Consider the following 115,343-nt stretch of genomic DNA (forward strand, 5'->3'; position numbering starts at 1 on the left):
GCATTACCTCATTGTTATTCAGCTCAATCATCAGCTGCTTGTTGCGCATATTGCTCTTGCTCATGAAGAAGTTGGTCTCTGCTTCATACCGGGTAGTGGTGCTGAGATCCTCTTTGTATTCGATGATACTGAAGCCGCCTAGCTGCTCTTTAATGACAACGTTGGAATTGTCTTTCAGGTTATTAATGGTAAAAGCCATGGATACCCGCTCCTTCGGTAGCTGTAGTTATGCAATGCTGTGCATCATGCCTTCAAAGCATACGTATTCGACACTTCTCGCGGGTATCCTTGAATTCCGGGAGAAAAAAACGCATACAATAATTCCTTTACTTCTAATATCAGGTTAGCGTAATGTTCTATGTATAGTGCTCAGAATACAAACGTATCTCTTGACACCAGCATTAGAACCGAAAGGAAGTTAGCCTTGTTTGAGACGCTGCTGCTCAATTTTTTGTTTATGCTGTTTCCGGTGCTGATATTTCTGATTTTCTTCGAGAACAGGCCCCACGCCTACAATCATAAGATTCTTGTACTGCTCAGCGCGGCCACCATGATCCTGTGTATCGCCAAGCCGATCCGGCTGGAGACCGGGTTCATCTTTGACTTGCGGTATGTTCCGTTTGTGATTGCGGCCTTGTATGGAGGGTACAAACATACCCTGCCCTTATATGCGATTCTGAATGTGTACCGTTTCTACATAGGCGGTGAGGGAACCGTCCAATCCTTACTTTTTTCGACAGTAGTCTTCATCCTGATTCCTTCCATAAGCGCCAGATTTCTCCGTTCTAAGCCCAAGGGACGGATCTTGTGGGCTACCTCCATCGTGGTCCTGACTATGGGCTGTTATCTGATCATCCTGGGCCGGATCATGGATAAGCTGGATACCCAGTTCTGGACGCTTGCCTTCTATGCCTTATCTACGCATGCGGTGGTCATGGCGATCCTAATGATCCTGCTGGAGCAGATCCTGGCGAATCTCAGGAACCGTGAGCGGATTATGCAGTCGGAGCGGCTGAATGTGGTCAGTGAGCTGGCGGCCAGTGTCTCCCATGAGATGCGCAATCCGTTAACCGTGACCAGCGGCTTCCTGCAGCTGCTTAATCTCTCCAAGAACCTCACCCCACAAGAGAAGGGGTATGTTGAGCTGTCACTACTGGAGCTGAACCGGGCGGAGAAGATTATCAGCGATTATCTGTCTTTTGCCAAGCCGCAGTCGGCGAGCCGGGTCTACTCCAACCTGATGGCTGAATGTGAATACACTAAGAATGTGATATTGCCGTATGCCACGATCCACAAGGTTGCGGTTGATTTCAGCTTCAACAACCCGCTGAGCACCCATTATGACAGTAATGAGATGCAGCAATGTCTGATTAATTTGTACAAGAATGCGATTGAAGCGATGGAAGGGGTGGAGGATGCCGTCCTGTCCATTAGTGTCTTCGCGAGCGGGCAGAATATTATTATTAACATCAGCGACACCGGTGTCGGAATGACGAAGGATGAGATCTCGCGCCTGGGCAAGCCGTATTACTCCACCAAGGCGGACGGGACGGGGCTCGGAATGGTCATGGCGTATAACACGATTAATAAGCTCAAGGGCCGTATTGAGGTTACCAGCGAGAAGGGCAAAGGAACTGTCTTCCGGATCATCATCCCGGCCTAGCGCACGGCAACAGTGGGAAACTTGGTGTGAAAATGATAAAGTATCTCTAAGAGAACTTGGAACTATTAACCGGGAGGCTATGGGTAATGAGAGAAGAACTAATCGCGCAATTGAACGCTTGGCATGAGGCGGACGAATATGAAGAAATCGTATCCCGCATCAAAGAGGTGCCGACACCGCTGATTGATGAAGAGCTGGCGGTACATCTGGGCCGGGCGCTCAACAATCTGGGCCGCTACCGGGAAGCGCTTAAATGGTTCAACAAAGCGGCAGATCAGGGTAAAAAAGACCCGCTGTGGCATTTCCGTGTCGGCTACGCCCACTATTATCTGGATGAGTACGATCAGGCGATCAAGGCGTTCAAGAAGGCGAATAAGCTGGACCCTGAGGATCAGGATACCATCGAATTCCTGGAATGGAGCCGCAGTGAGAAGGCGGCGCTGGCCGCTGCGGACGAGGATAGCGAGGATGCAGAAGAAGCATCCGAAGCGGATTCCGGTTCAGATCCCAGTCCTGATGCAGAATCGGATGCAGTAAAAGAGACTAAGCACTAGGGCTTGACGGCAGGTCTAATCGAGGCATAAAATGAAAGTCAATCTTATCAAAGAGGTGAAGTGGATGCCATTCCGTACCGTTGCAAGGAACTAGTTATCGGGCTGGGTAGAACGCGTACCAGCCACCAAGGGGGAGGTCTGTCCTCTTGGTCACAGATAACCGGATTCTTGAACGGTGCCTGGAGGGTCATTCTTTGTGAGCCGGGACACTGAGTTATTCCGCTTGAAGACTATACTGCTGAGGCAGGAGTCTTTGGCGCGGAGTGGCGAGGAGAATTCCCGGCTTTTTGCCGTATTCTAATTGATAAGATTGGAGATTGTTATCATGTTAAAAAAATGTCTTGTCCACCTCAGAGGGTGGGCCGCACTGTATATAGGTCTCGGCTTCGCCATTCAGCTCTTAAGCAGCTTGGGCATTGTTGTCTTTCAGCGGATTCTGGATCAGGCGGTGGCGGGAACGGGCTTCCGTGAAATCCTCTGCGGGGTTGTCTTCTACGGGGTCCTGCTAGGCCTGAATGTCTTGCTGAACTATGCGGATGAATATCCCAGCGCCTATCTATCGAACAGCATCACAGAAAGACTGAAGATTATGGCCTTGTCCAAAATCTCCAGAATGGATTATTCCGCCTATCAGAACATGGGCACAGGCCAGATGATCAAGGTGATTGAGAACGGTGCGGCGGCCGGGAACAGTATTCTGTTTTCTTTTGTCCTCCACACGCTGCATGAGCTGCTGCCTACGATTCTCTTCAGCCTGCTCTTCATTAGCTACTATGACCTCAGAATCATGCTGGTGATTGCGGGCGGGTACGTAGTTATCTTCCTGTTAACGAATGTTCTGCTCAAAGTTCTCTACCGGATCAAAGAATCGGTGCTTATGCAGCAGGAGGCCATGTCCCGGTACGGGGTCCGCGGCTTCATGGAGCTGGTCGTCTTCCGCACCAACAAGAAGTACGCGCAGGAGATCGGCAGACTGAACAGGGCGGCACAGCAGATTATCAGGCAGAGCGCGAAGCTGCAGATGATTCATGAATCCTTCTTCGCCTTGTTCGAATTGTTCATTACGGTTATTAAGGTGATTGTGCTGCTGTACGGTGTGAAGAATGTGGTCTCCGGGCAGGCTTCTGTCGGGGTCATGGTCGCGCTGTTCATGTTCATTGAGAAAATCTATACGCCGATCGCCATCTTCAACGTATTATTCGTCGGCTATAAGCTGAACAGGGTGACCTATCAGCGGTTCGAGGCAATCCTGAATGCCCCGGAGGACCGGAATCTGGAGCAGGGCAAGGCGCTAGCGCAGCTACAGGGCAGCATAGAATTCAAGGACGTATCGTTCAGCTACGGAGAGGTGCAGGTGCTGGACCGGCTGTCCTTCTCAGTCGCGCCCGGAACCTCAGTGGCTCTGGTCGGCCTAAGCGGCAGCGGCAAGTCAACGGTTATTAAGCTGATTACGGGCTTGCTCAAAAAAAGCGGCGGTGAGCTGCTGGTCGACGGCACGGATATCGACGAACTGAGTCTGGACAGCTACTATGATCACATCTCTTATCTGTCGCAGGACAGTCCGATCTTCGACACCACCATCCGGGGCAACATGGTGTTCGAGCAGGAGGTCCCGGATGAAGAGCTGTATGCGGTGCTGGATAAGGTTCACCTGAAGGAGAAGGTGCTGGAGCTGCCGGAGAAGCTGGAGACGCGGGTTGGGGAGCGCGGGCTGAAGCTGTCGGGCGGGGAGCGGCAGCGGCTGGCTTTTGCCCGGGCGATCCTGCAAAAACGGAATCTGATCATCCTCGATGAACCGGTATCGGCCCTGGATAATATTACGGAGCGCAGCCTGATGGAGACGGTATTCGCGGAGTTCAGACATAAGACGGTCATTATTATCGCACACCGGCTGAATTTCATCAGCGGCGTGGACCAGATTCTGGTCATGGAGCAAGGCAGGCTGGCGGGGGAAGGGGATTTCGATTCCCTGATCCGGGACTGCCCGTCCTTCCGTACGCTGTGGAACAACGGCAGGGGACAAACGGATTAAACTATCTTTTACCTTGTGGACTATCCTGCGGCTGAACTATGCTGGGTGGCAGATAGAACTTGAAGGTGAGGTTATGTGTATTATGAATCTGGCATTGTCCAGGATGAAGCTCGAAACAGAGCGGTTAATCATCCGTCCCTATATGGAAAGTGATCTGATGGCTTCGTTCGAGCTGATGCAGAACCCGGAGGTGCTGGCCTTCATGCATATGGAGGTCATGCAGAGGCATGAGTATGAGGGCATGTTCCGCTGGCTGATGTTCAGCTATCATACGCCGTTTGAGCTGCCGTTCAAGTATTCATTTGCCATCTGTGATAAGGCAACCGGGCAACTGATCGGCTGGTGCGGGGCTGGTGTGCTGGAGTTCAGGGCGCCGGATGCGGAGCTGTATTATCTGATCGGGCGTGAACACTGGGGCCGGGGCTATGCTACCGAAGCCGCTGCGGCGCTGGCGGACTACGCCTTCGATGTAATTGGACTGGAGCAGCTATACGCCAAGGCAGATCCGCGCAACACCGCATCGCTCGGGGTGCTCCGGAAGCTGGGCTTCCGGGTCGAGCAGGAGCTGGCCGGATTGACCGGTGATTATGAGGACTGCAATGGGGAGCTGCTGCATGTGCTGACGAAGGAGCGGTTTGTGGAGCGGCTTAAAGGTGTGAAATGATCTTAGGATGCGCGGGATATATAATTTGGAAGAAGCACGGAAGAAGCACGGAAGAAGATCGGAAGAAGATCGGAAGATTAGAGATCACGGCTTGCTTTGTCGTATTTTAATAACAGGTGCCGTCCTTATAGGATGGCACCTGTTGTGTATGAGCAGGACTCCTGTCGCTGTCTTATGCGGCATTGCAGCAGTTTTGTAGACTGATTGTATTTTCTGCAATAGAACTCGCACTTTGCTAAGCTAAATGATCAACTGTTGTATTTCATACAATGGCTTTCGTGAATTCTGCCCGAAAGCCCTGATTTTTCCCAATTCTGCTGTACAGAGTGCAACAGATTCAATTTTTAGACCAATTTTGGGGTCAGCTAATGTATAAAGTACAACAGAAGTAGAGTCCAGCCATTCCTGAACCCGCACACAATTCAGGCTTAAGGGTGCCTTGATAGGACAACTTACGTATGCGGATTCACTCTAACCTGTGCGCCCTTGCCGCTGGTCTGCAGCCCGGAGGCTTTGGTTCCGGCTTCCTTCAGATCGGCCACGAGCCGCTCCAGCACTGCCTTCGCAGCGGCGGCTTCCTTGGCGCCGGAGGCCTTCACGACAAGCTGCACCGGCTTGCCGGAGCGCAGATGCTTGTCCGCCTGACGCAGCTTTGTGTCGTAGTCATGCTCTTCGATATGGGCGGTGAAGCGCAGCTCCTTCACCTTCTCCTGGCTGCTTCCGCCGCCCTGTTGCGGACGGGTACTATCCTTGCGGGCCGCTTGCGCAGCCGCCTTGCCTTTACCCTTGGCGACCAGGCTGCAGGGCGGCGGGCTGCTCATCAGCGAGGTGCAGACCAGGTCGGCCCCTGCGGCTCTGGCCTTGGACAGCGCCTCGCTTCTGGATACGGTGCCGAGCTTCTCGCCCTTTAGCCCGGTCAGCTCGACCTCGGCTGCCTTAATCTGTTCATTAATCAGTACGGCCACGGAAATGATCCTCCCTTTGCGGATATGATATAGCTATCATATATGGAAGCGGGCAAGGCTTCAATAACGGCTGCCGTATGCCTTCAGCAGTCAGGCCCGCAGGTTGAGACGGTTGTGCAAAGCGGTTATACTCAGTGGACGCAGGTTTTTCAGCATTGAACCACTGGCAGTACTATATTTTCTGTTGAATGGGGGATGGCAATTGAATGACACAGCTGACGATAAGCAGTTAATTCTGCTTATTGCACAGAAAGACTCGAATGCCCTCGAACTGCTCTATGACCGGTATGAACGGGTCATCTATAGCTTTGCTTACCAGATCGTGAAGGATTCGATGGCTGCCGAGGAGGTTATGCAGGAGCTGTTCCTGCGACTGTGGAAGAATGCGGGGCAGATTGACTTCGGCAAAGGCAAGCTGCTCACCTGGATGTTCGCGGTGACCCGCAATCTGGCGATCGATTATCTACGTAAGCGGGACGCCAGGCTGCCGCGGCAATCGGCCGATTCCGGGAATCTGGAGCAGGTTCAGGACCATAGCGCGCTCACTGAGGATCTCGTTGAGCTGCAGATGGCGGGGGAACAGATCAGAGAGGCGCTGCTGGGATTAAGCCGCGACCAGCAGCAGGTAATGGATATGATCTATTACCAGGGCTACACCCAGCAGGAGGTAGCGCAGCTTGCGGCAATCCCGCTGGGAACGGTCAAGGGAAGAGTCCGGCTGGCGATGAAGCAGCTTCACAAATCGTTACGGCACTGGGGAAGGAGGGATCATGCACATGAGTGAACACAATGAGGAACTCTGTGAGTTGGCCGAATTATATACGCTGGGCGCACTGACGGCGGAGGAAATGCAGCAATTCGCTGCCCATGCAGCAGAATGCGCGGAATGCAGGGAGCTGGTGGAGGAATACCGGCAGGTACTGGACCATCTTCCGCTTGCCTCTGAGCCGGTAGACCCGCCCTCCGGCATGAAGGAGCGCATCTTGTCACGGGTGCTGGAATCCGGGAATGCGGGCGCACCGGCAGCCCGGCCGGAGACCCGTCTGCTGAATATCCAGCCTGATGCAGAGCGGGCTGCGGAGCATGAGCCAGCGAGGACTCCTCCGGCAGAGCAGGGCATGCCCCAGTTAAGCATCCCGGAGCCCAAGAGAACCCGCTTCCGGGGGTACCTGAGCCTTGGACTGGCTGTGGCTGTGCTGCTTCTGGTCGTCTACACCGGCCAGCTGCGCGGGAATGTGTCTGAGCTGAAGGAGCAGCTGGCCTCCGGCACCGGACCGCTCCAGGGGCTTAAGGTGAATGAGGCGGTAGCGCTAAGTCCGGCGGGAGAAGGGGTTACCGCCAAGGGTACAGCAACGATTGTCGCAGACCCTACCGGCACCCACCTTGTGCTTCAGGCAGAAGATCTGCCGGAGCTTACCGGCACCGAGGTCTATCAGGTATGGCTGATCAAAGGGGACTCGCCGGTAAATGCGGGTACCTTCATCTCACAGGGCGGGAACGGGGCACTGTATTATTCGTTTGACCCGAAGTCCTATGATACGATAGCCGTTACGCTGGAGCCGGATGGCGCGGGCGTTACCCCGCGCGGGAAGATGATTCTCACAGCGCCGATTAAGCAGGGGTAGCGGGCAAGGAAGTGCCGCGTCCAGGCGAGCGGAATTGAATAGACTTGAAGCTGAACAGCCGGGAGGATGAATTCCCGGCTGTTTTTTCTCATCAAACTCTAATCTTCCTGCAAAGTCTTTCTCATCATAGATAGTTTACTCTAGGGGTAATTACAAGAACTGGAGGAGATATACAAATGAACAATCCCCGGAAATGGCTAGTTACAGGCGCTGCTCTGGCAGCAGTATTACTCTACATAGGTACGGCAGGTGAGGGCATTGTCAGCGGACGGCCGCTGGCGGAGGAAGAGTTCAATTCCCGGTCTGCACAGCCTGTGGTGTCTGCTCCAGCCGCCGCAGCTGCGCAGCAGATTGCTGGGAAGAGGCAGGGGAACGGATATGCTTTTGACAAAGGGGTGACCCGCTTCAGCCTTCCACCCGGCACACAGAGGGTCAGTATCGCCAACATGAACGGAAACATCGAGCTGAAGCAGGGCAATATCAAGGAGCTGGAGATCCACATGACGGTGGTTGTCCATCAGGCAACAGCAGAAGCGGCGAAGGCTATCGCAGACAAGTCGGGGATGAAGGCGGGCACAGGAGCTGATCTGGAGATTGAGACGTACAGCGAACTCTATGGCAACCACCAGTCTCCGAGCCTGGAGTTGACGGTGACCTTGCCACGTGGCATGAAGGCGGAGCTGCAGGCAAGGACGGAGAACGGCAATCTTTCTTTGTCAAAAGTTTCTAGTACAGGTAAAATCAAATTATCGTCGGTGAACGGTAACATCACTGCTTCCAACATCCCTGAGGAGCTTGTTCTGCATACGGTCAACGGTAACGTTCAGGTCTCGGAAGCGAAGGGCAGCGTTGACGTTAAGCTTACCAATGGTAATGTACAGGCTTCGCAGATATCGGGCGACCTGGCAGTGAAGGCGGTCAACGGGAATCTTACGGTGAAGGATGCGCTGGCTGCTGTCCGTGCGGCTACCGTGGCGGGGAATATTGAGGTGGAGAGCCGGAAGATCGGCGGGAATTGGACGGTGACTACGGAGGTAGGCGACCTGGAGCTGGCGTGGCCGGGCGGAGCGGGAGTCGAGGTGGATGCGGAGTCGGTTTTTGACGAGATTGAAACGGACTTCCCGCTGACCGTGAAAAATCACAAGGCCCATGGACGGATTGGCGCAGGTACCTATCAGATTCACGCTAAAGCTATGGCAGGGTTGTCGCTGATGCAGAATTGATCTTGTAAAGAGGTGGACGAGGGTTGAAGGAACGCGTATTGATCATTGAGGATGAGACGGCCATGATCCGCCTGCTGGAGCTGGAGCTGCTCTATGAGGGTTACGATATCACGGTTGCGGGAGATGGAATTACGGGTGCCGAGAAGGCGCTGGGTGAGCACTATGATATGATTCTGCTGGATTTGAATCTGCCGGGCATCAGCGGAATTGAAGTCTGCAAGCGGGTACGTGCGGTCAAGCAGACTCCGATTATAATGCTCACGGCCAGAGACACGGTCAATGACCGGGTGCGGGGACTGGATACCGGGGCTGATGATTATGTGCCGAAGCCGTTCGCCATTGAAGAGCTGCTGGCGCGTATGCGTTCTCTGCAGCGCAGGCTGCATGCGGCTGAACCAGGGGATGAGGTACTACACGCCAAGGATCTGGTGCTGGATACGGCCGCCCACCGGGTCAGCCGGGCCGGACGCGAGATTGAATGCTCGCAGCGTGAATTCGATCTGCTGCACTGTCTGCTGGTTCATAAGAACCGGCTAATGAACCGTGAGGCATTGCTCAATCTGGTATGGGGCTATTCGTATGAAGGTGAGACGAATGTGGTAGATGTGTACATAAGGTATGTGCGTATGAAGGTGGATGAGGGCTTCGGGGAGAAGCTGATCCATACGGTCCGTGGCAGCGGCTATATCCTGAGAGACTGAGGTGAGGGAATGAAGCCATGGACGTTCTCCCGTAAGGTCAGTGCTTCGATTGCGCTGACGGCGCTGGCTGTTGCGGCAGTGGTCAGCGGATTTGTCTATATTACCTTCAAGCATTGGACAGACAGCCAGGAAACGCGGGTGCTGGATGCCAAGCTGAAGCAGTTCGAGCTTCGCGTCGGCGAGGTGGAATTCCTGCCGTCCCTGCTTCAGCCTGGACTGGGCAGAGGGAGCGGTGCGGCGGCTTTTTTGAAGCCGGATTTCTCCATGTTTGCTCCTGAACTGGAGAAGGGGCAGGTGCTGCAGATGCTGGATGCCAGCGGGCGCGTGCTTGCCGAAGCGGGGGAGGGGGAGCCAGAGCCCGGCTCGGATGTGTATCAGGCAGAGAAGGAGATATCCCTGCCGGTATATGGCCTTGTCCGGCTGCAGCTTACAGATAGCGGACAGTCACGCAGCGCCACCGCCGAGAAGGAGGTGGGCCGGCTGCTGCTGCTGGGTCTGCTGCTGGCTGCGGGAATGGCGGTGATTGCCGGCGGGCTGGTCTCCCGTTCAGCACTGAAGCCCATCCGCAGTATGATCGGCGAAGTCCGCAGCATCGGAACGAACAGCTTATCGCGGCGTGTACAGGTTCCCGCCGCTCAGGATGAACTCCAGCAGCTGGGGGAGACCTTCAACGGATTCCTGCATAAGCTGGAGGTCTCCTTCGACCAGCAGCGCCGCTTCATCGCAGATGCCTCGCATGAGCTTAAGACGCCGCTGGCTATTATTGAGGGCCATACCCATATGATACAGCGCTGGGGCAAGGAGTCCCCGGAGGTGCTGGATGAATCGCTGGCCTTCATGATGGATGAGACCCGGCGGATGAAGGCGCTGATCTCCCAGCTCCTTCTTCTTGCCGAAGCGGAGGCAGAGGCTTTCGTGCCGGAGGACGAGGAGGCCGTCTGCAGTCTGAAGACAACGCTAAGCGAGCTGTTGCCGCAGACGGTTCATGTAAATCCCGGCGTAGAGCTTGATTATGACAGCGGCTCCAGCGGACAGGAGGTCCTGGTGAGGATACCGGGCAGCGCTTGCTATCAAGTACTTCGTAACATCATAGAGAATGCATTGAAGTATACCCCTGAAGGCGGAACGGTAGTGATCAGGCATTCCCGCTTGGAGGATGGCAGAGTGGTACTAACCGCAGCCGATACCGGGATCGGAATCCGCGCGGAGCAGCTACCGCATATTTTCGAACGCTTTTACCGTACGGAGCATTCGCGGAGCCGCTCGCAGGGAGGCTCGGGTCTGGGCCTCGCTATTGCAAGAGCGATCATGGAACGGTATAGCGGCTCCATCGCCATTGACAGCACACCGGGGCAGGGGACAACCGTCACATTGACGTTTGCAGGTGCCTGAGCTATATTGTGCGAAGCTGATCAGCCGCCCGAAGTATGAGTCCGGAGAAGCGCTCCGTACTGTTAGGGATAAGGGGATGATTCAGGGGGCCTGTTTAATTTCCTTATTTTCCGGTGAATGGGTAGTAGTGAGTGAACTGACGGCAAGCGCGCCTGCGGAATTAGGGACGGGCTTGCTTTGCAGTGTCCAAACAGGGAGGCTACAGGAATGGATAAGGCGTTGCTGGCACAAGTGAAGCGTTGGCATGATAAGAATGAATATCAGCAGATTGTGGACCGTCTTCTGGAGATTCCGCCAGAGGCAAGAGATTATGAATGTATCAGCCAATTGGGCAGAGCCTATAACAACCTGGGAGATTACGACAAAGCGCTGGAGCTGCTGCTCAGCATTGCAGAGGAAGGCAAGGAGGATTCGCTTTGGCATTTTCGCGCAGGGTACTCCTACTATCATCTAAAGCAGTACGAGCAGGCGGTCCAAGCGTTTGCTCGTGCAGATGAACTGGAGCCGGGAGACGGAGATATCCAGAACATGCTGGAGTACAGCCGGGAAGGCGCGCAGCGTGAGGCCAGAGAGCAGGCCAGGCGTGCAGAAGCGATACATAATTCTAAATTACTTAGTGAGAGTGGCGGCAGAGACCTTGGGTCTTTCCTTGATTTCTGTGCCGATTTCTGGGATGACAGCGATTATGCCCTGAAGTCGTATGTGTCCCCGCTGCCCAGTGACGAGCTGATTGCTTCTGTGGAGGAGGAACTGGGCTACAAGCTGCCGGCCTCTTATATCGCCATGATGAAGCAGCATAACGGAGGGATACCCCGCAATACCTGTTACCCGGTGACTGAATCTACCTCCTGGGCTGAGGATCATGTTGCTATCTCGGGGATCGCCGGAATCGGCCGTGACAAAAGCTACTCCCTTTGCGGAGACCTGGGCAGCCGCTTCATGATTGAAGAGTGGGGTTACCCCGATATTGGCGTGGTCTTCGGAGACTGTCCTTCTGCCGGACATGATGTCATCATGCTGGATTACCGCCACTGCGGGCCGGAGGGGGAGCCTGAGGTGATTCATGTGGATCAGGAGGGCAATTACGAGATTACGTTCCTGGCCCCTGACTTCGAGACCTTCATCCGCGGGCTGGTGAACGATGAGGTGTTTGATACCTCGGAAGAGGATAAGGAGGATGACCTGAAGACAGTGGCTTCCGGGGCGTTCTCCCCCCTGCTGCAGGAGCTGTGCGACAAGGTTACGGAAGTGGGTGATATAGAGGGTATTATCCGCAGGATCTGCACCGCCATTGTGGAGGAGAAGGGCTATTTCTCTCTTCATGCGGACGAGCGGTCCACCCTGATGTATGATCTGCAATTCTGGCTCTACACGCGCGTCTACCCGAATACTAACCGTGACCAGTATCTTGAGGTGTATTCCAAAATGATCGCGTTCGGCGGTGAATTCAGCACAGGCGGATATGCCCCGGGATTCATCTCGGACTGGCTGGACGACCGTGTCCGCCACGGCATGATCGTGAACACGAACGGGACGCTCCGGTTCACGGATGGGGCGAAGACGCAATTACTTCAGAGGCTGAAGGAAGCTGCTGGGGGGCCGGGAGCTGCGGATCTGAAGCCTTTTATAATCGTGGAGCAGGATAACGGCGGCAAGTCCGTGATTCTGAACGCGGGAAGCTATAAGGCAGAAGTATTCGCCGTACGGGAAGAGGAAGGCTTCGAGGGCAACGGATATGATTGGGCCTCTCTGGCGGCAGTCTTCCTGGAGGAGCGGATGCCTGAGCTGGACGGTATTGTCCAATTCGACCCGGAGGCAGGTATGTTCTGCGCCTATTCCTCTGACGGCGAGGCGATGGTCGCCTTCGCGACTGCCTTCAAGCGGGCTTGTGAGGACGATGAGCTCATCCGCGATCTGTTCTCGCGCGCGGAGCTGGATTAGGACGAATCAGACGGGGCTGCCTGTATATGGGCAGTCCTGTTCTTTTTATTTTTTGGCTATGTTAAATTATAATGTTGATTTTTCGGCTCTACACAGAAAAGAATTGATATCTTCTTCCATTCTCAAATTTATCTACAAAATTGCCATCAGTAATTTCAGAAATAACCCTTAGCCAAAATTTTTGTGCTGGTATATTCTTCTCAAGTTGGTAGAGTTCCCAATTACCTTTAAAGAGGGTAAATAGTTGTTTGGCTGCGGCTGTACCCAATCCATTCATTCTGTACTTTCTCAATATAAAGAAATGTGACAGGATATGAATATCTTTACCAGTTTCTTTGTTTTTCACGAAGGCAAATCCAGCGATTTTATCACTAACCATTATTAAAAAAGGATGGCGACTTTGTGGCTCATTCCAATACAAATTAAAATCGGGCATCCCTTGGTAAACACCATTAGATAGAGTATCGACCTCAGTGTATTCAGTGAAATCGTACATATAAAATTGAAGTAAGTTTTGCAGAGTTAACTGATCTTCAATCATAGCTTTTCGAATATTCATTAGTTCACTTCCGTTCTCAACTTTTTTTACGCTGAACATCGAAGTTTGGTGTTCGTGGCTATGATAACTGTTGGCGTTTTGGATATGATAGATGCCTTTCACACGCTGTTTTCCATCAGACTTGAATCGGTAATGAGCAAAGCCTGAAACTTGGAGATCCCATAGTACTCCTCTTTTCTCAAAAACCATCTCAGTTTACTAGGCGCTATCATTTTGTCCTCTGGCCGACGTTCAACAAAGAACTCTCATCTGGCTTCTTTTTTTCAGAGCTATCCAGTATAGCCACCACTTCCCGGTTGACCTTAGTAACCCTGTAACGACCTTCTCCAAGGTCTCAAGCGAGAGGTTCATTTCTTTACGTAATCTTCGAATGCGTACTCCGATTCTTTTTAAGGTCAAATTGAATTCTTGTTCAGCAAAAGAAAGAGAATGCCGCCAACAATAAACCCGCTTATTACACCAGCCAATACAGATTTGAGAATAATGAGTGCAATGTCCATCCCCGTAGTGTCGGGGGTCGCTACGATATTCATAATGAACAGCAGGCTAAACAGGAGGGATGTAATCAGAAAAGATTTTGATTTCAGAAATCGCTTCATGGTTCTCCTCCATTCAGAAATAGTTCTCTGTTAAATATGATAATGTAAGTCTTTTTGTAATAATACCATACTCCTCCTCTCAAATTATGTCATACAGATGTCTATTTTTTCCTGCTATACTGGGTTTATCACAGGCGAGAAGGAGACAAGAATCAGAATGGGCGAGATCATTAGACATGATGTGAATGAGGAATATGCATACTCCGGTTTTGTAGAGGCGGGGGGCTTCATTTTCCTGAGCTTCTGTGTAGGTAATGTTGGCGGAACAGTGGAGGAGCAGGTGGATGGTGCGCTGAATGATATGAGCGGCCGTCTGAGTCAGGTAGGTCTTACCCTAACAGATGTGGTGAAGGTGGACATTCTGCTGCGGGATGTATGGGATATTCCGGTTATGGAAGAGGTATTCAAGCGCAGATTCGAAGGCAAGTACCCTGCCCGCAAAACGATCTCCACCGAGTTCGCGCATGTGGGAGGCCCGGATGGACTGAAGGTCCAGATTGACGGTGTAGCGTACCGTCCACGTGCGTAGCGGTAATTCGAACCCAAACAGCAGCTCCTCCTGCCGGGATGAGCTGCTGTTTGGGTTGCCTAAAGGGTGTGGTGGGATAGATGATTTAGGGCAGCGGTGATACCATACAATGTTCCTTCAGGATTATGACGGCTGTCCATTATGCTCCTTCGGGGCAGGGCGAAGCATGTTCCCAACCAGGCGCAGGCTTTGCCGGCGGGTCATGAACCGGGAGATCTGGGCGCCCAGGTAATTGCGGAATCCGGGGACAATGTACTGTTTTCCTTTTGCCATAGCGCGCAGGGTAATTGCCACTACCCGCTCAGGCGAGTCCTTCGCGCCGCCGACGGAAGCATCCTCCGTACCCACTACGTTGAAGAAATCCGTCTCTGTTGAGCCTGGGCACAGGGCGAAAAATTGCACACCGCGATCACGATTCTCCCAGTAGAGGGCATCGGTAAAGGACAAGACAAAGGCTTTGGTCGCCCCATAGACCGCCATATAAGGCAGCGGCTGAAAGCCTGCGGTAGACGATACATTGATCACAGCACCTGCTCCTCTGTGGAGCATTCCGGGAAGGAAGAGATGCGTCATATCGACCACAGCGGCTACGTTGAGCATAACCTCTTCATGCTGGCGTTCCCCGGAGACTTGCTCGAACAGGCCATGGGTGGCAAAACCCGCATTGTTCACCAGCAGGTCGATATTCAGGCCAAGCTGCTGGCATTGCCGGTACAGCTCTCCGGCAGCTCCTTCGAGGGATAGATCCTGGGGGATAACCCGGCACTCAACTCCATGCCTTTGCGTCAATTCGCCTGCAAGCGCATTGAGTTTGCTTTTGGTTCTGGCTACCAGCACCAGATGACTGCCTTCCTTAGCTAATTGTCTTGCAAACTGTTCTCCGATTCCCGAAGAGGCTCCGGTGATTAAAGACCATTTTCCTTTAATATTCACATTTTCCGCTCCTTTTGATTCAATGTTTTGATTTGGTAACATTGTTACCTATGTGAATCATAGTAACTAAATCGCCACGCGTGTGTCAAATCATTTTTTTCAGCGTAGTGGTTCAATTGACAACCTATGTTCAAATGTTTAGAATTCCTGTTAGAACCCGGCAACTTTGTTGCTCGGCAATAACATGTTAACCGAATGAAGGTGATTCTTATCCATAATGAAGACAAGCCCACACCATCTAAGGGCCGGACACTGAAGACCTATCAGGAAGCCCGCCTGCAAAATACAGAAAATCTCCGTAAGCTTGTGGTGGATGCGGCCGCAGCCATTCTGCAGGAAGAGGGGCCGGAGGCCGTCACTGTGCGTAGAGTATCGCAAAGGATGGGCTGTTCCACCAAAATCATCTATAGTTTGTTTGTTAATAAAGAGGGCTTGGCCCAGCAATTATATCTGGAGGGCTGCAAATTACTGGCCCAGCGTTTTGAAGAAGTGCCGGCTTCTTCAGATCTGTTACAGCATCTGCTGGATCTGGGCGAAGCCTTCTGGCAGTTCGGACAGGATTACAGCAGTTACTACAAACTGATGTTTGGAGGAGCTTTTGCCGAATTCAAGCCGGATGCGGAGAGTATGCAGGGAACCATGACAGCCATAAGCCGTTTGTGGGTTCTAATTAGCACCGCCCAGCAGCAAGGACAGATCCCCAGTCAGGAAGAGACCGCGACCCTTGTCGGCACGTTATGGGCATCGCTGCATGGAGTTATCCACCTATACATGAGCGGGTTCCTTGGAGATACCGTAGCTGCCCATACTGTATACAGGCAAACGATGGAGCTGCTGTCCAGAGCCTTATTCGCAGCATCCCTACCAGACAGAGGAGCGGATCGAGGATGATCGCATTAATCTTGGCTGCGGGGTATGCCACCCGTCTGTATCCGTTAACGCTAGACACCCCGAAGCCGCTGCTGCCGGTGCAGGGAAGCCGGACGATTCTGGATCTGCTGGCCGAGCGTCTAGAGGTGCTGGAGGAGATTTCGGAGATTCTTGTGGTGACGAATGAGCGCTTTTTCCATGCTTTTGAAGAGTGGGCCGGGCAGTACCAGGGGAGCAAGCCGGTTCGTATCCTGAACGATGGAACTTCTTCACCTGAGGGGCGGTTAGGCGCGATTGGCGATATCCAGTTTGTGCTGGAGCGGATGCAGCCGCAGGAGGATCTGCTGGTGCTGGCAGGCGATAATGTGCTTGGCTTCGGCCTCGCGGGGTATTTGGACTATTTTCACAAGGTGGATACCGACTGTATTCTGGTGCGGACGGTGGATGATCCGGCAGAGCTGCGCAGTATCGGCGTGGCAGAGCTGGATGCGCAGAATCGGGTCTTATCCCTGGAGGAAAAGCCGCAGGCGCCCCGCTCGAACATTGGCGTATTCGCGCTGTACATTTACAAACGGTCTACGCTGCCGCTGTTCTCCCGTTATCTGGCTGAAGGGGGCAACCCGGATGCGCCGAGTTACTTTCCCGAATGGCTGCATTCCCGTCAGGAGATGCGGGCTTACTATACCGAGGGTACGATAGAGGATGTCGGCACCCCGGAGGCCTATGCACAGATGCGGGCGAGGCTGGAGGAGCAGGCAGATTAACCTGGGTTAACAATCAAAAAAACGCACGGGCAGAGGGCAGCTCTCTTTATGGGCAGATCATCATCTTAAATTTTCGTTCTGGTTTTCATATTATAAATAAAAAGGATGAAAACTGTGTCCAATTTACTTGGTTTAACACTGGGTGGACTAAAAGGGAGATTAAGGAAATCATCGATCTGTTTATGATTCAGCAGAGTATGAAGGTGAACCAATAAACCTGAACTTTGAAATATGGTTTGATAGGCTTTAGTCATGATATTTGTATTGTGGAAATCAGGCGAGAGTGAGACGCACCGCGGCGCTTAACCGGGGTGTACCTCCTCTCGCTTTTCCTATTTCGAATAGTGATCTATGATGGGCGAGCGAAAAGCCAGCCGACTTCGAACGTTACTTTCCCCAAGCTGCATCGCCCAAATCGTCGGAACTCCGTTTGTTCTTCAGTTGTCCAATTAAACTTTTTGGCATCGTCATTAGGCATACCGCTAAGATGTAGCCTTCTTTTCTCGGCAACCACTCCAGCGACCTAAACAGCGGTCCGTTCGCAGAGCGTCCACCCAAGTGCGCACGTTGATCTTACTCCAAAATAAAGAACTGTCCCAAGCATCCATTTCATGGATTTTGGGACAGTCCCTTCTACTTGGTTAAGGCTCTACGCCATAGATCAGCGTTCCATTATGATATACAGTGATCCGGTCATTGGCGGTGAAGCTGGTCAGCAGCGGCCGGAAGGAGTAGTCGTTAGCCTGGCTGTAATTCGCATAGTTATCCTTATGAATGCGGAACTGGATCTCTCCGGTCGAGCCGGAAGCAGCCAGGCTGCCTGCCCCGCTCTTGAAGGAGATTTCCGCGTAGGCATCGGCGTTCGGGACTGGAACCGTGAGCGGGACGATGGTGGTCTGGATATTGTTTTTGCCGACGACGGCGTAGTCAATCTCCATGGTGTGTGCGGTGCTGCCGTCCTGGGTGAACCAGTAACGGATTGTGAATTGGCTTAGCGGGACGGGGACTGTGGAAGTGCTCTTCAGCTGGAGACTTGCCCGGATGGAGCCCACATTGTTGCCGGTCTCATCACTGCGGTAGAGCGGAGTGGCAGTTACAGGTCCTGTTCCTGGGCCTCCAGGCTGTTCAATAGGAGGGAAGGTGACCGTCTTCATGATCCGGTTCAGCATGAGCTGCTTCGGCCGGTTCCAGGTTGCCCAGTCATCCTGCAGCAGACCGCCGGTATCCCCGCTGTTGGGGTTCAGTGTCCAGTAGGTCCAGTAAAGATCATTCGTGCCGATGTAATCGACTAGTTTATTTTGCCACTTCCCTTCCACCGAGAGGGTGTCCACGCTGCGGCCCCCGAATTCACCCAAGATTAGAGGAGCAATGTTTTCTTTGCTGATATAGCCCCAGGTCTGATCCCATATCGCAGGCAGGTTCGCCGGAAAAGCAGGATCGCTGAACCACGGCTGCTCCGCCACCCCGGGGCCGTAATCATGCGGAGAATACACCACTTGATTCGGTACGGTAAGCGTTACCGGATAATTCCGCACCCCGGTGAGGTTGCCGCCCCACCAGTACTTGCTGGTGTTACCCTGCACATTCTGCTCAATCCCTTCGACGATGATCAGCCAGTGCGGATTCACCGCAAGGATTGCATTCCCTGCCCGCTGGGACGCGAGCCGCCAGTCTGTGCTGAGATCACCGGTCCCCCAGCTTGCCGGGCCATGAGGCTCATTATGCAGGTCGGCACCGATTACCGTAGGATTATTCGCATAACGTGCAGCCAGCATCACCCAGTCACTGATCCAACGGGATTCAGGATATGCGGGGGTATACCAGAGCGTCGACTGCCCGCCGGAATCGGGACGGTGCCGGTCCAGGAAGATTTGAATGCCGCGCTGGCCGGCTTTTTCGATTAAGGTATCCATAATTTCGATCGGAGTCAGACCGGCCAGGTCCGGGTTTTTGGCATAATCAATGCTGTTGGCCTGGGAAGCGGAATCGAACATTTGACTGCTGAACGGCAGGCGAATCAAGTTGTACCCTTCTGCGCGGACCTGATCGAGCACATCATCCATGGAACGCGACCATAATCCGTGCGGGGAATAGTTCGGCGTCTCGAAGCCAAACCAGTTCAGGCCGTTGAACACGGCCGGGTTCCCCTGCGAATCTACAATCCGGCTGCCTGAGGTGTGATAAAAAAGCTTCGCTGCCCCCTCAGCCTTCACCGGCTGTCCGGCAATAGCGGCGGTACCTGCAAGCAGTGTTAGAGCCAAAAGCATTTTCCCCAGTGTCCTGAAACCAAAGGTCATTCATCTTCCTCCTCGTATATGGTTCTTGATAAAGTCGAACTTTATATCATACGGGTAAAATGAAAACCTATTCATCCTGGACAAGTCTGAATTATGGAAAATTATTGAATAAAATAGGAAGAGATGCCGCTGAAGTTACTCTATATGCACCAATACACTTATGGGATAAGCCTGGTAGGCTATGGTGACCGAAGATAGTTAGATTATCTACACTTGCTGGTGAGCAAATGGCCTCTGTTACAGCAGTAATTGGATAAACAGCACTTAAATCATCCCGATTCACCCAAAGCAGCAAAAAGAGTAAGCATAGGTGTTGTAAATCCACTTGTTACCGTACATCTCTCCCAAACCGCTAATTTATGATACATTTTTCTAATTGTTTAGCACAAATTACAAGAATCACATCTAGCTTAAAAAGGGAATAATTGCTATAATTACTAATGTAAGCGATTGACATCAACGGAGCGTATACATACAGTTACAGCTTTAACGGTTACAGTCAGCAAACTATTCAAGCCGAGAGGAGATTAGAAGAATGTTTAGAAGCAAAGCTCTACAATGGGCAGCTATCGGGTCGCTTGTCGTGTCTTTATTTGTGGGGGCGTTGGCGGTGGGCGGGGAGAAGGTGTTCGCCGCCGATTGCTCGGCCGGCTATGTAGCTCTAACGTATGATGACGGGCCGAATCCAAGCAACACGACGAACCTGCTGAATGCTCTGCAGCAGAATGGCCTGCGCGCCACGTTCTTCAATGTCGGGCAGAATGCGCAGAACAATCCTTCGCTCGTCCTGGCCCAGAAGAACGCAGGGATGTGGATTGGCAACCATTCCTGGTCGCATGCCAATCTGACGCAGGTGGGCACCTCCCAGATCACATCGGAAATTACGAATACCCAGCAGACGCTGCAATCGATTACCGGAACTGCTCCGAAGCTGTTCCGTCCGCCGTACGGGGCGACTAACGCGACTCTCAAATCCATTGAGGCCCAGAACGGCCTTACCGAAGTGCTCTGGAACGTGGATTCCCAGGACTGGAACGGAGCCAGCACCGGCCAGATCGTGTCCGCGGTAGGCACTATGAAGAATGGGGATGTCATCCTGATGCATGACCAATACCAGACCACACTCCAGGCGGTACCGCAGATTGCACAGAATCTCAAGAACCGTAACCTGTGTTCAGGCATGATCTCGCCGTCCACCGGGAGGGCGGTTGCGCCTGATGGCGGCAATGGTCCTGGCCCCGCTGCAACGAAGGTAGAGGCGGAGAGCATGACCAAGGCGGGTCAATATACTGCTAATATCAGCTCGCCCTTCTCCGGAGTTGCCTTGTACGCGAATAATGATTCTGTGAAGTATACTCAGAATTTCACCAGCGGCACCCATAATTTCTCCCTGCGCGGAGCCTCCAATAACGCCAATATGGCCAGGGTGGACCTCAAGATCGGCGGGGTAACGAAGGGGACCTTCTACTATGGCGGAAGCAGCCCTGCGGTCTATACGATCAGCAATGTCAGCCATGGAACCGGCAATCAGGTGATTGAGCTGGTGGTCACCGCTGATGACGGGACTTGGGATGCTTACATTGATTATTTGGAGATTAACTAAAGGTTCCTAATACCTGCTCTAGCAACAAGGGGGCATCCCAATCGGCCATTACATGGCCTACGGGATGTCCCCTTTGCTGTACTCTTATCATCAGTTCTTGTCCACCAGACTTCTGACCTGCTCCAGATCACTGCTGCATAGTGCCTCCAGATGGGTGGTGATCTTCTCGGGACTCCAGTCCCACCATTTCAGCTCCAGCAGCAGGGCAATGAGCTCGTCATCGAAGCGCTGCCGCAGAATCCGTGCGGGATTGCCCCCGGCGATATGATAGGCAGGAACATCCTTGGTGACAGTAGTATTAGCGGCAATAATCGCCCCGTCGCCAATGGTCACACCGGGCATAATGGTGGCATTCTGGCCAATCCAGACATCGTTGCCGATGATAGTATCGCCTTTGTAGGGCAGATCCGCCAGCTGAGGAGTGGCCTGCTCCCAGCCGCCGCCCATAATGTTGAAGGGGTAGGTGGTTACCGAGCCCATCCGGTGGTTGGCGCCGTTCATAATGAACTCGGTGCCCCTGGCGATGGCGCAGAATTTGCCGATCATCAGCTTGTCCCCGATGAACTCATAGTGATGGGTAACACGGCTCTCGAAGGATACCGACTCGTCAGGATCATCATAGTAGGAGAAGTCTCCGGCGATGATGTTGGAGCGGGTCAGCGTATTTTTGATGAAACGGACTTGCTTGATCTGTGGATTCGGATGGATGTCATTGGGATTTGGTCCTGTAGCATGCAATAGGATCACACCTTTCTCACATGAATGGGCAGCCGAGCCATAATTTGATTCTAGCTATAGTATAGTCCAAGCGGCGCTACAGTTCTTACATATATTATGAGAGACTGGTAGTTTGCAAATCTCTTATCTTGGGAGGCTTGGCTGGAATGGCTATTCTATCAACAGGGCCTATTGAGAATAATGCAGTGAACGGTGTAAGGCCTACGGTACAGGTGACGGTCAAGATTGATAGCCGGGATGCGGTGAATCCGTCTGCGATTCTGATCCAAGGGTACAACTTGACCCTCACCAGAACGTTGTACGTAAGCGAGCTTATTACGGTTTCCCCGGACGAGGTGATCACAAGGAATTACTTTGCCAATCTGGATGCCTATGAGTTTGTCTTTACAACGGAGGGACTTGCTGAATTGCAGACGGAAGTCTCCGTGTGGGGCAAGGATTCAGCCGGGCGGCTGGTTACCGCCCACCGTCTTGTCTCAGCTGAGCTACTGGGTGCTGAAGAGGGGGCAGTCACAGGCTCCGTCAACCGTATCTATGTTGCCAATTTCAACAGCAATGATGTTTCTGTGATCAACGGTGCTACAGGTGCAGTGATCGCAGTCATCCCTGTAGGGGTGAATCCTGCTGGAATTGCCGTGAACCCGTTAACCAACCGCATTTATGTCGCCAACTTGAACGGTGACAACGTATCCGTTATCGACGGTTTAACCAATACGGTGCTGGCCACCGTTCCTGCCGGGGACGGAGCGGGCGGAGTCGCGGTCAATACCGCTACCAATGCCATCTATGTTGCGAATTTTAATGATAATACGGTCACTGTCATTGACGGATTAACCAACACTGTGGTGACTACCATTATTCCCGCCGGCGGTTCTCCTTTTCCAACGGGGATCGGTGTGAATTCCTTAACCAATACTATTTATGTAGCTGAATTCAACTCGGACATTGTTACCGTCATTGATGGGGCTACGAATACGGTTATTACCCAGATTCCCGTGCAGGTCAACCCGTTCCGTTTGGCTGTTGATCCCTTGACGAACCGGATTTATGTCGCGAACTTCACCAGCAACACCGTATCCGTCATTGATGGTGCGACCAATACGGTGATCACCAACGTGTCTGTCGGCACGACTCCGGCTGAGCCGGGAGTGAACATCTCTACCAATGCCATCTATGTACCAAACCGGGATGACGATAATGTATCGGTGATTGGCGGGTTAACGAATACGGTGATTACTACCATTCCGGTCGGAAATAATCCCAACGGCGCGGGCGCTAATCCATTGACGAACCGCATCTATATTACCAATCAGGACGATAATACGGTATCGGTCATTGATGGGGTCACCCAGGCTGTGATTAGTGTCATACCGGTCGGCGCGCGTCCGTTCTCCGTGGGCGTCAATCCGTAGGAGGCCAGGAAGAGGAATCCAGTGCCATGCCAATTGAGGCCATTATCTTAACGAGCGAGGTGACTCATAGGATGGAAATAACATCAGCCGGAGATATCATGATACAGCTGTCGGGCATGGACCAGGAGAATTCTGTATCCCGGATCTACGTTCCCGGGATCGGCGAATTCATAATTGTATTGCTGAAGACAGATGACAGTGCCGCTGAAGACTCGGCCCGCACCAGCGGGGCGGAGGCAGAAGAGTGCACAATGCCAGCAGCGGGGTTAACAAGGAACCCCTACCTTTAAGGATAGTCCATAAATCAGCACGCTTCCGGAAGGAAGTGGCTGGTTTATGGAATTATAGACTTTACGCCATTCTGGGCAGTTGTACATAGAACGTCGTGGACGCTCCAACCACACTGTTTACGTAAATCCTTCCTTGATGCTGGTCCACAATGGACCTAGCGATAGCCAGACCCAGCCCGTAGCCGCCCTGCTTGCGTGCTCTGGAGGTATCCGTACGGTAAAAGCGGTCAAAAATCCGCGCCAGATGCTCCGCAGCGATGCCTTCCCCTGTATTCGAGACGGAGAGGAGGACATCGCTGTTCTGCTTATGGAGGGAGATATGGACAGCGCCTTTAGGATTCGTATATTTCACTGCGTTATCCAGCAGAATCATCACCACCTGCTGGATCTGCTCGGGGTTGCCCGGCACGGTAAGCTCCGGCTGGATGTCATAGTCGAAGGAGATATTCTTCTCGAAGAGAACGGACTCCATGGTCAGAATAATATTCTCTACCGCTTCGCTCATGTTGAACCTGCTGTGGAGCTTCCTGGTCCGGGCGTCATCCATCTCCGTCAGGTACAGCAAATCGCCCACCAGCCGGGTCATCCGCTCCGTTTCGGACTTGATATACTGCAGCCATTTTGCCTGATTGCGGATCGTATCCTCACTGTTCGCCAGCAGTACATCCGCGTTGGTGTTAATAATCGTCAGCGGCGTCTTCAGCTCATGGGAGGCGTCGGCAATGAACTGCTTCTGCTTGTCAAAAGCCTCCCGTACCGGCGCAATCGAGCGCCCCGCAAAGTAGCGGCTGGTGAAGTACAGGATGACCAGCGTCAGCAGGCCGACAGCCGCGAAGGTATAGATCAGGTTCGTCAGGATCTGCTGCTGGGCGGTGATGTCCATGAAGACCAACTGTTGTCCGCTGCTTGCAGGCTTCACCATGAAGATCCAGCGGCTGCCGTCCAGTGTGAACTGGCCGGTGTCCTTGCCCTGGCTGAGCGCCTCCTTCAGCGCGGCGGTATAGAGTTCATCGTCCATGGTGAACTTCGATTCCTTGCCGGTCAGCGTGCCGCTGGCATCGGTCTGCACCATGAAGGAGACGGAACGCTCCGGCTGGTAAGGGTCGATCGGCCCCTGGCCCGCGGGCATTGCCCCGCCGCCGCCTGAACCGCGCGGGCCTTGTCCGCCCCCCGGCCCCCGCTCTTGCATGTCCGCAATCCGGTGGAGCGCCATATAGATGTCTGCCTGCACATTGCGGTACGTGAAGATGTAGATGGCGGCGAAGGCCACCAGCATGATAATGGAGATGGTGACCAGATTGACAATCAGGAACCGGGTTCGGAGTTTATTGAACATCAGGCACTCCCCTCCAGCACGTACCCTACGCCCCTAATCGTGATGATGCGCACCTCCGAGTTCAGGAAGGTCAGCTTTTTACGCAAAAAAGAAATATAGACCTCCACGTTGTTATGCTCCGCATCGGAATCGAACCCCCACAGCTTCTCAATGATCTGCTCCTTCGAGGTGACCGCCTGCTTCCTTAGGATCAGCAGCTCCAGCAGCTCCGTCTCCTTCAGATTCAGCTTCATCTCCTTGCTCTTCACCGTCAGCTTCGGATTAGCCGTATTCAGCTCCAGATCCCCGAACTTCAGGGCATCGTCAGGAATCACCTCGCCCTTACGCCGCAGGGCAGCCCGGATACGGGCCAGCAGCTCCTCCGATGCGAATGGCTTGGCGATATAATCGTCTGCTCCATGATCGAGTCCGGTCACCATGTCGGTGATCTCTCCTTTAGCTGTAAGCATGATGACCGGTGTGGAGATTCCGTCCTTGCGCAGCATCTTCAGCACGCTGATTCCATCCAGCTCCGGCATCATAATATCCAGCAGCAGCAGGTCATAGATCCCGCTCTGCGCATAATCGAGACCGGCTCTGCCGTCATGCACCGCATCTACCGAATAATTGTGTTTTTTGAGGATTTGGGTTAAGGCCTCCGCCAGATGGACCTCGTCTTCTACGATTAATATTCTCATGGGATGGCTCATCCTCTTCTTAAGTAATGGATTTGCTGCTGATGCCATTATATCAAGGGGACCTTTAATCAACCTTAACCCATTTAAGATTCGTTAAAGGTTCAGGGGCTAAGATACATCCATAAGCAAGCGGCACCCATTACTCCCCTGAAAGGAACTGATCCCCATGGCTATTGAGGTCTTCAACCGTTACGAGAACAAATATCTGTTCGACCATGAATCCTATCTGAAGCTCTATCATGAACTGCTGGAATATATGGAGCCTGATGCATACAACAAGCAGCACGAATATTATTCCATCACCAATCTGTATTATGACACCCCGCAGAATTCCCTGATCCGCAGCAGCCTGGCGAAGCCGAAGTACAAGGAGAAGCTCCGCATCAGAGCCTACGGCATTCCTGAAGGCGACACCAGAGTCTATCTGGAGATCAAGAAGAAGGTGCTGGGCCTGGTTAACAAAAGAAGAACCCCGCTGAAGCTGGATGAAGCCTATGCATTCATCGAGAGCGGCAGGGAGCCTGAATTCGAGAGCTATATGAACAAGCAGGTGATCGAAGAGATCAAGTACTTGCTGACCCGCTATGATCTGCAGCCGAAGCTGTATTTGTCCTATGACCGTAAGGCTATGTTTTGTAAAAATAACCGAGATCTCCGCATCACCTTCGATACCAATATCCGCTGCCGCCGGTATGATCTGAAGATGGAGCATGGCGTGTATGGCGAGGAGCTGCTGGAGCCGAGACAATGGCTGATGGAAGTGAAGGCGGAGAAGACCATTCCGGTCTGGCTGGCCAAGATGCTGTCGGAGCATCAGATGTACCGCACCAGCTTCTCCAAGTACGGCAACGAATACAAAAAAATGCTGCGAAACAGCCAATCAGAAAGAGAGCGTGTCCGCTATGCTTGATTCATTATTTTCCGTAGCTGAGTCTACTTCAGAACTAACATTCATGAATGCTGCCTTAACCATCGTCATCGCCATTATCCTCGGCGGACTGATCAGCTTCACCTACATGAAGACGAGCCCTGCCGGATACTCTCAGAGCTTCACGCTGACCATGGTACTGCTGCCGGTTATTGTAGCGATCATCATTTTGCTTATCGGCAGCAATGTGGCCCGGGCCTTCAGCCTGGCGGGTGCCTTCTCGATTATCCGGTTCCGAAGCGCCCCCGGCGATCCGAAGGATATCACTTTCGTTCTGTTCACTATGGCCTCCGGGCTGGCCTGCGGGGTAGGAGCGTTCGGTTATGCGGTATTCTTCACCCTGATTCTCTGCGTGCTGATGGTCCTGCTTAACCGAACGGGCTTTGGACTTAAGAAGACGATGCACAAGACACTGAAGGTAACGATCCCTGAGAATCTGGGCTATGAGGAAGCCTTCGCAGAGGTCTTCAATACCTTCAATGTGGCCTACGAGCTGAAGAAGATCAGAACCACGGAGCTGGGCAGCCTGTATGAGCTGGTCTACGCTGTAACGATTGATGAGCAGACGAGCCAGAAGGAGCTGCTGGACGCCATCCGTACACGTAACGGGAACCTGGATCTCTCACTGACCATGGCGCCCGTCATGAATGAATATTAATCCGCTGCAGGAAGGGAATGATGACTGATGAAGAACAGATTAACAGCCGGTAAAATAGGACTTATGCTGCTATGCGCCGCAGTCATGTCGGCATGCAGTGCAAAAGCTGCTACGCCATCTGATACAAGTAACAACGTGAGTACATCAGTTGCGGCTGCGCAGAGTAGTACCTCTGCCGCCGTGCAGCTGGCAAGTGTAAAGGCAGCAGATCTTGTGACTTGGGAGGAAGAGGATGCTGTTATCGCTTGGACAGCAGCAGATTCGACTGCTATAACTCTGAATGGGACTGCTGCTGTGGTAGACGGTGCAGGCGCCACAGCACAAGAGGGCACAGTGACCATTACGAAGGCAGGCACTTATGTGCTCAGCGGTACACTAAGTGACGGACAGATTATCGTAGATGAGCAGGCCAAAGGGACCGTAAGGCTGGTGCTGAATGGCGCTCACCTGACGGACAGCGATAATGCTCCGGTCTACATTAAGGAAGCCGGCAAAGTGGTCATCACCTTGCAGGAAGGCACGGATAACAGTGTGACAGATGGAGCTGCGTATGTGTTCGCAGATGGGGCTGAGGATGAGCCAGGCGCTGCGGTCTTCAGCAAAGCCGACCTGACGGTTAACGGCACCGGCAAGCTGACGGTAACCGGCAACTATAACGACGGTATCACCAGCAAGGATGATCTGAAAATCATGTCCGGCACCATTGAAGTGAAGGCAGCGGATGACGGTATTGTCGGTAAGGACCTAGTAGCTATACAGGACGGCAATATTACAATTCATGCAGGAGGCGACGGTATCAAATCAACCAATGCCAAGGATGCTGCCAAGGGCTTCATCGCCATTGCCGCCGGAACCTTCAACATCACGGCCGGTAATGACGGGATTCAAGCGGAGACCGCTGCTGTCATCGACGGCGGCACCTACACGCTGGTGACTGGCGGCGGCTATGTGAATGCCGAGGTGAAGACCGGCGATCAGGGAGGGCCGGGAATGGGCGGCGGCTTCGGCCAGCGTCCGGAGGGCGGAGCCTTCCCTGCTCCCGGGGAAGAAGGGGGTACGCCGCCTGCGATGGATGCTGCGCCGGCTGCTGACCAGCCCCAAGCAGCGGAGAGTGGCACCGCAGCAGCGGCACAGACGGACACCGCAGCAGCGGCGGAGACAGAATCCGTCAGCGCCAAAGGGATTAAGGCAGGCGGCGACCTGACGGTGAACGGCGGAAGCTTCACAATCGATGCCGCAGATGATGCGCTGCACAGCAACAGCAGTATCTCGGTAACGGATGGGGAATTCCAGATCGCTACAGGGGATGACGGGCTTCACGCCGATGCTCTGGTCTCGATATCGGGCGGCACCGTCAATATTACGCGGAGCTATGAAGGGATAGAAGGGGCGGACATCACCATATCCGGCGGTGAGATCCATGTGACAGCCACAGACGATGGCGTCAATGTGGCCGGAGGCAACGATACTAATACGGCAGCAGGAACGCAGGCTCAGGATTCGTTCAGCAGCACCGGCAGCAACCTGCTGACCATCAGCGGCGGCACCTTGATTGTAGATGCCGCAGGCGATGGCCTGGACTCCAACGGCTCGGTGACTATGACCGGAGGCACCGTTATTGTGAATGGCCCCGAGAACTCGGGCAACGGCGCCTTAGATTATGACGGAGCCTTCAACATCACCGGCGGATTCCTGGTAGCCGCAGGTGCATCAGGAATGGCACAGGCTCCGGGCGAAGACTCCGGCCAGTATTCGGTAAGCGTGGAGTTCGCTGCAACCCAGCAGGCTGGAACGATGGTTCACCTGGAAGATGCTGACGGCAAGGCCATTCTGGCCTTCACTCCGGCGAAGAGCTTCCAGACCGTAGTGGTCAGCGCTCCAGAGCTTACGGACGGCTCTTATACCGTCTATACCGGAGGCAGCTCTACTGGAACAGCTGCGGATGGACTGTATACCGGCGGGACGTACAGCGGGGGCAGCAAATTCGTTACTTTTGACATCACCAGTACAGTGACATGGGTGAATGCATCGGGTGTAACCACAGGCGGCAGCGGTATGGGCGGGCCGGGAGGTGGCGGCTTCGGCGGCGGCAGAGGCAACAGAGCCGGAGCAGGAGACGGACCAGGCGGAGAGGGAGGAACGCCGCCTGCGGACGCAGGCACCACGAAGCCAGCCGACGCGGGCACCACGAAGCCAGCCGATGCGGGTACCACGAAGCCAGCCGATGCGGGTACTACAGCTCCAGACAGCGCAGGTACAAGCAAGAATTAAGCAGGACAGCAGAGCAGAGACTATCCATTAGCGGATAGTCTCTGTTTTTGTACAAATATAAGTGTGATCAGCGGCTACATGAAGTCGAAATAGTAGCGGATCACATGGAAGAATACCGGTGCGGTGTAGGCAAGACTGTCTACGCGGCTCAGATAGCTTTGCTTAAGGGCAGCGAATTTGTCATCGTCCCCGATCAGCAGATCCCGCTTCAGGACGGAGACTGTCAGGCTGCCGAAGAAGCCGCTGAGACTGATCAGCATGCCGGAGAGATAGCCAAAGGCCGGATTCAGCGGTGTAAGATGAGAATAGATCAGGTAAGAGCCTGCTGTCGTCACCACGAATGCGCAGACGAAGCCCTCCCAGGTCAGATGGGGATTGGCGGTCGGGACGATCCGGTGTTTGCCGATGTAGAGCGAGGCCAGATAATGCACGGCATCATTGAGCTGGGTCAGCACCACCAGGAAGAGAACCAGCCCTGCGCCGTATTCCGGCGTGGCGAACTGGAAATAGGCCAGATGGCTAAGCCCGAAGACCATCAGCATCAGTCCCCACTGCACCGCGCTGACACCGCGCAGGAAGCCGAGCGTTCCCTTGTTAATCAGCCGGGGAATCGGCAGCAGCAGGAACACATAGACTGGAATGAAGATAATGAACATCCCGTACCATTCCACGTAGATCCAGTAGAATTGCAGCGGAATGGACAGGTACGCCCAGAGGAACAGCCTGCGGTCTGCTTTTCGGGTGCGGATCATGGAGAAGTATTCCTTGAGGGCGAAGAAGCTCAGGACCATCAGGGAGAGCAGAGAGACCAGGGCGTTAGACAGGGTAGCCAGGCAGAAGATGAACAGCATGCCCCACCAGGTTCGGATACGGAAGCCGATTCCGGTATAATCCTTGTCCTTCTGTAATTTGCTGACCACAAGATACAGCACATGGATCACCGATAGAGCTGCAAAGATCAGAACTAGTGTGAATAAAGAACGGTTCATTACAATCACCAACTTGTCTCGGGTATCATTTCAATATAGGAATTTTATGCTAAAATAGACAGAGCGTCCAGCTTATTATGAAGTAAAACAACTGACTTGATAAGGGGAAATATTGTAAATGTCAGCAGATCCATCGGTGTACATCATGCTCACCAATACGGGAACGCTGTTCACGAAGCTCATTCAGGGTTATACCAAAGCGCCGTATAATCATGCCTCGATCTCGTTTAACCGGGAGCTGTCCGAGCTATATAGCTTTGGAAGGAAGCATCCGGCCAATCCGCTGAACGGGGGGTTCGTGAAGGAGGATATCCGCACAGGCACCTACAGCAAATACCCGGAGACGACCTGCGTTATCTACGAGCTTCAGGTTACGGACCGTGAGGTTGAGAAAATGAAGCGGGTGCTCCAGGTCTTCATCCGCAGCCGCCAGAAGTATCTCTACAATATCCTCGGTGTCATCGGCATTGCACTGAAGGAGCCGGTAGAGTTCAGCAACTCGTATTTCTGTTCGCAGTTTGTTGCCGAGATTCTGGAGCGCTCGGGCATTAAGCTGTGGAACAAGCTGCCTGCACTCGTCACCCCGGATGACTTCCGGCAGAGCGACCGGCTGCATCTGGTCTATTACGGCAAGCTGAGCGAATACAAGCCCTCCAGCAGGTAGAGAAGTCCTCGTTCCCGGTAGGGAAGGGGACTTTACTTATACAAGAAACTTACCGGGCTTATTCCGCTGGGAGTGTGATATTTTAATTGAAAAAAGGGGAGTGAAGAAATGGTTCACGCCAAGGATGTGCTGGCTGATCAATTGCTGGCTGGCGCCAATGACCCAAGCTGGCATCTGCCGTATATGCAGGCAACAGAGGAGGTCGCCGAGGAAGAAGCTTTCTGGAAACCCGGCCAAGGGCTGTTCAGCATTGCCGAGCTTACCGCTCATCTGTTGTACTGGAATGAAGCCTGGCAGACCCGGTACCGGGAGGGGCATATGGATGCCGTGCCTCCGGTGGGGGATAATCACCTGAGCTTCATGCTTCCTGCGGATACTTCCTTCGGTGAGCTCCGCGGCAGACTGGTGGACACAATGCTGGCCTGGCAGGACCTGTTGTCCGAGGAAGGGCTGGAGAACCAGGTGAACGGGTTCCCGGAGCCCGCGGCATGGTGGGAGCTCATCAGTAATGCGGCGACACATAATGCCTATCATATCGGCCAGATCGTATTGCTGCATAAGCTGTACACCCTGGCCAAGTAACGTAAGAAGCATAGAAGGGGCGGACAGACTGGCTGAAGATTCCTGCCGGTCTTTTTGCTGTGCAGAATACCTTATCCTGTATTAATCTGGAGCATGTGATATTCTTGGCATAGGGTCTACCGAAGGGAAAAGAGAGGGATTCATATCATGATTGAGAACATCATCAGAGGTCTGGAAGCAAGATATGCCTGCCGGCTGGAACGGCTGACAGGGGGATATACGAATCTCACCTATCTGATGGCGGGGGCGGAGCCGCCGCTTGTAGCCAAAATAACAAATCTGTCCAATGAAGATACGCTCAATGAGGTTCAGGTCATGCGGCTGGTACAGGGAAGCTGTGATACCCCGGTGGTCCATGAGGTGGCAGAGATGGACGGAATGCGCATCATCATCATGGACTGCATGCAGGGCGGGAACGCCCAATCGATTCTGGATGCCAGGGACTGGATAAGAGCTGAGCGGATCTACAGCAGAATGGGGCAGCTGCTGGCTGCCCAGATTCATTCCCGCCCTTATCAGCCGCAAGAGACAGAGATCCGGCTCAGCAACAGGTCTGCACTGGGTCAGGTGATTCAGAAGCTGGAATTCGTTCCCGCCGCTCTCGGCAGGCAGTCGCTTCACTTTCTGTCTGCGGCGGAGGCCGGGGAGCTTCCGTGGGTCCTGACCCATGGCGATTACGGAGTACATAATCTGCTCTGTGAAGCCGATGATATACTGCATGTGCTGGACTGGGAATGGGCGGAATGGGGCAGCCCGCTGAATGATGTAGCCTGGGTCTGCTGGTTCACGAAGCACCATTATCCCGTACAATCCGTGCTGCTTAACACGGCCTTCATGCAGGGCTATCTGTCTGTTAACCCGTTATCTTTCACACCGCAGCAGATGAAGGCGGCGAGTCTGTACAGGGTATGGAATATCCTGCACCGCCTGCAGATAGCGCCTAAGGAAGTGCAGCGTGAATGGGTCAGACGTCTCGAATGGACACTGGATGAGGACTTCGCAGAGCTGCACGGAATTAGCTGAGGAAGAGGCTTTTGCCGAATGCCTGTGATCTGTAGCCTGGAACTCCTGAGTTGTCAGAGCTGATCAGTCCTCCGGCACCACGACCTGAATGTGGCGCGGAATGGTGCTTAAGCGAATCGGCAGCGGTGGACCTTGCTCGCCGTCCACATTCGTCTGTACCGGCTCGGTGGAGCGGACGGAGACCTCCTTGGCTGTGAAGTAGATGACATCCTTATGATTCCGCAGATTGCCGAGCAGCAGGGAGATGCTGACCGTAACGGAATTCAGCAGGTGCAGGTCCTTGACGATGAAGCAATGGAGCAGGCCGTCATCTACAGCGGCAGCAGGGGCAAGCTTCTCGAAGCCGCCGACGGAATTCGTCAGCGCAGCAATGAACAGCGGGGAGGAGCCTTCCCAGATCTCCCCGTCGTGAGTAATCGTCAGGGTATGTGCAGTATTGCTGGCCAGCTCCTTAATGCCCTCTTTTAGATAAGCAAGGAACCCGAGCCGGCTCTTGTCTTCGGAGCTGACCGAGGAGAGGGAGCCTGCCAGAGAGCCTGCGGCCACCACATTGACGAACAGCCGGTCATTCATCCGGCCCATATCGACTCTTCGGGTCCGGGGCGAAGCCAGACTCTGGATTGCCTCTTCAGGAACAAGCGGAATCTGTAGCGCGCGGGCGAAATCATTGACGGTGCCCATTGGAACAATGCCAAGTGTAGGGCGGTGCTGCTGATCTGTGAGGCCGTTCATCGTCTCATGGAGCGTTCCGTCTCCTCCAATGGCAACCACCAGATCATAGCACTCGGCGCAGGCCTGGAGGCAGAAGGCGGTTGCATCTCCTTCTCCTGCGGTCTCCTGGACGGTAACCTGATATCCTGCACCTTGCAGCACCTCTTCCGCTGCTCTGATATAATCCCGCGCCTCTGCCTTGCCGGACGACGGGTTCATGATGACCATGGCCTGCTGCATACTGCACTCCTCTCTCTTGTAACCGGATTAATATCCATTAACCAACTAAGTATAGCGTTTGAATCAAAAGCGCCAAAAGGCGCAGTGTCCCTTTGGCGCTGGGCCGGTGTATATCTGCCGCTGTCTGCTGCGGCTATCTTCCTTCGATCCGCCGTCCATAAGATTCGGCGTAGGCCGCGCTGCGGAACTTGAGAATCGGGTCATCCGAGAGGAGCATGCCGGGTGTAAGGATCGTAGGGTCCATGAGCAGATATTTCGGATCGGGGCAGATCTCTGAAATATGCAGCCGTCCGAGATCGATTCTGCGGCGCTCTTCGGGCCAGGCACGCGTGGGATCGTCCGTAGCATCGCCTTCCTCCCCGAGAACAGCGACCAGCTGGAAGATGGCCGGCTCATCCTTGAAGCGCAGCTCCAGCTCATCCTCCAGATAGCGGTCCGGCTGCTGCGCAGCCTCTTCCAGCGTCAGTGTGCGTACGCCCGTCTCGGGAACCCACTCGAACCGGACAGACTGCTGCCTGCCCTCTGCATTGACCAGCACATAAGCATGGATGCAGTAGTAATGACATTCGGCGTAGCTGGCAGGAGGCTTCAGCCGCCGCACAGCGAACAGGGCCTCCTTGCTCTCGCTGAAATGGCTGACAATTTCCTTCATCAGCTCAATCGGTCCGAGTGTCCCGGTCCGCAGCCGGTGGGCCATACGCACAATGTCGATGAAGGACTCCGGGGTCCGCGCAAAAAAGACAGGGACGGTCACTCCAAGCAGATTCGTAACCTCGCCATCCGGCAGGATGAACTGGACAGCCATCCCCTTGGCAGGGGAGAGCAGATCCGCCAGTGCCGGATCGGTGGAGCTGCCCGAGAAGCGGATAATGGCATTCACCTGCTGCTCCTGAAGGTGTTCCGCTTCCGTGAACTCCTTCCCCAGTCCGCTCGGACGGAAAAAGCCGCGGCAGCAGACTCCCGCCGCATGGGCACGCCGGTATCCGGGATGGACACCGGACAGTTTCTCGATCGCGTCTACTGCCTCGGCGGCAAGCGCTGTATTCTCCCCGGTGTCTGCGGCAGGCTGGCTGCTGCTGTGCTCCGATTCCGATTCATTCATACCCGCTTTCACTCCTTCATGGTCATTTATAACGTATACAAGCTATCTTCTAATTATTACCACTTCCATCACTCATCCAAACTGCTTCCCGTAGACATTCACCTGGTTACCATGGTTATCGACGGCACCTCTGATCCGGCCATATCCGTTCAGAGTCCAAAACAGCTCACCGGCCTTATTCTCGAGTTGGACAGCCAGTCTGACAGCTTGTGCACCCTGTTGCTGGAATCTTCTCTCTAGTTCATGCACAGCAGCCTTCCCTAACCCTTGCCGGCTATACTGCCGGTGAATCACAAGGAGGCCAATCCAGGGATAGTGATCCGGGCCGTAGTCTGGGAGATAAGTGAGCAGGCCGGCGACGCGATCACGGAACTTGATGTACAGCATTTTCTCACCCATGGCGAGGTTCTTACGGTTCTCTGCTTGCAGCTCCAGCGGTTCAAGGTAAGACTTATGCTCTACCATCAGATTGAATTCAGGCTGTGAATTTAAGATAGAGGCTTGGATAGTGAGACTCTCTGGAGACAGCGGGTTGGTAACAGCTTCTAACCGGATCATAATAATACCACCTAGTTATTAAATTACTATCTAATTAGATAGTAATTTAATAACTGAGTTAAATCAAGTTATATGTTAAACTTAGACAGACTTATCCCTATAACACATGCTTAAGCAGGAATGGAGAAATGAAATCATGAATGAATTGCCAAATTGCCCGCAGTGCAGCTCTGTGTACACCTATGAGGACGGAGCGCTTCTGGTTTGCCCGGAATGCGGACATGAGTGGTCTTTGGATGCAGGAAGTGCAAGCGGTGAAGAAGAGAAGGTAGTTAAGGATGCTAACGGAAATGTACTGGCTGACGGGGACACCGTAACGGTGATTAAGGATCTCAAGGTCAAAGGCAGCTCGTCCGTTCTGAAGATAGGCACCAAGGTGAAGAATATCCGGCTGGTGGATGGTGACCATGATATCGACTGCAAAATCGACGGGTTCGGCGCAATGAAGCTGAAATCGGAGTTTGTGCGCAAGGCATAGCATGAAGCAGGCGGAAGAGATGGAAATAAGGCACTTATTTCTGGCGGAATGGAGTCATATGAAGAAGCAGTTGGAAAAAGTACACCTGATTCACCGAATCTCATAGAATCGGCCACGTTTGGTCAGATGAAGTGCCTTTTTTCCAACTGTCACTCCTGAATGGGGCATTTGCTTAACAGCAAGTGTAGAAAATCCAACTGTTACATGGTTTGCCTAATCTCTCCCCCGTTATAGAATCCGCCGCGCGGTAACAAACCGCTGCTTCCACTTGCTGCTGAAATCCTCCATATGTACACCCTGCTCCTTGGAGTAGGTATGCAGTATCCGGTTATTTCCGGCATAGATGGCTACATGTCCGACGTCGAGACCTCTGGCGGTGAAGAACAGCAGATCTCCGGTGCGCAGCTCGTCCAGGCTAATCTTTCGGCCTTCCTGCGCCTGATCATAGGAGACGCGGGGAAGCTCAATCCCAAGCGTATCTCCGAACACACGCTTCACAAAAGAAGAACAGTCGAACGTATCCGTCTGCTCAGGAGAAGCGCCGAATTCATAAGGGGTATTCAGGTATTTCCGGCCCTCGTTAATCACTGCCTCTCCCTGCTTCTGGAGCAGCGAGGGGCTTCTGTAATCCGTGAATTTCGGCTTGGAAGATACATATCCTCTCACATGATCTGCGGTCCGCACCTCCAGCCAGAGGGCATCAACCTCACGGATAACATGGACCTTGCTTCCGGCGGGCAGCAGGCTCTGGCTAGTGGCGCTGCTCCCGGCTTCCGGGGTGCTGCGCAGGTTGACCCCCCAGGTGACCGTGGTCTCGTAGGCGGCCGCCGAGGAGATAAGAACGGAGCCCGAGGCCGGCTCCCAGCTCACCTGGCTGCCCAGTGCTTCACTGACGAAGCGCAGAGGAATCATACTGTAGCCTTGCGACAGTTGTCCCGGTACAGTCAGCTGGGTGGTCTTCCCGTTCAGCAGAGCTGTGGACGAGCCTAAGGTATAGGTAAGTGCAGTGCCGCCTTTGACGGCGGTTACGGTCTTGCTTGCATTGTTCCAGGAGAGCTCAGCCCCCTGGGCTTCGAACAAGCCGCGCATGGGAACCAGTACAGTACCGCTGATGTTCAGCGGCCGGGTCTCCGGCTGGAGCCGCTGCCCGTCCAGGTAGATGGAGATGGGCTGGGGTGAAGGGGCTGCATCTGCATGGACGCGCTCTGGCAATAACAGGGCCAGTCCAAGCAGAGACAGCAGCATAGTCGTTCTTGTTGTCATGGATTCATCACCTTATGGATAGATTTAACTCTATCCAGTTAGACGCGATTGGTGTGAATTGGTTTTGTGCCAATTGTTGGCAGGAATATGGAGACAGGATATATCCTCAGGCTCAATAAAATACTTTCTTGTGCAAGAGATCGAGCGCCCGCTCGGTCTCTTTGCGTTCCTCAGCGCTCAGGCCGGCGATGCGCTGCTCGAACCGCACGGCTATCTGCGAGAACGCCTCATTCATCAACGCCTCGCCTGCGGCGGAGAGCGTAATTCCCTGCCTGCGGCGGTCAGCGGGGTCGGTGATGCGGGTACATAGCCCTTTTTCGCTGAGCTTCTTCAGCTCCCGGCTCGTATTGGGCATCGACATGTTCATGCAGTCGCTGATCTCGCTGAGCGTAACAGGCTGGCTGACGGCGATGTATTCGACAATCTTATATTGCAGCGGCGTTAAGCCGTCTGAGTTCACATCTTTGGAAATATCATTCGTTATTTGATGGACGGCAGTGGTGAAGGCAATGAATTTTTGAAAAAGATGGTTGTTGTCCATAAGATCACCTCAGAGGTCACAATACCAGAATAATTATCAAAAAACAATTATCATTTGACAAGTAATTTGCGGCTGTGTTATGTTTTGGTTATCAAATGACAACTAAAGGGGAATAACACTGATGAATACACTTGTAATCTACACCCATCCGAACCATAAGAGCCTGAGCTACGCCTTCCTGGAGGAAGTGCTGCGGGGCAGTAAGGAGAATGCCAAGATTACGGAAGTCAAGGTGCTTGATCTGTATGAGGCCGGATTCGATCCGGTCCTGGTGTTCAATGAGAATCGGCGCAGACGGGATATGTACCGGGAACCGGAGCTGGCAGCGTACAGGGAGCAGCTGCTGTGGGCCGATCAGATCGTTCTGGTCTATCCCATCTGGTGGGGACGCCCTCCGGCGATGCTGATGGGCTACATTGACCGGATGTTTGCATCGGGCTTCGCCTACCGGGATAAGGGCGGACTTTTGCCGGAGGGGCTGCTCAAGGGGAAGAGCGTGATCTGCATTTCCAGCATGAAGGGGCCGACCCACTACCCGCTGCTGTGGCTGGGGAACTCGCATAAGATACTGATGCGCAAAGCTCTGTTCAACTACGTGGGCATCCGTAAGGTGAAGTTCTTCGAATTCGGTAACATGGAGAGCAAGAAGGGGAAGCATAGCAAGAAGCTGGAGCAGATCTACCGCTATTTCAAGACAGTGGGGTGAATCTTGCACAATCTATTTGACATCCGGCCAACTTGTAACTACAATGGTTACATTAGTGGTGATTACCGATGTCAACAAGAGCTTAGAGCTGAGATTGAAATACAAGAACCCAAATGGAGGAATTTGAGATGACAATCGCATTAACAGGAGCAACAGGCAAATTTGGTTCCATCGTAGCAGAGACTCTGCTGAAGACCGTATCCGCTGAGAATATTGTAGCCAGTGTCAGAAACCCGGAGAAGGCAGAAGCCCTGAAGGCGCGCGGCGTCGATGTCCGTCATGGTGATTTCGATCAGCCGGAGACGCTGGATACCGCTTTTGCCGGAGTGGAGCGCCTGCTGATCGTCTCGGCTGACGGCGACAATGACACACGTATCCGCCAGCATAAGGCAGCTGTAGACGCCGCTGTCCGTGCTGGTGTAGGCTTCATCGTCTACACCAGTGTAGGCGATGCGGATAACAGCTCCCTGTTCCTGGCGCCGGTACACCGTGCGACAGAAGAGTTCATCCGTGAATCCGGCATTCCGTATGCTTTCCTGCGCAATAACTGGTATCTGGAGAACGAAGTCGGCTCCATTCAGGCCGTGAAGGCCGGCGCTCCTTGGCTGACCTCAGCCGAAGACGGCAAGGTCGGCTGGGCATTGCGCAGCGACTATGCTGAAGCGGCTGCTGCTGTTCTGGCTGGAGAGAGCCGTGAGAGTGTCATCTACGAATTGTCCGGCACTCCGCTTACCCAGGCAGAGCTGGCAGCGGTGGTCGGTGAGGTTCTAGGCCAGGAGGTGGCCGTGCAGCAGGTGGATGACACCGCCTATGCGAAGATTATGGCAGGTGCAGGTGTGCCGGAAGCGGCGCTGCCGATCGTCGTTGCCATTCAGGCAGCCATCCGTGATGGCGCGCTGAATATCGAGAGCGGCGATCTTGCGAAGCTGCTGAACCGTCCGCTTACCCCGCTGAGTGAAGGTGTTCGCGCATTGCTGGCGTAACTTAATCCGCATGATGAACAAGACCCGCCAGTAATACACTGGCAGGCTTGCTATGAAGAGGCTGTCCTATACCGGTTGTTTCGGCAACCGGCGGACAGCCTTTTTTGTGCTTAACTGATCCGAGCGGGCTGAATGTAGTTCAGCGGGAGCAAACTAGTACAGCATCAGATTTAAAAGGATGAATAAGCTTTTTAAAACTTATCAACCCAAAATCTAACGGACCGGAGAGGTCTTATCCCCGCGAAAACGCCACTTTTTGCAGCTTGACGGACTCAGGCGACCTTATCGTCTCTCTATGAGATGGTTCGGAGCTGAAGTGCAAAGGATAAGGCCTGTGGAGTCCGTTACTCGCCTAATTGACGACTTTCTTCCCAAATAAGAGCGTCTCAGTCCGTTACGCTAAGCCAAACGCCCCTGAAGAACAACCCCCCGCTTGGAAAAAAGAAGTAATTTGAAGAGGAATTGCGTCTGCTCCACTATTTTTAATCTGACGACCTACTAGGGGCACTACTGCGCAAATTAATTAAATGATGTAATAGCAGGCTGAAATAAGGTGTAAGCCGCGCTGCGGCTAGAGATACAAGGCGATTGGGGGGGCGAAGGCTGGGGGTGGTGTTTATTTTTTTGTGCGGGATGGTGATCCAAACCTGAATTCCCTGCGTTTCAGTGTATGTACAGGCAAACAGGCAGACAGGCAACGTGAACACCACATATTATACCAACCCAAGGAGTGAAGTGAGATGAAGATGAAGAAGCTAGTCGTTCCCATGTTAAGCTTGACCCTAATGGTACCTGCGCTGGCAGGTGCGGAGGCAGCTCCGGCAGCCACAATGATGAAGGCTTCGGTGAATACACCGGCAGCCGAGCTGAGAGCGGGCCTGGATTATTTGCTCTCCGAGCATTTCACCCTTGCCGTAACCGCAATGACGAAGGCCTATGACGGTACCAAGGATGCGGCAGCAGCTTACCAGGCGCTTGATCAGAATGCACTCGATATGCAGCCCGCCATTGCTTCACTGTACGGCGATGCAGGCGCGGCAGAATTTGAACGGATTTTCCGTGCACATAACAAGTACACCGACGATCTGGTGAAGGCGACGAAGAACAAGGACACCGCAGCCGTCAAAGCTGCAGAAGATAAAGTAAGCGGCTTTGTAGACGAATTCGGGAATTTCCTCGGCACAGCAACAGAGGGCAAGCTTCCGGCAGCAGCCGCGAAGCAGGTTATCCGCAGTCATGAGAACCATGTCCAGGAAGTGTTCGAGGATTATGCAACCGGTGATTACAAGGGCGCGTATGAAGCCTACCGTAAGGGGTATGCTGAGATGTTTGGCATCAGCAAGGCCTTGTCCAGTGCGATTACCACGCAAATGCCTGCTAAATTCGAGAATACCAAGGCAGATACCAAGGCTGCTGATCTGAGATCCGCACTCAACCAGTTAGCGGGTGAACACTTCGCCTTGTCCGTCCTGCAAATGCAGGAGCAATATGACGGAAGAGCGGCTTCCAATGCGCTGATTGCAGCCGAAGCTATGAATACGGCAGACTTCAAGGCAGCAATTGCTTCTATCTATGGTGCAGACGGGGCAGCGGCCTTCGAGAAGATCTGGGTCACGAATCATGTGAATGCCCAGGCTGATTTCGTAACGGCAGTGAAGAACAATGATGCAGCGGCAAAAGCGGCAGTTGAAGCGCGTATCGCCGGCTTCACCACTGAATTCGCAGCCTTCCTTGATTCGGCTACAGCAGGCAATCTGCCGAAGTCGGCGGGGCAATCCGCACTGACCACACACGAGAATCAGGTACAGCAGGTGCTTACGCAATATGCAGCGGGCAACAATGACGCTTCTTACAAGACGAACCGCGAGGGCTACAAAACGATGTTCGGGGTAGGCCAAGCGCTGGGCAATGCGATTGTTACACAGTTCAACGACAAGTTCCAGGATGCAGCAGCACCCGCACCTGCAACACCAGCAGATCCTGCTTCCATGATGAAAGTCTGGATGAAGGTCGGCAGCGGCGTCCTGAACATTAACGGACAAGTAACTCAAATGGATACCAAGCCGTTCATCTGGAGCGGAATGACCTACATCCCGCTTCGTTATCTGAGTGAAGGCATCGGGGCAGAGGTGAAATGGGACAAACAAGCTCAACAGGTTACGATTACAGCAGGCAACGACACCCTGGTATTCTGGATGAACAAAGACTTCATGGAAGTCAACGGCATGAGAAAATCCGTCGGCGCCAAAGTCTTTGTGAACGACGACAACAGAACCGTAGTTCCCCTTCGTTTCATCACCGAATTGCTGGGCTGGAACGTACAATGGGGCAACGCCGATCAGTCTATTACGTTGACTAAGAGCATGTGATTTTGTGAACGGAAGTTAACCTTCTATTTTAGGGCAGGATTAGACCAAGCCCGCAAGCGGCTCACTGTAACAGGTTCCGTTTGCGGGTTTTTGTTGAGCGCGGAATCCGTTTTTTACATTGACAACCTATCAGATAAGGAAGGGTCCACACATGAACAGTACCAGCCTTTTGGCGTACCTGTAGAAGTTATATTTGTCGTATGGGAGCGGTTCCCGTATCATGTACATTAATTAGGCAACAGACCTTCCAATCTGAATTAACGCAGGTGATCCTATCAAAATTTCCATCGAGCATATCAGCAGGGAGCAGCAAGAGGAAATCATCATCAGATGCTATGAAGCAAACGAAGAGATCAGTGAGATTGTACATAAGCTTAAGGCAGAGACCCTTGTGCTCCTGGGAGTCCAGGAAGAGCGGGTCAGCCGCATCAAGCTCAGTGACGTCTATTATTTCGAAGCCGTGGACGGCAAAGTGTTTGTCTACAGCGAGAACCAGGTGCATGAAGTGAAGCAGAAGCTGTATGAGCTGGAGGAGCTGTGCCGGGACAAGAACTGTTTTCGTGCCTCCAAATCCACGATTCTGAATATCGCCAAGATCGAAAGTGTGCGTCCATCCCTCAGCGGCAGGTTCACAGCACTGCTTGATAATGGGGAACGTGTAGTCATTTCAAGACAGTATGTGCCCGTACTGAAGCAAAGACTTGGATTATAAAGGGGGATCATAGCATGAAGCGTTCTGAGGTTGCCAAAGACATCATCCGTGATTTTCTGGTTATCTTCGCATCCATCATCATAATCATTACGGTGCTGCGGCAGATTTTTATGCCGGAACTCGCCTTTGACCTGATATCCATCTATACGATCATGGGCTTCTCCCTGCTTGGGGCATTGACAGGCTTGATGTTGTACGCTCCTGACGGGATGAGTGAGCGGGCGATGCGTGTGAGAATCGTGATTCATTTTCTCCTGCTGGAGCTTCTGTTGATTACCCTTGCCAGCCTGATTGGAGCTGTGGCCAGTGTGTCCGCTGCACTGCTGTTTGCCCTGCAAATCGCTGTAGTCTATGCCATTGTCCGTCTGCTGTCCTATGAGAAGGATAAGAAGGAAGCGGAGCTGATTAATGAGCGGCTGAAGGCGGTGAAGCAGGACATCCGAGAGTAATTCCTTAGTCAATATCGCGCTTTGTGGGGCTTTTTTGCATCTTATTGCCCTGTAGCTACAGCTTACCGTAAATGGGTATACACCCTTTTCGCAGTTTTTTATGATGAGTTCATCACTTAACGCGAAAAGGAGAATCCCTATGCACAGCGGCATTAAGCTCATAAGCTGGATTAGAATCACCCTGTTTATCGTATTCGTTATTCTTATATTGTCCCCCGTTATCGATTGGAGCTTCAGCTTGGTATTACTGGCGGCATTGCTGTTTGTTTTTGCGCTGAAAGGCTCGGTTAATCTGATCCGTAAGAAGGCGGCCGTGAGACCGTCCAGACGTTCAAGCCGTGTGTGGAAAAGGCTGCTAACCGCTGTGGCGCTGCTAATCGCACTTATCCCGCCTGTTCTATTCCCGCAGTATCGTACACCTGAAGTAACAGGGGAATATGAGGTCAGAACGGCAGTATACACCTATACGGACCCTGACCGGATGGAGGGATTTACAGATACGGGGGAGAGCCGGAGGGTGAACGTGAAATTCTGGTATCCGGACTATGCCGGGGGTACCTATCCGTTGGTGGTCTTTTCTCATGGTGCTTATGGAGTTAGAGAGAGCAACACGTCAACCTTCACGGAGCTGGCCAGCCACGGCTATGTTGTGGTATCCATCGATCACCCCTACCATTCTTTTTATACACAAGGCGTGGACGGGAAGGTCACTATGGTTAATGCAGAATATATGCGGGAGGTTAACGATTCCAATAAGGACGGAGTGTACACCGTGGAAGAGCTGTATGGCCTTACGCGTAAATGGATGAAGCTGCGGACCGGGGATATGAATCTGGTAATCGATCATATCCTGGAGAAAGCCGCCAGTAGCGAGGAACCCGTGTACCAGCGGATTGATACGGGGCACATTGGCGTATTCGGCCACTCGATGGGCGGTGCGGCAAGCGTGGCGCTCGGCCGGGAGCGCAGTGATGTGGATGCTGTTGTGAATCTGGATGCGCCGTTCTTCACCGAGCTGGTGTATGACCGGAAGCTGAATGATCTGGCGGCCAAAAATGAACCCTACCGCGTACCGCTGCTGAACATCTATACGGACGATGTGTGGAGACAGCTCGGGAAGAACTCGGCTTATGCGGCGAATAAGACCGACAATCCGAACTTCAAGGATGCCTATACCGTTCATTTTGAGGGAGCCAAGCACTTAAGCCTGACCGACCTGCCGCTGTTCTCCCCCATCCTTGCGAATATGTTACAGCGCGGGCAGGCGGATATCGATAAGTATTACTGTATTGAGACCATGAATAGGCTAATTCTTGAGTTCTACGACTACACGTTAAAAGGCAACGGGCAGTTTGCGCCGCAGGCGGTGTATTAAGTGGGGATGCAAAATCAATTGCTACATATCCAAGACAGAAGACTGAACCAGTTCGGCTATCCCTTCCTCTAACCCCGTCACACCCTCATCCTCCAGCCACTCCGGCGGGACGAGCAGATAATGGCTGGAGCTGCTCTTCAGGTAGCTGTAGATGATCTGTGCCTCGTCGATCTTGTGGCGGCTCATCTCTTCCGTAGCGGCGGTCTGGCTGCTGCTGCGGAAAACCTCCCGGGCGGATGCAGCGATCATCCCGGTGATCTGCCCTTCGTTCAGCGCGTCTCTTGCCAGCAGGGTGCGGTAGAGAATCACGCTGCCCTTGATGAAGATCAGCTTATGGGACTGTTCGTCCACCGGCTCCAGCACGATAATATTCTTGTTCGCTCCGGTGAATTCAATCACTTGCTCCTTCTGCAGCAGCGAATGGACTGCCCCCAGATAATCGCGGAATTTGGCAGCGGTCTCGAAGTCGAACCGCAGCGCGGCGTCCTCCATCCGGGCTTCCAGTCCGGCCACAATTCCGCTGTCTCTGCCTTCCAGTAAGCAGATCATCTCGTCTATGACGGCTTCATACTGCGCCACAGCGGCCTCCCCGCCTCCGCACATGCCGATACATAAGCCCAGCGAATGGTTCAGGCAGCGGGAGCTGCGGGAATGGGGACTGCTGCACAGAATGCGCTGTGATTCCTTGATGCCCAGCACCGCTCTCTCCACTGTACTCCGGCTGGTATAAGGGCCATATATGAGGCTGCCCGCCTCTGCACTTGGCTCGTAGCCAATCTCAATCTGCCGGTAAGGCGAAGGCGCCTTGTCTACGATGGAAATATAGCTGTAGGCGAGCGGGTTCTTCATTTTGCGGTTATACATCGGCTTGATCTCTTTGATCAGCTGGCATTCGAGCATGAAGGCTTCAAATTCCGTATCGGTCAGCCTGTAGTCGAGATCGCGGATATGCTTAACGAGCTGCTTCACCTTAGGCGAATGCCCCTTATTATTATAAAAATAAGACTGGACCCGCTTCCTCAGCTGCTTCGCCTTGCCGACATAAATCACATGGCCCAGGCCGTCCTTCATCAGGTATACGCCAGGCGTCAAGGGCAGGCTTGCGACCTTGTCTGTTAGATTTGCGGTCATGGCAGCCGCCTCCGTTCGTCAATTTCTTCCGTATCTTTCAAGTATAGACCATGCCGCTGCTACCTGCGACAGGAAAAGCTCTTCCCGGTCCTCCGGCAGAAGCGGTGTGACATAATCCACAATGTCTCCCGGCCAAACCCTCTATCATTAACTACATGAACGATAGGCATGAGCGTATGCGATCAAGTAAGCTGGGGGGCTGCTGATGAAGTATTCGATCGGTGAATTTGCATCCATTCTTGGAGTGACGGCAGATACACTGCGATTATATGAGAAACATGATATTGTCCGGCCGATGAAGGATCATCATAATAACTACAGGTATTTCAACGATTTGGATGCACGCAATCTATTGACGAGCAGATGGTACCGGAGCATGCAGATTCCGCTTCAGGATGTAGCCGGGTTGATTAAGGACGCGCCATGTGAGCAAGTGATGGAGTCGATTGCCGCTGCGGGTATGCAGCTGGAGGAGGAGATCCGGCGCAGCACGCTGCTGCTCGGCAAGATTCAGGAGATTCAGGCGGAGCTGGCGCAGGTGGGCGCATCCCTATATACATGCAAGATGAAGCAGGTGCCGGGCATGTACCGGATTCAGCAGACGAACAAGAATCATTTGCTACACAAGGAGGAGCTCAAAGACACGGTCCAGGCGTGGATGGAGCTGCTGCCGTTCACCTTCTACTCCTTCCGGGTTGAGAATAAGGCAGGCGAATGCGTCTGCGGACTAGGGGAGCTGGAGTATAGCTGGGGACTTGGCCTGCTTGCGGAGGATCAGGTGAAGCTTGGCGTTAGCTTGAACGACAGCGTGGAGGTTCTGGAGCCGGCGGCCTGCATCTCTGCCGTCATTGTCAGCGGCCACGAGGATTACCTGGAGCGGGGAGCGTTCGGGTTCATGCTGGACTATGTGAAGGCACGGAATTATAAGATTAGCGGGGACATCAGCGGTAAAATTCTGTTCACCGAGCGCACGGGTAACGGCAGCAAGACGTATCTGGAGATTAACATTCCGGTAGAATCGGAGGAAGCGTCCGTTCTACTTTGAGAAAAGTTTCACATATTGTTCATTGACCTTGGTACAGTACCAAGGTTTACACTGTGTGCGGTAGTCAGCAGTCCTATTAGAGAGAGAAACGGGGCTGCATTAACCACATAGGGGGAGAAATTGATGCGTAAGCAAGCAACTAAAAAGGTGTTTCTATTCACCGTATGTCTGGTATTGGTCCTGTCGCTCCTAAGCGGCTGCAGCGGTAACAATTCCGCCGCACCGGCAGCTTCAGAGCAGCCGTCCGCTTCGCCGCAGGCGTCACAGCCAGCGGATACAAGTGCTGTACCGGCAGGCTTCAAAGCGGGAACCTATAAAGCAGAGGCTGAAGGCAAGGACGGCAAGATTCAGGTTGAGGTGACTCTTGACGATAATTCGGTTATTACCGGAATCAATGTGGTCAGCCAGAATGAAACCGCCGGAATCGGGGTGGAGGCGATCAACAAGGTCAAGGAGGAGATTCTATCCGGCCAGACCCTGAATATTGATGCCGTCAGCGGGGCGTCCGAGTCCAGCAAGGCGATTCTGACCGCTGTGGAGGACGCGCTTAAGCAGGCGGGCGGCAATGTGGAGGCTTTTAAAACCAAGGCTGTAGTGAAATCGGGAGAAGGCAAGACTGAGCAGCTGTCGGCGGATGTTGTCGTTGTGGGAGCAGGCGCTTCGGGTGTATCGGCAGCGGTATCAGCAGCGGATAAGGGCGCGAAGGTAATCCTGATCGAGAAAACAGCGACGATCGGCGGCGCGAGCAACCTGTCCTGGGCGGGTAAATTCTACAACTCCTCTGCCGCGCTAAGCAGCGGGCTTAAAGTAGAAGTCGAGAAGGAAATTGCAGACTGGATCGTGAACAACCACTGGCGTGTGGATGCCGCGGCAATCCGCCAGTACGTCACGAAGTCGGGCGAGACCTATGACTGGCTGACCGGTAAGGGCTACACCACTACCTTCCTGAACTTCGCCGGGGAACAGCTCCATATGCTGCCTCCTTATGAGACCCGCCAGGAGCTGCTGCGCAAGATGCTTGCAGCATCCGTAGAGAAGGGCGGCGGACAGGTGATCACGGAGGCCACTGCACAGAAGCTGATGACGGGCGCCAATGGAGAGGTTACCGGAGTCGTGGCCAAGAAGTCTGACGGAACTACCCTGGAGATTTCAGGAACGAGCGTTGTAATGGCTACCGGCGGTTATGCCGGGAATAAAGAGATGGTTAAGGAAGCTTTTGGCTTCGAGGGCGTGAACGGCGGGCTTGGGCAGAACATCGGCGAAGGGCTGAAAATGTCCTGGGAGATCGGCGCGAAGGTGCCGGACAACTTCGGCGGGCAGATGCTGCACCAGACGCTGGCCAGAGCTACAGATAAGCTGAAGACGCAGTATGAGCCGTTTGAAGCCAGCTATCCGATGATGCTGTCTTACCTGCCAACCCTGATGAATGTCGGCCCTTCGGGTGCGAGATTCAGAGATGAGGCGGCGACGCTTACAGCGGTTGCGGCAGCGAATACCAGTGCTTTTAACGGAGCGTATCATCTGGTGATTGTCTCACAGGCGCAGCTGGAAGCGCTTAAGACCAAGGGAATGAAGGGGCTTAAGGCACCTAAGCTGCCGGGTATGCCGCCGGAATTCTATGCCTCCTATAAAGACAAGTTCACGCTGGACCAGCCCTGGAAGGATGCCGATAAAGTCTTCGAATCCATGGTAGCCAGCGGCGACGGCTTCAAGGGCAATACGCTGGAGGAGCTGGCGAAGAATGCAGGGATGGACCCTGAAGTGTTTACCGCTGATTTCAAGCTCTATGAGGAAGCAGCGAAGACTGGCGCCGATACGGAGTTCGGCAAGGCGAAGGAATATCTGGTTCCTATGGGCAGCAGCGGACCGTATTACGCCGTTATTGCCGAGATCAACAACCTCTGTTCGGTGGGCGGTCTGCTGGTCAATACCAAGTTCCAGGTGCTGAATGATAAGCGTCTGCCGGTCAAAGGACTGTATGCCGTGGGTGTGGAGTCTGAAGGGGTGTTATTCAATGATACCTATGTAGGCAACGGCGTTGGACTGGGCTACTCCTTCACCTCCGGGCGGCTCGGCGGCGAGGATGCGGCTGCGGGCGCATTGGCTAAGGAATAGCCCTTTATAAGTAATTTTCCTCTTTTTGCCGATAAAGAGTTGTCCTGAACTTTACGCGCGAGAAGAGGAACGTCCGATGTATATTCCCATATCACGAATCAACGCTGCTTCGCTGACCCGCTCACCGCAACAGGCGGAGTACACTTCCGCCGGGTCATCTCCGCTCAGCTTCCCGGAGATGATGGCGGCTGTGGGAGCGGCAATCGAAGATCAGGCACGCAGAATCAAGGCAAGGTACGGTCTGTCCGTCCGCATTATGGCGGTAGCCAAAGACGGCAGCAAGGGGGAGAAGACTGATGCAGGAGACCGGAGGGATCAGCGAGAGCTTGTAATCGCTCCGAATATTCTGCAGCGGATGAGCAAAGATCCTGTGATGCAGCGTAAGGTATATGGCTACCTTGACGAGTATGTGCGTGAGCCGCACTCCTCGCCCGGCCATAGCCTGATCGTTCACAGGGACGGCACCTCCACTCTTCTTCCTGCCGCCGCAAGACCGGCAGCAGTGCAGGAGATTACCCATCTACATACCGGGCAACCGGAAACCGCGGGCAGCTTATACGATCAGGACAGACTGAAGCAGCTCGCGTTCCTCCGGGCCAGAAGAGCAGGCAGGCACCGGTAACAGAGTGTAATCCGCAAATAAGATCCCTGAACCCATGTGATGTGGAGACGGGGGTCTTTTTGTGAGGTTATGCGCGTCCCTGAAGCGAACAATGGCCTATCCTCCTGCATAGCATATAGCACCTGCTTGCTATTTGTAAGTGGAAAGGGGGCGCATGGCTAATGGGTATCCAGCTTACTGCGATTCATTGGGTGTATCTGGTGTTTATTGTGTTCATTCTGGCGCTGCTGATCAAGCGGCGTGATACAACCATGATCTGTGTGACCGGGATTCTGGCGCTCGGTCTGCTGGCAACGGTGACGCTCAGCGGGTCGGTGTCGGGGATCTTTAACTCTTTTGTCTATGCGACTAAGGAGCTGCTCGGCACCATAATGATTATCTCCATTATCGTGGCGATGAGCCGGATTCTGATTATAACAGGCATCAATGAGACGATGGTATCGCCGCTCACCCGGTTCCTGCGCACACCGGCGATGGCTTACTGGGGAATCGGGCTGATTATGATGGTAACCTCGTTCTTCTTCTGGCCGTCCCCTGCGGTAGCGCTGGTCGGGGCGGTTCTGCTGCCCGTGGCGGTCCGGGTCGGCCTGCCTGCGCTGGGCGCAGCGGTAGCCATGAACCTGTTCGGGCACGGGATCGCCCTCTCCGGCGATTATATTATTCAAGGCGCTCCGAAGCTGACGGCGGATGCCGCCGGTCTTCCGGTATCCAGCGTAATGCAGGCCAGTATCCCGCTGGTTGCTGTGATGGGGATTGTCACTACGGTAAGTGCATTCTGGATGATGAAGCGGGACCAGAAGAACGGCACGTGGAGAGACGGCCTGGTCTCTTCCCCGGAAGCAGCTGAGCCGCTGGCTGATGCGGGGACGGATGATGACCAGCCAGTCCTCGTGAGTGACCGTCTGCGCAAAGGGCTGGCCATCGCCATTCCGCTGTTGTTCCTGTTGGATGTGACCGGCATGTTCGTGCTGCATCTGCAAGGGGGCGATGCTACCGCGCTGGTCGGGGGAACCGCCGTGCTGATCCTGATAGTCGTTACCCTGCTGGCCCATCGCGGCCAGGGTCAGGGGCTGGAGAAGATCACCGCCTATCTCATTGAAGGATTTACCTTCGGCTTCAAGGTCTTCGGGCCGGTCATCCCGATTGCCGCCTTCTTCTATCTGGGCGACGCCGCCTTCACCGAGCTGTACGGCAAGGTGCTGCCGGACGGCTCGCACGGCATCGTGAACGACCTGGGCGTAGCCCTGGCGAATCACGTGCCGCTGAACGGGGCGGCATCCGCCATAACGCTGACGGTAATCGGCGCGATCACCGGCCTCGACGGCTCCGGGTTCTCCGGCATCTCGCTGGCCGGCTCGATTGCCGGGCTGTTCGCCGCCGCGATCCACTCCGGCGCAGCAACGCTGACCGCCCTTGGGCAGGTGGCCGCCATCTGGGTCGGCGGCGGCACCCTGATCCCATGGGCGCTCATTCCCGCCGCTGCGATCTGCGGCGTCAGCCCGTTCGAGCTGGCCCGGCGCAATCTGAAGCCGGTCCTGCTGGGCCTTACGGCCATGACGATTGTCGCCATGTTCCTGGTGTAGGCGCCGCTTTAGTTCTATACACTCCACCCGGCCCGGGCAGATACGGACTCCAGGCCACTACCACTCGGCGCGTTCGGACCCCAACGCCGTAATTCCATAGCCACCACCACTCGAGTCCACACCATACCTGAGCATTGTAACTTCATAACCGCGCCCACCCAGGTGCATACGGACCCCAGTTCCGTTATTTTCAGAAATCAGCCTGTTTTCGAACCCATGCGGACTCCAAAGCCTTTATTGCTACCATTTGGCCTAACTCGGCCTTGCTTTTGCTGGGATAAGATCTCTCCAGTCCGCATGTAGCCAAAAGCCACGATTTTGAGAGTACTAACGTCCGTATGGTCCGCATGGAAAAAGAGTGCCCGCCATAACCCATCCGATATTCGATCCGGGTGAACCCCTCGCTTACAATCCGCATAAGATTTCCTTCCCTAATCCATCCTACAGAAGAACGGACATTGTGATGGAGGGGAAGGATCTTATGAAGCATTACGAATCTAGTCTGCGCACCAACAGTACGGTGGATCAGGCGCACGATGCGTTGACGAAGCTGCACAATGCTGTAACCCAGGCTTCGAGTCATCCGACCGGACAGATGATGGAGCAGGCAGAGAACAGCCTGGAGCACGCTGAAGAAGCCGTGCGCCATGCCCCGGAAGGCTCGGTCGGCAGACAAGGGGTAGAGCTGGTCCAAGAGAGGCTGGAGGAAGAGAAGCGCAGATTGTCTTCGCTGGACGGGCAGGTAGGCGAGTCACAGGATTAAAGCCTGAACCAGGCTATAGTGAACCGGCATTCCCGGAGTTGATCCGGGAGTGCCGGTTTGCTGTTGCTGGGATCCGAGGCCCGGATATGGGGTCTCTGCAATCACTTGCTGTGAAATAGGGTTATAAGGTAATGACGAGACCATTCAGAGGAGGTACACACCTATGCCAGAAGCGGACAACACCGGTTCATGGAATCCTCCGGAGACACCGGAGATGCTGTATTCCGCGCTTAAGGAGATTACCAGGTGGGAGAAAGAGCAGAACAGGCTGATGATCTGGGACCGGATAACCCGGCTGCCGTTCAAGCTGCTTGATGCCATCACGCCAAAGGTTATCCACGAGAAGGTAGGCCGGCTGCTCGATGAACTGGGCGGCTACATCCAGAACGGCGGCAACTATCTGGTGGCCGGGCGCAAGGTGGGCAAGCTGATGGAAGAGACAAGCCGGGCGGCGGGCGCTCCCTCTACCGGGCCTTACCCGCTGGCTGTCATGGATGCAGTGGCACTGAAGCTCGCGGAGCGAAGCCGGAATACGGCTACGGCCCAGGGGGCGACCACGGGCTTCGGCGGGATTTTCACACTGGCTGCGGATATACCGGCTGTCCTGGGCCTCTCTTTGAAGTCGATTCAGGAGATCGGCTTATGTTATGGCTACGATCCGACGGATAAGGCGGAGCGGATCTTTACCGTGAAGGTGATGCAGTTCGCCTCCTCCGATGTAGTGGGGAAGCGCACCCTGCTGAAGGAGCTGAATCTGCAGGCAGGCGGGGACGGCAACATTATTGCCGCAACTCAGGAGACCGTCTCCAGGATTCAGGGCTGGAAGGAGGTAGTGACTGTATACCGCGACAATTGGGGCTGGAAAAAGCTGCTCCAGACCGTTCCGGTCGCAGGCATGTTCTTCGGCGCATACCTCAACCGGAAGACGCTGGAGGAGGTCACAGAGGCTGCGCGGATGCTCTACCGCAAAAGACGGATTATCTCCAGGCTGGCAGAGCTGGAGCAGAGATGATACGCTGAGGGTACTGTAGCAGGGCACGCATGGATAGGAGAGAGAAGATGAATCACACAGTTCTACAGCATAGCACTCAGGAGCTGATCTGGCAGGCGGAGTCCTTCATTACGGCCTGCTATCAGGAGCTGGGGTTAACAGAGGGTGAACGTGACCTTCGTCTGGCGGAGATACGCGAAGAGGTGCAGCGCACAGGTACATATAGGCATACGGCAGAAGAGCTGGCGCACGGGGCAAGGATGGCCTGGCGCCATAACAGCCGCTGCATCGGAAGATTGTTCTGGCATTCCCTAGATGTGATTGACGCCCGCAGAGCAGAGACTGTGGCGGAGGTCGCGGAGGCGTTGCTGCATCATATGAAGCATGCGAATAACGGCGGCCGGATACGGCCGGTCATTACCGTCTTCCACAGTGAAGAGCCGGACCGTGCCATCCGGATCTGGAATCATCAGCTGATCCGCTATGCCGGTTATCCCGGGGACGGGGAGCATCCAAGAGCCGGTGACCCGGCTTCGGATGAATTCACCGCTATCTGCTTTAAGCTGGGCTGGCAGGGCACAGGCGGGGATTTCGACATTCTGCCGCTCGTGATCAGCATCGGCGGGGAGGAACCCCGCTGCTTCCCTATCCCGGCAGGACTTGTACAGGAGGTGCCGCTCAGCCACCCGGAGATCCCGCAATTCACGGAGCTGGGTCTGCGCTGGTACTCCGTTCCGATTGTCTCAGACATGTGCCTGGAGATCGGCGGCATCCGTTACCCGGCAGCGCCATTCAATGGCTGGTACATGGAGACGGAGATCGGCTCGCGGAATTTCGGGGATACGGACCGCTACAACCGCCTGCCTGCGGTGGCTGATCTTCTGGGCTTGGACCGCTCCACTAATACCTCGCTGTGGAAGGACCGGGCGCTGCTGGAACTGAACCGGGCCGTCCTCCATTCCTTCAAGCAGGCCGGAGTCAGTATTGTGGACCATCATACAGCCGCAGACCAGTTCGTCCGCTTCCAGGAACAGGAGAAGCAACATGGACGGGAAGTGTCAGGCAAGTGGGGCTGGCTGATTCCGCCGATGTCTCCTTCCTCCACGCCGATCTGGAATGATAATAAGCTGCGAGATTTGCAGCTAAGCCCGCGCTTCGTCTACCGGAAGAAGCAACAGGCGGATTCTGGGGGGCATGAAGCTGCGGAAGCGAAGGGTTGCCCTTTTCATCAGTCCATGAAGGGTGATTGATCAATAACCAATTGTTGCGGGAGCGGATGCTTCAGCAGAAGGGGAGGGCTATATGAATAAGCAATCCGGTAAGACCCGTTCACAGGGGGATGAGACTCTTACAGTGAACCGCCGGGAGCAGATCTTGGAGGCGGCGGTGATTGTTTTTGCCGAACATGGCTACTACCGCGCAACAACCGCGCAGGTAGCGGAGAAGGTGGGAATCTCCCAGCCATACATCTTCAAGCTGTTCAAGAATAAGGAAGAGCTGTTCATAGCTGCGCTGGAGCGTGCATTCGAACGGGTTCTCCGTACTTTTGCCGGATTTCGCGCCCCTAAAAAACAAATGCTAGCCGAAGCGATCCAATGTTATGAGCAGCTGATGGAGACTCATCCGAACGAGATGATTCTTCAGGTGCAGGCAAGCGGCATCCGGGATGAAGCGATCCGGCAGGCCATGCAGGCTGGAATGCAGGAGGTGACCGGTCTGATGGAGAGTAAGTTCACCGCTGCCGGGTTTGCGCATCCTGAGGTCAAGGTGAGCACCTTCCTGGCTAACTCAATGCTGTGCAATATGGCTCTTACACTGGATATGCCGGAACTGAAGCCGAAGCGTAAGTAACATAAGAGCCAGACAGTATAATAATAGTGACTGATCAATTACCTTAATTATTTAAAGGCAAGTGGCCGGATTTTTTGATTTTTCCTTATAGCTCAAGAGTAATTTGCACAAGATAGAAATAGTCACGTTACCTATTCTGTGATACTATTTATTTCTATATCCAATGAGGAAGTGAAGCTTAATGATCAGCATTACCATTCCGTCACCGGAAGTTATTATTTACAAGCAAGCTAACCCTGAGCTGAGCCATATTTACGGATTTACCGATTTCCACCTGATTACCCGCGAAGCCGGCGGCATCTTCATGTTCTACAATGATCAGGATGAGCTGCTGTTTGTGGGCAAGGCCCGCAAGCTGAGACCGCGGATCAAGAAGCATTTCGAGGACAATGTATCCGTGATGAAGCCCCACCGTGATGAGGTTACCCGCATCGAAGTCTGCCTCGTCGAAGATCCGGTGGACAGAGAGATTTATGAGACTTATATTGTGAACAAGCTTCGTGCGAAATACAATGTCGAGAAGGTTCTGTATAAATAAGGTTTAACGGAAAAGGCGTGGTCCCTGCGGACTGCGCTTTTTATTTTCCCTGCTCCAAGCCCCCAATTCCGCAGTGTTTCCTCTTGTTTTAATAAACGAAATTTGAGACAATAAGGTATTGTTGCTGCTAATGTCCCTGTCAAGGTAGAATAGATAGATTGAACTTTAATGTTTTGAAAAGAGGATATGAAATGAATAAAGAATCCATTTATGGATTGACTTTGGAAGAGTTAACGGCATGGCTGCTGGAGCATGGCCACAAGAAATCCCGGGCCACTGCTGTCTGGGAATGGCTGTACCGTAAGCGGATCACCAGCTTCGCCGAGATGGACGGAATGAATCAGGAATGCGTAGAGCTGCTGGAACAGAATTATGTGTTTCAGACGATGGAAGAGCATGTGAAGCAGGAATCGGCGGACGGTACAGTGAAGTTCCTCTTCCGCCTCCAGGACGGCAACCTGATTGAGACAGTGCTGATGCGGCAGAAATATGGCTTGTCCGTGTGTGTCACCACTCAGGTCGGCTGTAATATCGGGTGTAGCTTCTGTGCAAGCGGGCTGCTGGCGAAGAGCCGGGACCTGACCAGCGGAGAGATCGTGGAGCAGATTATGAAGGTCCAGCATTATCTGGATCAGGCCGGTCTGGGCCAGAAGGTTACCCATGTCGTGGTTATGGGGATCGGCGAGCCGTTCGATAACTTCCGGCATCTGCTGAACTTCCTGATTACCATCAAGGATCATAAGGGTCTGGCGATTGCCGGCAAAGGAATCACCGTATCCACCAGCGGCCTGGCGGACAAAATCAGAGAATTCGCCGACGCTAATATGCAGGTTAATCTGGCGATCTCGCTGCATGCCCCGAATAATGAGCTGCGGACACAGATTATGAAGATTAACCGGGCCATTCCTATAGAGAAGTTAATGCCGGCGATTGATTACTATCTGGAGAAGACGAACCGGAGAATTACGCTGGAGTATATTCTGCTGAAGGATATCAATGACCGCGAGGAGCATGCGCTGGAGCTGGCCGAGTTAATCGGAGACCGCCGCCAGTTGGCGAACGTCAACCTGATTCCGTATAATCCCGTGGATGAGCATAGCCAGTATCAGCGGAGCGAGCGGGAGTCGGTGCGTGCGTTCTTCGATACGCTGAAGAAGCAGGGCGTCAGCGTCAGCACCCGGCTGGAGCAGGGCGTTGATATTGATGCGGCCTGCGGACAGCTGCGCAGCAAGCAGATCAAGAAGACCAAAGGCAAAGCCGCAGATACTGTGTTACAATAATCTGGCAGTGAATTGAGAAATGAGGAATGCAACTTGTTGACATTTACAAGCTACACCGTGGAGAACGTAAGAGATCCATTTAATATCCTAAGCGGCAAGCGGTATGAGTTCGTCGTGAATATTGATGTACCGGAGGATGATGAGCTGTACGTGGAGAACGGCGTGTCCGCCCGCGTGATTGTCAAGGTGGAAGAAGAGCAGGCAAGCATTGTCAGCTACGATCTGCTGGAGACCTCGTCAGGCCAGCTGCTCGATTTCGATATGGAAGAAGATGAGGAAGCCGCGCTGCTTCAGTTCTGTTCGGAGCATGTTCCTGCATAGGACAAGGCGATAGTGGTCTCGAGAAAAAGGAACTGCCGATTTCAGCAGTTCCTTTTTTTGTACAAATGGGTTCGCGTTCAAGCCCCGGCTTCACTAGCCCAGGCAGCCTTCCACATAATAATGAATCTGCTTGTTCCACCACGGCCAGTCATGGCTGACATCATGGCCCCAGTAGTCGATCCGGGCCGGAATGCCCTTCTGCCCCAGCACCTCCTGAAGCAGCCGGGTCTCATGAAGCATCTCGTCCTCATACGCCCCTTGACCGACACAGGCGATAATTGTGCTGCTGCGGTACTGGTTCAGATAATGCTCATCCGTGAGCCCCGGCAGATAATGCAGCGGTGAATTAAGATAGACGTTCCCGCTCATATAGTCGCCGAAGAAGTAGTAGGTGGAGTAGACGCCGCTCAGGGCAATCAAGGTATCGAAATAGTGCGGATAACGGAAAAAGAAGCTGGCGCTGTAATACGCGCCCATCGAGCAGCCTGAGATCAGAATGCGCTGGTCGGTCCCGCCGTTGCTGTGTTTGCTCTCATGGAGGATGCCGGGAATCAGCTCATGCGCAATATATTTGTCATACTGCTCATGACGGTGTATCCGGTCCTCATTGTTCCAGTGGGTGGAGAAGAAGGTCTCCTCATCCAGACTGTCACAGGCCCAGATCTGCAGCTTACCCGCTTCAATGAAGGACGAGAGCGTATCGATCATGCCCGAATCCTCATATTGATAAAAGCGTCCAAGTGAGGTGGGGAAGACGAGCATCGGTTTGCCGGCGTGGCCGTATATTTTATACTCCATGTCTCTGCCCAGGTTGTGGCTGTACTCCTTATGTAGCTTATCCTCATCCGTTAACACATCCTATCCCTCTTCTTGTTGAATATAGCCTCTAATGTCTCTGACCTCCGAAAGCTCGGGGGAACGGAACTGATAAGCGCGGTTGCCCATCGCTCTGCTGAAGACCTCTTCAATCTCGTCATAATTGACGATCTTCCCGCCGAATGCACGGTAGATGTCCTCATGGCTGTGAGCGTAATGCTTATGATTCTTGCGGCTGGCGTAGCCGGTATAATATTTGCCTTCATATGGACCGCCGACTTCATTATGCACGACCATACTGGCCCATTCCTTATACACATTGACATCATAGGCGAAGTTAATCGCATCAGTCATCCAGGCGCCGGGCGGACGCATATTCACTTCCAGGGCAATAATGCGGCCATCCTTGTGCGATTTGAACAGCTCGATATGGAAGAACCGTTCCCGGATGTCAAAAGCCTGCAAAATGCTAAGCCCCGCCTCCTCGACCTCCGGGCTGATCTCCCGCAGACAGAAGTAGTAGAGGTGATTGTCCGTATTGACGACATCCATCACACTGTTCTCGAACAGGTGGCTGACCGCGAAGCGTACATTCCCGTCCCTGTCCACCAGGCCGTCATAGGTGAGGATGACCCCGTCTATGAATTCCTCAATAATGAAGGCAACATCCTCCGGCTTCGTGTCAAAAAAGTGCTGGAGCTCCTCTTCGTTATTGATCTTATACGTATTACTGGCCCCGGAGCCAAGATCGGGCTTTACCACCAGCGGGAAGCCGGCGCTCTGGATGAAGCTCTCGACGCTCACGCGTGTTGTACCGGTGGAGAACTGGACGGTGCTTACCCCGCTTTTGCGGAAAAATTCCTTCATCTTGGACTTCTGCTTCAGATTATGGACGAAATCCGACTTGGTGCCGTAGATGTTGAAGTCCGTACGGATGGCGGCATCCTGCTCCAGCCAGTATTCATTCAGCGACTCGAAGCGGTCAATCTTGCCGTATCTATGGGTGAAATAGCCAACGGCCCGCAGAATCTCTTCATAGCTCTCCAGATTGCTTACCTTATAATATTCGGTCAGTGCCGATTTCAGCTTGTCCTCCAGCTGGTCATAGGCTGCATCGCCAATCCCGAGCACCGTGGCCCCCTGCTCCCGCAGATGCGTACAGAATTCAGCGCTGTTCTTGGGGAAATGCGGGGAAAAGAAAATAAAGTTCATGCAGACCGGCCCCTTTGGCTAAAATATAATTCCGAGTTATTTTGTATGATTAATTCAATCTACCAGCTTCGCCAGCATCCGTCAATCCTCTTCGTGCTATTTTTGCTGCAGGGTGCGGTTGAGCCGGGCGAGCAGTCCGCTGAAGAGTCCGCAGTCCTCCGGGGACCAGTCCCCGAAGATCTCCCCGTAGCGTGCAAGCCGGATGTCCCGGGCCTCGGCGAAGGTCTGTTCACCAAGCGCAGTAAGCTGAAAATAGCTGGAGCGGCCGTCCTGCGGATCAGGCACCCGTTCCACATAGTTCTTCGCCTCCAGGACACTTGTCTGTCTGCTGATGGTAGAGGTATCGAGGCCGAAATGCTCGGCAAGCGCCTTAACGCCTACCTTGTCGTGCATCGACAGATGGTGGAGCAGGGTATACGAGGAGCGGTCCAGCCCGCCATGCTTCTTATCCAGCGAGCCGTGGCGGATCAGCGTAATCAGCTCCTGGTTCAGAGCTTCGAGGTGCTTGTCCTTCTGTTCGTCAGCCATAGTTAGATTCCGTCCTTTACCGGTTACTTTGTCATATGTCTCCCTAGTATAATTGATAATACCGGCCTTATGCTAAGACACCGGATATTCTCGCCTCATTATGAAAGAATCATGAAATAAGTCACATTGACTTTCAGAAATATAGTTGTATAATACACATATATTAATTTAATTGTATCATACACCTATATTAAGGTGAACCGCAAAATAGAGGAGAGAGCGCCCTTGAGCAGTCCGGCGGCAAAACATTCATCATTCTGGCTGATTATTCTGGCCATTTTTTTCGGCAACTTCATGGCTATTCTCAGTACAACTACCATTAACGTAGCGTTCCCGGTCTTCTTGAAGGACTTCCACGCCGGGATCAGCACCGTACAATGGATGATTACCGGGTATCTGCTGGCTACCGGCGTCATTGCGCCTGTGGTGGGTTATTTCGGGGATAAATGGAGCTATAAGGTTCTATACGTATTCGCCCTGTCGGGCTTCACCTTGTTCTCGGCACTGTGTACGGTGGCCTGGAATATTCACTCCCTGATTACCTTCCGCATTATCCAGGGAGTATTCGGCGGCCTGATTATCCCCACCACCATGACAATGATTTATCAGTTTATCGACAAAGAAAAGCAGGCCTTCGCCATGAGCCTCTGGAGCCTGTCCTCGATGCTGGCGCCTGCCTTCGGCCCGACACTCGGTGGCTGGCTGACCGGATACTTCGGCTGGAAATCGCTGTTCGTGATTAATCTGCCGATTGGCCTGATTGCCATTGCCGTAGCTCTGAAGTGCCTGCCGTTCCAGCGGCAGAATACCGGGAGCAGAAGCTTTGATCTGCCGGGCTTCGTCACAGTCATTCTGAGCAGCGCCTTCATTATTCTGGCCTTCAATAAAGGGGGCGCCTGGGGCTGGACATCATGGAACACCCTGACCCTGCTGCTGGTTGGGGCGGCCGCCTTAACGTATTTCATCCGCAGAGAGCTGTCGATCCAGGAGCCGCTGCTGAATCTGAAGGTATTCCGGCAGAGCCGGTTCACCTACAGCCTGATCATCAACTGTATTATCACTATTGCATTATACTCGGGGACCTTCCTGATCCCGGTCTTCCTGCAGGATATCCAGCAGTCCACCCCGCTGAAGACCGCGCTGGTACTGTTACCGGGCTCCATCGTGATGGCCGTTCTGTCACCGGTGGTCGGCAAGCTGTACTCCCGGATTGGACCGTTCTGGCTGATCCTCGGCGGCATTCTGCTTCTAAGCGCCTCGACCTGGGAGCTTGCCCACATCACGCTGGCTGTGACCCATACCCGTGTGGCGGTGCTTATGGCGGTGCGCAATGTCGGCATTGCACTGGCCTTCATGCCGGTGACCAATGCCGGCATGTCGGCGGTGCCAAGAGCCATAACCGGCCATGCCTCCTCTGTAACCAACTGGGTCCGCCAGGCTACAGGTGCCTTATCCATTGCCGTATTCAGCTCGCTGCTCGCCTCCAGATCGCTGGCCCATCAGCAGCAACTGGCGGACGGGACGGCCCGGGCAGCGGGTTCTCTGCTGAAGGCGCAGGGGATGACGATGGGCGTACAGGATATTTTCCTGATCGCTACGGCAGTGGGGCTGCTGGCTATTCCGCTGACCTTCCTCCTGAGAGGCAGTAGCGGCAAATCTGCAGCGGCCGCTGCTCCGCAGGTGGAGGCTTGAAGCCGTGACTCTGCCGTAAATACTCCTTTATCATGCGTTATAGCGCTTTCTCTTCGCATGTTGGGCGATTATGAGTTAGAATACTATAAAGCGAGCAAATAATAGGAGTTGTATACATGTCTAATAATGACGAAGTATTTTTGACTAAAGAAGGCTTGGCCAAGCTGGAGGAAGAGCTGAGGGAACTGAAGGGAGCAGGGCGCAAGGAGCTTGCAGCCCGGCTTAAGCTGGCGATCAGCTACGGCGATCTGAAGGAGAACAGCGAATATCACTCCGCCAAGGAGGATCAATCCTTCATGGAGACCCGCATTATGATTCTGGAGAAAATGCTGATCAAGGCGCAGATCGTGGATGCCAGCAATATGGATCTGAGTACAGTCAGCGTAGGCTGCATCGTTATCCTCAACGATGTGGAGTACTCGGAGAAGATTGAATATAGAGTGGTTGGCCCGGCGGAAGCCGATGTGCTGGACAACAAGATCTCCTACGAGAGCCCGCTCGGCAAAGAGCTGATCGGCAAAAAGGTAGGCGATATCATCAGCGTCAACGCCCCGATGGGTATCATCAAATATGAGCTGCTTGAGATCAAAATGCTGTAAACCGAAGACCTAACCGGAATCCCGTGGCCCTTAATTTAAGGGTGCGGGATTTTTTTAAAAATATAAGAAATTATATGTTGCACACGATAACTTATCCTTCTATTTCTCCCTGAAACGGTCCCGTCCTTTAAAAGGACGGCAAAGCCGTTTCCACTTGTAGATAAGAATGTCTTGGGGCCCCCGCAAAGTACCTGAGTCATCACCTACGCTAAAGCCCCCCTGCCCTGGAAATAACTTTACGAATGAAGATAAGCGTGTAACCATTTCCACTTTCTGTGGTGCCGCGTCAGCGGCATGGATGGCTTTGTGGGGTTATTTTGTATAGTCTTGGGTACGTACGTAGAATTCAGTAGTTTTGCCTATCGCAGCCATACATCATCCATGCTACCGCAATCCATGCGGACTGGGAGGCCGTTATTTCAGACGTTTGGGCTATTCTGCACGCTCGGAGGACTGAGGTGCTCTTAACTAACTTATTTGCTCTTGTTTTCGGCTCGTCCAGACCCAATAACGGCCCCTCTGGACTTCTGTCAAGAAAGTAGACTGTTACGCAACGGATTTTTTAGTGAATTGCTTAGCAAAGCGGGCGGGGGAAAGATACCCCAGTGAGCTGTGCATTCGCTTGCGATTGTAATAGAACTCAATGTATTGGAAAATAGCATCATATGCCTGTTCCGGGTTTTTGAAGCGCGGATTACAGTAGATGAGCTCTTTCTTTAAAATACTGTGCCAAGACTCAATGCAGGCGTTATCGTAACAGTTTCCTTTACGGCTCATGCTGGATTTCATGTGGTATGTCTTTAGTTGGTCGACATATTCTTTTGAGGTATATTGAGACCCTCGGTCAGAGTGGTGCAGTAGGCCCTCGCCGGGTCGCTTCGCCGTGTACGCCGCCTGCAGCGCGTCTAAGACCAGGCTCGTCTCCATATGGTTATACAGCCGCCACCCTACAATTTCTCGCGTGCATAGATCCATGACGCTAGCTAGGTATAAGCGACCTCCACGACAAGGGATATACGTGATGTCGGTGACCCATACGGTATTGGGCTTAAGCACCTTAAACTCTTGGTTCAGTGTGTTTGGTGCAATGGGATTATTATGCTTGGAATCGGTCGTCTGCACTCGGTATGGCTTAGATACAATAGAGCGGAGCTTCATTTCTCGCATGTACACACTCACTGTGCGTTCCGTGACCGTATAGCCTTCCTGATGCAGCAGGCGGGTGATCTTCGGACTTCCATACCGTTTTTGATGGTCGTCAAAATGGTACCGGATTCGCTCCATAACAGCAGCCTTGCGGAGGGCTTGCACACTGGCTTTGGCGTTCAGCCACTTGTAATATCCGCTCCTGGATACCTGTAGGGTACTGCACATCTTCTCCAAGCGAAATGCGGAGCGATGGTCCTTCATAAACTGGAATCTTAATTCCTTGGTTTGCTGAAGATGTGCACTGCTTTTTTTACGATTGCCAATTCTTCCTCTGTATCGGCAAGTCGACTGTCTTTCTCTTGGAGCTGACGGCGCATCTCTTGGAGCTCGGCTTCGAGTTCCCGTACCCGATCCATACTGGCTACCGGTTCATTCTTTAGCTCCCGGTATTTCCCCATCCACTGGTGCAGCGTACTTTTCGGAATGTCCAGCTCTTGCGCGATGTCCCCTATGCTCTTCGTCTGCTCTTGAATGAACTTTACCGTTTGCTTCTTATATTCTTCGTTGTACCGTTGTCGTTTTTCTCCCATAGGGATGCACCTCCGTTGCCCTTATTATCCCTCCGTCCGTTAACTGTCGTCTACTTTCAATTCTAATCCCACTCAGTCCGCAATAAGCAGGATAGGTGTCTTTTTGGCAATATAAGAGACTCCCAGTCCGGCAATCACCCGAATTATTTATTTCATGCACCAAAAAACCGCGAAGCCGTGCTGCTGCGCGGTTTTTTGGTTGGGAATGTATGCAGCGGGCTGCCATAGGCAATTGCTATCAAGGATATTGCTTCCTTGTCTTAGACGCTCCCCGCCAAGGAAGGTTATAGTAGAAATAACTACTACATAGAGGAGTCCTGGCTTGTGATTCAGACTGTACTCACGACACTTGTTGAGGTCATCGTACCGCTGTCCATTCCGGTAGCCGCCGGAGCGCTGCTTGGACGGTATAAACAGCTCGATACGAAGCCTCTGCTGACGCTGTACCTGTATTTTCTCAGTCCGGCCATTATTCTCGACACGCTGGCTACGGCAGATATCTCCTTCGACGATGTCTATAAGACACTCTCATTCTCGCTGCTGAACCTGTTCCTCTTATGGGGCGTGGCGACGCTGATCGGCAAAATCCTCAAGCTGGCTCCGCCGGAAGCCGCCGGTCTTACGCTCATCTCCACCTTTACGAACAGCGTCAATTATGGCCTGCCGCTGGTGCTGCTGGCCTTCGGCCAGCTGGGCCTGGACAAGGCATCGGTCTACGTCATCGCCCAGATGGTGATCGTGAATACGATCGGCGTGTATTTTGCCGCCCGTTCACAGTTCTCTGTACGCAGCGCGTTGAAGTCAGTCTTCTCGCTGCCGGCCATCTACGCCGCCATTTTGGCGCTGCTGCTGCGGGCGCTGGGTCTGCATATGCCGCATGAGCTGGCCTCGGGCGTATCCATGGCCGCCGGAGCGTATTCGCCGGTAGTGCTCGCGATCCTCGGTGCGCAGATGGTGAAGGTCCGCGCAGCGCATACGGAACGTAATGTGCAGCTGGCCTTCTGGACAGGGCTGACCGTCCGGCTGGTGCTGGCTCCGCTACTGGCCGCGCTGGTGCTGCTCGCCCTGAACATCACAGGCCCCCTTTTCTCGGTGCTGCTGATTCTGGCTTCCATGCCGGTGGCAGTCAATTCCGTCGTCCTGGCCGAACGCTTCGGCAGCTCGCCTGCGCTGGTCTCGCGCTGTATCGTCTGGACGACACTGGCCTCCTTCCTTGTCCTGCCGGTGCTGATTGCGGCGGTGGGGGGATAGGGGCGCGGGCCAAATGTAATCGAAAAACAGAGGGGCAATAGTGCCCCCTCCCGGAGGTAATTATTGGGACACAGGCACTTCACTCATCAGTGCATGTACATTTTTATCGGGGTCCTGAAAGAACGTCATCCAGGTTGCGGTTTGACCCATCTCAGCCACTTTATGCGGCTTGTCCAGGAAATGCACATTCCGCCCGACTAACGTTTCGTACGATGCGTGTATATTGTCAACTTGGAAATAGAACACCGAGCTGGGATGATCGAACCGCGGGTCTTCAGCAATACTCAAGACCATCTGAAGTCCGTTACACTCCAGGAAAGTCATGTTTGGGATCTGAAATAACAGGTTTAGGCCTAGGGTATCTTGATAGAATCGGGTGGCAGCCTCCATGTCATGTACCCGAATGGATATTTGCCCAATGCCTTTGATTTGAAATTCTGAATTCATGTGAATATCGCTCCCTTGTTATATTGTATGTTCCACGCAGTAAATGTAACATGTGCGGATGAAGCGTTACTTTTCCAAAATCACTTTTTTCTAAACATCCGGGGTGAGTATCCCATTCTTTGTTTAAAAACCTTATTGAAGGAAGAGACATTGTCGAAGCCAACACTTAGGCTAATCTCGGTTACACTGCTTTCCGTTTGAGCAAGGAGACGCTGTGCTTCAAGTATCCTTTTTTCGAGGATGAACTGGTGTGGCGTTCTTTTGAAAAAGTGGCGGAAGTTGCGGATCAGATGGTTTTTAGAAAGACAAGCGACTCTTGAAACTTCTTCAAGCGACACGTTTTGGTTGTAATAAGCATGTAAGTACTCGTATGCTAGTGTCAACCGCCGAAAGAGTTCTTCTCTAGTGGCTGGCCGCATACCTGGCAATGTATTAATTTCTTGAGAAATCTTCTGGTGGACGTTAAGCATTGCTTGAATTAGACTTTGATATTGTTCATCGACCCAGAGATTCTCGCTACCGAGTGCAGGTAAGGAATTCTTGAAGTTCTCGAGAAGTGGAGTTATCAAATGACTATTGCGGTATGACTTGGTGTGAAATTGCAACGGGTGCGTTGTTTCTGAAAATGGATCGTCTAAGGACTTCTCTATTCCTAAATGAACGGCTCTATGAACCTCTTCAGCAAAGCCAGTCTTGAAAAATACACAAAAAGAGTCGACTTCGGTTTCTGACTCTATGGCTATAGCGTACTGCTCCCCTTCATTTAACAGGAGGTAGCCCTCTCGCTCAACAGCATAATGGCCGAGTTTTGTTTTGTAATAGGCTCGGCCATTCCGAAATGTCTTTAAGGAAAGGGGGCCAGTGCCTTCCCAATGATGAGTTGTACTTCGCGCTTGCAGAACGAAGTTCCGCTGGAACAAAGGGAATCTGGAGGTTCCCATCTATAGAGTTCATCCCCTTCCACAGTTGGTCCACTCCATTCTACAATAGTCCGCAGCAATAACAAAGAAGCTCCCTCTTCATGATCTGAAGGGGGAGCTTCTTGTATACAGTGAGGCTGCTTCATGCTGAACAATAGGGCGAAGCCTCAATCCGGCTGGCCTTCAGCGACCTGGATGGTGAAGATGAAGGTAGCTCCGTCCACTACACCTGGCTTGGCATAAATCGTTCCGCCCATGAGGTCGACCAGCATTTTGCAGATGGACAGTCCGAGCCCGGTTCCGCCGAACTTGCGGTTGATGGTGGCTCCGATCTGGGTGAATGGCTGGAACAGATATTTCATCTTGTCTTCTGGAATGCCAATACCGGTATCTTCAATAATGAATTCCAGCTCCAGCAGCTTATCCATAGCCTGCCGGAGATGGACATGCACTTTGACGCCGCCGGTAATCGTGAACTTGATGGCATTGCCGATCAGATTATTCAGTACCTGGCGCAGACGGTTGGGGTCACCAATCAGCAGGGCAGGAATGTCAGGATCAATAGAGGTCTCGAGGGTCAGGCAGCGTTCTTTCGCCAGAGCCCTGAACAGATCGACCGTTTCTTTGATGCAGGAGTGAAGATTGAAGAGCTCGTAGTCCAGCTCCATTTTGCCCGATTCAATCTTGGTGAAATCCAGGATGTGGGTGATGACAGAGACAAGCGCATGACCGCTGGTATGAATGATTTCCGCCATTTCCTGGTCGTCCGGGGACAGATCAGAAGAGCGCAGCACATCCGACATCGCAATAATCCCGTTGAGCGGGGTACGGATCTCATGGCTCATCATGGCAAGGAAGCCGCTCTTGATCCGCAGCGCCACCTCGGCTGTCTCCTTCAGCTCGGTCAGGATAATGTTGGCCGTCTCCAGCTCCTGTGTTTTGAGCTGCAGCTCCTTGCGGGTCTGGTAGAGACGGACGAAGCCGTCAATCTTGCTTTTTAACACGGTCGGATGGAACGGCTTGGTCAGGTAGTCAATGGCCCCGGCCGAGTAAGCCATCATATAGTTCTCCAGCTCCGAGGTCAGCGAAGTTAAGAAAATAATAGGGATATCCCGTGACTTCTGACGCATCTTAATCCGTTTCGCCGTTTCAAATCCGTTCATGCCAGGCATGAGCACATCCATAATGATCAGGGCGAATTCTTGCTCCAGCAGACATTTCAGAGCATCCATGCCCGAGAGGGCGTGAACCAACTGGTAGGGCGCATCGGCCAGCAATGCTTGAATGGACAGGAACTCGTCTGACCGGTCATCTACAACCAAAATATTAATCGGATACTCCATGCTGCCTCCTATTGAATCAACCACAATTTCAGCACTCTCACCAACTGTGTGGTATTAATCGGTTTGGATATATAATCATTGGCTCCTGCTTCCAGGCATTTGACCCGGTCTTCCTCCAGGGCGCGGGCGGTCAGCGCGATAATGACGATCTGATCATAGTCCGGATTCAGCCGGATATGCTGCATCGTCTCGTAACCATCCATCTCCGGCATCATGATATCCATGAATATCAGCTCTACGTCCGGGTGGGTCTTCAGATGCTCGAGGGCTTCTCTGCCATTCTGGGCAAAGCTGATCTCCATATTATAACCTTCCAGCACACTGGATAACGCAAAAATATTACGCATATCATCATCCACAAGCAAAATGCTTTTTCCGGCAAAGGCGGATTCCGGATTATGCAGATTCTCGATCAGGCGCTGCTTATCCAAAGGCAGGTCTGCATGCTTACGGTGGAGGTACAGGGCCGTATCATCATAGAGACGTTCCATTGAACGCACGTTCTTGATGACAATACTCTCGGCGTAGTGCTTAAGGCGCTGTTCATCTGTCTTGCTGAGATCCTTGCCTGTATAAATAATCACCGGCAGTGTTTGCAGCTTGCGGTTGGTCTTGACCTGCTCCAGCAGGTCGAAGCCGGAAATATCCGAGAGGCCCAGGTCCAGCACCATACAGTCAAAATGATGGCTGGCCAGATGCTCCATTGCTTCTCTTCCGGTGCCAACCGCAATAATGTTCACATCGGGGTGGGCGATGAATTCAACAAGACTGCCGCGCAGGACCTTGTTGTCTTCGACAATCAGCAGACTCTTCACCGGACGGCGGATATAAGTCTCAATCTGGAGAAAGGCTGCTTCCAGCTCGGCATAATCATTCGGTTTCTTCCAGAAGGATAAAGCGCCCATCGAGAGGCTCTGCTGGTTCTCCTCAGCTGTTGAAATCACATGCACGGGGATATGCCGCAGCTCCGGCCGGCTCTTCAGGCGGCTGATAATGGACCAGCCGTCCAGAACGGGAAGATGCAGATCCAGCAGGATAGCATCAGGCTTATAGGCATGGGCCAGGGCAAGCCCCTGATCGCCCTGGAAGGCGACGATGGCCTTGAAGCCCCGGCAGCGCGCCAGCTCCAGCAGTCTGGCGGCGAATTCGGCATCCTCCTCGATAATCAGCAGGGTAATATCTCCGCTAAGCAGATTGCCCCGGTCATCATCCATTTCCGCATATTGCAGCAGCTTCGGATTGGAGATGGAAATGTCGGGCACGAAGGACTCACGGAAGGCCGGGTTCTCGCGGCGGACAGGCTCGGAAGCCGGAAGCTCCGGAGAGGCTGCTGAATAGGCTGCGGCAGCAAGGGTCTGGGCATCCTCACCCGGTTCTACAGCGGGAATAATCAGGGAGAAGGTGCTGCCCTTGCCCTCTACGGAATCAACCTCAATTCTTCCGCCAAGGAGGGTGGCCAGCTCCCGGCAGATCGTGAGGCCCAGACCGGTGCCGCCGTATTTGCGGCTGGTGGTGCCGTCTGCCTGCTGGAACGCCTCGAAGATGCTCTCCAGCTTGGAGGCGGCAATGCCGATACCGGTATCACTGACGGCGAAGATGACCTCTTCGCCGCTGGTGCGGATCGACAGGGAGACGGAGCCTTGCTCAGGTGTGAATTTGATGGCGTTGGATAACAGATTATTCAAGACCTGCTGCAATCTGTGACCGTCGGTCATCAGATAATCAGGCAGCCGGTTGTCGGAATGGACATCGAACCGCAGGTTCTTCTTCTTGGCCTGCTGTTCGAAATGGCGGTGGATATGATTGCTGAGGTCCAGCGGGGAGACCGGCTCGATGACCGGAGTCATTTTGCCGACCTCCAGCTTCGCCAGATCAAGAATTTCATCGATTAGCTGCAGCAGGTCCTTGCCTGCCGAGAAGATCGTGTGAACGTATTCCAGCTGCTTCGCTTCCAGATTGCCGTCCTTGTTCTCGGCCAGAATCTGCGAGAGGATCAGCAGGCTGTTCAGCGGTGTGCGCAGCTCATGAGAGACATTGGCCAGGAATTCCGATTTGTACTGCGCAGCCATGAAGATCTCCTGTGCCTGCTCCTGAATCTCCTCCTTCTGCTTCTCGGTAAGCTCAACTTGAAGCAATAGCTGATCATGGGAGGCAGCCAGCTCCTCCTTCTGGATCTGAAGCTCCTCGGTCTGGGATAGAAGCTCCTCCGTCTGAGATTGGAGCTCCTCCGTCTGGGCTTGAAGCTCCTCCGTCTGGGCTTGAAGCTGTTCTTTCTGTTCCAGCAATTCGTTGGTTTGGGCCTGAAGCTCCCCGGCCTGATCTGCGATCTCGGACTTTTGGATTTCGGTGATTTGAAGCTGCTTCTGCATATCGCGGTTTGCCGCAGAGATCTCGTCGGCCTGTGCCTTGATCTCCATGGTTTGCCGGCGGGAAATCTCCATCTGATTCTGCAATTCCAGGTTGGAGGCATGCAGCTCTTCCGTCTGCTGCCGCAGTTCCTCCGTCTGGGCTTCAATCTCGTCCTTCTGGGCCTCTGTGAGCTTCATTTGTGTCTGAAGCTGTTCATTGGAGGTCAGCAGGCTCTCGGACTGCGCCTCCAGTTCAGTCTTCTGGTCCTGTAACTGGTCGGTCTGCAGGCGCAGCTCCTCTGTCTGGGCCATCAGTTCTTCGGTCTGAGCTTCCAGCTCCTGGGTCTGGGCGGTCAGTTCTTCCGTCTGGGCTTCCAGTTCATCCTTCTGCAGCTGAGTCTCACTAAGCAGATCTTCGATCCGGGCGACATCCGCCAGGGTATTAATCAGCACGCCCATATTCTGTGCGGTGCGTTCAATCAGCTGCATCTCCTTGGAGCTGAACGGGCGTAGTGCCGCCAGCTCCATGACAGCAACAATTTCCTGCTCATGCTTAATAGGAACTATAATCAGTGAGGCAGGCGCAGCCTCCCCCAGACCGGAACGGACCTTGATATAATGCTCTGGAAGATCCTGCAGAACAATCATCTGCCCATCGAGTGCGCATTGTCCGACCAGGCCGCTGCCCAGAGGTATGGACTCCTGTTGTCCTGCGGTGTCATCGAAGGCATAGCCGGCCGCGAAGTTCAGCTGACCGCCCTGCTTAAGATAGATAGCCCCGTAGCTTCCGCCTACAGCGGTAGCCAGCCTGCCGATGAACACACGCGAGGCCGTCCTCAGCTGGACAGAGCCTTGAAGCAGCAGCGCCATCTCAGACACCTGCGTATTAATCCAGGCCTGTTCTTCGGCTCTAAGCCGCAGTTCGCGCTCATCGGCGGTTCTATGATGAAGGTCAGCCGCCAGCCCGAAAAAGGAAGCGGCCAGCTGCCCGAATTCATCCTTCTGAACTGCAGCCGCAGCATCAGGGTTAAAAACGCCTGCTGCGATATCCTCTGAGATCTCCGTGATCCGGCTCAGACCGCGGTCTATATTTCGCTGAATATTGTATAGAAGGCCGATACTGACCAGAATGCCGCCCGCACCTAATCCTGCTGCAACCAGGCGCGAGCTACCCTCCATAAAGAGTATAGTTATAATAATCATACTGCCTAGCAGCAGTATAGAGGCTAATGTAGCTAACCAAACCTGTTGTTTTATTCTCATTGTTCGCCGCCTTTGTTCAGTTAGAGTGTTAAGCTATATAATTATAGCTTTTATGGGGCTTCAGTGATATAGAAGACATGAAGAAAACACCGGAAATCTAAAATTTACAAGCCTTCTCGGGGTCAGGCCAGCTTTTGCCTGAAGTTTCATGAAAACTATGAAATCAACGCAATTTACTTAAAATTTTGCTTGTAAGCGGCGATTAGAGCGTGTAAGATATACGAAGGTTTGTGAGCGGCCTTCTCTTATGAAGGTCATGTCTTACAGACAGGATTCATTTAACAGATTTCATATAACTCATATAATCTTGGGAATAGGGCCCATAAGTTTCTACCGGATAACCACTGTAATTATCCGACTATGAGTGAAATAGCGCATCTAGGGTTCCGTTTCTTGTGCTGCGGCACGAAGAAGGGCTGGTCCAAGCGATGCGGACACGTTATGTGTTACACCACCAAGGGACAAAAACCCAGAAGGACAGATTCACTTGAGAGAAATACTCAGGGGATCTGTCTTTTTTTATTTAATCTGCTTTTTTTATTTCTAAGGAGGAAGATCCGCTGTAATGAAAGTATTGGAAGAACGCATTAGACAAGAAGGCTTAATTCTATCGGAGACTGTACTGAAAGTGGACTCGTTCCTGAACCATCAGGTAGACACAGCGCTTGCGCTGGAGATCGGGAAGGAATTCGCAGCGGTCTTCGGGGACCGGCAGATCACCAAGGTGCTGACTGTAGAGGCCAGCGGTATCCAGTTCGCCATGGCGGCGGGCATTGCGCTGGGCGTACCGTTCATCTACGCCAAGAAGAAGAAGGCAGTTACTTTGTCCGAAGCGGTGTATTCCGCACCGGTCCATTCCTTCACCCGTCAGGAGGACTACCAGATCAGCATTTCGCAGAAATATCTCGGGCCTGACGATACCGTATTGATTGTCGATGACTTCCTGGCTACGGGCGCGGCGCTTGTAGGGTTATGCGATATCGTAGCAGAGTCCGGGGCGCAACTGGCCGGGGTCGGCTGTGTTATCGAGAAGAGCTTCCAGGAGGGACGCGGTCTGCTGGAGCAGCGCGGAGTTCCGGTGTATTCCCTGGCGCGGATTGCTTCCATGTCGCCGGGTGAGATTCATTTCATAAATAATGAAGGATTAATCAAGGAGAGTGCAGGATGTTAAGCAAACAGAAGATATTTGCCCTGGGGCTTCAGCATGTGCTGGCGATGTATGCCGGAGCGGTTATTGTACCGCTGGTTGTCGGGGGAGCACTCAATTTGAACGGTACGCAGATGGCGTATCTGATAGCAGCGGATCTGTTCACCTGCGGGCTGGCAACCCTGCTGCAGATTATGGGCAGCAAATATTTCGGAAGCGGGCTGCCGGTGGTACTCGGCTGTACCTTCACGGCGGTCAGCCCGATTATCGCCATCGCTTCAGGCTCCAATCTGGCAACGGCTTACGGCGCGATCATTATCTCCGGATTATTCGTGGTACTGGCAGCCCCGGTGTACGGGAAGCTGCTGAAGTTCTTCCCGACCGTGGTCACCGGCTCGGTAGTTACAATCATCGGACTGTCACTGATTCCTGTTGCGATGAATAATGTGGCCGGCGGCCAGGGAAGCGCCGACTTCGGGCAGCCCAGCAATCTGCTGCTGGCTCTGATCACTCTGCTCGTGATTCTGGCCGTGAACCGGCTGACTACAGGGTTTCTGCGCTCCGTATCCGTGCTGGTAGGACTTGTAGTGGGTACTGTAATCGGCTATGCCATGGGCATCGTACATTTCTCTACCGTGACCACAGCTTCCTGGGTCAGCGTTGCACAGCCGTTCTACTTCGGCTGGCCTCAGTTCAGCATCACCGCGATCTTCACAATGATTATCGTGAATATCGTGTCTATGGTCGAATCGACAGGGGTCTACTTTGCCGTTGGTAAGGCGACGGACCAGCGGGTGGAGCAGAAGCAGATCGTGAACGGTCTGCGCTCCGAGGGACTGGCCATCATGCTGGGCGGCCTGTTCAACGCTTTCCCGTACACCGCATTCTCCCAGAATGTCGGCTTGCTGTCGCTGACGCGGGTGAAGACGCGGAATGTTATTTTTGCAGCAGGCGGAATTATGATCGTACTTGGTCTGCTGCCGAAGCTTGCGGCACTGACTACAGTGGTGCCGAATGCGGTGCTGGGCGGGGCGATGATTGTCATGTTCGGCTCGGTCGCTGCTTCAGGTATGTCGATTCTATCCGATGTGGATCTGCGCAAGGACGGCAATCTGCTGATTGCTGCCTGCAGCATCGCGGTGGGCCTCGGTTCTGCAGTGCTTCCGTCCATGTTCGACCAGCTTCCGGAATTCGCCAGAATGCTGCTGCAGAACGGAATCGTATCCGGGTCGCTGACAGCGATCATTCTCAATATCTTCTTGTCGAAGACCCAGGAGAGTGCGGTTCCTGCCGCAGCCGCTCCAGAAACGAAGTAAAATATTCCATCCACGTAGCTCTAATAAGATGAACAGCCGATTCCGAAATATATGGAACTCGGCTTTTTTTTGCTTCAGATGAACGGAGCCTGTTGTATAATTTATACAATGACAACTAGAAGGGACTGGCAGAGGACATGAGAAAGTATTGGCTGAGTATTCTCGGCAGTCTGGTGCTGGTGCTGATCGTTCCGCTGCTCTCGGTCCTCCAGACACATCAGATCAAGGGAGACAGGCCGCAGGCCGTGCAGGGCGTGATTGACCTTCGCTCCTGGGACGCCCGCCACGACGGGATTATGAAGCTGGATGGAGAGTGGGAGCTGTACCGGGATGTGCTGCTGTCGCCTGAGGATTTTCATCCGGTGAAAGCGGGTAAGGAGGTTCCCGCCGCCTCTGCGATGATTCAGGTTCCGGGGAAGTGGAACGACGATATCACTGAACAGGGCGAGCGCAGAGCCAAAGGCTATGCTACCTACCGTCTTCAGGCGAAGATTATCCCAGGGGAAACCGTAGTCTATGGTCTGCGCACCAGCAACATCCGCAGTGCAAGCAAAGTCTATCTGAACGGGCAGGAGATTGGAAGCAGCGGGTCTCCGGCAGCCTCGGCTTCTGAGGGCAGACAGAATAACATGCCTTTTATGGGATTCGCCTCGGTAACCGGAGATAACATGGAGATTATTGTGCAGGTGGCTAACTACAGCTACTCCTCAGGCGGGATCGTTCAGCCGATAGTGATCGGTAATCAGGCCGCTATTTTGAAGCACAGGGAATTTGCCCTGTTTGTAGACGGGGCTGCGCTGATCGGATTCTTCGTGCTGTCCCTCTTCCTGCTGATGTTCTCCAAGGTAAGGGAGAGCCGGGGGGTCACATTATACCTGGGCTTGTTCTGTATTGCAGCGTTTGTCTACATTTTTACGCATGGCGAAAAGCTCATCCTGACGGCGCTGCCAGGCTTCCCTTACGAGATTATACTCAAGCTGCAGCTCGCATCCTCCACACTGGTCTATTATTATCTGCTGCACTATGTCGCCAATTCAGTGAATTACCCGATGTCTATCGGGGTAATTAAGGCCTCCAGGCTGGTTACGGCATTCCTGCTGCTGATTGCTGCCTTCGTCCCGGCCTATCTGTTCAGCTATCTGGAGGTGCTGCTGCTGACCTGGGGCTCTGTAAGCCTGGGCTTCGTGCTCTACTCCATGGTCCAGGGCACCCGGCGAAATCGGAAGAATATGTTCCTGATGATGGTCAGTATTGAGAGCCTGAGCGTGGTCATTATCTATTATCTGGTCAGCTTCATGGGCATGACCTTCAGTTATTTCATCATCTCCTACGAAATACTCCTGTTCGGGTTCGTGCAGGCGATCCTTATGACCCGGCAATACGCAGCTTCCTTCCGCGAAGTGGAGCAGCTCTCACGCCGCCTTTTGTCGCTTGACGGCTTGAAGGATGACTTCATCTCCGATACCTCGCAGGAGCTGCGGAGGCCGCTGCAGGGGATTGTCAACCTGGCCAAGGTGCTGGCTCAGGGGACGGCCGGCTCTATCAGCGCTGCCCAGCAGGATCAGCTGCTCACGATTGTCTCCACCGGCAAGCGGCTTACAGCCCTGATCCATGATATGTCGGACTTCGCGAAGCTGAATCACGGCGCGCTCTTCCTGCGCCGGCAGGCCGTCGATCTCCGCATGGCAGCTTCCTCCATTATGGCGGTCACCCGTCAGGTCTACGGCAACAGCCAGCTGGAATTCCGGCTGAATCTGCCGGAGCAGCTTCCGCTGCTGGAGACAGATGAGCAGCGGTTCGCTCAGATTCTGCATAATTTACTCGCGAGTGCAGTGAATTATACGCCCAGAGGCGTGATAACGCTGTCTGCTGAGGTTAAAGAAGAGTATGTTGCCATCATCATAACAGACACTGGCCAGGGTATCGCGCCTGAGCGTCTGCGTACGATCTTCGATGCCAATGATCCAAGCGGTCCTGCCGCCAGTAAGGTCTACCGTGAGAACGGGCTTGGCCTCAGCATTACCCAGAGGCTGGTAGAACTGACGGGCGGGGAGATTGAGGTGCATTCCGAACTGGGGCAAGGCTCCGTCTTCAGCTTCACCCAGCCGATCCTGCAGAGGAGTCATGCACTGCTGGAGGAGGAATTCGGAGAGCTTCACGGCTGGGAGACGGAGCCTTCGTACACGCTTCCCGGAGAAGAACCTGTGCAGCTGCCGTCTGAAGACTGCTGCTCCATTCTGGTAGTGGATAATGATCCCGTTAACCTCCGCGTGCTGGTAGGCGTATTGCAGCTGGATAACCATTCCGTGATTACTGCCAGCAGCGGAGCTGAGGCGATCCAGATCATCCAGCAGCATCCTGAGCTTGATCTGGTGATTGCCGACTGGGTAATGCCGGAGATGCCGGGGCTTCTGCTCTGTAAGGCCATCCGTGAACGGTTCACCTTGTCCGAGCTGCCGATTCTGGTGCTGATGGCGAGCAGCCGCCCTGATGATATCCTCGCAGCCTTCGAGGCCGGAGCGAATGATTATCTGAGCAAGCCGGTGGAGGTGCGCGAATTCAAGGCACGGATGCAGACCCTGCTGGATATGCGTAAGTCGATTCGTGTATCTGTCCAGTCGGAGATTGCCTTCCTGCAGGCGCAGATTAAGCCGCATTTCTTATATAATGCGCTGAACGCCATTATCTCGGTCTGTCCGGAGGACCCGGACAAGGCTACGGAGCTGCTGCTGGACCTCAGCCAGTATCTGCGGAGTAGCTTCGACTTCCAGAACCGGGGACAGACGGTTTCTATGGAGAAGGAGCTGGGACTCGTCAAATCCTATCTTGCGCTGGAGCAGGCACGATTCGATGAACGGCTGAATATCGAGTTCGAGGTGCCGGAAGATGTGATGGCGATGGTTCCGCCGCTGAGCATCCAGCCGATTGTGGAGAATGCCGTGAATCATGGCCTGATGCAGAAGGAGGCCGGAGGGACAGTAAGGCTGACCGTCGAGCTGCTGCCGGGCAGGCTCAAGGTAGCGGTCACAGATGACGGTGTAGGAATGACTCCGGAGAAGATTGCAGAGATCCTCTCGGAAGAGCGGACAGAGGGGGGCATCGGGCTGCGCAATATTCAGCACCGTCTGCTCAAGATGTACGGAGCAGGCCTGAATATCGACAGTGTACCGGGAAGGGGGACCGCTATATCATATACCATCCCCACCTAAAGGCATTTGAGAACTACGAACGAAGAGGAGGTGAGTCCGCCTGATGAAGGCCATATTGATTGACGATGAGAAGCCTGCGCTGCAGCATCTGGAGCGTATGCTCCTGAAGGATGGGCGTCTTACAATCACCGGGAAATTCACCTCGGCACGCCTGGGACTTGCGCATCTGGAACGGGAGAAGGCGGATATTGTATTCCTGGATATCGGGATGCCGGAGATGAACGGGCTGGAAGCAGGTGAATACATTGCCGGTATCGATCGGAGCACCCGGATTGTCTATATTACCGCATACAGCGAGTATGCGATCGAAGCCTTTGAACTCAATGCTGCGGATTATTTGCTGAAGCCGGTGACCTCCCAGCGGTTAAGCAAAACTCTTGAGCGGCTGGAGGTCGGCAAGGAGAGCGCTGAAGTGAAGATGCCGCCTGCCCCGGCGTCTGCGGCGCCCGTTAAGGAGCTGTCAATCCTCTGCTTCCACCGGCTTGAATTCACAGACAGCACGGAGCCGGGGCGGAAAATGCAGTGGAGAACAAGCAAGGCGCAGGAGGTCTTCGCCCTGCTGCTGCATAACCGCGGCCAGTGGATACTCAAGGACACCATTGTGGATCTCGTCTGGCCCGATTTCAAGCCCGAGAAGGCCGTAACGAACCTGCATACAACCGTATATCATATCCGCAAGCTGCTGAAGGCCTGGGATATGGAGGTGCTCGTCGAATTCTCGCAGGAGCGGTACAGGCTGACCAAGGAGCAGGTGCTGCTGGATGTGGAGGAGTTCGAGCTGGGCTACGCCGGTACTCCAGTGGAGTCAGAAGAGGAATGGCTGCGCCGGGAAAAGATATTGAAGCTGTACCGTGGAGACTATCTGCAGGAGCATCATTACGACTGGGCAGAAATCCGGCGCAAGGAGCTGCAGGTCCGGTATATCCGCATGGCGCTGCATTCCGCCGAATATGAGCTGTCCTCCGGGCGTCCCCGGCTGGCGCTGGAGCGGCTGCTGGATCTGCAGGCAGCAGATCCTTATTCCGACCAGCTCTGCAGGCTGATCCTGCGAAGTTACGCCGACCTGGGGGATTTCATCGGATTCAGGACACACTACGATAATTACAAGGAGCTCCTGGAGAATGAGTTGGGCATCCGCCCTGACCAGGTTATGGACAGCTGGGTCCAGAAGGTATTGTAAGCCCGTAGCCAGCCACTGCAAAACTGCTTGATGCCATTATTATTTATATGCTGTGGTATACATATTCAAGGCTGCGGGAGTTGAAACGGAAAGCGTCATGACAGCGTATCAGAAGCATACGAATATTTAAGAGGAGATGGAGTGGGAATGGATAACGGGTTGAAGGTCATCCTGTTCGAGAAGCTGCCTGAAGGCGACCTGCAAATGATTGAAGAGCGTGTCTGGAGCATGAATATGGTTACGGCACTGGAACATGTCAATTATATTGTCGTTGGCGGCCGTGAGTTCGAGGCGGTAGAGGGAAGGCTGAATGTGGATGAAGGGAAGCTGGAGCTTCTGCTGGTTCCCATGCGTACGGAGGGTTAAGGATGAATAACAGGAAAGGAGGTCCCAAGTTGGAAAAAGACGAAAGTGCTAAAGAACCCGCAATCAGCAGGCTGTTCACGCCGGACGGCAAGCCAGTCCGCGTATTATCCACCTCGCTCGGCATTGCGCTGCTGGCTAACGCATTATTCATTCCCGGCAGCGCGGGTGCAAGCGGTAACGGCGGCGAGGAGCCTAAGCTGGTCTCCTGGTCTACCGAGGAAGTTAAGCAATATTTCGATAAGAATGTAGACTGGAATATTCCTTACCCGGAAGATCAGGAAGAGAAGGTTCAGGAAGGGCAGGGGGCAGTAACCTCCGGCGGCACGACAGTAATCAACAATTACGGCGGGTACAATTCGGGGTTCGGCTGGGATGATGTGCTTCTGTACCACATGCTCTTCAATAGCGGTTCGTTCTACTCTTCCAGAGGCTGGTATAATGACCGGCCTACTTATTATGGCGGTACACGCAATACTTATAAGCCGCCCTCTTATAATAGCGGACGATTCCAGAACAAGCCGGTGGCCGGCTCGGTGGTGAAGCCGAAGACCTCAACTTCATCCACCGGCTCCATTACCAGAAGGAATACCTCTTCCAAATCGGGCGGCATCGGCGGCACCTCCAGCGGGCTGGGTTCGAGCAAATCCAAATCCGGCTCCAGTAAAAGCTCGGGCAAAAGCTCGGTGCGCTCCGGCAAGAGCGGGTTCGGCGGATGATCCAGGCGGAGCAGGTATTCGAATATATAGACCAGTCCGGTCTGGAGCGCGCTCCCCGGGTAGAGCGGCTGCATGAGCTGGGCTTCACCTGGGCCGATCTGGAGGACGAGGAATACTGGCTGGATGCGGTGGCTGTGATGCGCAGCGAGACCTATCAGGAATTGAGGGAAGCCGCCGCAGCACTATGGGCGATTCTGGATAAGGCTGTGCGTTATGTCCATCTCAGACATGACCTGTACGACCTGCTGGGGATTCCTCCGGTGCTGTGGCAGATGCTGGATGATTGTCCATTGCCGGAGCCGGGACTGATCAGCCGGTATGCCCGGTTCGATTTTGCCGTGGCAGGGGATGGTACGATCAAGCTGCTGGAGCTGAATGCGGATACACCGACTGGTTATGTGGAAGCCTCCATTGCTACGCCGTGGATCTGCGCGGAAGCAGGCGTCGGAAGCGCGAATGCAGCCATGAAGCAGCAGCTTGCCGCAGCCTGGAGCGTGGAACGGCCCGACACGGTAGCCTGTGTGGATTATGGCAGCCATGAGGAGGACAGTGGAACGATTGAGGCGCTCGCCGCGCATAGCGGACTGGAAGTCCGCTGTGTCGATTGTCTGGATCTGTGGATTGATGAGGGTGTGGTCAAGGACGGGGAGAACCGGATCATAGAGCGGATGTTCGCGCTGTATCCGAAGGAGTGGATGGCCGTAGATGAAGGCGGCGAAGCTCTGGCTTACGCCATTGAGAGCGGGAAGCTCCAGCTGTTCAACGGACCGCATAGCATCATCCTCCAGTCCAAGGGGCTGATGGCTGCTGTCTGGGGAATGTATGAGCTTGGCCTGTTGTTCACAGAGCCGGAACGCGAGGCCATCTCCCGGTACATCCTGCCGACTTATAATAAGGCAGTCTTCTCGGAGAGCTTTGTATCCAAATCCGTATTCGGCCGTGAAGGCGGATCTGTACGGATCTTCGATGACAGCGGCGCGCTTGAAATCGAGGACGAGGAGGGCTACGACAGCAGTCAGCTTTTCCCCGTGGTCTATCAGAAAAGGGCCGAAATGGCCCGGATCATGACGGCGGAAGGTGAGCTGCACCTGCTGACCGGCGTGTTCGTCATTAACGGAACGCCCTGCGGGCTGCTTGGCCGGGCCGGCGGGCCGATTACAGGCAATGCCAGTCATTTTATCGCGCTAGGAGTGAGGGGGCTTGAAGATGTTCAAGGATAGAGAGGGGCATGCTGCCGGGCGCAGATCCCGGAGTGCCCTGCTGACTACATTGCTGCTGCTGGCGGTTATGGTGCTGAGTGCATGTTCGGCGAATAGCAGCAGTGTCTTTCATACGGGTACTAATACAACGGATAATGTATCACGTGTACCGTGGGATTACCGGGTGGTGGAAGGCAAGGTTGGCGATCTGGTCGGCAGCGATATGACTATATTGCCGGATAATGAGCTGCTCCCCAACGACGGGAATTATGCTACAGGCGACACTATCTGGACGCTTCAGTTCATGGACGCCGAGCTGGTGACAGATGCCGACCAGAAGAATGAGATCAAGCTGTCCGCCTGGACGACGCTTAAATCCTACGCCGATCAGAAGGCGGCCACGGAGGATCTGGCTAATCTCAAGGTATCGATCACAACGGATGTGGACCTGGTTGGCGTGTACAAGACGGAATACCAGAGCAAAACCAGAAATTTCGCAGTGCTGGAGCTGCCTTCCGGCAACCGGATCAAGCAGCCTATTGACGACAAGCGCTACGCCGCGCTGGAGAAGCAGAAGACAGCTTCTGTGGTGCTGGAGGAAGTACATGATTTCGCCGACTATGATTCGGCCTATGCGAAATTTCGGGGGTGGGCTAAATGACGATCGTAATTAATCTGGTGGTCAGTATTCTGACCATTGTTCTGCTTCAAGTGCTGGGTATGGTGATCTTTGCGCTCATGACTCCCTTCAAGGATATGGAGGAGCTGAAGAAGGGGAATGTGGCGGTAGCGCTGGCGTTCGGCGGCAAGTTCCTGGCGACGGCGGTCATTCTTGGAGTAGCGGCTTATACGAATACTTCCATCTGGTTCATGATGCTCTGGTTCGCGGTGGGCTATGTCTGCCTGATCGCCTCTTACTGGATCTTCGAGCTGTTCACTCCCGGCTTCCGGATTTCAGAGCAGCTGGAGAAGGGGAATACGGCGGTCGGCGTCATGCTCTGCATGGTGTTCATCGGTACGGCCTTCGCAGTCAGCAGTCTGATTATTTAGTTTTGGCAGACGGGCGGCGCCAGTGTCCCGCAAGGGACTCAGCGCAGGCTGCTGCCCGCCGGCTCAATTCACCCGGGAGGCAGGGATGAGTGTTGCATTTTCTAATCCAATTATCCGGCAAGCTGCTTCATCTCAAGAAGAAGTCCATTGCCATTATTATTCTGGCCTTCATTCTTCTAAGCGCAACCATCGCCTTCCTGCTGGAGCCGGATACGTTTCATAGCTGGTTCAACGCCTTTTATTGGGTAATGACCACCATGGCTACCGTCGGGTATGGCGATTACTTCGCCGCTACCGTCACCGGCAAGGTGTTTACGATTTTCTTATATATCTTTGGCATTGGTCTGCTCAGTCTGGTGATCGGCAAGATTATTGATGCCATGGGCGAGATGCAGCGCAGGAGAGGAGCCGGAACCTTGACCTTTCACGGACATAATCATGTGGTGCTGATTAACTGGAACCGCAAGACACAGGCGGCAGTAGATGAGATTCTCTGTTACGACAGGGAATGCAAAGTGGTCATTATCGATGAGAATGGAAGGCATCCGCTGGAATCTATGGAGCAGGTCCACTTCATCAGCGGCGATGCTGCAAGCGATGACGTTCTGCTGAAGGCGAATATCGGGAGCGCCAGAGCAGCGATTGTGTTCAGCGACACCCGGATCGACGAGGCTTCCTTAAGCGACGGCAAGTCGCTGCTGATTGCTTCCAGCATTGAACGGATTGCCCCGCAGGTACATACAACCGTAGAGATTATGCAAGAGAAGAACATTCAGAACTTCAAGCATGTGCAGGTGAACGAGTTCGTGCTCTCCCATGATGCGATCTCCAGACTGGCCGTCCGCTCTGCCCTGCAGGAGGGGAATTCTGAGGTGATCACCCAACTGCTCAGCCGCGAGCACGGGGATGATATCTATGAGATTCCCCGCCGCAGCGGCTGGACAACCTATGGGGAGGCCTTTCAGGACCTGCTGCGCCAGGGGGCGACCCTGCTGTCCGACCGCGGCGATCTGGGCATTAACCGTAAGCTTGGCCAGCCGATTCCGGCAGATGCCAGACTCTACATCGTGGCCGATGAGGCTACGTACCGGAGAATTAAAGAGAGCTAGAGACAATACCAAGGTATTCATAGGAGCTGTTCCGGTCGTTAAGACCTGGAGCGGCTCTTTTTTTGGGACAAAAGGAGAAAAATGTGATACTGACACATAATGTTCGAAGAAACAGTAAATAATGTGACAATAATTACCGTTATATTAGTATGAATTAATTGTTAGTTGTCATTTAAGGATGTGATCGATTGGGAAGCAGATATAGCAAGGCTGCTGTTCTGGGGATGTCGCTGCTCTTGCTAACCTCCTGCAGCGGTAATCAGGCCGCGCCAGCGCCATCCTCTCCCGGCTATACTCCGGCAGTCTCTCCTACAGGGACTACACGGCCGGATGAAGCGCCGCAGCTAGAGCCTACACTGGAACAGCAGGAATTATTCAATTTCATAAATACGCAGCTTACAGGACCCGATGGTGTATATACGAATCTGAAGGAGACCTCTGAATCGGCAGAGGTGGCTACCGGCCATGAAATTTTGAGCGAGTCCGCATCTCTGCTAATGGAGACTGCCGTCCGTACCCGCAATCAGGAGCAGTTCGACCGGCAATGGGAGACGGCCCGCAGAACCTTCGATATGGAGGGAGGCTTCAGCTACCGCTACAGTCCCAAGCAGCAGAAGCGTTATCCCGTGAATGCAGCGGTGGATGACCTAAGGATGATCGGAGCGTTATATGAGGCAGGGCTGGCTTTTAACCAGCCGGAATATACCAGAGAAGCCGATAAATATGGAGAACGTTTCTATAAAAACAACACTAAAAAAGGTTACATTTATGACATCTATGACAATTATTTGAAATTGGTCAACGGATTCGTAACTTTGTGTTATATTGATCTGAGTGTATTGCAGAAATTGTCGATATCTAGCGAATCACAAGAGAATTTGTCGAAGAATATGAGTGGTATTTTGGAGGAGGGATATTTGTCCGATTCTTTTCCATTCTATGAGACCCGCTTCGATTACAAGAGTGGACAGTACAGCTCTGAAGGCATCAACTCTGTCGAATCTCTGCTGACTATTCTGCATCTGGCAGAGACCGGCCGTCAGCGGCCGGCAAGCATCAGCTACATCAAAGCTCAGGTCGCAGCGGGAACTTTGTTCGGACAATATACCCGTGAGGGCAAGCCGGCTAATGACATCCGTTCAACAGCGGTCTACGCGCTCACAGCCATGATTGGAGCCGTGCTGGAGGATGGTGAGCTCTATCAGTCCAGTATGGACCGGATGAATGAATTCAGGGTGACAGATCCTCTGAGTCCGCTATACGGCGGTTTCGGTGATCCTGCCTCCGGGCAGGCGTACTCTTTTGACAACCTCATGGCACTGCTGGCTTATTCCTATAAGGCTCCATAATATAACCACAAAGGGGAATCGGAATGATAGACAACTTAGAGCTTACATCCACCCGGCCCGGTATCACGTTAGCTGGCTTTCGGATTACTCCGGCATTTGCCGCCGCGTTCTGTGTGCTGCTGGTGACGGCTATTTCGCTGTTTACCTCCCCTTATATCGGCATGGCGGATAACGGAGACTTTTACCGGATTATATATAGCAACGGCCTGTATTTCAATGCTCCGGACTATGACAGCCAGTACTTCGGCTATTTCGTGAAGCAGTTCGGAATCTTCCAATATTTCAACGAGAACAGCACGATGGTGGTCTCCTCCCAGTCTCTGTTCATCAAGCTGGCGATATTCGTGAACAAGCTGTTTTTCAGCCGCGAGGTCTTCGATATCCGCTTCCAGGCTGCAATCTACACATTGCTGTATGTTGCAGCTGTCTACCTTCTGGTTGAAGCGATCACGCTGAAAATGTCACTTAAGCGGGGGATGGCAGTCGCGGCACTTGCGGTGTTCATCTTCGGGGATACGGGTTACACCAACTATTTCAGCTCCTTCTTCGGCGAGAGCCTGGTGATGGTGACCATGATTCTGGTGTTCGCCTCCTGGCTGCTGCTGTACCGGAAGAGATATAACGATTATGCCATGCTGGCGATCCTGTTGATCAGCACCCTGATCCTGACTACCTCCAAGCAACAGAATGCTCCGGTGGGGATGGTGATTTCCCTGCTCTCGATTCCGCTGGTGCTGATCCGCCGGGACAAGCTGTTCCGCTGGGTTACACTGCTGTCGGCCGGTCTGATGATGTTCGCCGGAATTGCGACGTATCTTAATATCTCCAAAGAGTTCGTGAATATTAACCAGTATCATGCGATGACGCGCGGGGTGCTGATGGAATCCAAGAATCCGGAGATCGCGCTCGGTTCATTTGGCATCAATGAACAATACGCGATTCTCAAAGAGAATACCTACTATGACCAATACGGGACGGTGGATGTGAAATCCGAGCTGCTGGATAAAAATTTCTATAGCCGCTACGGCTTCGTCTCCATTCTGACCTATTATGCTTCTCACCCGAATGAGCTGGGCTCGATCCTGGATACGGCTGCTGAGAGTGCCTATAAAATTAAGCCGGCGGCTATGGGTAACTATGAGCAGTCCGCAGGTAAGGAGTTCCGGGCGCAGAGCCATTTCTTCAGCTTGTACAGCACGCTTAAGGAGAAGCTGGCTCCCCGTCCCTTCGCCTTCATTCTTCTCTGGATGGCTGTAACGATTGGGGTCTATATGCCATCGTTCGTCCGGTCCATCCGGACCCGGGATTTCCGGGGCATGCAGCGTCTGCTTGTGATTCTGGCGACCATGCTGGTCGGACTGTCGGGAATCGTAGTCTCCATTATCGGGGCGGGTGACGCGGATATTGCCAAGCATGAATTCCTGTTCACTCTAGCCTTCGATCTGATTATCTTCCAGACGGCTGCCAGTGTAATCGGCCGCGGTATCTCTTCACGCAGATCGGTGCCGTCTGCGCCGTCTGCACGGCCGCTCAAGGATTATCCGGCACTGAATAAAGGGGTGGGCATGTGAGACGCAGAGGGATCGTCATTCTGCTGTTAATTGTATTGGCGGGTGATCTGCTGCCCTCTGCCGGGCCGGCATCCGCTGCCGCTTCTCCGGCTCCGGCACAGCGGATTCTGCTGCTGTTCGACAGCCTGGCGAAGAATACAGGCCAGGAAGGGAATGTGGCCGAGCTGCAGCGGCTGCTTGCAGCCAACAGTGCACAGGTCACGCTGAAGCCTATCTCCTCTTATGCGCCGGGCGGCATGAAGGGCTATTCCGGCGTGATCACTGTGATTAACAATGATGAGCTTGAGATTATGAATCAAGCCTACCTTCAGGAGGCAGCCGGGTATAAGGGGGCTATGCTGCATGTTGGATATAGACCGCCTGCCCGGATGCAGCAGACGCTGCGGCTGAAGACCGGGGTATGGCATAGAGCGGGCGCAAGCCTCTCCATCGGCGGATTCACCGGCATTCCGCTGGAGGTCGAAGGGATGCCCTATATAACCGCTTCGGCCGCGGAGCGTTCTTATGGAACGTGGTCGTCGTCAGACGCGGGGGCACAGGTGCCGTTTGCGGTAAGCAGCGGCCGCTCCGCCTACCTGCCTTATCTGAAGGAGGGCGATTTCACAGCCATCGCAGCGGCTTATGTGCTGAAGGATTGGCTGCACTATACTGCGGAGCCGCAGATGTATCTGGTCATCAAGGAGATCTATCCCTTCTCGGATCTGAATCTGCTGGAGCAGATGGCAGACCGCCTCTATAGAAGCGGTATCCCCTTCATCGCCAGTGTCCGTCCGGTATTCGCAAATACCGATTTCCCCGCCATGAAGCGGTATCTGGAGGCGCTCAGAGCCGTCCAGTCCCGCAACGGCAGCATCGTGGTCAATGCCCCGGCGGTCAGACCGCCGATCAATTCGAATGACCGGTCCCTGCGCGGGAAGATGAATCAGTTCATTAATGTGCTGGCGGAGGGGGGCGTGGCACCGCTCGGCGTTGCTGCCGAGAGCTACTGGACGTTTGACAAGGAGTATTCCGCCGCAGGCATGGGATTCTTCAATTCGGCGGTGCTTTTCCCGGATGAAGAGACCCATTATATGGAGCAGACTGATACGTCTGCGGCCTTCTCTTCCTCTCTGTACAGTCTGCCCCCTGAGCTGCTGCAGGGAATTGGCAGAACAGGCAAGGCGATGCCGGAGCTTCCGCTGAATACGGCGGTGACGCTGGATCTGCCGGAGGATGCGCGAGGACTGGAGGAACTTATGCAGAATCTGAATGCGGAATGGTATACCTTCGCAGACTATAAGCAGGAGGCGCATATGGTCCGCACGGATATGCACATTCTTGAGTCTGCTGACGGTGTGGTCCGTGTGGACGGCAACACGCTGGATGTGGATTATACCCCGCGGAAGGTCGCCGTGGATTTCGAGTATCAGGAGAAGCAGGCGACCAGCTTCAACAGGCTGTTCAGCGTACAGAATCAATTCTTCATCATCGTGATCTTCGCTGCGCTACTCTTGTTCGGCGGCCTGCTCACAATTGGCTACAGGCTGTACCGCAGGAAATATTTGAACAAGTGATTCGGGAAAAATATAGCGAGCTTAGGAGAATACTATGACGATCTCAGACGTATTGATGGTGATCGCGGTCATCTGTATCTGGTCCCTGCTGCTGGTGAATGTGATGCTGATTATAGCGGGGTATCTATACTACATTCAAACGGAAAACGAACCGGTGCCGGAGATTACCGGGGAGCATCCCATGGTGACGATTATGGTTCCTGCTCACAATGAGGGGGTCGTCATCAGCAAAACCGTGGAATCCCTGCTGGCGCTGGATTACCCGCATGACCGGTATGAGATTATTGTCATCAACGATAATTCATCAGACAACAGCGCCGAGCTGCTGGCTGCTATCCGGGAGCGGAATCCGCTGCGCAATCTGATCATTATTAATACAGACGCCGTCACAGGCGGCAAAGGGAAATCCAATGCGCTCAACATCGGCTTCACCCGCAGCAGCGGGGAGCTGATTGCGATCTATGATGCCGATAATACGCCGGAGCGCACGGCGCTGAAATATCTGGTGGCAGAGATTATGAATGATGCCTCCCTGGGGGCGGTAATCGGCAAGTTCAGAACCCGCAACCGGGATGCCAGCCTGCTGACCCGGTTCATTAATATCGAGACCCTGTCCTTCCAGTGGATGGCGCAGGCGGGGCGCTGGAAGCTGTTCAAGCTCTGTACAATCCCGGGAACGAACTTCATTATGCGCCGGAGCATTGTCGAGAGCATCGGCGGCTGGGATGTGAAGGCGATTGCCGAGGATACGGAGATCAGCTTCCGCATCTATATGATGGGCTACCGGATCAAGTTCCAGCCGAAGTCGGTCACCTGGGAGCAGGAGCCGCAGACGGTGAAGGTATGGTTCAAGCAGCGGACACGCTGGGCGAAGGGCAACATCTATGTCATTGTGAAGAACCTTCCGCTCCTCATCGACCGGAAGGCGGCGAAGATCCGCTTCGATATTCTGTATTATGTCTCGATCTACTTTCTGCTGCTGATTTCGCTGGTCACCTCCGATATTCTGCTCGTGCTGCATGCCATGGGGTATGTACATACGACCATCGCCGGACTCAGCAGTTTCCTGTGGCTGCTCGCCATTGTGCTGTTCGTGGTGGGGATCTTCGTTACCCTGACCACAGAGAAGGGCGAGATGAGCCTGTCGAACCTGTGGATCATTCTGCTGATGTACGTATCGTATTGCCAGCTCTGGATGGTAGTGGCCGCTTACGGGCTGTACAACTATTTCAAAGACGTTATTTTCAAACGGGAAGCCAAGTGGTACAAAACCGAGCGTTACTAGTGCGCCGGAGGTCCAGAAATAAGATGTCAGGAGATACGGAACATGATGAAAAAACAGATCCTAACAGTGCTGCTCTGCCTCTCCCTCTTCCTGGTTCAAATCCCTGCGGCGCAGGCGGCGGTGCTTCCCGGTGAAGCCGGAGCAACGTATGAGACGCTGTTCACGGGCAGCGATGTCTCGCTGAGGGGCGCAAGCTCCCAGCAGCAGTTCTTCACAGTCATGGATTATTGGAATGTGGATAAAGTGATGATCAATCTGCAATTCCAGACCTCACAGATCAGTGAGGATACGCTGTCGAGCGTAACACTGTCGCTGAACGGCATTCCGTTCTATTCCTTCCGGCCGTCCCTGGATAATAACGGGCAGCAGAGCCTGAGCGTGGAAGCGCCCAAAGGGTTCCTGACGAAGGGGAGTAACACGCTAAGGATACAGGGGAGCTTAAGAACCACGACAGGCGGCTATGAGCTGTGCAATATCGATGATATGCAGGACAGCTGGCTGCATCTGTTCAACACCTCGAATATTGCTGTGAATTATACGCCGAAGCCCATTACTGGAGGCATTCAGGATTTCAGTGCCAGATTCTCAGGAATGGATACGGTAAAAAATGAACAAAGCCTGCTCGCCGTGCCGCAAAATGCCAGCGGGGCTGAGCTTGAGAGCGCTACCTACGCCCTCTCGGGATTCGCCAAAGGCAACACGCTGAACGACAGAACCATTCCGCTGCTGCCTTACCGCGAGGATACCGTCAAAGACAAGAGTGCAGTAGTGCTGGTAGCTACGTATGATCATCTGCCGGAACGAGTGAAGAAGCTGGTAAGTACGGCGGACGACCTTGGCACCCATGCGGTTATTCAGCTGGTGAACAAGGATTCCCTGCCTACGCTGGTGGTGACCTCGAGGGACGAGAGCCTGCTGATCAAGGCCGGACGGCTGATGGCCAGCCGGGAGCTGATGAGCCAGCTCCGCAAGGATCTGAAGGTTGTTACTAATGCTACCGATGTAGTGAATCCTGCGCCGGCCATCAGCTCGAACATTACGTTCACGGAAACAGGGGACAAGCTCACCGGGCCGAATCATCAGGAGCAGACGTATTTCGTCTCCCTCCCGTCCAACCGCTCCATTGCGGATGACGGCAGAATCAGCCTGGATTTCCGGTATGCGGCGAATCTGGACTTCAACCGTTCCCTGGTGACGGTGAGCATCAATAATACGCCCATCGGCAGCAAGAAGCTGACGAAGGAGCTGGCGAACGGCGATGTGCTGAATCTGAATGTGCCGCAGAGCCTGAATATCTCCGGCAACTTCACCGTGACGGTGGCCTTCGATCTGGAGCTTGCCAGCATGCTCTGTACACCGAACAAGGAGCAGATGCCGTGGGCCTATATCAGCAAGGAATCACTGATGCGCCTGAACACGAAGGACCGCACCGACCTCCTGCTGAGCAATTACCCTTATCCGTTCCTGCGGGACGGCATCTTCAACCGTGTGGCGGTGGTACTGCCGAAGGAGAAGGATGACTACACCTACCGGAGCCTCGGGAATGTCTTCAATATGCTCGGGCAGTTTGCCGGAGGAAATACCGGCGATGTCCACTTTTACAGCGATAACGCAACAGCGGATAACCTGAAGGACAACAATATTATTGCGATCGGGAGCTATAAGAATAATAAGGTGATCCGTGACAACAACGGCAAGCTCTTTTTCAAGTATAACAAAGACGGTCTGGCCCTCCTCTCCAATGAGAAAATCGCCCTGGACGAGCAGTACGGAGCCGCCATCGGCACGCTCCAGCTCCTGGAATCCCCTTATGAGAGCGGACGCGGCCTGCTTGCGGTCACTGCGGTCAGCTCTGAAAGCTACTTCGTAGTCTCCAAGCTGATCGGGAGCGAGAAGGACAGGTGGAGGGTGTACGGTGACGGCGTTATAGCGGATAAGGACGGCACGGTAAATGCCTACCGCTTCAAGACGGTCTCCGGCGCCAAGCCGGACTCTCTGGTCTCGCGGGTGATGGAGCGCAGCGATGTACTGGGCTTCGTGACCGCAGCGGTGATGATCGTGACGCTGGTGGTCGTGGCGCTGATTCTGATGCTGCGCAAACATAAGAAGAAACGTGGTGATCAAGCGTGAGACGTAACCGCAGCAGTCTAACCTCGGATCTGGGCTTCCTGGCCTTTCTGGTTCTGATCTTCGCCTGCATCGTATATATCGCGGGCTCACCGGATAACTACGTCCAGAACATTATTATTCTGAATGTATCGTTCATCCTGGCGCTGGTCACGTATTTCACCACGGTCACGGCGGGACTGACGCTAAATCTGGCGTTTGTCTTCGGCTACGGCTTCTTCGTGGTCTATCAGACGGTATCGCAGGGCGCATCGATCGGTGTAGAGACGTATTTCTGGCTGATTATGACCCCGCTGCTTACGGTGGTGCTGTGGGTCTTCACCTCAAGCACCCGCGAGCTGCAGGCGGAGAATGAACGGCTGCTGAAGCGTACGAATAATCTGGCTGCGGTGGATGAGAATACGGATCTGCGCAACAGTATTTCTTTTCAGAAGGACGCCAGTCTGTTCACCGGCATCTCGGTCCGTTATAAAATCCCGCTGACGCTGCTTGTGGTGAAGGTGAAGTACTGGAATGAAATCCGCCGACTGATCCCGGAAGAGCAGCTGTCCGAAGCCATCTATGATGTCTCCCAGCTCAGCCAGTCGAGCATTCGTACCAATGATGCGCTGTATCTGCTGGACAAGGAGGATGCTACCTGGGGCCTTCTGCTCTTCACGGACCGGGAAGGGGCCAAGATTGTCATTGAGCGGATCAAACAGCGGCTGCAGGAGCTGAATGACTCAGAGTTCTCCGGCAAGTACAAGGTCACCTTGGGGCTGAAGATCGGTGCGGTGGAATATGCGGCGGACACCATCGAGAATCCGCTGGATTTCATTGTCCAGGCCAAAAAGGAACTGGAATACGATGTATAATGAGTGGGAGCAGGAAGTCCTGCAACCAATCTGACAGGAGGACTGGACGATGGATTTGGGTCTTGAGGGGACAGTCCCTGCTGATCGACGGCGGAATGGTGAAATCGCTCTAGGACAGGCTCTTGACTCAGCGGCTCATTTCACTTATGATAGTATGGCGTGTAAAAATCGGAAGATTTACGCATCTCCCTTTGTCTAACCGGATTTTTCAAATAGACCAAGAGATGGCTTCAATACTTCTTCATAAGTTGTATCCGTACGGAAAGGAGGTTACTACAATGAAACAAGGCATACACCCTAAGTTCAACCAGGTTATTTTCTTCGATGCTAGCGTAGGCTACAAATTCCTTAGCTCATCCACCAAATCATCCGGTGAAACTATGGAATGGGAAGACGGCAACTCTTACCCGGTGATCCGTGTAGACTCCAGCTCTGCATCCCACCCGTTCTACACAGGTAAACAAAGAGATACCGAAACTGGCGGCCGCGTTGACAAGTTCAAACAACGTCTCGCTCAGAAGAAATAATGGTATTACTATAGAGGATATTCCCGCATCCATGCAGATGGTGAAGGAGTATCCTCTTTGTTTTGCGTACTTACTTTTGTAAGAATGATTCATTTGTACGAAAGAGTAGGATATAATAAGGCAAAGCAATCTCAAAAATAGGAGAAATATGACATGCCGTGGATGCAGGGTTATCCGTTTTACTTGGTAATGGGCAGCGTTCTAAGTCTCTACATGGGCATCGGTTCTTACAAGCACCGCCATACACCAGGAAGATGCTATTTATGGATTTTGATGCTGCTGGTCAGCATGATCTTCGCAGCTACGGCCGGAGAGATTCTATCGGGTTCCTTCGGGGCGAAGCTATGGTGGAAGAATGTGCAGCAGGGCCCGCTTTTTTTGAGTGCGATCTTCAGCTATGCGGTTATTAAAGAGTATGTGTCCCGTTCCTCTGAGGGTTTGTCCAAGAGGCTTATTTACTTTTGTATCCCGGTGGTGCTTGATGTGCTGCTGATCTTCACTGACTCCTACCATCATCTGATGCGCAGCGGGGTCGGACTGGCTACGGTGGCGGGGGTTACCGGAATTGTAGTGGAGCCCACCGTGCTCAGCATGATCCTCATCGCGTACGATCAGCTATTCGGACTGTATGCTGTATATCTGCTGGCCATCTCTCTCCTGAATGGGCCTAAGTATTATTTCCGCCATAATGCGCTGCTGTTATTCAGTCTGCTGGTACCGGTCCTGTCGGTGTTCCTGCTTCCGCTGCTGCAGATTACGATTACAGGCTTCACAGCCTTCACCTACCTGCCCCCTATCGTGGCCGCTTACCTCACCTTGTTCCGCGATCCCAGATTGTCGTTATATCCGCTGGCTAAGAATAAAATCTTCGAGAATATGAAGGACGGCATCGTCCTGACGGACCGCTACGATTACATCATGGATGTGAATGAGGCGGCGGACGCTATGCTCTCCGAGCTGCTGGAGGAGAAGCCGGAGACCTGGATGGGCACTAGCATTCAGCCGCTGCTCAGGCAGCACGGGCAGTTGTCTGCCTGCTATGCGGAGCGGCGGGAGGGGCAGTTTGAAATCGAGCCTCCCGGCCGGAGCGGGTCCTGTTATGGAGTGGCGCTCATTGCTACGGAGCAGGTCCGGGGGAAGGGAGCGGGGATGCTGCTGGTCTTCAGTGATCTTAGCGAGAAGAAGAGGTATGAGCGGGAGCTGCTGCATCAGGCCACGGTGGATGATCTGACCGGGCTGTACAACCGCAGGCATTTCATGAGACTGGTACAGAATTACTCTGCGCAGATCGGTGCGGGTATGGCCTTGCTGCTGTTCGACATCGATGATTTCAAATTAATTAATGATACATACGGACACATGGCGGGTGATCAGGCGCTGGTGGATTTGTCCGGAAAAATTATGCAGGTATATCATAACAAAGGGATTGCGGGGCGCGTGGGAGGCGAAGAGTTCGCCGTCTGCTTCTCCGCCGGCAATGAAGCTGCGGCCTTGAAGGAGGCAGAGAGCTTCCGCACCGCTATGGGCGAGCACATCGTTGAGCTGGATGGAGGGCATCACATCCAGCTTACAGTGAGCATCGGCATTGCTTTTACGGATCAGGCAGATGTGACCTTCGAGGACCTGTACCGCGAGGCGGACGAGGCCCTCTATCTGTCCAAGGCCACCGGCAAGAACCGGGTAACCTTGGGCCGTGAGCCTAGGGTGCGTCAGGCGGCTAAGGGGTAGGCGTCAGCTTCAGGACCGCGCTGCTGCGGTCATAGTGGATCGTTACGCCCAGCTCGGAGCATAACGCATCCAGCGGGATCATGACTTTCCCGTTCCGCAGCTTGGGCGGAGTTCCGGTAAGGAGAACCTTCTTCCCATTCACGGTCAGGATCATCGGCGGCTCGAATTGCTTGAGCTGCTGGATGGACAGCTCTGGCGTGAGTGTCCGGTTCCCTTCATTGATCCGTGGAGCATTCAGCGTGGTTCTGGAGCCCAGGCCCAGCCCGATATTGAATTTCAGATGGATGCCGAGTGAATCGCAGATTTCCAGCAGCTTTTCGTTATAAGAGCCGTAAGGGAAGGCGATAGCCGAATCCGTATTGTCCAATTCTTCTTTCAGCCTGCGCTCTGCATGAGCGAGGTCCCCGGTTACTCTTCTGTAGTATTCTTCATTCAGTTCATTCCGGTTCTCGTCATGAATGTACAGCAAGGAGCTCGCCGCCGGGCGGGTGCCGCCCTCTGCATCAACAACTGCATAATAATGTAAATTATACGTATGATTATAAAAGCCCATTCCGGCGCGCTTCATCTCCCGCATCTGCTCCCAGGTCAGCTTGGGCACCTGACGCTTATTAGTGTTGTCTACATCGGAGACAATGATGAAGTTCACTGCGGTGTAGCCGTACTTTTGCAGAATGGGAAACGCCAGCTTATAAAAACTCTCATAGCCGTCATCGAACGTCAATAGAACCGCATTATCGGGAACCGGCGCACGGTCCAGCATGAATTCCCGGTACTGCTTCATCGTAATGACATGGAAGCCCTCCTGCTTCAAGAGCTGCATTTGCTCATCAAACTGTACGGCGGGTAATACGCCGGGATAGAGCGTTAACGGGGTTTCCGTCAGATGGTGATACATGAGTACCGCCACATGATCCTTGTAGTACACACCCTTGGGGAGCGGAGCCTCCTTCTCCCAGCCGATACGCGCATGCAGAATCCGTTCAGCGAGGTCTTTATCCACCATCAGCTTATGGTCCGCTGTCAGTGCATAGGCATCTGTCTTGAATTCGACTCCATCAAGGCCGGTAATGCTAAGCTTGGTCATTGCTTTATGTCTAAAAGGCACAGGCAGGAAGACCACCACCAGCAGCAGCAGGATGAGGATATAACGTGTTTGCGGTTTGTGCAGGTTCAGTTTCAATGTCCGATTCTCCCCATCTCCCGAATATACAACAATAATAAACCTATAACGTCTGCCAAGACAAAAATGTGACAGGATCTTAACTAAGTGATGTGGTTTTTGTTAGGTCTGTGGTGGTAATTAGAAATATAGTAATATCAATATAATAACAATTTGCCGATTAGCAGATACTGGGGGACGGCTATGGAGGATTTCAGAGATCGGATGAGGGCTGTGCAGCAGCAGCAGGACGGGCTTTTGAAGGAATACCAGTCTTTGATTGAAGAATACGAGAGCAGTGATCTGGTCCGCGAGAACGAAGTGTTAAGAAGGGAAAATGGGGCAAACAGGCTGAGCCTGGCGGAGCTGAAGGCTCAGGCCGCGAGGCTTGAGCGCGACAACTCGGAGCTGCGGACTGCACTGGCGGAGCAGATTCTGGATGAGAAGCTGGGGATTCTCCGGGTATCGCGGCAGAAGCTGCAGACTTATTTTGCCTCACGGGATCATGCGTATCTCGACCGGCTGACATCCTTCGAGCAGGACGCCAAGCGGCGTATAGAGGAGATGTACAGTATCGGGGCACGCGAGCTGGGCCAGGAGAAGACCCAGATCACTTATATATTGGATGAGGTGCAGGCGAAGCTGAATGAGAGTATCCTGCTGCGCAGGCAATGGCAGCGGGAAGCAGCGCGTTCGCTCAGAGGGACGATGGACAGCGGGCTGGATGATTTGGCTGCTGAAGGGGTTGACGAGGAGACCCTGCTGCGCCGCCGCAAGCAGAACCGGATCGAAATGAAGATCGGCCTGAACTGGATCAACCGCCTGGGAATTCTGCTGCTGATCCTGGCAGTGGGCGCCGGGTTCAGATACACCTACTCCACCTGGTTCAATGATTATATGAAGGGCAGTGCCTTCTTCCTGCTGGGGGCAGTCATGCTGGCGGGCGGGGAGTGGCTGTTCCGCAAGGGGCGGGGAGCCTTCGCTCTGGGGCTGATTGGCGGCGGGGTGTCGGTGCTGTACGGCTCGATATTTTACAGTTATTTTCTGCTGGAGATTATCGGGTTATGGGCCGGGATCGGCCTGTCGGTGCTGGTCACGCTGTCCGCTGTGCTGCTGTCGCTGCGCTATGAGTCACGGACGATCTGTTCTATGGGGCTTGTAGGGGGTTATCTGCCGCTTTTCTCTTATATTGGAGCCTTCGGGCTGGAGGGCAGTGCAGTGTATGCGGCAATGGGGTATCTGTTTGTACTGAACCTGCTGATTCTGCTGATCTCTCTGCGCAAGCGCTGGGTGGTTGTCAATTACATCAGCTTCCTGTTCAACACGCCGTCTATCCTGCTGCTGATTTATCTGGCGGATAGCTATGCTGCAGGCATTCTCTGCGCTGTGCTGACTTTCGCCATGTATCTGGGGATTACACTCTGGTATCCGTTCAAGTTCAAGACGAAGCTTAACTGGCTGGACTTCGGCCTGCTGGGCTGTAACACGCTCGTTAGCTGCATGACACTGTATCTTCTGTTCCTGAATGCCGGGCTGGATGAATTCAAAGGCGCGCTGGCGCTGGCCTTCTGCCTCATGTATCTGGGGCTTGGTGCGCTGCTGGAGAAGCAGATGCCGCAGGAACGCGAGAGCCGTCTGCTGTTCTATGTCACCTCACTGACCTTCGCCATCCTGATGATTCCGTTCCAGCTGGGAGCGGCCTGGTGGTCGATCGGCTGGCTGGTGGAAGGTGTGGCGCTTACGGTCTACGGACATCTGTACCGCTTCAAAATGGTAGAACGCGCAGGCTGGGGCATCCTTTCCCTCTGTCTGCTGACCTTCTTCGGATTCGACGTTCTCCTGCAGCTCTCGGATTATAATGCGGTAATCTACTATACGAACTCCTATTTCGATCTGAAATATACATTCATTACGGCGGGAATGGCGATTGTAGCCTTATTGTATGCCATCCGTTATTCGAATCAGGAGACGCTGCTTCGCAGTACGCCTGCGGAGGTGCAGGCTACCGTATGGTTCAAATATGCAGCTATTATCAATTTCTACGGGTATGTGGTGTATGAAGCATTGCGCCTGTATGACTGGATGGTGCCGGAGGATATAGCGCACAATGCCTTTTACAAGCTGCTGCTGGCGGGTCTGCTTACCTCTGGACTCGCTTATGCGCTGCCGAAGGTGAACGTTCTGTATGACAAGGTGGTCGGCATCATGGTTCTGGTGCTGCACGGGATTGCCTATGCGGTCTGTATCGGCATCACGCTGGGTCTGCCCAGTCTTCCGGAAGGGTGGTCCGGCAGCACTGCTGCCGATGTAGTGGCGCTGGGTGTGCTTATTCTGTTCAATGTGTTCGTATGGTTCAGCAGTGCAAGGCTGCTGCGGACAACGCTGCTGCACGATTATAAGAATATAGAGCTGTATCCTGTAGCTATGGGCATCTATCTGCTGGTGATGGTTACGGCGTTCCTGGGGGTGCAGATGCAGGTGCGTGACGGAGGGCTGGCCTTCAGTCTGCTCTATCTGCTGCTGGCCGTGCTGTTCATTATGTACGGCTTCTGGAAAAGATATCTGTATATCCGCCGCTTCGGACTGGCGCTGTCCCTGCTGGCAACCGGCAAGCTGCTGCTCTATGACCTGACTCTGCTGAACACCGGCAGCAAGATCATCGCGTACTTCAGCTTCGGACTCTGCCTGCTGGGGATATCCTACCTCTATCAGCGGATAACGGTCAGAATGGAGGAAGCTTATGCGCTTGCTGAGCAAGACAGGCCGGAGAGCTAGGGCGGCTGTGCTGCTCGCTGTATTGGGCGGACTCGTGCTGGGTTCCGGCACCTTCCCGGCGCACAGTGCGGCAGCGGCATCCGGCGGAGCGGAGAAGACGGACGGCGGGCAATGGAAGTTCTCGCGTGAAATCTCCCTGCCGGAGGCGGCTCCGTACTATGGATTGTATCTGGATGAAGCGGTGTACCGCTCGGCGGCAGAGGACTTGCGTGATCTGCGTATACAGGACAGCACTGGCGCTAAGGTTCCCTATTATATGGAGAGCGGAGCGGAGACGGTGGAGGAGCATAGCGCGGTCTATGCCTCAGAATTGATTCACAAGGCAGTGAAAGGAACGGATACCCTGCTGGATTATCAGATTAAGCCGCTTGCCGAGCATGTCGATATTCAGGGGAACCGCCTGGTGTTCGAATTGCCCGCAGAATCCTTCCTGAAGCATGTGGAGGTGTGGGGCGGTTATGACGGGCAGGCCTGGGAGCAGCTCGGCACAGGGGATCTGTATGCCACGAACGGGTTAAGTGCGGACAGCATTACGCTGGAGAGCAGCTACAAGTTCGGCTATTACCGTCTTGTAGTGAAGAACAACCCGGAAGGGCTGGAATTCCCCGGCCTGACCCTGGTAGACAGCAGCAGGGAGTGGAGTACAGCTGCATTCATGCGGCAGAAGACGCCGCAGACAGAGATTAAGCAGGTGGAGAACCGTACCGAGATCATGATAAGCAACACGGACCGGCTGAAGATTGGGAAGGTGATGCTCGGCAGCACCGGGAATTTCCTGCGGCGCTATGCACTGTATGACAGCGCCGGGAGCAAGCTCCCGGTCACCGGAAGCGGGGAGCTGTACCGGCTGGACTTCAAGGATACCCGGATCTCCCGGACGGAGATTCAGCCGGTGGTGCCGGCCTCTTCTGATTCCCTGCGCGTGATCATCTACAATCTGGACGATGCCCCCATCTCCATCACGGACCTTAAGATCGAATATCTGGTAGACCGGCTTGTATTCGCGGGCGGGGAGAAGACGCCGTATTCCCTGCTCTATGGCAACACGCTGGCAACTGCTCCGCAGTATGATATTATTAATTTCAAAGACCGGATCAGCAGAGAAAAGCTTGCGCCGGCCGCGCTGGGTGCAGAGACCCGGGTACCGGTAACGGCAGCAGATCCGCCCGGCACAAGCTGGTGGCTTCAGGGCCGCTGGGGCTTCAATGCCATTATTATTGCAGTCTCGCTGCTGCTTATTCTCATCGTTGCCCGCAAGCTGGGTCAGGCGAAATAGGAGATTTGGCACGAACCCGCAGAAAGAAGGATTACCGCATGACCCTGATTATTATTGCTTCCATCCTGCTTGCCGTTATTGCCGCTGCGTATCTTATCATGACCGTCTATCCGGCGTTCGGGCGGAGGGCCGGGAAGCAGGAGAGAACCCGTAATCTCCGTTCTGCCCAATACAGCAACGGCAAATTTGCTTATCCGCAGACTGCAGACCTGAGCGGTGAGAAGGCCGGAAGCAGCGGATTCTCTATTCTGAGGGACTTCATTAAGGGCAACCCTAACTCCAGACCTGCTGAGCCTCTTCAGCCGCAGCCGCTGTTGCCGTCCTCTATTGGACAGGGACGCGACACCCGGGTTACCTGGTTCGGGCATTCAGCGGTGCTGCTGGAGATGGACGGCCTGACTCTGTTCCTCGACCCTATGCTGGGCCATGCACCGTCACCGTTTCCGTTCATCGGCGGCCGCCGCTACAGCAAGCAGCTTCCGCTGGAGGCTGCCCTTTTGCCGCAGCTGGACGCGGTGCTGCTCTCCCATGATCATTATGATCACTTGGACTATGGAACCATCCGCCAGCTGAAGGATAAGGCAAGGCTGTTCATTGTACCGTTAGGTGTCGGCGCCCATCTGCGCCGCTGGGGTGTGGCCGCAGACAAAATCCGCGAGCAGGACTGGGGCGATTCGCTTTCCTATGAAGGGATAACCTTCACCTGCGCTCCGGCGCGGCATTTCTCGGGGCGGAGTCTGCTGGACCGCAACACCACGCTGTGGTGCTCCTGGATTATTCAAGGGGAGAAGACCAAGGTCTTCTTCAGCGGAGACAGCGGATATGGCCCGCATTTTGCCGAGATTGGACGTATGCATGGTCCCTTCGATCTCACGCTGATGGAATGCGGCCAATACGATCCGCGCTGGGCGGATATCCATATGCTGCCGGAACAGACTGTCGAGGCGCACATCGATGTGCAGGGAGGTCTGCTGATCCCCATCCATTGGGGCGCTTTCACCCTGTCGATGCATGACTGGACCGACCCGGCAGAACGGGTCTCAGCTGCGGCGGCGCTGAGAGGGGTACGGCTGGCCACGCCTAGAATCGGGGAGACTGTAACCGCAGGGGCCGCCGGATATCCGGTTCTTCCCTGGTGGAGATGAGGCTGCGCGCCCGAAGGGGACTTGTGGTACAATCAGGGTTCATAGAACCCAAGGAGCTGACGAACGAAGATGAGTAATGAAGTGAACGAACAGGAACTGGTGGAGGTATTATCTGCACAGACGAAGGTGGACCCGGCCGTCATCCGGCTGGTGCTGAAGCATGAGCAGACGTTCATCAATAAGGCCAAGGCCAACGCCAAAGGCGAGATTGATATCGATAATGATGATCTGGTCGACTATGTGACTGCGCAGCGCGATGTGAAGCTGGACGAGCTAACGGTGGAGACCATTCTGGATGCGGAAATGGATTACCTGATGGACAAGGGACTGGCCGGATATATCGACTGAATGCTGTAGCCAGAGGCGCATGGCTGATCTCAAGAATCCGTGCGCCCGGCCAGGCTTCTCTAAAATTTAAAATTTATTTTGGGTATTTGGCAATAATCCTTTGCATTTGGGAAATCAGTGTGCTACAATGAAGTTAATCATAAATTTAACCCTTAATTCACATATTGTAAAAGGTTATCAATTTGTGTTTGAAGCCTTTTCCAATGTGTGAATTTTTATTTGTTCGTACAATACGTAGGAATAAAAGGACATGTGTTAAATAAACTTTGGAGGTAATATCATGCAAACAGGTACAGTAAAATGGTTCAACGCAGACAAAGGTTTCGGTTTTATCGAGGTTGAAGGCGGAAGCGACGTATTCGTACACTTCTCCGCAATCACTGGCGAAGGCTTCAAGTCTTTGGACGAAGGCCAACGCGTTGAGTTCAACGTAACTCAAGGCGCTCGTGGACCACAGGCTGAGAACGTTGTAAAACTGTAATATCAACAATAAGCTGCCCTTAACACCAGTTGAGGGTAGTTTTTTTTGTGACCAGGTAGTAGAGGAGTAGCTTCCGTTCTGCCATGACAGTCCGTAGGACGCACTAACCAAGCTATTAGGAGGGGTACTTATGTATTTTCGTAAAAAAGCGGTAATAGATCTTCCGCAGGAAGAGACGGCCATCTGGTCCTGCACCAAGGAAGAATGCACCGGATGGATACGCGACAACTTTGCCTTCCAACATGTGCCGACCTGCTGGCAATGCAATTCGCCTATGACCCGGAGCATGAAGATGCTGCCTACGCTCGTTAATAAGAACTTGGATGCGAAGGCTACCAAGAAGAGTGTGACTATCCGCTAAGGTTGCCACTCTCTGACCGGTTCATACAGAATTAGAGGATAGCAACCCTATACCGCTGTCCGTTTCTTGCCCGCAATGGGCTATTTTTTTTGGATTTTTACCTCTATATAAAAGGCATTTAAAGTTTGAACTCGAAGCTTGGTCGTCACTGCGGTGAACATTTGGACTTCCGGCCGCTGTTGTCACCAGATTTCTTGATTTTAACCGCTAATCGCGGTGGAAATCCGGTGACAAAGGCGGACGCTATCGCTCCTACAGTTCCAAATTTCCCCTCCGTTTCTTTTTGCTTTTCGTTAATTTCTTTAGTACCTCTTTTATAAAACGGTACTATCCATGAAAAAGACGGCAAAGCCATTCTTAAACGCCGGCGAATCAGCGGGTTGACAATAATGGATAATACAGGGATGATGGAGCTATGAGAAAATATTTTCTGCTTCTGACGCTTCTTGCGGTTGCCCTGAATGCAGTGGGGATTTTTTATCATAAACCTATGTTTAACATTATCGCAATTGGTATGATTCTGATCTTGATTCCGCTGGATATATATCTGGAGCCGACCCGCCGCAAAGTCCTGAGTTACTGCATCGGTGCGGTATTGCTGGCTCTGCTGTGGGCGGCCCTGCATTTCGAATGGATTACTCCGTTGATGTTCATCTAAGTAGTCTTCTGTGCAAGCCCTTAGGGCAGCTCCTTGAACCGGGAGAACTGTGCTAAGGGTTTTTTGTTGCTGGTATCCGCGGGGACCTCAGGGCCGTCTCTCGCCTGCGGGCAATGATTTATCTTGACAAAACTCCCGGGGTTTGGAGAATAGAGTTGGAAACGCTGCCAACGAAAGAGGGAATTCTGATGCTTCAGAGGTTCAGAGAGCTCAACACACTGCGCAATCAGATATTCATCGGTTTTTTGCTGGTGATGCTCATTATTATTCTGGTTTCCGGGATATTTGTGTATGACCGTGTCTCTATTCTGCTCAAAAATAATGCCGAGCGGCATATCCAGCAGACGGCGGTTCAGGCCAACGGAAGGCTGGACGCGCTGACCGGCCAGATAGACGGTCTGATGGAGCAGGTGGCCAATCATCCTACCGTTCAGCAGCTGCTGCTGGAGGAGCTGGACGGCAATGAGGTGTCCTTCAATCAGCGCCAGTCGCTGCTGCAGATTGTCTCCAGCTATCAGGCGTACATGCCGAGCGTGGGCTCGCTGGAGCTATATACCACTGATTACAGGCTGCTGTTCCCGATTAAGGAAGGCAGCCTGGAGAGCAGAATTAACGAGCAGCACATCAGTGAGGCTAATGCCCAGAAGGGGCGGCTGGTCTGGATCGGTGTTGATCCGCATGATGAACAGAGCCTGCTGGCGATCCGCCAGGTCAGCCTGATGGACCGCTGGTTCTCGCGGGGAGGCTACCTGATGGCCCGCATCCAGCGCAGCTACTTCCAGCTCGACGATCCGTTCTCCGGCAGTGACAGCGGGGAGTCAGTGCTGCTTGTGAATGATGAAGGCCAGCTCCTCGGGAGCAGCGGAACACCGCAAGAGGATCTGCTGCCGCTGCTGGAGAGCGTGGATCAGACGGTCAGCTTCCGGGGCAAGGAGTATGTGCAGGTCAAGCTGCGCTCGGACAAGACCTCCTGGACGCTGCTAGTGCTGACGCCTGTCAGTTATGTGACCAAGGGACTATCCGTGCTGCGGACGGTACTGCTGGTGTCAGGCGGAATCGGAACCCTGCTGTTCCTGATTATATCCTTCCTGCTGTCGACAATGATTACCCGGCCGATCATTCACCTGATCCGGGCGATGCGCAAATCCCGCATGGGGGTGCTGACCCCCAATTCGCAGAAGGTATCGACCATGGAGCTGCGGGAGCTGAATAATACCTATAACGGTATGGTGGCTAATATTAATGATTTGATCAGGGTGGTCTATGAGAAGGAGGTCCTGCAGAGCCGGACTGAGCTGAAAGCCTTGCAGGCGCAGATCAATCCCCATTTCCTGTTCAATACGCTGGAGGCCTTCAACTGGTCGCTGGAGGAGAAGGGGGAGGAGGAGCTGGCCGGATTAGTGGTCATGATGTCCAGGCTGTTCCGCTACATTATCGGCACTCCCCATAACAAGGATGAATGGGTTACGCTGAGCGAAGAGGTCGAGCAGATCAGGCGGTATTTGCGGATTATGGAGATGCGGATGGGGGAACGCCTGTCCTGGGACATCAGGCTTGATCCGCATGAGGCTGCTGTACCGGTGCCCAAGCTGCTGATTCAGCCGATTGTTGAGAACGCGATTCTCCATGGAGTGGAGAGCCGCGTGGGCAAGGGCGTTATTGAAGTCATAATTAGCCCCTCTTCCCGCAAGGGGTGGACCTCAGTCGAAGTGTCGGACAACGGTCCGGGCATGGATGAGGCTACGCTGCTGGCGCTGCGCGATGCGCTGGATGGCGGGCCGCCGGTCTCTGCCAAGGGCAGCGGAGTGGGGCTGGTGAATGTGCAGCGGCGGTTGAAGCTGTACTACGCGGAAGCAGACATGCAGACGGAAGGCCTGATCGTGGAGAGCCGGCGGTCTGAGGGGACCTTAATAAGGTTTGAGATTCCAAGCAATGGAGGAGATACCTATGAGTCTGGGCAATAAGACGATTCTAATCGTAGATGATGAACCAAGAACGCGTCAGGGGATTAAGCAGACGCTGGAAGTATGGGCGGCAGGCCGGTATATCGTGGAAACCTGTGACAATGGGGTGGAAGCGCGCGAGCGGCTGCGGCATGAGCGGGTCCATCTGCTGATTACAGATGTGCGCATGCCGGAGGTGAGCGGGCTGGATCTGATCCATTCGCTGCAGGAAGCTCCCCGGAAGCCGGTGATCATTGTGATCTCCGGCTATGCGGAGTTCGATTATGTGCAGCAGGCGATGCGGCTGGGGGCGGTCAATTATCTGCTGAAGCCGCTGGACAAGTCCGAGCTGCTGACAGTGGTTGAGGATGCGCTGAAGCGGGAGGAGGAGCAGCAGCGCCATGTGAAGCTGGAGAAGCTGGTGGATCACAAGCTGCTGGAGATTGACCCGGAGCAGGCCGGGATGGGGCAGCCGGTTAAGGAGGCCATTGCCTATGTGGAGCAGCATCTGCACGAACAGCTGACGATGGCTGAGGTAGCGGGGCTGATTCACCTGAATGCCAGCTATTTCAGCGTGTTGTTCAAGGAGCAGGCCGGGGTGTCCTTCACTGAATATCTGTCACGTCTGCGGATTCAGCGGGCGAAGGAGTTGTTACTCCAGACTGCACTGCCGGTCGGGGAGATCGGAGAGCGTGTAGGGTACCGGACGGATAAATATTTCATTAAGGTATTCAAGTCCTTGGAGGCCATAAGCCCTAGCCGTTACCGTCAGCAGATGAAAGGCGGAGCTCAGGAGATCCAATAAATGTGGTATTTTAGCCAATAAGTGTGCCCTTATCTGCCTCAGGGTACGATGCTAGAATTTTAATGATAGCGATTACATGGGTGAGTTCGGCCTTTTGCAATGTGAGATGGGGAGGCAATGCAATGCGAAGGAATCACATGACCAAGGGGCTGCTTCTGGCCTATATCTGGGTGCTTGTTCTGACGGGTTGCGGCTCTGCGGAAGACAATAATAGTACGCTGGCAGCTAACGGCGCCTCTTCCCCCAAAATAACCATTCATATGATGCACATCTGGCCCGCCGGACTCTCTGCGCAGCAGTATAAGCTGGTCAGCCAGATTATCGCACAATACGAGAAGGAGCATCCGGGTATCCTCATCAGGCAGGATGTGCTGGAGAATGAGCAGTATAAAAGCAAGCTCAAGGTGCTCTCTGCCTCCAATGACCTTCCCGATGTGGGCATAACCTGGGCGGCCGGCTTCATGGAGCCTTATGTAAAAGGCGGATTATTCGCTCCGCTGGATGACATCCTGAACGGCGGGCAGCTTAAGAATAAGTTCGTGAAGAGCACTACAGAGTCTTATGTTGTCGATAACAAGACCTATGCGCTGCCTCTGGAGATGAACATCTCCCCGATCTTTTATAATAAAGAAATCTTCGCCCAATATAATCTTCAGGTACCTTCAACGTATGAGGAGTTCAAGGCAGTTGTGAGAGTGCTCTCCGGTCATGGTGTGCCTCCGGTGGCGCTGGGCAATAAGGACCGGTGGACAGGCTCGCTGTGGTATATGTATCTGGCAGACCGCATGGCCGGAAGTGAGACGCTGAAGCGGGCGACGAAGGGGACGGGATATTTCGATGATCCCGGACTGGTGCAGGCTGCGGCGGAAGTGCAGAACCTCGTCGATATGAACGCCTTCAACAACGGCTTCAACGGCTTGTCATATGATGAGGGCAAATCGGAATTCATGGAAGAAAAGGCGGCCATGTACCTGACCGGTACCTGGGAGCTGCCCAACTTCACGACCAACCCGGAGATTCCGCAGGCCTTCAAGGACAAGGTCGGCTTCTTCAAATTCCCTACGGTGGAAGGGGGGAAGGGGAATTCGGGCGACTGGGTAGGCGGTCCGGGTGTCGGACTGTTCGTAGCGGAATCGTCCAGGGTGAAGGAGGAGGCTAAGGCTTTTGTCGAATACTTCGTCTTCAAATGGGGCGAGGCTTCAGTGACGAGTGCGGGAGTGATTCCGGCGACCAAGGTCGATACCACGAATGAGAAGCTGCCGCAGTTATACGTGGATCTGTTGAATGAACTGAACAATGCCAGCAGCATTACCTTGTTCGCGGATGTGCAGATGAAGCCGAATGCTGCCCAGGTCCATCTGGATATGATCCAGGCGCTGTTCGGCAAAGCGGTCACGCCGGAGCAGTTCGCAGCCAGACATAAAATTGCAGTGGCCAAAGGGAACTGAGTATGGGACAAGCTTACGACAAAGGGATGTTAATCAGCCGTATTTCCTGTGGCTGATTAACATCCCTTATTTGTGTGAGTAGCTGGCACAGAATTAGTGCGCCGGGACTGCCGGAGCGGCTTCCGGCGGTTCGTGCTGGATCAGGCCATGCTTCTCCCAGGCTCTGCTTTTCCAGCGGAAGTACATAATGACGGCCCGCACCCATTCGTCGAAAGCTGTGGCCAGCCATACCCCGGCCAGACCCAGATCAAGCGTGAATACCAGGAAGTAGCCCAGCGGCAGACTCATGCACACCATAGAAATCATACCCATGTAGACCGGGAACTTGGCATCGCCCGACGCGCGCAGCGAGTTGATAATGACCAGATTGCAGGTCCGTCCGGTCTCCAGGAAGAAGCTGAGCAGGATAACTTGGGCGCCCATGGTGATAATCAGCTCATTATCCGTGAACAGGCCCAGCAGCGGCTTGCGGAACAGAATGACGATCAGATCCATGATCACTGTGACCAGCAGCGCCCACTTCACACTGGTGAACACCCGTGAGTAAGCCTCTTGCGTCCGTTTTGCACCTACAAGGTGCCCCACAATAATTGAGGTCCCCATTGCCACCGCTACGCTGAACAGGAAGATGTAGTTCGAGATATTAACTGCATACTGGCGTGTAGCCATGGCCTCGGCTCCCAAATAGGTGATGTACAGGGTGAAGACGAGCTGGCAGCACTGGTACATTACGGATTCGAAGGCAGATGGAATACCGATTTTGAGAATCTGCAGCACATATTTCTTGGAGAGGTGAACGTAATAGCTCCATTTCACACGTACCTCCATTATCCGGTAGAGCAGCAGGAAGAAGATCAGGAGAGCGATGGAGCGGCTGATTACGGTTGATACGGCAGCACCCTCTACGCCGAGCGCAGGCAGTCCGAAATGGCCGAAGATCAGCAGATAGTTACCGCCCACATGGATAACGTTCATCAGCAGCGACACCGCCATCGTCTGCTTGGTGAAGCCGTGGGTGCGGATGGTGGCGGCCAGCGCATTGATGAGGGCCTGCAGGAAGATGGCGCCTCCGACAATGTTGATATACGAGCGGGCGTAGTCTAGAATGTCGCCCTTCACGTTCAGAGCCTGCAGCAGATGACCTCCGAATAGCAGCATCACTGTACTAAGTACGATCCCTACCGCAAGATTCAAGGTAACCGCATTGCCGATCACTCTGGCGGCTTCCTTGGGCTGCTTGGAGCCGAGGTATTGCGATACTACGATCGCCGCGCCGTTCCCGATAACACTGAGTGCCAGAATGGCTATGGCAATAATCTGATTGGCCGCTCCAACACCGGAGACTGCATCATCAGACACTGAGCTGATCATGAAGGTATCCATACTGCCCATGAGCATGAACAGGAACAGCTCAAGGAAGATCGGCCAGGTCAGCTTCATTAGGTTGAATGTCTTGGGCGTGTTTGTTTCCATCATACACCTTCTTATTAGGATTCCTTACGGCTGTGAATTTTCGAATCAAATGTATGGTAGCACAGCTGTTGTGAAAATGCAGTAGGATTTCCAACATGTTGTCTATAAATCCGCCGGCTTTGTCCAATAGTATCCTCCAGGTGACTACCTCACAAAAAAGTGCCTACTTCCCTTATCGGCAGTATATCCCTAAACTGAGAAACAGCACTTCCTAAAATACATTACGGATAAGGAGAACTTACACATATGAAATTACAGTTAGCACTCGATCTGGTGGATATTGCTGGAGCCAAGGAGGTTGTTGCAGAGGTTGCCGAATCTATAGATATTGTTGAGATTGGAACACCGGTCGTTATTAATGAGGGGCTGCATGCGGTAAAAGCGATCAAGGAAGCTTTTCCGGCACTTACCGTGCTGGCCGATCTCAAAATCATGGATGCCGGCGGATATGAGGTCATGAAGGCAGTGGAAGCGGGCGCAGGCATCGTGACTGTGCTGGGGGTATCCGATGATTCAACGATCCGCGGTGCGGTGGAGGAAGCGAAGAAGACGGGTGCTGAGATCCTGGTCGATCTGATTAACGTGAAGGATCTCAAGGTCAGAGCCGCTGAAGTGGATGCGCTGGGTGTGGATTATGTCTGCGTGCATTCCGGCTATGACCATCAGGCTGAAGGCAAGAATTCCTTCGCGGATCTGAGAGATATTAAGAGCGTGGTGACCCGGGCCAAAACTGCAATTGCCGGCGGCATTAAGCTGAGTACGCTGCCTGAAGTGATTGCTGCGCAGCCTGATCTGGTAATCGTGGGCGGCGGCATTACTGGCGAAGCTGATATGAAGGCAACTGCGGCGGAAATGAAGCGCCTTGTAAGCCAGGCTTAAGCAGCCATGGACACGCAGTATTACGCACATGAAATTGTGAAGGAGCTGGAAGGCTCCGTCTCCGGGCTGGATGCCGGAGAGGGCGAGGTGCTGACGGAGCTGCTGCTGCGCGCAGGTCAGATCTTCGTGGCCGGCGCCGGGCGTTCCGGCCTGATGGGCCGGGCCTTCGCCATGAGGCTGATGCAGGCCGGGCGGACAGCTTATGTGGTCGGAGAGACGGTAACGCCGGGCATCGGCCCCGGCGATGTGCTTGTACTGGGTTCCGGCTCAGGCGAGACGAAGGGACTGGTCTCCATGGCTGAGAAAGCCAAGGCGATTGGTGCGAATGTAGTTCTGGTAACCATTCAGCCAGACTCGGCGCTCGGACGTCTCGCAGATCATACAGTCAAGCTGCCTGGCGCTCCCAAGGAGCGGCCGGACGGCGGCTATACTACGCTGCAGCCGATGGCCTCCTTGTTCGAACAGACGCTGCTTGTATTCTATGATGCAGTCATTCTGCGGATCATGGAGCAGACGGGGCAGACCTCCGGCCGGATGTTCGGCAAGCACGCCAATTTGGAATAGTATACGATTTGGAATAGAATAGAGCTTGGAATACAATGTAGCTATCACACGGATGCTTTCCTTGACGGGAGGGCATCCTTTGCTGCCTATGTGCGGTGGCTGATGGATTTGTATTATGATGATAGCCGGAAGGGGGCTGAATATTGGCGACTGAAATTAAAGACCGGATCAACCTGAAGGAGATCAACTGCGAGAAGGAGCTCACGCTCGCTGTGATCGGCGGCAAGTGGAAGCTGATTATACTGTGGCACCTGGGTCTGGAAGGGACTAAGCGGTTCAGTGAATTGAAAAAGCTGATCCCCCATATCACCCAGAAAATGCTGACCAACCAGCTTCGCGAGCTGGAGGAAGATCAGCTGGTATTCAGGCAGGTATATGCGGAGGTTCCTCCGCGGGTAGAGTACTCCCTGACAGAGTATGGACATACTCTGATGCCGGTGCTGCGCATGATGTATGACTGGGGCAAGAATTACGGGGACAAGGTGATCTGGAAAGATGCACCTCACTGTGATAGATAGCATCTGTAAACGAAGGCGTTCTATTTGTATTGTGCAAAATTAAGTTGTATACTAACATTTGTGAGGATTTAAATAAATGGAGGCTGGTAGGTATGCTGAAGACAGAATATAGCCCGCTGCTGGAGACGTTCAAATTCAAGAACGGGATTGAACTGAAGAACCGTGTAGTCATGGCGCCGATGACTAACTTCTCCTCGAATGAGGATGGAACCGTCTCCCGGCCGGAGCTGGATTATTATATCCGCCGTTCGGGCGGGGCAGGGATGGTCATTACCGCCTGTGTCTATGTCTCACGCGGAGGGAAGGGCTTCCCGGGCGAATTCGGAGCTGACCATGACGGTCTGATTCCAAGCCTGCGCGAGCTGGCGGAGGCCATCAAGGGCGAGGGAGCGAAGGCAGTGCTCCAGATCTTCCATGGCGGACGCCAATGCCCGCCGGAGCAGCTGGTTGACGGGCAGCCTGTCAGTGCAAGCGATGTGCCGGCTGAGCTGCCTGGCGGCGGACAGGGTGCGGCTCCGCGCCCGCTGACAGACGAAGAGATTACCGGAATTATCGCTGATTTCGGAGAAGCGACACGCCGGGCGATTGAGGCCGGCTTCGATGGCGTTGAGATTCACGGTGCGAACGGATATCTGCTGCAGCAATTCTTCTCGCCGCATTCCAACAGACGCGAAGACCGCTGGGGCGGAGATCTGCAGAAGCGTCTTGCCTTCCCGCTGGCCGTTCTGCGCAGTGTCAAGGCTGCGGTGAAACAGCATGCACAGGGTGCATTCCTTGTTGGTTACCGCTTCTCGCCTGAAGAGCCGGAGACGCCGGGGATTACGATGGCTGACACGTTTGCTCTAATCGATGCGCTGACAGCAGAGGGGCTGGATTACCTGCATGCGTCCCTCATGGAGCTGTGGTCGCTGCCTCACCGGGGAACGGAGGACAGCCGTCCGCGTATTGAGCAGATCGTAGACCGGGCAGGGGACAAGGCTCCGGTAATTGGCGTAGGCTCACTCTACTCTGCCGCCGATGCCTTGAAGAGTCTGGACAGCGGGATCAGCCTGGTGGCCCTGGGCCGCCCGCTTCTGATTGAACCGGACTGGGTGCAGAAGCTGGCCGGGGGCCGTGCTGATGAGATTAAGACTGAGCTTGATCCGAATGCCCAAGCAGAGCTTGTGATCCCGGACCCGCTCTGGAGAGCGCTAGTCCATACACCGGGCTGGCTGCCGGTTAAGCAATAACCATTAAAACCCCGGACCGCCTGTAGTTGGGTGGTCCGGGGTTTTAATGGGGGAATAATGGTCGCTGGACACAGGCTGAATGAAAGCGGAAAAGCGAATACAATGTGCTGGTGTGGATGGTTGCGGGCAGATGTTTGCGAAAAACCGAATACAATGTGCTGACGTAGAGGTACATGGGGCTCCGTGCTCCACAGCCAGTAACATTTATAGAAAAATCCTGCAAGAAGTGCAACATTGCTGCTCCATACAAGCAGTCGGTGAGAGAAAACTCTCGGAATTGGCCGGAATTAGGCAGAGCGCTGATATGAAAGGGTGAAACGGCTTTGAAGGGGCGGGGTGGCCGTCCAGGAAGAAGTCCCTGACAACACGAAGAACCCCGAATGAGCGGATTACGCTTCTTGCGGGGTTCTTGTGCTGCTCAGGCAGGCGCTTACGCTTTCTGCTCTGCCAGACGGGCAATCTCAACGATAACCTGTACAGCCTGCAGCATGACGTCTACAGAGGCGTATTCAAATTTGCCGTGGAAATTCTCGCCTCCGGTGAAAATATTCGGTGTAGGCAGCCCCATATATGAGAGCTGTGAGCCGTCAGTCCCTCCGCGGATTGGACGGATAACCGGCGTGATTCCGAGACCCTCCATCGCTTCCCGGGCGATATCGACGATATGGCGGACGGGCTCGATTTTCTCGCGCATATTATAATATTGGTCATTCATCTCCAGCACGATGTTGTCCGCCCCGTACGTAGATTTGAATTCCTCCACAATTGCAGCAATATTCGATTTGCGGTTCTCGAACTGCCCGCGGTCAAAGTCACGGATAATGTAATGCAGCTTGCTGTGTTCGGCACTGCCTTGCATGGAGATCAGATGGTAGAACCCTTCGTAGCCGTCTGTGAATTCAGGGGCTTCACCGGCGGGCAGACGGAGATGGAAGGCCATGGCGATTTTGGACGAATGGATCATCTTGCCCTTGGCTGTACCCGGATGGACGTTGACTCCGTGGAAGCTGATTTTGGCGGCGGCGGCATTGAAGCTCTCATATTCCAGCTCCCCGAGCGGGCCTCCGTCCACGGTGTAGGCATAGGAAGCGCCGAAGGCAGCAACGTCGAACTTATGCGGGCCGCGTCCGATCTCTTCATCGGGGGTAAAAGCGACCCGGATCTTGCCATGCTTAATCTCCGGATGCGCCAGCAGATGGGCCATAGCCGTCATGATCTCAGCGATGCCCGCCTTGTTGTCCGCCCCCAGCAGGGTGGTGCCGTCGGTCGTAATCAGCGTATGCCCCTTGTAGCCGCTCAGCTCCGGGAAGCTCTTAGTGGACAAGATAATATTCTGGGCTTCATTCAGCACCAGATCCTGCCCGTCATAGTTCTCTACAATCTGCGGCTTCACATTCGTACCGGTGAAATCCGTGGCGGTATCCAGATGGGCCAGGAAGCCGATCACCGGAACCTCTTTATCTGTGTTAGCGGGCAGCGAGGCCATGACATATGCATGCTCGTCCACCGTAATCTCCGTCAGTCCCAGCTCCTGCAGCTCCTCTGCCAGCTTATGCGCCAGTACCATTTGGCCTGGAGTGGACGGGCAGGTCTCGCTGTCCTCGCTGGATTGGGTATCCATTTCAGCATACGATACAAAACGTCTAATTAACTCTTCCTTCAATGCGGGTCATCTCCTCTTCAGCTTCGTATGTCTATATTATCACGATCCGGCCCGGGTCTCATACTTTAGGCAGAGGGTGAGGAGTGAAAGGGGATAGCTGGCTGGAAGGAGGCGAGGGGCGGGAGGCAAGTTGGAATGAGGAAGGCAGCGGGAAAGCGGGTTATGGCTGCTGCGCCGGAGACTGGCTGGAGACAAGCTTGGCCGAAAGCAGGTAGCGGTCAGGCGCTGAGCCTACATAAGAGAACGGGTAACAGGTAATCAAGGTGAGTATGGGGGCTCTGCTGGGTTTAACCGCTCCCCGTGTATTTCTGTCAACAATCCGGCTGCCGGTTACTTCATAGGTAAAAGTTCCATCCGCTGTCGCAAGCTCAAGCCTATCTCCAGTCTCCAGCTCGCCGAGGCTGCGGAAGACGGTGTCACGGTGTCCGGCCAGCACGCTGTTCCCGGAGGCGCCCGGGGCGGCGCTTGCTTCGTCGTGTCCGGCACCCTGCTTAAGCTCCGCCCGTCCGGTTCCCTCCAGAATGGCAACCCGCTTCTTAAGCTTCGGGAAATAGATCTCCCCGATTACCTCGCCCGCTATATAAGCAGGCTTGTCACCCTTTGGTGATTCTGCGCTGTTGAACATACCTTCAGGAAGCGGTGTTTCTTCTTCGGAACTTAAGGGAAGCTGGGCTTCCTCCCTCTTTTTATCCCAGATTCTCAGGGCTTCGCGGGCTTCGGCGGGCGCTTTGAGGATCTGGAAGGCGGAATACACCATAACGCACAAGGAGAGCAGGAAGATCAGCTTGACGGCTAAAGTGAACCCGCTGCGCATCTTCATGCTCTCTCTCCTCCTTACATATACATAAAGTTACTTCTTCTGGCCCAGCCTGCGGAGTACAAGCACACTGATCATGGCGATAACCAGGCTGGCCGCAATCAGATTGTACCAAGGGTTGGCTGTGTCCGGCAGCCTTCCGTCTTCCTCCGGCCCGCCCAGCGGAAGCGCGTCATCGTTGAGGTTGACCTCTTTCCCTGGTGAGGGGGCTGGTGTGCTGCCAAGTGCAGCGGCTCCGGAATCCGGGGTCGCGGATGGAAGGCCGCCGCCGTCTTCTTCCCCTCCGCCTAGCGGAACAGGATCTTCACTTACAGTTACTCCACCCGCAGGCGGTGTTGCCGTCGCTTCTGGTGATGGCGATGGTGTACCGCCAGGAGAGACTGTACCTGCTGTTGAATCCGTAGGGCCACTTGTTGCTGCTGGCGTATTGCCAGGACTGACCGTGGTGCCGGGTGTTGACCCGGGTAAAGGTGTAGCTGAAGCCGCTGGCCCAGCTGTCGGTTGCGGTGAGGAGGTTGGCCCGGCTGTAGGCGCAGGCTCCGCTGTAGCTGTGAATTCAAAGGCGACACTTACCGTCTTCTCCTGGAACTCGTTGCCTGCCTCCGGCGGGAACAACACCTTCATTTCGATAGCTTCCGCTGCGCCTCCGGCAAGCGAGCCGATGGTCACTGCCCCCGGGGCCTCGCTCATTACTCCTGAATAGAGGATTACTCCCTCTTTTTGCAGGGTCATTTGCAGGATATTGTACAGATCTGCGTCCCCGGAGCGGAACTGGAAGGCAACTGCATAATCGAACGGATCATTTCCGTCATTGATAATCTTATAATCCGAAGCCATCGTATCTCCCGGCTGCATGTTGTTCATGGTTGCCGTACTGGTCGTATGCGAGTTGACGGTGAGCTTGATCGTATCCTCAGCGCTGACCCCTCCGGCATGCCAGATCACACCTGCCAGAACGGCCAAAATATACGCGCCAATTATGGATGTATGTCTCTTCTTCACTCTCCCCGCCCCTTTCATTGCAGACCTCCGGCAGCCTCCAGCCACAATCCGCCCCGGTTCGCGCTTCTAAATCATAGTTTGTCGAATAAAGTGGTTTCTTGAAGGACCACTACATATCAAAGCGATAGTATAAATCAGAACGAGCATTAACGGGTCTGGATGAGCCTGAACATGCGGTGAACAAGCCGGAATGGTAAAAATGCGCTGTTGTTCGTTATAACGAATGATAATTACAGTATAATCTTAAATGGGCATAAAGAAAAACCGAAAAAGGCGTTTTAATTTAGTGAAATCAGGTGATTATTCTGTTTTTATTATATTTAAGTCCGAATATCTGCTGATATCTCTTTATTTCTCTGTATATTACATTTTATTGTATGTTATAAAGAACATTTTGATTGCGGATAACTCGCGGTTGCTGCACAAAAACAGCCCGTATAACTAACCTGCGGGTTTCCGCAGACCGCTATACGGGCTGATGATTTCAAAATATTCGGCCTTATTACTTCTTCAACAGGTCGGCCACAAGCTCATACGAATGCAGGCGGGCAGAGTGATCATAGATCTGTGAAGCGATAATCCACTCATCGGCACCCGTCTCTTCGAGAATCTGCAGCAGCCGTTCTTCGATCAGGGCCTGGTCGCCCGCAATGGAGTATTGCTGTTTGCTCATAAGCAGTGCTTTCTCTTGAGAGGTCCAAATTCCGTCCAGACTGTCTACAGGCGGCTGGAGCTTGCCGGTGCGGCCACGGATAATGTTCAGGAATTGCTGCTGCTGGGAAGTGGCAAGTCTGCGCGCTTCCTCTACCGTATCCGCTGCTGTAATTCCCAAGCCCACCATAACATAAGGCTTGCCCAATACAGCTGAAGGCTTGAAGCTGGTACGGTACAGATGCAGGGCCGGCAGCAGATAATCCGGTGCAAAGTGGCTGGCAAATGCAAAAGGCAGACCTAACTGGCCCGCAAGCTGGGCGCTGAAGCCGCTGGAGCCAAGCAGCCAGATCGGGATGTTCAGTCCTTCACCGGGCACGGCGCGGACACCGGCCGGACGGGAGCCTGATCCTTCGGGGTCGAAATACGCCCGCAGCTCGCTAAGCTGCTCGGGGAATTCACTGCCATCGCTGCCGAGGCTGCGGCGCAGTGCTCTGGCGGCTGCCTGGTCGGAGCCGGGGGCTCTGCCCAGACCCAGATCAATCCGTCCCGGATACAGGGACTCCAGTGTGCCGAATTGCTCGGCAATCACCAGTGGTGCATGGTTGGAGAGCATGATGCCGCCTGAACCAACGCGGATGGTGTTCGTTCCGGCCGCCACATGTCCGATAACAACGGAGGTAGCGGAGCTGGCAATGCCGGTCATATTATGATGCTCTGCCAGCCAATAACGGTTATACCCCCATTTCTCAGCATGACGGGCCAAATCAAGGGTGTTATGAAAAGAATCCGCCGCCGTTCCGCCCTCCCGGATAGGGGCTAAATCCAGTACGGAGAATGGTATGTCGTGCAATTGCTTCACATGAATCCCTCCTATAGTAGATGCCTACAGCATCAGTAGCATTATCTGCAGCCATGAATCAATATACCCGCCAATTATAACATGAAATAATATAATTTACACACTTTAAGTAAGCGGCATGATGGCGAGGGGGAATGTGAAGGGAGAAAAACACAAAATGTAAGCGCATAACAATATACTTGCCAATTTAAGGGAGTCTTGCTATAATCGCTTTGAAAAGCTTTTCTAACTTAAGCGGCTAGGCCAATCCTGATAAGGAGGGCATACGTTTCGGGCTAAAAGACTAAGAAGGAAGTCAGACTATGAAGCCAACAATCAGAGATGTCGCCAAGATGGCCGGAGTATCCATCAGCACCGTGTCCCGTGTAATGAATGCGCCGGATACGGTAGTGGAGAGCAAGCGAAGCCGGGTCATTGAAGCGATAGAAGCGCTCAAGTATCAGCCTAATGCATTCGCACGGGGGCTAATTTACAGGAAGTCTTTCACCCTTGGGCTGCTCATTCCCGATATTGAGAACCTGTATTTCGCAGGGGTAATCCGGGGAATGCAGGATGCCTGCATCAAGCTCGGTTACAGTCTGATGATCTGCAATACAGACCGTGACAAGGAGCGGACACTGTCCTATATGG

General features: G+C 53.7%; 107 protein-coding genes and 1 riboswitch (2 of these 108 cut by a window edge). Of the genes, 76 read left to right on the top strand and 31 right to left on the bottom strand.

The annotated features are described in order from the left end of the window. Window positions 1-199, bottom strand: partial view of an AIM24 family protein gene (locus MKX42_RS02210; RefSeq protein WP_340750874.1) — the 5' end (the start) only. The gene continues 599 nt to the left of window position 1, outside the view; 199 of the gene's 798 nt are visible here — the first part of the coding sequence; its start codon is at window positions 197-199; the stop codon falls past the left edge of the window. A gap of 225 nt (window positions 200-424) precedes the next feature. Here MKX42_RS02210 and MKX42_RS02215 point away from each other — a divergent pair, with 225 nt between their 5' ends. The 4 genes from MKX42_RS02215 (at window position 425) to MKX42_RS02230 (ending at window position 4,913) form a co-directional block, all read left to right on the top strand. Continuing rightward, window positions 425-1,663 (top strand): ATP-binding protein, encoded by a 1,239-nt coding sequence (locus MKX42_RS02215; protein ID WP_340750876.1) that lies wholly within the window; start codon window positions 425-427, stop codon window positions 1,661-1,663. A gap of 86 nt (window positions 1,664-1,749) precedes the next feature. After that, the gene (locus tag MKX42_RS02220; RefSeq protein ID WP_340750878.1) at window positions 1,750-2,217 is read left to right on the top strand and encodes a tetratricopeptide repeat protein; all 468 of its coding nucleotides are present in this window, start codon (window positions 1,750-1,752) and stop codon (window positions 2,215-2,217) included. A 325-nt stretch (window positions 2,218-2,542) separates the two neighbouring features. After that, window positions 2,543-4,249: an ABC transporter ATP-binding protein gene (locus MKX42_RS02225; RefSeq protein ID WP_340750881.1), complete on the top strand. Its 1,707-nt coding sequence runs from the start codon at window positions 2,543-2,545 to the stop codon at window positions 4,247-4,249. An 82-nt stretch (window positions 4,250-4,331) separates the two neighbouring features. Beyond that, a complete protein-coding gene (locus MKX42_RS02230) occupies window positions 4,332-4,913 on the top strand; it encodes a GNAT family N-acetyltransferase (RefSeq protein ID WP_340750884.1) in 582 nt (193 codons plus the stop codon). Between the two features lie 452 nt (window positions 4,914-5,365). Here MKX42_RS02230 and infC read toward each other — a convergent pair whose 3' ends face one another. Then, on the bottom strand, window positions 5,366-5,878 hold the full coding sequence (gene infC / locus MKX42_RS02235; RefSeq protein ID WP_340750886.1) for a translation initiation factor IF-3: 513 nt from the start codon (window positions 5,876-5,878) through the stop codon (window positions 5,366-5,368). Window positions 5,879-6,080: 202 nt separating this feature from the next. Between infC and MKX42_RS02240 the strand changes: the two genes are divergently transcribed. From MKX42_RS02240 to MKX42_RS02265, 6 genes are all read left to right on the top strand, one after another. Beyond that, window positions 6,081-6,662 (top strand): RNA polymerase sigma factor, encoded by a 582-nt coding sequence (locus MKX42_RS02240; protein WP_036691711.1) that lies wholly within the window; start codon window positions 6,081-6,083, stop codon window positions 6,660-6,662. After that, window positions 6,655-7,503: an anti-sigma factor domain-containing protein gene (locus tag MKX42_RS02245; protein WP_340750887.1), complete on the top strand. Its 849-nt coding sequence runs from the start codon at window positions 6,655-6,657 to the stop codon at window positions 7,501-7,503. The genes MKX42_RS02240 and MKX42_RS02245 overlap by 8 nt, the downstream gene beginning before the upstream one ends. A 176-nt stretch (window positions 7,504-7,679) precedes the next feature. Next, entirely contained in the window at window positions 7,680-8,726 is a 1,047-nt protein-coding gene (locus tag MKX42_RS02250; protein ID WP_340750889.1) for a DUF4097 family beta strand repeat-containing protein, read from the top strand. A 23-nt stretch (window positions 8,727-8,749) separates the two neighbouring features. Further along, complete coding sequence (locus tag MKX42_RS02255) at window positions 8,750-9,427, top strand: response regulator transcription factor (protein ID WP_340750891.1); 678 nt, start codon at window positions 8,750-8,752, stop codon at window positions 9,425-9,427. 9 nt (window positions 9,428-9,436) lie between these two features. Continuing rightward, entirely contained in the window at window positions 9,437-10,819 is a 1,383-nt protein-coding gene (locus MKX42_RS02260) for a sensor histidine kinase (protein WP_340750893.1), read from the top strand. Between the two features lie 207 nt (window positions 10,820-11,026). Then, a complete protein-coding gene (locus MKX42_RS02265) occupies window positions 11,027-12,760 on the top strand; it encodes an Imm51 family immunity protein (protein WP_340750895.1) in 1,734 nt (577 codons plus the stop codon). A gap of 88 nt (window positions 12,761-12,848) precedes the next feature. On the opposite strand, the gene MKX42_RS02270 is transcribed toward MKX42_RS02265, so the two are convergent. Next, window positions 12,849-13,319, bottom strand: a complete 471-nt coding sequence (locus tag MKX42_RS02270) for a GNAT family N-acetyltransferase (protein ID WP_340757601.1) — start codon at window positions 13,317-13,319, stop codon at window positions 12,849-12,851. A 395-nt stretch (window positions 13,320-13,714) separates the two neighbouring features. Then, window positions 13,715-13,918: a hypothetical protein gene (locus MKX42_RS02275; protein WP_340750897.1), complete on the bottom strand. Its 204-nt coding sequence runs from the start codon at window positions 13,916-13,918 to the stop codon at window positions 13,715-13,717. A 157-nt stretch (window positions 13,919-14,075) separates the two neighbouring features. On the opposite strand from MKX42_RS02275, the gene MKX42_RS02280 reads away from it, so the two are divergent. After that, entirely contained in the window at window positions 14,076-14,447 is a 372-nt protein-coding gene (locus MKX42_RS02280; RefSeq protein ID WP_340750899.1) for a RidA family protein, read from the top strand. 123 nt (window positions 14,448-14,570) lie between these two features. Here MKX42_RS02280 and MKX42_RS02285 read toward each other — a convergent pair whose 3' ends face one another. Beyond that, window positions 14,571-15,380 carry an SDR family NAD(P)-dependent oxidoreductase gene (locus tag MKX42_RS02285; RefSeq protein ID WP_340750901.1) on the bottom strand — a complete coding sequence of 270 codons (810 nt, stop codon included), beginning with the start codon at window positions 15,378-15,380 and terminating at the stop codon, window positions 14,571-14,573. A gap of 195 nt (window positions 15,381-15,575) precedes the next feature. Here MKX42_RS02285 and MKX42_RS02290 point away from each other — a divergent pair, with 195 nt between their 5' ends. Beyond that, the gene (locus tag MKX42_RS02290) at window positions 15,576-16,271 is read left to right on the top strand and encodes a TetR/AcrR family transcriptional regulator (protein ID WP_340750902.1); all 696 of its coding nucleotides are present in this window, start codon (window positions 15,576-15,578) and stop codon (window positions 16,269-16,271) included. Next, the gene (locus tag MKX42_RS02295) at window positions 16,268-17,014 is read left to right on the top strand and encodes a nucleotidyltransferase family protein (protein WP_340750904.1); all 747 of its coding nucleotides are present in this window, start codon (window positions 16,268-16,270) and stop codon (window positions 17,012-17,014) included. Before MKX42_RS02290 ends, MKX42_RS02295 begins: the two co-directional genes overlap by 4 nt. Window positions 17,015-17,655: 641 nt before the next feature. Here MKX42_RS02295 and MKX42_RS02300 read toward each other — a convergent pair. Continuing rightward, complete coding sequence (locus tag MKX42_RS02300) at window positions 17,656-19,311, bottom strand: cellulase family glycosylhydrolase (protein ID WP_340750906.1); 1,656 nt, start codon at window positions 19,309-19,311, stop codon at window positions 17,656-17,658. Window positions 19,312-19,846: 535 nt separating this feature from the next. Between MKX42_RS02300 and MKX42_RS02305 the strand changes: the two genes are divergently transcribed. Next, the gene (locus MKX42_RS02305; RefSeq protein ID WP_340750908.1) at window positions 19,847-20,914 is read left to right on the top strand and encodes a polysaccharide deacetylase family protein; all 1,068 of its coding nucleotides are present in this window, start codon (window positions 19,847-19,849) and stop codon (window positions 20,912-20,914) included. Window positions 20,915-21,004: 90 nt separating this feature from the next. On the opposite strand, the gene MKX42_RS02310 is transcribed toward MKX42_RS02305, so the two are convergent. After that, complete coding sequence (locus tag MKX42_RS02310) at window positions 21,005-21,652, bottom strand: Vat family streptogramin A O-acetyltransferase (protein WP_340750910.1); 648 nt, start codon at window positions 21,650-21,652, stop codon at window positions 21,005-21,007. A gap of 146 nt (window positions 21,653-21,798) precedes the next feature. Here MKX42_RS02310 and MKX42_RS02315 point away from each other — a divergent pair, with 146 nt between their 5' ends. Both MKX42_RS02315 and MKX42_RS02320 read left to right on the top strand, forming a co-directional pair. Continuing rightward, window positions 21,799-23,064 carry a YncE family protein gene (locus tag MKX42_RS02315; RefSeq protein ID WP_340750912.1) on the top strand — a complete coding sequence of 422 codons (1,266 nt, stop codon included), beginning with the start codon at window positions 21,799-21,801 and terminating at the stop codon, window positions 23,062-23,064. A 71-nt stretch (window positions 23,065-23,135) separates the two neighbouring features. Further along, window positions 23,136-23,354, top strand: a complete 219-nt coding sequence (locus tag MKX42_RS02320; RefSeq protein ID WP_340750914.1) for a hypothetical protein — start codon at window positions 23,136-23,138, stop codon at window positions 23,352-23,354. 61 nt (window positions 23,355-23,415) lie between these two features. Here MKX42_RS02320 and MKX42_RS02325 read toward each other — a convergent pair whose 3' ends face one another. Both MKX42_RS02325 and MKX42_RS02330 read right to left on the bottom strand, forming a co-directional pair. Further along, the gene (locus MKX42_RS02325) at window positions 23,416-24,690 is read right to left on the bottom strand and encodes a sensor histidine kinase (protein ID WP_340750916.1); all 1,275 of its coding nucleotides are present in this window, start codon (window positions 24,688-24,690) and stop codon (window positions 23,416-23,418) included. Next, window positions 24,690-25,367 carry a response regulator transcription factor gene (locus MKX42_RS02330; protein WP_340750918.1) on the bottom strand — a complete coding sequence of 226 codons (678 nt, stop codon included), beginning with the start codon at window positions 25,365-25,367 and terminating at the stop codon, window positions 24,690-24,692. Before MKX42_RS02330 ends, MKX42_RS02325 begins: the two co-directional genes overlap by 1 nt. Before the next feature lie 166 nt (window positions 25,368-25,533). On the opposite strand from MKX42_RS02330, the gene MKX42_RS02335 reads away from it, so the two are divergent. The 3 genes from MKX42_RS02335 to MKX42_RS02345 are packed head-to-tail and all read left to right on the top strand — an operon-like array spanning window position 25,534 to window position 29,224. Beyond that, window positions 25,534-26,277, top strand: coding sequence for a polyphosphate polymerase domain-containing protein (locus MKX42_RS02335; RefSeq protein ID WP_340750919.1), 744 nt, complete (start codon window positions 25,534-25,536; stop codon window positions 26,275-26,277). Next, window positions 26,270-26,953 carry a DUF4956 domain-containing protein gene (locus MKX42_RS02340; RefSeq protein ID WP_340750922.1) on the top strand — a complete coding sequence of 228 codons (684 nt, stop codon included), beginning with the start codon at window positions 26,270-26,272 and terminating at the stop codon, window positions 26,951-26,953. The genes MKX42_RS02335 and MKX42_RS02340 overlap by 8 nt, the downstream gene beginning before the upstream one ends. A 27-nt stretch (window positions 26,954-26,980) precedes the next feature. Then, entirely contained in the window at window positions 26,981-29,224 is a 2,244-nt protein-coding gene (locus MKX42_RS02345; protein WP_340750924.1) for a carbohydrate-binding domain-containing protein, read from the top strand. A 74-nt stretch (window positions 29,225-29,298) separates the two neighbouring features. Here the strand turns inward: MKX42_RS02345 and MKX42_RS02350 are convergent, their stop codons facing one another. Further along, window positions 29,299-30,213 (bottom strand): phosphatidate cytidylyltransferase, encoded by a 915-nt coding sequence (locus tag MKX42_RS02350; protein ID WP_340750926.1) that lies wholly within the window; start codon window positions 30,211-30,213, stop codon window positions 29,299-29,301. Window positions 30,214-30,331: 118 nt separating this feature from the next. Between MKX42_RS02350 and MKX42_RS02355 the strand changes: the two genes are divergently transcribed. The 3 genes from MKX42_RS02355 (at window position 30,332) to MKX42_RS02365 (ending at window position 32,482) form a co-directional block, all read left to right on the top strand. Beyond that, a complete protein-coding gene (locus tag MKX42_RS02355) occupies window positions 30,332-30,877 on the top strand; it encodes a hypothetical protein (protein WP_209868779.1) in 546 nt (181 codons plus the stop codon). A gap of 108 nt (window positions 30,878-30,985) precedes the next feature. Then, window positions 30,986-31,459: a DinB family protein gene (locus MKX42_RS02360; RefSeq protein ID WP_340750928.1), complete on the top strand. Its 474-nt coding sequence runs from the start codon at window positions 30,986-30,988 to the stop codon at window positions 31,457-31,459. A 147-nt stretch (window positions 31,460-31,606) separates the two neighbouring features. Next, a complete protein-coding gene (locus tag MKX42_RS02365) occupies window positions 31,607-32,482 on the top strand; it encodes a phosphotransferase family protein (RefSeq protein ID WP_340750930.1) in 876 nt (291 codons plus the stop codon). Window positions 32,483-32,545: 63 nt separating this feature from the next. Here MKX42_RS02365 and MKX42_RS02370 read toward each other — a convergent pair whose 3' ends face one another. From MKX42_RS02370 to MKX42_RS02380, 3 genes are all read right to left on the bottom strand, one after another. Further along, window positions 32,546-33,433: a diacylglycerol/lipid kinase family protein gene (locus MKX42_RS02370; protein WP_340750932.1), complete on the bottom strand. Its 888-nt coding sequence runs from the start codon at window positions 33,431-33,433 to the stop codon at window positions 32,546-32,548. Window positions 33,434-33,566: 133 nt separating this feature from the next. Next, on the bottom strand, window positions 33,567-34,535 hold the full coding sequence (locus MKX42_RS02375) for a catalase family peroxidase (protein WP_340750934.1): 969 nt from the start codon (window positions 34,533-34,535) through the stop codon (window positions 33,567-33,569). Window positions 34,536-34,607: 72 nt separating this feature from the next. Continuing rightward, window positions 34,608-35,093, bottom strand: a complete 486-nt coding sequence (locus MKX42_RS02380) for a GNAT family N-acetyltransferase (RefSeq protein ID WP_340750936.1) — start codon at window positions 35,091-35,093, stop codon at window positions 34,608-34,610. Between the two features lie 136 nt (window positions 35,094-35,229). Here MKX42_RS02380 and MKX42_RS02385 point away from each other — a divergent pair, with 136 nt between their 5' ends. Beyond that, window positions 35,230-35,571 (top strand): zinc ribbon domain-containing protein YjdM, encoded by a 342-nt coding sequence (locus MKX42_RS02385; RefSeq protein WP_339252233.1) that lies wholly within the window; start codon window positions 35,230-35,232, stop codon window positions 35,569-35,571. A 228-nt stretch (window positions 35,572-35,799) separates the two neighbouring features. On the opposite strand, the gene MKX42_RS02390 is transcribed toward MKX42_RS02385, so the two are convergent. Then, the gene (locus MKX42_RS02390) at window positions 35,800-36,834 is read right to left on the bottom strand and encodes a C40 family peptidase (protein ID WP_340750937.1); all 1,035 of its coding nucleotides are present in this window, start codon (window positions 36,832-36,834) and stop codon (window positions 35,800-35,802) included. A 112-nt stretch (window positions 36,835-36,946) separates the two neighbouring features. Then, window positions 36,947-37,375: a MarR family winged helix-turn-helix transcriptional regulator gene (locus MKX42_RS02395; protein ID WP_340750939.1), complete on the bottom strand. Its 429-nt coding sequence runs from the start codon at window positions 37,373-37,375 to the stop codon at window positions 36,947-36,949. A gap of 121 nt (window positions 37,376-37,496) precedes the next feature. Between MKX42_RS02395 and MKX42_RS02400 the strand changes: the two genes are divergently transcribed. From MKX42_RS02400 to MKX42_RS02425, 6 genes are all read left to right on the top strand, one after another. Beyond that, on the top strand, window positions 37,497-38,081 hold the full coding sequence (locus MKX42_RS02400; protein ID WP_340750941.1) for an NAD(P)H-dependent oxidoreductase: 585 nt from the start codon (window positions 37,497-37,499) through the stop codon (window positions 38,079-38,081). Between the two features lie 128 nt (window positions 38,082-38,209). Next, window positions 38,210-39,064 (top strand): SDR family oxidoreductase, encoded by an 855-nt coding sequence (locus tag MKX42_RS02405; protein WP_340750943.1) that lies wholly within the window; start codon window positions 38,210-38,212, stop codon window positions 39,062-39,064. Between the two features lie 740 nt (window positions 39,065-39,804). Continuing rightward, complete coding sequence (locus tag MKX42_RS02410; protein WP_340750945.1) at window positions 39,805-41,433, top strand: copper amine oxidase N-terminal domain-containing protein; 1,629 nt, start codon at window positions 39,805-39,807, stop codon at window positions 41,431-41,433. A 391-nt stretch (window positions 41,434-41,824) separates the two neighbouring features. Continuing rightward, entirely contained in the window at window positions 41,825-42,145 is a 321-nt protein-coding gene (locus tag MKX42_RS02415; RefSeq protein ID WP_235191764.1) for a LytTR family DNA-binding domain-containing protein, read from the top strand. A 14-nt stretch (window positions 42,146-42,159) separates the two neighbouring features. Then, entirely contained in the window at window positions 42,160-42,594 is a 435-nt protein-coding gene (locus tag MKX42_RS02420) for a DUF3021 family protein (protein ID WP_340750947.1), read from the top strand. Between the two features lie 139 nt (window positions 42,595-42,733). Continuing rightward, window positions 42,734-43,969 carry an alpha/beta hydrolase family protein gene (locus MKX42_RS02425; protein ID WP_340750949.1) on the top strand — a complete coding sequence of 412 codons (1,236 nt, stop codon included), beginning with the start codon at window positions 42,734-42,736 and terminating at the stop codon, window positions 43,967-43,969. 21 nt (window positions 43,970-43,990) lie between these two features. Here the strand turns inward: MKX42_RS02425 and MKX42_RS02430 are convergent, their stop codons facing one another. Continuing rightward, complete coding sequence (locus MKX42_RS02430; RefSeq protein WP_340750951.1) at window positions 43,991-45,100, bottom strand: GIY-YIG nuclease family protein; 1,110 nt, start codon at window positions 45,098-45,100, stop codon at window positions 43,991-43,993. Between the two features lie 205 nt (window positions 45,101-45,305). Between MKX42_RS02430 and MKX42_RS02435 the strand changes: the two genes are divergently transcribed. The 11 genes from MKX42_RS02435 (at window position 45,306) to MKX42_RS02485 (ending at window position 56,209) form a co-directional block, all read left to right on the top strand. Next, complete coding sequence (locus MKX42_RS02435) at window positions 45,306-46,145, top strand: MerR family transcriptional regulator (RefSeq protein ID WP_340750953.1); 840 nt, start codon at window positions 45,306-45,308, stop codon at window positions 46,143-46,145. Window positions 46,146-46,268: 123 nt separating this feature from the next. Then, window positions 46,269-48,260 carry an FAD-dependent oxidoreductase gene (locus tag MKX42_RS02440; protein WP_340750955.1) on the top strand — a complete coding sequence of 664 codons (1,992 nt, stop codon included), beginning with the start codon at window positions 46,269-46,271 and terminating at the stop codon, window positions 48,258-48,260. Between the two features lie 76 nt (window positions 48,261-48,336). Continuing rightward, complete coding sequence (locus tag MKX42_RS02445) at window positions 48,337-48,882, top strand: hypothetical protein (protein WP_340750957.1); 546 nt, start codon at window positions 48,337-48,339, stop codon at window positions 48,880-48,882. 161 nt (window positions 48,883-49,043) lie between these two features. Beyond that, window positions 49,044-50,465 (top strand): hypothetical protein, encoded by a 1,422-nt coding sequence (locus MKX42_RS02450; RefSeq protein ID WP_340750958.1) that lies wholly within the window; start codon window positions 49,044-49,046, stop codon window positions 50,463-50,465. Window positions 50,466-50,946: 481 nt separating this feature from the next. Continuing rightward, the gene (locus tag MKX42_RS02455; protein ID WP_340750960.1) at window positions 50,947-51,228 is read left to right on the top strand and encodes a hypothetical protein; all 282 of its coding nucleotides are present in this window, start codon (window positions 50,947-50,949) and stop codon (window positions 51,226-51,228) included. Between the two features lie 163 nt (window positions 51,229-51,391). Beyond that, window positions 51,392-52,240, top strand: a complete 849-nt coding sequence (locus MKX42_RS02460) for an EcsC family protein (RefSeq protein WP_340750962.1) — start codon at window positions 51,392-51,394, stop codon at window positions 52,238-52,240. 47 nt (window positions 52,241-52,287) lie between these two features. Beyond that, entirely contained in the window at window positions 52,288-53,469 is a 1,182-nt protein-coding gene (locus tag MKX42_RS02465; protein ID WP_340750964.1) for a nitric oxide synthase oxygenase, read from the top strand. Between the two features lie 52 nt (window positions 53,470-53,521). Continuing rightward, window positions 53,522-54,070 carry a TetR/AcrR family transcriptional regulator gene (locus MKX42_RS02470; protein WP_340750966.1) on the top strand — a complete coding sequence of 183 codons (549 nt, stop codon included), beginning with the start codon at window positions 53,522-53,524 and terminating at the stop codon, window positions 54,068-54,070. A 181-nt stretch (window positions 54,071-54,251) separates the two neighbouring features. Next, entirely contained in the window at window positions 54,252-54,608 is a 357-nt protein-coding gene (locus MKX42_RS02475) for a nucleotide excision repair endonuclease (RefSeq protein ID WP_036722768.1), read from the top strand. Window positions 54,609-54,799: 191 nt separating this feature from the next. Then, window positions 54,800-55,888: a 23S rRNA (adenine(2503)-C(2))-methyltransferase RlmN gene (rlmN, locus tag MKX42_RS02480; RefSeq protein ID WP_340750968.1), complete on the top strand. Its 1,089-nt coding sequence runs from the start codon at window positions 54,800-54,802 to the stop codon at window positions 55,886-55,888. A gap of 33 nt (window positions 55,889-55,921) precedes the next feature. After that, window positions 55,922-56,209, top strand: a complete 288-nt coding sequence (locus MKX42_RS02485; protein ID WP_340750970.1) for a DUF6509 family protein — start codon at window positions 55,922-55,924, stop codon at window positions 56,207-56,209. A gap of 93 nt (window positions 56,210-56,302) precedes the next feature. Here the strand turns inward: MKX42_RS02485 and MKX42_RS02490 are convergent, their stop codons facing one another. From MKX42_RS02490 to MKX42_RS02500, 3 genes are all read right to left on the bottom strand, one after another. Further along, the gene (locus MKX42_RS02490; RefSeq protein WP_340750972.1) at window positions 56,303-57,064 is read right to left on the bottom strand and encodes an esterase family protein; all 762 of its coding nucleotides are present in this window, start codon (window positions 57,062-57,064) and stop codon (window positions 56,303-56,305) included. A 3-nt stretch (window positions 57,065-57,067) separates the two neighbouring features. Beyond that, window positions 57,068-58,237 (bottom strand): ATP-grasp domain-containing protein, encoded by a 1,170-nt coding sequence (locus tag MKX42_RS02495; protein WP_340750975.1) that lies wholly within the window; start codon window positions 58,235-58,237, stop codon window positions 57,068-57,070. A 96-nt stretch (window positions 58,238-58,333) separates the two neighbouring features. Continuing rightward, a complete protein-coding gene (locus MKX42_RS02500) occupies window positions 58,334-58,765 on the bottom strand; it encodes a MarR family winged helix-turn-helix transcriptional regulator (RefSeq protein ID WP_340750977.1) in 432 nt (143 codons plus the stop codon). Between the two features lie 225 nt (window positions 58,766-58,990). Between MKX42_RS02500 and MKX42_RS02505 the strand changes: the two genes are divergently transcribed. After that, window positions 58,991-60,457: an MDR family MFS transporter gene (locus MKX42_RS02505; RefSeq protein WP_340750979.1), complete on the top strand. Its 1,467-nt coding sequence runs from the start codon at window positions 58,991-58,993 to the stop codon at window positions 60,455-60,457. 116 nt (window positions 60,458-60,573) lie between these two features. Next, the gene (gene greA, locus MKX42_RS02510) at window positions 60,574-61,056 is read left to right on the top strand and encodes a transcription elongation factor GreA (RefSeq protein ID WP_036691918.1); all 483 of its coding nucleotides are present in this window, start codon (window positions 60,574-60,576) and stop codon (window positions 61,054-61,056) included. A gap of 546 nt (window positions 61,057-61,602) precedes the next feature. On the opposite strand, the gene MKX42_RS02515 is transcribed toward greA, so the two are convergent. Together MKX42_RS02515 and MKX42_RS02520 are read right to left on the bottom strand one after the other, a co-directional pair. Then, entirely contained in the window at window positions 61,603-62,466 is an 864-nt protein-coding gene (locus MKX42_RS02515) for an IS3 family transposase (protein WP_339311273.1), read from the bottom strand. Between the two features lie 11 nt (window positions 62,467-62,477). Then, complete coding sequence (locus tag MKX42_RS02520; protein WP_340750981.1) at window positions 62,478-62,795, bottom strand: transposase; 318 nt, start codon at window positions 62,793-62,795, stop codon at window positions 62,478-62,480. Window positions 62,796-63,119: 324 nt separating this feature from the next. On the opposite strand from MKX42_RS02520, the gene MKX42_RS02525 reads away from it, so the two are divergent. Next, window positions 63,120-64,046 (top strand): AEC family transporter, encoded by a 927-nt coding sequence (locus MKX42_RS02525; RefSeq protein ID WP_340750983.1) that lies wholly within the window; start codon window positions 63,120-63,122, stop codon window positions 64,044-64,046. Between the two features lie 60 nt (window positions 64,047-64,106). Here MKX42_RS02525 and MKX42_RS02530 read toward each other — a convergent pair whose 3' ends face one another. From MKX42_RS02530 to MKX42_RS02545, 4 genes are all read right to left on the bottom strand, one after another. Continuing rightward, complete coding sequence (locus MKX42_RS02530) at window positions 64,107-64,493, bottom strand: VOC family protein (protein ID WP_340750984.1); 387 nt, start codon at window positions 64,491-64,493, stop codon at window positions 64,107-64,109. Between the two features lie 80 nt (window positions 64,494-64,573). Beyond that, window positions 64,574-65,434 carry a helix-turn-helix domain-containing protein gene (locus tag MKX42_RS02535; protein WP_340750987.1) on the bottom strand — a complete coding sequence of 287 codons (861 nt, stop codon included), beginning with the start codon at window positions 65,432-65,434 and terminating at the stop codon, window positions 64,574-64,576. Between the two features lie 146 nt (window positions 65,435-65,580). After that, a complete protein-coding gene (locus MKX42_RS02540) occupies window positions 65,581-66,756 on the bottom strand; it encodes an ATP-binding response regulator (protein ID WP_340750989.1) in 1,176 nt (391 codons plus the stop codon). A gap of 8 nt (window positions 66,757-66,764) precedes the next feature. Next, window positions 66,765-70,367, bottom strand: a complete 3,603-nt coding sequence (locus tag MKX42_RS02545) for a response regulator (protein ID WP_340750991.1) — start codon at window positions 70,365-70,367, stop codon at window positions 66,765-66,767. A gap of 277 nt (window positions 70,368-70,644) precedes the next feature. Further along, a riboswitch (purine riboswitch) is annotated at window positions 70,645-70,748 on the top strand. A gap of 184 nt (window positions 70,749-70,932) precedes the next feature. Here MKX42_RS02545 and MKX42_RS02550 point away from each other — a divergent pair. The 18 genes from MKX42_RS02550 to MKX42_RS02635 all read left to right on the top strand — a co-directional run bounded on the left by MKX42_RS02550 (window position 70,933) and on the right by MKX42_RS02635 (window position 92,653). Continuing rightward, window positions 70,933-71,538 carry a xanthine phosphoribosyltransferase gene (locus MKX42_RS02550; RefSeq protein WP_340750993.1) on the top strand — a complete coding sequence of 202 codons (606 nt, stop codon included), beginning with the start codon at window positions 70,933-70,935 and terminating at the stop codon, window positions 71,536-71,538. Next, window positions 71,532-72,830, top strand: a complete 1,299-nt coding sequence (locus MKX42_RS02555; protein ID WP_340750995.1) for a nucleobase:cation symporter-2 family protein — start codon at window positions 71,532-71,534, stop codon at window positions 72,828-72,830. Before MKX42_RS02550 ends, MKX42_RS02555 begins: the two co-directional genes overlap by 7 nt. 137 nt (window positions 72,831-72,967) lie before the next feature. Further along, window positions 72,968-76,039 carry an ATP-binding protein gene (locus MKX42_RS02560; protein ID WP_340750997.1) on the top strand — a complete coding sequence of 1,024 codons (3,072 nt, stop codon included), beginning with the start codon at window positions 72,968-72,970 and terminating at the stop codon, window positions 76,037-76,039. Between the two features lie 43 nt (window positions 76,040-76,082). Beyond that, entirely contained in the window at window positions 76,083-77,219 is a 1,137-nt protein-coding gene (locus tag MKX42_RS02565) for a response regulator (RefSeq protein WP_340751000.1), read from the top strand. A 147-nt stretch (window positions 77,220-77,366) separates the two neighbouring features. Next, window positions 77,367-77,585: a hypothetical protein gene (locus tag MKX42_RS02570; protein WP_036691939.1), complete on the top strand. Its 219-nt coding sequence runs from the start codon at window positions 77,367-77,369 to the stop codon at window positions 77,583-77,585. A 29-nt stretch (window positions 77,586-77,614) separates the two neighbouring features. Beyond that, window positions 77,615-78,301, top strand: a complete 687-nt coding sequence (locus tag MKX42_RS02575; RefSeq protein ID WP_340751002.1) for a hypothetical protein — start codon at window positions 77,615-77,617, stop codon at window positions 78,299-78,301. Next, window positions 78,298-79,521 carry a glutathionylspermidine synthase family protein gene (locus MKX42_RS02580; RefSeq protein ID WP_340751003.1) on the top strand — a complete coding sequence of 408 codons (1,224 nt, stop codon included), beginning with the start codon at window positions 78,298-78,300 and terminating at the stop codon, window positions 79,519-79,521. Before MKX42_RS02575 ends, MKX42_RS02580 begins: the two co-directional genes overlap by 4 nt. After that, window positions 79,508-80,161, top strand: coding sequence for a signal peptide protein (locus tag MKX42_RS02585; protein WP_340751005.1), 654 nt, complete (start codon window positions 79,508-79,510; stop codon window positions 80,159-80,161). The genes MKX42_RS02580 and MKX42_RS02585 overlap by 14 nt, the downstream gene beginning before the upstream one ends. Continuing rightward, window positions 80,158-80,550, top strand: a complete 393-nt coding sequence (locus MKX42_RS02590) for a DUF350 domain-containing protein (protein WP_340751007.1) — start codon at window positions 80,158-80,160, stop codon at window positions 80,548-80,550. The genes MKX42_RS02585 and MKX42_RS02590 overlap by 4 nt, the downstream gene beginning before the upstream one ends. A gap of 89 nt (window positions 80,551-80,639) precedes the next feature. After that, entirely contained in the window at window positions 80,640-81,659 is a 1,020-nt protein-coding gene (locus MKX42_RS02595; protein ID WP_340751009.1) for a potassium channel protein, read from the top strand. Window positions 81,660-81,847: 188 nt separating this feature from the next. After that, window positions 81,848-83,008 (top strand): hypothetical protein, encoded by a 1,161-nt coding sequence (locus MKX42_RS02600; RefSeq protein WP_340751011.1) that lies wholly within the window; start codon window positions 81,848-81,850, stop codon window positions 83,006-83,008. Window positions 83,009-83,031: 23 nt separating this feature from the next. Beyond that, complete coding sequence (gene wsfD, locus MKX42_RS02605; RefSeq protein ID WP_340751013.1) at window positions 83,032-84,579, top strand: glycan biosynthesis hexose transferase WsfD; 1,548 nt, start codon at window positions 83,032-83,034, stop codon at window positions 84,577-84,579. After that, entirely contained in the window at window positions 84,576-86,132 is a 1,557-nt protein-coding gene (locus MKX42_RS02610) for a hypothetical protein (RefSeq protein ID WP_340751015.1), read from the top strand. Before wsfD ends, MKX42_RS02610 begins: the two co-directional genes overlap by 4 nt. Window positions 86,133-86,166: 34 nt before the next feature. Further along, entirely contained in the window at window positions 86,167-87,417 is a 1,251-nt protein-coding gene (locus tag MKX42_RS02615) for a glycosyltransferase family 2 protein (protein ID WP_340751016.1), read from the top strand. Window positions 87,418-87,459: 42 nt separating this feature from the next. Continuing rightward, the gene (locus tag MKX42_RS02620) at window positions 87,460-89,547 is read left to right on the top strand and encodes a cellulose biosynthesis cyclic di-GMP-binding regulatory protein BcsB (RefSeq protein WP_340751018.1); all 2,088 of its coding nucleotides are present in this window, start codon (window positions 87,460-87,462) and stop codon (window positions 89,545-89,547) included. After that, entirely contained in the window at window positions 89,544-90,398 is an 855-nt protein-coding gene (locus MKX42_RS02625; protein WP_076081509.1) for a diguanylate cyclase domain-containing protein, read from the top strand. Before MKX42_RS02620 ends, MKX42_RS02625 begins: the two co-directional genes overlap by 4 nt. 278 nt (window positions 90,399-90,676) lie before the next feature. Next, the gene (locus MKX42_RS02630) at window positions 90,677-90,925 is read left to right on the top strand and encodes a type B 50S ribosomal protein L31 (RefSeq protein WP_036722727.1); all 249 of its coding nucleotides are present in this window, start codon (window positions 90,677-90,679) and stop codon (window positions 90,923-90,925) included. 153 nt (window positions 90,926-91,078) lie between these two features. Next, window positions 91,079-92,653, top strand: coding sequence for a sensor domain-containing diguanylate cyclase (locus MKX42_RS02635; RefSeq protein ID WP_340751020.1), 1,575 nt, complete (start codon window positions 91,079-91,081; stop codon window positions 92,651-92,653). Here MKX42_RS02635 and MKX42_RS02640 read toward each other — a convergent pair. After that, window positions 92,643-93,836 (bottom strand): polysaccharide deacetylase family protein, encoded by a 1,194-nt coding sequence (locus MKX42_RS02640; protein WP_340751022.1) that lies wholly within the window; start codon window positions 93,834-93,836, stop codon window positions 92,643-92,645. The genes MKX42_RS02635 and MKX42_RS02640 overlap by 11 nt on opposite strands. A 183-nt stretch (window positions 93,837-94,019) precedes the next feature. Between MKX42_RS02640 and MKX42_RS02645 the strand changes: the two genes are divergently transcribed. The 10 genes from MKX42_RS02645 to MKX42_RS02690 all read left to right on the top strand — a co-directional run bounded on the left by MKX42_RS02645 (window position 94,020) and on the right by MKX42_RS02690 (window position 105,055). Beyond that, window positions 94,020-96,590, top strand: coding sequence for a DUF2339 domain-containing protein (locus MKX42_RS02645; protein ID WP_340751024.1), 2,571 nt, complete (start codon window positions 94,020-94,022; stop codon window positions 96,588-96,590). Beyond that, on the top strand, window positions 96,556-97,866 hold the full coding sequence (locus MKX42_RS02650) for a DUF3999 family protein (RefSeq protein ID WP_340751026.1): 1,311 nt from the start codon (window positions 96,556-96,558) through the stop codon (window positions 97,864-97,866). The genes MKX42_RS02645 and MKX42_RS02650 overlap by 35 nt, the downstream gene beginning before the upstream one ends. Before the next feature lie 38 nt (window positions 97,867-97,904). Then, on the top strand, window positions 97,905-99,011 hold the full coding sequence (locus MKX42_RS02655; RefSeq protein WP_340751028.1) for an MBL fold metallo-hydrolase: 1,107 nt from the start codon (window positions 97,905-97,907) through the stop codon (window positions 99,009-99,011). Window positions 99,012-99,080: 69 nt separating this feature from the next. Beyond that, on the top strand, window positions 99,081-99,359 hold the full coding sequence (locus MKX42_RS02660) for a hypothetical protein (RefSeq protein WP_340751030.1): 279 nt from the start codon (window positions 99,081-99,083) through the stop codon (window positions 99,357-99,359). Between the two features lie 280 nt (window positions 99,360-99,639). Continuing rightward, entirely contained in the window at window positions 99,640-99,840 is a 201-nt protein-coding gene (locus MKX42_RS02665; protein ID WP_036722718.1) for a cold-shock protein, read from the top strand. Window positions 99,841-99,970: 130 nt separating this feature from the next. Next, window positions 99,971-100,201 carry a cold-shock protein gene (locus MKX42_RS02670; RefSeq protein WP_340751032.1) on the top strand — a complete coding sequence of 77 codons (231 nt, stop codon included), beginning with the start codon at window positions 99,971-99,973 and terminating at the stop codon, window positions 100,199-100,201. 415 nt (window positions 100,202-100,616) lie between these two features. Next, entirely contained in the window at window positions 100,617-100,859 is a 243-nt protein-coding gene (locus MKX42_RS02675; RefSeq protein WP_340751034.1) for a hypothetical protein, read from the top strand. Window positions 100,860-101,047: 188 nt separating this feature from the next. Next, window positions 101,048-102,823, top strand: a complete 1,776-nt coding sequence (locus MKX42_RS02680) for a cache domain-containing sensor histidine kinase (protein ID WP_340751036.1) — start codon at window positions 101,048-101,050, stop codon at window positions 102,821-102,823. Continuing rightward, the gene (locus MKX42_RS02685; RefSeq protein ID WP_340751038.1) at window positions 102,807-103,607 is read left to right on the top strand and encodes a response regulator transcription factor; all 801 of its coding nucleotides are present in this window, start codon (window positions 102,807-102,809) and stop codon (window positions 103,605-103,607) included. The genes MKX42_RS02680 and MKX42_RS02685 overlap by 17 nt, the downstream gene beginning before the upstream one ends. A 122-nt stretch (window positions 103,608-103,729) precedes the next feature. Then, a complete protein-coding gene (locus MKX42_RS02690; RefSeq protein ID WP_340751040.1) occupies window positions 103,730-105,055 on the top strand; it encodes an extracellular solute-binding protein in 1,326 nt (441 codons plus the stop codon). Between the two features lie 93 nt (window positions 105,056-105,148). Here the strand turns inward: MKX42_RS02690 and MKX42_RS02695 are convergent, their stop codons facing one another. Next, window positions 105,149-106,528 (bottom strand): MATE family efflux transporter, encoded by a 1,380-nt coding sequence (locus MKX42_RS02695; protein ID WP_340751042.1) that lies wholly within the window; start codon window positions 106,526-106,528, stop codon window positions 105,149-105,151. Between the two features lie 246 nt (window positions 106,529-106,774). Between MKX42_RS02695 and hxlA the strand changes: the two genes are divergently transcribed. The 4 genes from hxlA (at window position 106,775) to MKX42_RS02715 (ending at window position 109,718) form a co-directional block, all read left to right on the top strand. Beyond that, window positions 106,775-107,407, top strand: coding sequence for a 3-hexulose-6-phosphate synthase (gene hxlA, locus MKX42_RS02700; RefSeq protein ID WP_340751044.1), 633 nt, complete (start codon window positions 106,775-106,777; stop codon window positions 107,405-107,407). A gap of 6 nt (window positions 107,408-107,413) precedes the next feature. Further along, complete coding sequence (gene hxlB, locus MKX42_RS02705) at window positions 107,414-107,971, top strand: 6-phospho-3-hexuloisomerase (protein WP_340751046.1); 558 nt, start codon at window positions 107,414-107,416, stop codon at window positions 107,969-107,971. Between the two features lie 143 nt (window positions 107,972-108,114). Beyond that, window positions 108,115-108,489 (top strand): winged helix-turn-helix transcriptional regulator, encoded by a 375-nt coding sequence (locus tag MKX42_RS02710; RefSeq protein ID WP_036728101.1) that lies wholly within the window; start codon window positions 108,115-108,117, stop codon window positions 108,487-108,489. Between the two features lie 95 nt (window positions 108,490-108,584). Next, window positions 108,585-109,718 (top strand): NADH-dependent flavin oxidoreductase, encoded by a 1,134-nt coding sequence (locus tag MKX42_RS02715; RefSeq protein WP_445669356.1) that lies wholly within the window; start codon window positions 108,585-108,587, stop codon window positions 109,716-109,718. A gap of 430 nt (window positions 109,719-110,148) precedes the next feature. Here the strand turns inward: MKX42_RS02715 and pepT are convergent, their stop codons facing one another. The 4 genes from pepT to MKX42_RS02735 form a co-directional block, all read right to left on the bottom strand. Further along, window positions 110,149-111,381 (bottom strand): peptidase T, encoded by a 1,233-nt coding sequence (gene pepT / locus MKX42_RS02720; RefSeq protein WP_340751050.1) that lies wholly within the window; start codon window positions 111,379-111,381, stop codon window positions 110,149-110,151. A gap of 160 nt (window positions 111,382-111,541) precedes the next feature. Beyond that, entirely contained in the window at window positions 111,542-112,201 is a 660-nt protein-coding gene (locus tag MKX42_RS02725; RefSeq protein ID WP_340751051.1) for a sortase, read from the bottom strand. Window positions 112,202-112,231: 30 nt separating this feature from the next. Further along, entirely contained in the window at window positions 112,232-113,200 is a 969-nt protein-coding gene (locus tag MKX42_RS02730; protein WP_340751053.1) for a hypothetical protein, read from the bottom strand. Window positions 113,201-113,702: 502 nt separating this feature from the next. Further along, window positions 113,703-114,713, bottom strand: coding sequence for an LLM class flavin-dependent oxidoreductase (locus MKX42_RS02735; RefSeq protein WP_340751055.1), 1,011 nt, complete (start codon window positions 114,711-114,713; stop codon window positions 113,703-113,705). A gap of 302 nt (window positions 114,714-115,015) precedes the next feature. Between MKX42_RS02735 and MKX42_RS02740 the strand changes: the two genes are divergently transcribed. After that, on the top strand, window positions 115,016-115,343 hold the 5' end (the start) of the coding sequence (locus MKX42_RS02740; protein WP_340751057.1) for a LacI family DNA-binding transcriptional regulator. It continues 677 nt past the right edge of the window; 328 of the gene's 1,005 nt are visible here — the first part of the coding sequence; the start codon lies at window positions 115,016-115,018; its stop codon lies off the right edge, out of view.

The organism is Paenibacillus sp. FSL R7-0204 (assembly GCF_038002225.1).
Classification (GTDB): domain Bacteria; phylum Bacillota; class Bacilli; order Paenibacillales; family Paenibacillaceae; genus Paenibacillus_AQ.

Coding starts and splice junctions, on each gene's coding strand:
- MKX42_RS02330 (WP_340750918.1), bottom strand. CDS start 25,367: ATGAGAATATTAATCGTAGAAGACGAGGTCCATCTGGCGGAGGCCTTA.
- MKX42_RS02585 (WP_340751005.1), top strand. CDS start 79,508: ATGTTCAAGGATAGAGAGGGGCATGCTGCCGGGCGCAGATCCCGGAGT.
- MKX42_RS02290 (WP_340750902.1), top strand. CDS start 15,576: ATGAAGGTGATTCTTATCCATAATGAAGACAAGCCCACACCATCTAAG.
- MKX42_RS02530 (WP_340750984.1), bottom strand. CDS start 64,493: ATGAATTCAGAATTTCAAATCAAAGGCATTGGGCAAATATCCATTCGG.
- MKX42_RS02395 (WP_340750939.1), bottom strand. CDS start 37,375: ATGGACAACAACCATCTTTTTCAAAAATTCATTGCCTTCACCACTGCC.
- MKX42_RS02360 (WP_340750928.1), top strand. CDS start 30,986: ATGGTTCACGCCAAGGATGTGCTGGCTGATCAATTGCTGGCTGGCGCC.
- wsfD (WP_340751013.1), top strand. CDS start 83,032: ATGATAGACAACTTAGAGCTTACATCCACCCGGCCCGGTATCACGTTA.
- MKX42_RS02445 (WP_340750957.1), top strand. CDS start 48,337: ATGTATATTCCCATATCACGAATCAACGCTGCTTCGCTGACCCGCTCA.
- MKX42_RS02680 (WP_340751036.1), top strand. CDS start 101,048: ATGCTTCAGAGGTTCAGAGAGCTCAACACACTGCGCAATCAGATATTC.
- MKX42_RS02345 (WP_340750924.1), top strand. CDS start 26,981: ATGAAGAACAGATTAACAGCCGGTAAAATAGGACTTATGCTGCTATGC.
- MKX42_RS02385 (WP_339252233.1), top strand. CDS start 35,230: ATGAATGAATTGCCAAATTGCCCGCAGTGCAGCTCTGTGTACACCTAT.
- MKX42_RS02280 (WP_340750899.1), top strand. CDS start 14,076: ATGGGCGAGATCATTAGACATGATGTGAATGAGGAATATGCATACTCC.
- MKX42_RS02665 (WP_036722718.1), top strand. CDS start 99,640: ATGCAAACAGGTACAGTAAAATGGTTCAACGCAGACAAAGGTTTCGGT.
- MKX42_RS02630 (WP_036722727.1), top strand. CDS start 90,677: ATGAAACAAGGCATACACCCTAAGTTCAACCAGGTTATTTTCTTCGAT.
- MKX42_RS02635 (WP_340751020.1), top strand. CDS start 91,079: ATGCCGTGGATGCAGGGTTATCCGTTTTACTTGGTAATGGGCAGCGTT.
- MKX42_RS02520 (WP_340750981.1), bottom strand. CDS start 62,795: ATGGGAGAAAAACGACAACGGTACAACGAAGAATATAAGAAGCAAACG.
- MKX42_RS02370 (WP_340750932.1), bottom strand. CDS start 33,433: ATGCAGCAGGCCATGGTCATCATGAACCCGTCGTCCGGCAAGGCAGAG.
- MKX42_RS02225 (WP_340750881.1), top strand. CDS start 2,543: ATGTTAAAAAAATGTCTTGTCCACCTCAGAGGGTGGGCCGCACTGTAT.
- hxlA (WP_340751044.1), top strand. CDS start 106,775: ATGAAATTACAGTTAGCACTCGATCTGGTGGATATTGCTGGAGCCAAG.
- MKX42_RS02695 (WP_340751042.1), bottom strand. CDS start 106,528: ATGGAAACAAACACGCCCAAGACATTCAACCTAATGAAGCTGACCTGG.
- MKX42_RS02475 (WP_036722768.1), top strand. CDS start 54,252: ATGATCAGCATTACCATTCCGTCACCGGAAGTTATTATTTACAAGCAA.
- greA (WP_036691918.1), top strand. CDS start 60,574: ATGTCTAATAATGACGAAGTATTTTTGACTAAAGAAGGCTTGGCCAAG.
- MKX42_RS02590 (WP_340751007.1), top strand. CDS start 80,158: ATGACGATCGTAATTAATCTGGTGGTCAGTATTCTGACCATTGTTCTG.
- MKX42_RS02245 (WP_340750887.1), top strand. CDS start 6,655: ATGAGTGAACACAATGAGGAACTCTGTGAGTTGGCCGAATTATATACG.
- MKX42_RS02440 (WP_340750955.1), top strand. CDS start 46,269: ATGCGTAAGCAAGCAACTAAAAAGGTGTTTCTATTCACCGTATGTCTG.
- MKX42_RS02375 (WP_340750934.1), bottom strand. CDS start 34,535: ATGAATGAATCGGAATCGGAGCACAGCAGCAGCCAGCCTGCCGCAGAC.
- MKX42_RS02570 (WP_036691939.1), top strand. CDS start 77,367: ATGGATAACGGGTTGAAGGTCATCCTGTTCGAGAAGCTGCCTGAAGGC.
- MKX42_RS02305 (WP_340750908.1), top strand. CDS start 19,847: ATGTTTAGAAGCAAAGCTCTACAATGGGCAGCTATCGGGTCGCTTGTC.
- MKX42_RS02380 (WP_340750936.1), bottom strand. CDS start 35,093: ATGATCCGGTTAGAAGCTGTTACCAACCCGCTGTCTCCAGAGAGTCTC.
- MKX42_RS02450 (WP_340750958.1), top strand. CDS start 49,044: ATGGGTATCCAGCTTACTGCGATTCATTGGGTGTATCTGGTGTTTATT.
- MKX42_RS02515 (WP_339311273.1), bottom strand. CDS start 62,466: ATGAAGGACCATCGCTCCGCATTTCGCTTGGAGAAGATGTGCAGTACC.
- MKX42_RS02390 (WP_340750937.1), bottom strand. CDS start 36,834: ATGACAACAAGAACGACTATGCTGCTGTCTCTGCTTGGACTGGCCCTG.
- MKX42_RS02265 (WP_340750895.1), top strand. CDS start 11,027: ATGGATAAGGCGTTGCTGGCACAAGTGAAGCGTTGGCATGATAAGAAT.
- MKX42_RS02230 (WP_340750884.1), top strand. CDS start 4,332: ATGAATCTGGCATTGTCCAGGATGAAGCTCGAAACAGAGCGGTTAATC.
- MKX42_RS02455 (WP_340750960.1), top strand. CDS start 50,947: ATGAAGCATTACGAATCTAGTCTGCGCACCAACAGTACGGTGGATCAG.
- MKX42_RS02535 (WP_340750987.1), bottom strand. CDS start 65,434: ATGGGAACCTCCAGATTCCCTTTGTTCCAGCGGAACTTCGTTCTGCAA.
- MKX42_RS02270 (WP_340757601.1), bottom strand. CDS start 13,319: ATGAATATTCGAAAAGCTATGATTGAAGATCAGTTAACTCTGCAAAAC.
- MKX42_RS02340 (WP_340750922.1), top strand. CDS start 26,270: ATGCTTGATTCATTATTTTCCGTAGCTGAGTCTACTTCAGAACTAACA.
- MKX42_RS02355 (WP_209868779.1), top strand. CDS start 30,332: ATGTCAGCAGATCCATCGGTGTACATCATGCTCACCAATACGGGAACG.
- MKX42_RS02250 (WP_340750889.1), top strand. CDS start 7,680: ATGAACAATCCCCGGAAATGGCTAGTTACAGGCGCTGCTCTGGCAGCA.
- MKX42_RS02540 (WP_340750989.1), bottom strand. CDS start 66,756: ATGGAGTATCCGATTAATATTTTGGTTGTAGATGACCGGTCAGACGAG.
- MKX42_RS02685 (WP_340751038.1), top strand. CDS start 102,807: ATGAGTCTGGGCAATAAGACGATTCTAATCGTAGATGATGAACCAAGA.
- MKX42_RS02675 (WP_340751034.1), top strand. CDS start 100,617: ATGAGAAAATATTTTCTGCTTCTGACGCTTCTTGCGGTTGCCCTGAAT.
- MKX42_RS02425 (WP_340750949.1), top strand. CDS start 42,734: ATGCACAGCGGCATTAAGCTCATAAGCTGGATTAGAATCACCCTGTTT.
- MKX42_RS02435 (WP_340750953.1), top strand. CDS start 45,306: ATGAAGTATTCGATCGGTGAATTTGCATCCATTCTTGGAGTGACGGCA.
- MKX42_RS02495 (WP_340750975.1), bottom strand. CDS start 58,237: ATGAACTTTATTTTCTTTTCCCCGCATTTCCCCAAGAACAGCGCTGAA.
- MKX42_RS02555 (WP_340750995.1), top strand. CDS start 71,532: ATGTTAAGCAAACAGAAGATATTTGCCCTGGGGCTTCAGCATGTGCTG.
- MKX42_RS02565 (WP_340751000.1), top strand. CDS start 76,083: ATGAAGGCCATATTGATTGACGATGAGAAGCCTGCGCTGCAGCATCTG.
- hxlB (WP_340751046.1), top strand. CDS start 107,414: ATGGACACGCAGTATTACGCACATGAAATTGTGAAGGAGCTGGAAGGC.
- MKX42_RS02460 (WP_340750962.1), top strand. CDS start 51,392: ATGCCAGAAGCGGACAACACCGGTTCATGGAATCCTCCGGAGACACCG.
- MKX42_RS02615 (WP_340751016.1), top strand. CDS start 86,167: ATGACGATCTCAGACGTATTGATGGTGATCGCGGTCATCTGTATCTGG.
- MKX42_RS02335 (WP_340750919.1), top strand. CDS start 25,534: ATGGCTATTGAGGTCTTCAACCGTTACGAGAACAAATATCTGTTCGAC.
- MKX42_RS02410 (WP_340750945.1), top strand. CDS start 39,805: ATGAAGATGAAGAAGCTAGTCGTTCCCATGTTAAGCTTGACCCTAATG.
- rlmN (WP_340750968.1), top strand. CDS start 54,800: ATGAATAAAGAATCCATTTATGGATTGACTTTGGAAGAGTTAACGGCA.
- MKX42_RS02325 (WP_340750916.1), bottom strand. CDS start 24,690: ATGTTCAATAAACTCCGAACCCGGTTCCTGATTGTCAATCTGGTCACC.
- MKX42_RS02655 (WP_340751028.1), top strand. CDS start 97,905: ATGACCCTGATTATTATTGCTTCCATCCTGCTTGCCGTTATTGCCGCT.
- MKX42_RS02650 (WP_340751026.1), top strand. CDS start 96,556: ATGCGCTTGCTGAGCAAGACAGGCCGGAGAGCTAGGGCGGCTGTGCTG.
- MKX42_RS02420 (WP_340750947.1), top strand. CDS start 42,160: ATGAAGCGTTCTGAGGTTGCCAAAGACATCATCCGTGATTTTCTGGTT.
- MKX42_RS02580 (WP_340751003.1), top strand. CDS start 78,298: ATGATCCAGGCGGAGCAGGTATTCGAATATATAGACCAGTCCGGTCTG.
- MKX42_RS02365 (WP_340750930.1), top strand. CDS start 31,607: ATGATTGAGAACATCATCAGAGGTCTGGAAGCAAGATATGCCTGCCGG.
- MKX42_RS02315 (WP_340750912.1), top strand. CDS start 21,799: ATGGCTATTCTATCAACAGGGCCTATTGAGAATAATGCAGTGAACGGT.
- MKX42_RS02620 (WP_340751018.1), top strand. CDS start 87,460: ATGATGAAAAAACAGATCCTAACAGTGCTGCTCTGCCTCTCCCTCTTC.
- MKX42_RS02645 (WP_340751024.1), top strand. CDS start 94,020: ATGGAGGATTTCAGAGATCGGATGAGGGCTGTGCAGCAGCAGCAGGAC.
- MKX42_RS02550 (WP_340750993.1), top strand. CDS start 70,933: ATGAAAGTATTGGAAGAACGCATTAGACAAGAAGGCTTAATTCTATCG.
- MKX42_RS02430 (WP_340750951.1), bottom strand. CDS start 45,100: ATGACCGCAAATCTAACAGACAAGGTCGCAAGCCTGCCCTTGACGCCT.
- MKX42_RS02260 (WP_340750893.1), top strand. CDS start 9,437: ATGAAGCCATGGACGTTCTCCCGTAAGGTCAGTGCTTCGATTGCGCTG.
- MKX42_RS02350 (WP_340750926.1), bottom strand. CDS start 30,213: ATGAACCGTTCTTTATTCACACTAGTTCTGATCTTTGCAGCTCTATCG.
- MKX42_RS02275 (WP_340750897.1), bottom strand. CDS start 13,918: ATGAAGCGATTTCTGAAATCAAAATCTTTTCTGATTACATCCCTCCTG.
- MKX42_RS02470 (WP_340750966.1), top strand. CDS start 53,522: ATGAATAAGCAATCCGGTAAGACCCGTTCACAGGGGGATGAGACTCTT.
- MKX42_RS02300 (WP_340750906.1), bottom strand. CDS start 19,311: ATGACCTTTGGTTTCAGGACACTGGGGAAAATGCTTTTGGCTCTAACA.
- MKX42_RS02670 (WP_340751032.1), top strand. CDS start 99,971: ATGTATTTTCGTAAAAAAGCGGTAATAGATCTTCCGCAGGAAGAGACG.
- MKX42_RS02405 (WP_340750943.1), top strand. CDS start 38,210: ATGACAATCGCATTAACAGGAGCAACAGGCAAATTTGGTTCCATCGTA.
- MKX42_RS02690 (WP_340751040.1), top strand. CDS start 103,730: ATGCGAAGGAATCACATGACCAAGGGGCTGCTTCTGGCCTATATCTGG.
- MKX42_RS02220 (WP_340750878.1), top strand. CDS start 1,750: ATGAGAGAAGAACTAATCGCGCAATTGAACGCTTGGCATGAGGCGGAC.
- MKX42_RS02560 (WP_340750997.1), top strand. CDS start 72,968: ATGAGAAAGTATTGGCTGAGTATTCTCGGCAGTCTGGTGCTGGTGCTG.
- MKX42_RS02465 (WP_340750964.1), top strand. CDS start 52,288: ATGAATCACACAGTTCTACAGCATAGCACTCAGGAGCTGATCTGGCAG.
- MKX42_RS02660 (WP_340751030.1), top strand. CDS start 99,081: ATGAGTAATGAAGTGAACGAACAGGAACTGGTGGAGGTATTATCTGCA.
- MKX42_RS02320 (WP_340750914.1), top strand. CDS start 23,136: ATGGAAATAACATCAGCCGGAGATATCATGATACAGCTGTCGGGCATG.
- MKX42_RS02545 (WP_340750991.1), bottom strand. CDS start 70,367: ATGAGAATAAAACAACAGGTTTGGTTAGCTACATTAGCCTCTATACTG.
- MKX42_RS02500 (WP_340750977.1), bottom strand. CDS start 58,765: ATGGCTGACGAACAGAAGGACAAGCACCTCGAAGCTCTGAACCAGGAG.
- MKX42_RS02295 (WP_340750904.1), top strand. CDS start 16,268: ATGATCGCATTAATCTTGGCTGCGGGGTATGCCACCCGTCTGTATCCG.
- MKX42_RS02400 (WP_340750941.1), top strand. CDS start 37,497: ATGAATACACTTGTAATCTACACCCATCCGAACCATAAGAGCCTGAGC.
- MKX42_RS02725 (WP_340751051.1), bottom strand. CDS start 112,201: ATGAAGATGCGCAGCGGGTTCACTTTAGCCGTCAAGCTGATCTTCCTG.